General features: G+C 71.1%; 95 protein-coding genes and 5 pseudogenes (1 of these 100 running past the window's edge). 61 read left to right on the forward strand and 39 right to left on the reverse strand.

All coding sequences use genetic code 11. The annotated features are described in order from the left end of the window. On the reverse strand, positions 1-1315 hold a 1315-nt coding region (locus tag ACZ3TS_RS04900), incomplete at its 3' end, for a YibE/F family protein (protein WP_467613664.1). Between the two features lie 778 nt (positions 1316-2093). Between ACZ3TS_RS04900 and ACZ3TS_RS04905 the strand changes: the two genes are divergently transcribed. Next, positions 2094-4163 (forward strand): putative Ig domain-containing protein, encoded by a 2070-nt coding sequence (locus ACZ3TS_RS04905; RefSeq protein ID WP_467613665.1) that lies wholly within the window; start codon positions 2094-2096, stop codon positions 4161-4163. 583 nt (positions 4164-4746) lie between these two features. Here ACZ3TS_RS04905 and ACZ3TS_RS04910 read toward each other — a convergent pair. Continuing rightward, on the reverse strand, positions 4747-6087 hold the full coding sequence (locus ACZ3TS_RS04910; RefSeq protein WP_467613666.1) for a S53 family peptidase: 1341 nt from the start codon (positions 6085-6087) through the stop codon (positions 4747-4749). 700 nt (positions 6088-6787) lie between these two features. Between ACZ3TS_RS04910 and ACZ3TS_RS04915 the strand changes: the two genes are divergently transcribed. From ACZ3TS_RS04915 to ACZ3TS_RS04925, 3 genes are all read left to right on the forward strand, one after another. Next, positions 6788-8008, forward strand: coding sequence for a S53 family peptidase (locus ACZ3TS_RS04915; protein ID WP_467613667.1), 1221 nt, complete (start codon positions 6788-6790; stop codon positions 8006-8008). 863 nt (positions 8009-8871) lie between these two features. Further along, on the forward strand, positions 8872-9207 hold the full coding sequence (locus tag ACZ3TS_RS04920; RefSeq protein WP_467613668.1) for an ArsR/SmtB family transcription factor: 336 nt from the start codon (positions 8872-8874) through the stop codon (positions 9205-9207). A gap of 1 nt (position 9208) precedes the next feature. After that, positions 9209-9928 (forward strand): cation efflux transmembrane domain-containing protein, encoded by a 720-nt coding sequence (locus ACZ3TS_RS04925; protein ID WP_467613669.1) that lies wholly within the window; start codon positions 9209-9211, stop codon positions 9926-9928. A gap of 254 nt (positions 9929-10182) precedes the next feature. On the opposite strand, the gene ACZ3TS_RS04930 is transcribed toward ACZ3TS_RS04925, so the two are convergent. Next, positions 10183-10491, reverse strand: a complete 309-nt coding sequence (locus ACZ3TS_RS04930) for an ArsR/SmtB family transcription factor (RefSeq protein WP_467613670.1) — start codon at positions 10489-10491, stop codon at positions 10183-10185. A gap of 81 nt (positions 10492-10572) precedes the next feature. Further along, positions 10573-10875 carry a hypothetical protein gene (locus ACZ3TS_RS04935; RefSeq protein WP_467613671.1) on the reverse strand — a complete coding sequence of 101 codons (303 nt, stop codon included), beginning with the start codon at positions 10873-10875 and terminating at the stop codon, positions 10573-10575. A gap of 732 nt (positions 10876-11607) precedes the next feature. Between ACZ3TS_RS04935 and ACZ3TS_RS04940 the strand changes: the two genes are divergently transcribed. From ACZ3TS_RS04940 to ACZ3TS_RS04955, 4 genes are all read left to right on the forward strand, one after another. After that, the gene (locus ACZ3TS_RS04940) at positions 11608-13107 is read left to right on the forward strand and encodes a Y4yA family PLP-dependent enzyme (RefSeq protein WP_467613672.1); all 1500 of its coding nucleotides are present in this window, start codon (positions 11608-11610) and stop codon (positions 13105-13107) included. Continuing rightward, the gene (locus ACZ3TS_RS04945) at positions 13104-14429 is read left to right on the forward strand and encodes a pyridoxal-phosphate dependent enzyme (protein WP_467613673.1); all 1326 of its coding nucleotides are present in this window, start codon (positions 13104-13106) and stop codon (positions 14427-14429) included. Before ACZ3TS_RS04940 ends, ACZ3TS_RS04945 begins: the two co-directional genes overlap by 4 nt. A 6-nt stretch (positions 14430-14435) precedes the next feature. Then, the gene (locus tag ACZ3TS_RS04950) at positions 14436-15641 is read left to right on the forward strand and encodes an aminotransferase class V-fold PLP-dependent enzyme (protein ID WP_467613674.1); all 1206 of its coding nucleotides are present in this window, start codon (positions 14436-14438) and stop codon (positions 15639-15641) included. A gap of 92 nt (positions 15642-15733) precedes the next feature. Continuing rightward, positions 15734-16504, forward strand: a complete 771-nt coding sequence (locus ACZ3TS_RS04955; protein ID WP_467613675.1) for a class I SAM-dependent methyltransferase — start codon at positions 15734-15736, stop codon at positions 16502-16504. A gap of 68 nt (positions 16505-16572) precedes the next feature. On the opposite strand, the gene ACZ3TS_RS04960 is transcribed toward ACZ3TS_RS04955, so the two are convergent. The 6 genes from ACZ3TS_RS04960 to ACZ3TS_RS04985 form a co-directional block, all read right to left on the reverse strand. Then, positions 16573-17454 carry a metal ABC transporter permease gene (locus ACZ3TS_RS04960; protein WP_467613676.1) on the reverse strand — a complete coding sequence of 294 codons (882 nt, stop codon included), beginning with the start codon at positions 17452-17454 and terminating at the stop codon, positions 16573-16575. Further along, positions 17451-18341, reverse strand: coding sequence for a metal ABC transporter ATP-binding protein (locus ACZ3TS_RS04965; RefSeq protein WP_467613678.1), 891 nt, complete (start codon positions 18339-18341; stop codon positions 17451-17453). Before ACZ3TS_RS04965 ends, ACZ3TS_RS04960 begins: the two co-directional genes overlap by 4 nt. A gap of 11 nt (positions 18342-18352) precedes the next feature. Beyond that, positions 18353-19294, reverse strand: coding sequence for a metal ABC transporter solute-binding protein, Zn/Mn family (locus ACZ3TS_RS04970; protein ID WP_467613680.1), 942 nt, complete (start codon positions 19292-19294; stop codon positions 18353-18355). A gap of 56 nt (positions 19295-19350) precedes the next feature. Beyond that, the gene (locus ACZ3TS_RS04975) at positions 19351-19818 is read right to left on the reverse strand and encodes a Fur family transcriptional regulator (protein WP_467613681.1); all 468 of its coding nucleotides are present in this window, start codon (positions 19816-19818) and stop codon (positions 19351-19353) included. A 119-nt stretch (positions 19819-19937) separates the two neighbouring features. After that, positions 19938-20330, reverse strand: a complete 393-nt coding sequence (locus tag ACZ3TS_RS04980) for an SCO5389 family protein (RefSeq protein ID WP_467613683.1) — start codon at positions 20328-20330, stop codon at positions 19938-19940. A 50-nt stretch (positions 20331-20380) separates the two neighbouring features. Beyond that, positions 20381-21340, reverse strand: a complete 960-nt coding sequence (locus ACZ3TS_RS04985; protein ID WP_467613684.1) for an ATP-binding protein — start codon at positions 21338-21340, stop codon at positions 20381-20383. Between the two features lie 160 nt (positions 21341-21500). On the opposite strand from ACZ3TS_RS04985, the gene ACZ3TS_RS04990 reads away from it, so the two are divergent. Then, positions 21501-21881, forward strand: a complete 381-nt coding sequence (locus ACZ3TS_RS04990; protein ID WP_467613686.1) for a hypothetical protein — start codon at positions 21501-21503, stop codon at positions 21879-21881. Positions 21882-22069: 188 nt separating this feature from the next. On the opposite strand, the gene ACZ3TS_RS04995 is transcribed toward ACZ3TS_RS04990, so the two are convergent. From ACZ3TS_RS04995 to rpmF, 3 genes are all read right to left on the reverse strand, one after another. After that, positions 22070-22891: a class I SAM-dependent methyltransferase gene (locus tag ACZ3TS_RS04995; protein WP_467613687.1), complete on the reverse strand. Its 822-nt coding sequence runs from the start codon at positions 22889-22891 to the stop codon at positions 22070-22072. A gap of 75 nt (positions 22892-22966) precedes the next feature. Then, positions 22967-24148, reverse strand: coding sequence for a GTP-binding protein (locus ACZ3TS_RS05000; protein WP_467613689.1), 1182 nt, complete (start codon positions 24146-24148; stop codon positions 22967-22969). Between the two features lie 6 nt (positions 24149-24154). Continuing rightward, complete coding sequence (gene rpmF / locus ACZ3TS_RS05005; protein WP_391918786.1) at positions 24155-24325, reverse strand: 50S ribosomal protein L32; 171 nt, start codon at positions 24323-24325, stop codon at positions 24155-24157. Positions 24326-24499: 174 nt separating this feature from the next. Between rpmF and ACZ3TS_RS05010 the strand changes: the two genes are divergently transcribed. The 4 genes from ACZ3TS_RS05010 (at position 24500) to ACZ3TS_RS05025 (ending at position 28036) form a co-directional block, all read left to right on the forward strand. Further along, positions 24500-25435 (forward strand): metal ABC transporter solute-binding protein, Zn/Mn family, encoded by a 936-nt coding sequence (locus tag ACZ3TS_RS05010; protein ID WP_467613691.1) that lies wholly within the window; start codon positions 24500-24502, stop codon positions 25433-25435. 68 nt (positions 25436-25503) lie between these two features. After that, entirely contained in the window at positions 25504-26310 is an 807-nt protein-coding gene (locus ACZ3TS_RS05015) for a metal ABC transporter ATP-binding protein (protein WP_467613693.1), read from the forward strand. After that, positions 26307-27203, forward strand: coding sequence for a metal ABC transporter permease (locus tag ACZ3TS_RS05020; RefSeq protein ID WP_467613694.1), 897 nt, complete (start codon positions 26307-26309; stop codon positions 27201-27203). The genes ACZ3TS_RS05015 and ACZ3TS_RS05020 overlap by 4 nt, the downstream gene beginning before the upstream one ends. Then, positions 27200-28036 carry a metal ABC transporter permease gene (locus ACZ3TS_RS05025; RefSeq protein ID WP_467613696.1) on the forward strand — a complete coding sequence of 279 codons (837 nt, stop codon included), beginning with the start codon at positions 27200-27202 and terminating at the stop codon, positions 28034-28036. The genes ACZ3TS_RS05020 and ACZ3TS_RS05025 overlap by 4 nt, the downstream gene beginning before the upstream one ends. Before the next feature lie 2 nt (positions 28037-28038). On the opposite strand, the gene ACZ3TS_RS05030 is transcribed toward ACZ3TS_RS05025, so the two are convergent. Genes ACZ3TS_RS05030 through ACZ3TS_RS05055 form a run of 6 tightly spaced genes read right to left on the reverse strand, consistent with a single transcriptional unit; the run spans position 28039 to position 31623 of the window. Then, complete coding sequence (locus ACZ3TS_RS05030) at positions 28039-28476, reverse strand: ArsR/SmtB family transcription factor (RefSeq protein ID WP_467613697.1); 438 nt, start codon at positions 28474-28476, stop codon at positions 28039-28041. Continuing rightward, on the reverse strand, positions 28463-28894 hold the full coding sequence (locus tag ACZ3TS_RS05035; protein ID WP_467613699.1) for a (2Fe-2S) ferredoxin domain-containing protein: 432 nt from the start codon (positions 28892-28894) through the stop codon (positions 28463-28465). Before ACZ3TS_RS05035 ends, ACZ3TS_RS05030 begins: the two co-directional genes overlap by 14 nt. Further along, positions 28891-29922 (reverse strand): WD40 repeat domain-containing protein, encoded by a 1032-nt coding sequence (locus tag ACZ3TS_RS05040; protein WP_467613701.1) that lies wholly within the window; start codon positions 29920-29922, stop codon positions 28891-28893. Before ACZ3TS_RS05040 ends, ACZ3TS_RS05035 begins: the two co-directional genes overlap by 4 nt. Then, the gene (locus ACZ3TS_RS05045; protein WP_467613703.1) at positions 29919-30932 is read right to left on the reverse strand and encodes a CobW family GTP-binding protein; all 1014 of its coding nucleotides are present in this window, start codon (positions 30930-30932) and stop codon (positions 29919-29921) included. Before ACZ3TS_RS05045 ends, ACZ3TS_RS05040 begins: the two co-directional genes overlap by 4 nt. After that, on the reverse strand, positions 30929-31147 hold the full coding sequence (locus ACZ3TS_RS05050) for a hypothetical protein (protein WP_467613704.1): 219 nt from the start codon (positions 31145-31147) through the stop codon (positions 30929-30931). Before ACZ3TS_RS05050 ends, ACZ3TS_RS05045 begins: the two co-directional genes overlap by 4 nt. Before the next feature lie 8 nt (positions 31148-31155). Next, positions 31156-31623 (reverse strand): Fur family transcriptional regulator, encoded by a 468-nt coding sequence (locus tag ACZ3TS_RS05055; RefSeq protein ID WP_467613706.1) that lies wholly within the window; start codon positions 31621-31623, stop codon positions 31156-31158. Positions 31624-31885: 262 nt separating this feature from the next. Here ACZ3TS_RS05055 and ACZ3TS_RS05060 point away from each other — a divergent pair, with 262 nt between their 5' ends. From ACZ3TS_RS05060 to ACZ3TS_RS05075, 4 genes are read left to right on the forward strand one after another with little or no spacing between them, the layout of a single operon-like run. After that, positions 31886-33457 (forward strand): ABC transporter substrate-binding protein, encoded by a 1572-nt coding sequence (locus ACZ3TS_RS05060; protein ID WP_467613708.1) that lies wholly within the window; start codon positions 31886-31888, stop codon positions 33455-33457. Then, positions 33454-34419 carry an ABC transporter permease gene (locus tag ACZ3TS_RS05065; RefSeq protein WP_467613709.1) on the forward strand — a complete coding sequence of 322 codons (966 nt, stop codon included), beginning with the start codon at positions 33454-33456 and terminating at the stop codon, positions 34417-34419. Before ACZ3TS_RS05060 ends, ACZ3TS_RS05065 begins: the two co-directional genes overlap by 4 nt. Further along, positions 34416-36884, forward strand: a complete 2469-nt coding sequence (locus tag ACZ3TS_RS05070; protein ID WP_467613711.1) for an ABC transporter ATP-binding protein/permease — start codon at positions 34416-34418, stop codon at positions 36882-36884. The genes ACZ3TS_RS05065 and ACZ3TS_RS05070 overlap by 4 nt, the downstream gene beginning before the upstream one ends. Continuing rightward, the gene (locus tag ACZ3TS_RS05075; protein WP_467613712.1) at positions 36881-37630 is read left to right on the forward strand and encodes a thioesterase II family protein; all 750 of its coding nucleotides are present in this window, start codon (positions 36881-36883) and stop codon (positions 37628-37630) included. Before ACZ3TS_RS05070 ends, ACZ3TS_RS05075 begins: the two co-directional genes overlap by 4 nt. Here the strand turns inward: ACZ3TS_RS05075 and ACZ3TS_RS05080 are convergent. After that, entirely contained in the window at positions 37617-39239 is a 1623-nt protein-coding gene (locus ACZ3TS_RS05080; RefSeq protein WP_467613714.1) for an MFS transporter, read from the reverse strand. The genes ACZ3TS_RS05075 and ACZ3TS_RS05080 overlap by 14 nt on opposite strands. 154 nt (positions 39240-39393) lie before the next feature. On the opposite strand from ACZ3TS_RS05080, the gene ACZ3TS_RS05085 reads away from it, so the two are divergent. The 10 genes from ACZ3TS_RS05085 to ACZ3TS_RS05130 are packed head-to-tail and all read left to right on the forward strand — an operon-like array spanning position 39394 to position 64262. Further along, the gene (locus ACZ3TS_RS05085; protein WP_467614105.1) at positions 39394-46923 is read left to right on the forward strand and encodes an amino acid adenylation domain-containing protein; all 7530 of its coding nucleotides are present in this window, start codon (positions 39394-39396) and stop codon (positions 46921-46923) included. Further along, a complete protein-coding gene (locus ACZ3TS_RS05090; protein ID WP_467613715.1) occupies positions 46920-48020 on the forward strand; it encodes a saccharopine dehydrogenase NADP-binding domain-containing protein in 1101 nt (366 codons plus the stop codon). The genes ACZ3TS_RS05085 and ACZ3TS_RS05090 overlap by 4 nt, the downstream gene beginning before the upstream one ends. Beyond that, entirely contained in the window at positions 48017-50227 is a 2211-nt protein-coding gene (locus ACZ3TS_RS05095; RefSeq protein ID WP_467613717.1) for a Gfo/Idh/MocA family oxidoreductase, read from the forward strand. Before ACZ3TS_RS05090 ends, ACZ3TS_RS05095 begins: the two co-directional genes overlap by 4 nt. 20 nt (positions 50228-50247) lie before the next feature. Further along, a complete protein-coding gene (locus ACZ3TS_RS05100) occupies positions 50248-50952 on the forward strand; it encodes a VOC family protein (protein ID WP_467613719.1) in 705 nt (234 codons plus the stop codon). Positions 50953-50955: 3 nt separating this feature from the next. After that, positions 50956-52353 carry an FAD-binding oxidoreductase gene (locus ACZ3TS_RS05105; RefSeq protein WP_467613720.1) on the forward strand — a complete coding sequence of 466 codons (1398 nt, stop codon included), beginning with the start codon at positions 50956-50958 and terminating at the stop codon, positions 52351-52353. Continuing rightward, positions 52350-57782 (forward strand): non-ribosomal peptide synthetase, encoded by a 5433-nt coding sequence (locus ACZ3TS_RS05110; RefSeq protein WP_467613722.1) that lies wholly within the window; start codon positions 52350-52352, stop codon positions 57780-57782. The genes ACZ3TS_RS05105 and ACZ3TS_RS05110 overlap by 4 nt, the downstream gene beginning before the upstream one ends. 21 nt (positions 57783-57803) lie before the next feature. Next, positions 57804-59123 (forward strand): salicylate synthase, encoded by a 1320-nt coding sequence (locus ACZ3TS_RS05115; RefSeq protein WP_467613724.1) that lies wholly within the window; start codon positions 57804-57806, stop codon positions 59121-59123. A gap of 2 nt (positions 59124-59125) precedes the next feature. After that, complete coding sequence (locus ACZ3TS_RS05120; protein WP_467613725.1) at positions 59126-60721, forward strand: (2,3-dihydroxybenzoyl)adenylate synthase; 1596 nt, start codon at positions 59126-59128, stop codon at positions 60719-60721. Continuing rightward, positions 60718-62505: an ABC transporter ATP-binding protein gene (locus ACZ3TS_RS05125; protein WP_467613727.1), complete on the forward strand. Its 1788-nt coding sequence runs from the start codon at positions 60718-60720 to the stop codon at positions 62503-62505. Before ACZ3TS_RS05120 ends, ACZ3TS_RS05125 begins: the two co-directional genes overlap by 4 nt. Further along, entirely contained in the window at positions 62502-64262 is a 1761-nt protein-coding gene (locus ACZ3TS_RS05130) for an ABC transporter ATP-binding protein (RefSeq protein WP_467613728.1), read from the forward strand. Before ACZ3TS_RS05125 ends, ACZ3TS_RS05130 begins: the two co-directional genes overlap by 4 nt. A gap of 137 nt (positions 64263-64399) precedes the next feature. On the opposite strand, the gene ACZ3TS_RS05135 is transcribed toward ACZ3TS_RS05130, so the two are convergent. Continuing rightward, complete coding sequence (locus ACZ3TS_RS05135) at positions 64400-64729, reverse strand: ArsR/SmtB family transcription factor (RefSeq protein ID WP_467613730.1); 330 nt, start codon at positions 64727-64729, stop codon at positions 64400-64402. On the opposite strand from ACZ3TS_RS05135, the pseudogene ACZ3TS_RS05140 reads away from it, so the two are divergent. Together ACZ3TS_RS05140 and ACZ3TS_RS05145 are read left to right on the forward strand one after the other, a co-directional pair. Then, positions 64724-65035: pseudogene (locus ACZ3TS_RS05140) on the forward strand (heavy metal translocating P-type ATPase); the annotation flags it as partial. The gene ACZ3TS_RS05135 and the pseudogene ACZ3TS_RS05140 overlap by 6 nt on opposite strands. Then, entirely contained in the window at positions 65032-65160 is a 129-nt protein-coding gene (locus tag ACZ3TS_RS05145; protein ID WP_467613732.1) for a hypothetical protein, read from the forward strand. The pseudogene ACZ3TS_RS05140 and the gene ACZ3TS_RS05145, both read left to right, overlap by 4 nt. A gap of 63 nt (positions 65161-65223) precedes the next feature. On the opposite strand, the gene ACZ3TS_RS05150 is transcribed toward ACZ3TS_RS05145, so the two are convergent. The 5 genes from ACZ3TS_RS05150 to rpmG all read right to left on the reverse strand — a co-directional run bounded on the left by ACZ3TS_RS05150 (position 65224) and on the right by rpmG (position 67769). After that, on the reverse strand, positions 65224-65784 hold the full coding sequence (locus tag ACZ3TS_RS05150) for a GNAT family N-acetyltransferase (RefSeq protein ID WP_467613733.1): 561 nt from the start codon (positions 65782-65784) through the stop codon (positions 65224-65226). A 73-nt stretch (positions 65785-65857) separates the two neighbouring features. After that, a complete protein-coding gene (gene rpsR, locus ACZ3TS_RS05155) occupies positions 65858-66094 on the reverse strand; it encodes a 30S ribosomal protein S18 (protein WP_076971340.1) in 237 nt (78 codons plus the stop codon). A 73-nt stretch (positions 66095-66167) separates the two neighbouring features. Beyond that, entirely contained in the window at positions 66168-67319 is a 1152-nt protein-coding gene (locus ACZ3TS_RS05160) for a CobW family GTP-binding protein (RefSeq protein WP_467613735.1), read from the reverse strand. After that, positions 67319-67573 carry a type B 50S ribosomal protein L31 gene (locus tag ACZ3TS_RS05165; protein WP_221753950.1) on the reverse strand — a complete coding sequence of 85 codons (255 nt, stop codon included), beginning with the start codon at positions 67571-67573 and terminating at the stop codon, positions 67319-67321. Before ACZ3TS_RS05165 ends, ACZ3TS_RS05160 begins: the two co-directional genes overlap by 1 nt. A gap of 31 nt (positions 67574-67604) precedes the next feature. After that, positions 67605-67769 (reverse strand): 50S ribosomal protein L33, encoded by a 165-nt coding sequence (gene rpmG, locus ACZ3TS_RS05170; protein WP_221753949.1) that lies wholly within the window; start codon positions 67767-67769, stop codon positions 67605-67607. A gap of 68 nt (positions 67770-67837) precedes the next feature. Here rpmG and rpmB point away from each other — a divergent pair, with 68 nt between their 5' ends. From rpmB to ACZ3TS_RS05185, 3 genes and pseudogenes are all read left to right on the forward strand, one after another. After that, positions 67838-68074, forward strand: a complete 237-nt coding sequence (rpmB, locus tag ACZ3TS_RS05175) for a 50S ribosomal protein L28 (RefSeq protein ID WP_467613737.1) — start codon at positions 67838-67840, stop codon at positions 68072-68074. Then, positions 68074-68379, forward strand: a complete 306-nt coding sequence (gene rpsN, locus ACZ3TS_RS05180; RefSeq protein ID WP_467613739.1) for a 30S ribosomal protein S14 — start codon at positions 68074-68076, stop codon at positions 68377-68379. Before rpmB ends, rpsN begins: the two co-directional genes overlap by 1 nt. A gap of 49 nt (positions 68380-68428) precedes the next feature. Then, positions 68429-68704, forward strand: a pseudogene (locus ACZ3TS_RS05185) (HoxN/HupN/NixA family nickel/cobalt transporter); the annotation flags it as partial. 238 nt (positions 68705-68942) lie between these two features. Here ACZ3TS_RS05185 and ACZ3TS_RS05190 read toward each other — a convergent pair. Continuing rightward, a complete protein-coding gene (locus ACZ3TS_RS05190) occupies positions 68943-69158 on the reverse strand; it encodes a hypothetical protein (protein ID WP_467613740.1) in 216 nt (71 codons plus the stop codon). A 580-nt stretch (positions 69159-69738) separates the two neighbouring features. Between ACZ3TS_RS05190 and ACZ3TS_RS05195 the strand changes: the two genes are divergently transcribed. From ACZ3TS_RS05195 to ACZ3TS_RS05235, 9 genes are all read left to right on the forward strand, one after another. Further along, complete coding sequence (locus ACZ3TS_RS05195) at positions 69739-70839, forward strand: IS110 family RNA-guided transposase (protein ID WP_467613742.1); 1101 nt, start codon at positions 69739-69741, stop codon at positions 70837-70839. Positions 70840-70871: 32 nt separating this feature from the next. Then, positions 70872-72170 (forward strand): bifunctional 3-oxoadipate enol-lactonase/4-carboxymuconolactone decarboxylase PcaDC, encoded by a 1299-nt coding sequence (pcaDC, locus tag ACZ3TS_RS05200; protein WP_467613743.1) that lies wholly within the window; start codon positions 70872-70874, stop codon positions 72168-72170. A 70-nt stretch (positions 72171-72240) separates the two neighbouring features. After that, a complete protein-coding gene (locus ACZ3TS_RS05205; RefSeq protein WP_467613745.1) occupies positions 72241-72876 on the forward strand; it encodes an MBL fold metallo-hydrolase in 636 nt (211 codons plus the stop codon). A gap of 78 nt (positions 72877-72954) precedes the next feature. Continuing rightward, positions 72955-73734 (forward strand): exodeoxyribonuclease III, encoded by a 780-nt coding sequence (locus ACZ3TS_RS05210; RefSeq protein WP_467613747.1) that lies wholly within the window; start codon positions 72955-72957, stop codon positions 73732-73734. Between the two features lie 57 nt (positions 73735-73791). Beyond that, positions 73792-74232 (forward strand): DUF6278 family protein, encoded by a 441-nt coding sequence (locus ACZ3TS_RS05215; protein ID WP_467613749.1) that lies wholly within the window; start codon positions 73792-73794, stop codon positions 74230-74232. Between the two features lie 119 nt (positions 74233-74351). Beyond that, a complete protein-coding gene (locus ACZ3TS_RS05220) occupies positions 74352-75095 on the forward strand; it encodes an amino acid ABC transporter ATP-binding protein (RefSeq protein ID WP_467613751.1) in 744 nt (247 codons plus the stop codon). 17 nt (positions 75096-75112) lie between these two features. After that, positions 75113-76024, forward strand: a complete 912-nt coding sequence (locus ACZ3TS_RS05225) for a glutamate ABC transporter substrate-binding protein (protein WP_467613752.1) — start codon at positions 75113-75115, stop codon at positions 76022-76024. Between the two features lie 11 nt (positions 76025-76035). Continuing rightward, entirely contained in the window at positions 76036-76680 is a 645-nt protein-coding gene (locus tag ACZ3TS_RS05230) for an amino acid ABC transporter permease (RefSeq protein WP_467613753.1), read from the forward strand. Further along, positions 76677-77567 carry an amino acid ABC transporter permease gene (locus tag ACZ3TS_RS05235; RefSeq protein WP_467613755.1) on the forward strand — a complete coding sequence of 297 codons (891 nt, stop codon included), beginning with the start codon at positions 76677-76679 and terminating at the stop codon, positions 77565-77567. Before ACZ3TS_RS05230 ends, ACZ3TS_RS05235 begins: the two co-directional genes overlap by 4 nt. A 52-nt stretch (positions 77568-77619) precedes the next feature. Here ACZ3TS_RS05235 and ACZ3TS_RS05240 read toward each other — a convergent pair whose 3' ends face one another. Together ACZ3TS_RS05240 and ACZ3TS_RS05245 are read right to left on the reverse strand one after the other, a co-directional pair. After that, the gene (locus tag ACZ3TS_RS05240; RefSeq protein WP_467613756.1) at positions 77620-79236 is read right to left on the reverse strand and encodes an alpha/beta fold hydrolase; all 1617 of its coding nucleotides are present in this window, start codon (positions 79234-79236) and stop codon (positions 77620-77622) included. Between the two features lie 116 nt (positions 79237-79352). After that, positions 79353-80108, reverse strand: a complete 756-nt coding sequence (locus ACZ3TS_RS05245) for a hypothetical protein (protein WP_467613757.1) — start codon at positions 80106-80108, stop codon at positions 79353-79355. A 104-nt stretch (positions 80109-80212) separates the two neighbouring features. Here ACZ3TS_RS05245 and ggt point away from each other — a divergent pair, with 104 nt between their 5' ends. Beyond that, positions 80213-82012 carry a gamma-glutamyltransferase gene (gene ggt, locus ACZ3TS_RS05250; protein ID WP_467613759.1) on the forward strand — a complete coding sequence of 600 codons (1800 nt, stop codon included), beginning with the start codon at positions 80213-80215 and terminating at the stop codon, positions 82010-82012. Positions 82013-82035: 23 nt separating this feature from the next. On the opposite strand, the gene ACZ3TS_RS05255 is transcribed toward ggt, so the two are convergent. Next, the gene (locus ACZ3TS_RS05255; protein WP_467613761.1) at positions 82036-84750 is read right to left on the reverse strand and encodes an ATP-dependent Clp protease ATP-binding subunit; all 2715 of its coding nucleotides are present in this window, start codon (positions 84748-84750) and stop codon (positions 82036-82038) included. A gap of 332 nt (positions 84751-85082) precedes the next feature. Then, on the reverse strand, positions 85083-85850 hold the full coding sequence (map, locus tag ACZ3TS_RS05260) for a type I methionyl aminopeptidase (RefSeq protein ID WP_467613763.1): 768 nt from the start codon (positions 85848-85850) through the stop codon (positions 85083-85085). A 73-nt stretch (positions 85851-85923) separates the two neighbouring features. Between map and ACZ3TS_RS05265 the strand changes: the two genes are divergently transcribed. The 9 genes from ACZ3TS_RS05265 (at position 85924) to ACZ3TS_RS05305 (ending at position 97589) form a co-directional block, all read left to right on the forward strand. Further along, entirely contained in the window at positions 85924-86175 is a 252-nt protein-coding gene (locus ACZ3TS_RS05265; RefSeq protein ID WP_467613765.1) for a helix-turn-helix domain-containing protein, read from the forward strand. 185 nt (positions 86176-86360) lie between these two features. Further along, a complete protein-coding gene (locus ACZ3TS_RS05270; RefSeq protein ID WP_467613767.1) occupies positions 86361-88241 on the forward strand; it encodes a hypothetical protein in 1881 nt (626 codons plus the stop codon). Between the two features lie 186 nt (positions 88242-88427). Beyond that, entirely contained in the window at positions 88428-89270 is an 843-nt protein-coding gene (locus tag ACZ3TS_RS05275; RefSeq protein ID WP_467613769.1) for a nitrilase-related carbon-nitrogen hydrolase, read from the forward strand. Then, positions 89267-90550 (forward strand): aspartate aminotransferase family protein, encoded by a 1284-nt coding sequence (locus ACZ3TS_RS05280; RefSeq protein ID WP_467613770.1) that lies wholly within the window; start codon positions 89267-89269, stop codon positions 90548-90550. Before ACZ3TS_RS05275 ends, ACZ3TS_RS05280 begins: the two co-directional genes overlap by 4 nt. Before the next feature lie 67 nt (positions 90551-90617). After that, positions 90618-92177: a PucR family transcriptional regulator gene (locus ACZ3TS_RS05285; protein WP_467613772.1), complete on the forward strand. Its 1560-nt coding sequence runs from the start codon at positions 90618-90620 to the stop codon at positions 92175-92177. A 340-nt stretch (positions 92178-92517) separates the two neighbouring features. Then, positions 92518-93360, forward strand: coding sequence for a nitrilase-related carbon-nitrogen hydrolase (locus ACZ3TS_RS05290; protein WP_467613773.1), 843 nt, complete (start codon positions 92518-92520; stop codon positions 93358-93360). A gap of 100 nt (positions 93361-93460) precedes the next feature. Further along, the gene (gene hydA / locus ACZ3TS_RS05295) at positions 93461-94861 is read left to right on the forward strand and encodes a dihydropyrimidinase (protein WP_467613775.1); all 1401 of its coding nucleotides are present in this window, start codon (positions 93461-93463) and stop codon (positions 94859-94861) included. Between the two features lie 11 nt (positions 94862-94872). Next, entirely contained in the window at positions 94873-95892 is a 1020-nt protein-coding gene (locus ACZ3TS_RS05300) for a TIGR03842 family LLM class F420-dependent oxidoreductase (protein WP_467613777.1), read from the forward strand. A gap of 170 nt (positions 95893-96062) precedes the next feature. Continuing rightward, positions 96063-97589, forward strand: coding sequence for an NCS1 family nucleobase:cation symporter-1 (locus ACZ3TS_RS05305; RefSeq protein WP_467613779.1), 1527 nt, complete (start codon positions 96063-96065; stop codon positions 97587-97589). Positions 97590-97611: 22 nt separating this feature from the next. Here ACZ3TS_RS05305 and ACZ3TS_RS05310 read toward each other — a convergent pair whose 3' ends face one another. Together ACZ3TS_RS05310 and ACZ3TS_RS05315 are read right to left on the reverse strand one after the other, a co-directional pair. Beyond that, positions 97612-98304: a hypothetical protein gene (locus tag ACZ3TS_RS05310; RefSeq protein WP_467613781.1), complete on the reverse strand. Its 693-nt coding sequence runs from the start codon at positions 98302-98304 to the stop codon at positions 97612-97614. 188 nt (positions 98305-98492) lie between these two features. Then, positions 98493-98991, reverse strand: a pseudogene (locus ACZ3TS_RS05315) (carboxymuconolactone decarboxylase family protein); the annotation flags it as partial. On the opposite strand from ACZ3TS_RS05315, the pseudogene ACZ3TS_RS05320 reads away from it, so the two are divergent. Beyond that, positions 98912-99567: pseudogene (locus ACZ3TS_RS05320) on the forward strand (sensor histidine kinase); the annotation flags it as partial. The pseudogenes ACZ3TS_RS05315 and ACZ3TS_RS05320 overlap by 80 nt on opposite strands. Next, entirely contained in the window at positions 99564-100217 is a 654-nt protein-coding gene (locus tag ACZ3TS_RS05325; RefSeq protein WP_467613783.1) for a response regulator, read from the forward strand. The pseudogene ACZ3TS_RS05320 and the gene ACZ3TS_RS05325, both read left to right, overlap by 4 nt. Before the next feature lie 26 nt (positions 100218-100243). On the opposite strand, the gene ACZ3TS_RS05330 is transcribed toward ACZ3TS_RS05325, so the two are convergent. Then, a complete protein-coding gene (locus ACZ3TS_RS05330; protein ID WP_467613785.1) occupies positions 100244-100519 on the reverse strand; it encodes a DUF6480 family protein in 276 nt (91 codons plus the stop codon). Between the two features lie 127 nt (positions 100520-100646). Here ACZ3TS_RS05330 and ACZ3TS_RS05335 point away from each other — a divergent pair, with 127 nt between their 5' ends. From ACZ3TS_RS05335 to ACZ3TS_RS05360, 6 genes and pseudogenes are all read left to right on the forward strand, one after another. Further along, positions 100647-102473, forward strand: a complete 1827-nt coding sequence (locus ACZ3TS_RS05335) for a gamma-glutamyltransferase family protein (RefSeq protein WP_467613787.1) — start codon at positions 100647-100649, stop codon at positions 102471-102473. Positions 102474-102600: 127 nt separating this feature from the next. Beyond that, entirely contained in the window at positions 102601-103446 is an 846-nt protein-coding gene (locus ACZ3TS_RS05340; protein ID WP_467613789.1) for an inositol monophosphatase family protein, read from the forward strand. A gap of 135 nt (positions 103447-103581) precedes the next feature. Further along, on the forward strand, positions 103582-104991 hold the full coding sequence (locus ACZ3TS_RS05345; RefSeq protein ID WP_467613791.1) for a phytoene desaturase family protein: 1410 nt from the start codon (positions 103582-103584) through the stop codon (positions 104989-104991). Beyond that, a complete protein-coding gene (locus ACZ3TS_RS05350) occupies positions 104988-105497 on the forward strand; it encodes an O-acetyl-ADP-ribose deacetylase (RefSeq protein WP_467613793.1) in 510 nt (169 codons plus the stop codon). The genes ACZ3TS_RS05345 and ACZ3TS_RS05350 overlap by 4 nt, the downstream gene beginning before the upstream one ends. 236 nt (positions 105498-105733) lie before the next feature. Then, positions 105734-107212: an AlkA N-terminal domain-containing protein gene (locus tag ACZ3TS_RS05355; protein WP_467613795.1), complete on the forward strand. Its 1479-nt coding sequence runs from the start codon at positions 105734-105736 to the stop codon at positions 107210-107212. A gap of 9 nt (positions 107213-107221) precedes the next feature. After that, a pseudogene (locus ACZ3TS_RS05360) lies at positions 107222-107703 on the forward strand (methylated-DNA--[protein]-cysteine S-methyltransferase). A gap of 143 nt (positions 107704-107846) precedes the next feature. Here the strand turns inward: ACZ3TS_RS05360 and car are convergent. Then, positions 107847-111293, reverse strand: a complete 3447-nt coding sequence (car, locus tag ACZ3TS_RS05365) for a carboxylic acid reductase (protein WP_467613797.1) — start codon at positions 111291-111293, stop codon at positions 107847-107849. Between the two features lie 85 nt (positions 111294-111378). Beyond that, positions 111379-111783 carry an SDR family NAD(P)-dependent oxidoreductase gene (locus tag ACZ3TS_RS05370; protein WP_467613799.1) on the reverse strand — a complete coding sequence of 135 codons (405 nt, stop codon included), beginning with the start codon at positions 111781-111783 and terminating at the stop codon, positions 111379-111381. A 56-nt stretch (positions 111784-111839) separates the two neighbouring features. On the opposite strand from ACZ3TS_RS05370, the gene ACZ3TS_RS05375 reads away from it, so the two are divergent. Continuing rightward, the gene (locus ACZ3TS_RS05375; RefSeq protein ID WP_467613801.1) at positions 111840-112214 is read left to right on the forward strand and encodes a winged helix-turn-helix transcriptional regulator; all 375 of its coding nucleotides are present in this window, start codon (positions 111840-111842) and stop codon (positions 112212-112214) included. Positions 112215-112423: 209 nt separating this feature from the next. Here ACZ3TS_RS05375 and ACZ3TS_RS05380 read toward each other — a convergent pair whose 3' ends face one another. The 3 genes from ACZ3TS_RS05380 to ACZ3TS_RS05390 form a co-directional block, all read right to left on the reverse strand. Next, positions 112424-113164 (reverse strand): SIR2 family NAD-dependent protein deacylase, encoded by a 741-nt coding sequence (locus tag ACZ3TS_RS05380; RefSeq protein WP_467613803.1) that lies wholly within the window; start codon positions 113162-113164, stop codon positions 112424-112426. A 153-nt stretch (positions 113165-113317) separates the two neighbouring features. Continuing rightward, positions 113318-113809 (reverse strand): NUDIX domain-containing protein, encoded by a 492-nt coding sequence (locus ACZ3TS_RS05385; protein WP_467613805.1) that lies wholly within the window; start codon positions 113807-113809, stop codon positions 113318-113320. A 73-nt stretch (positions 113810-113882) separates the two neighbouring features. Continuing rightward, positions 113883-114953 carry an ADP-ribosylglycohydrolase family protein gene (locus ACZ3TS_RS05390; protein ID WP_467613807.1) on the reverse strand — a complete coding sequence of 357 codons (1071 nt, stop codon included), beginning with the start codon at positions 114951-114953 and terminating at the stop codon, positions 113883-113885. Between the two features lie 145 nt (positions 114954-115098). Here ACZ3TS_RS05390 and ACZ3TS_RS05395 point away from each other — a divergent pair, with 145 nt between their 5' ends. Further along, positions 115099-115343: the beginning of a glycerate kinase gene (locus ACZ3TS_RS05395; protein WP_467613809.1), read on the forward strand. 916 nt of this gene lie beyond the right edge of the window; only the first 245 of its 1161 coding nucleotides appear in the window; the start codon lies at positions 115099-115101; its stop codon lies beyond the right edge, outside the window.

A 115343-nucleotide genomic window follows, 5' to 3' on the forward strand; every position in this document is an offset into this window, starting at 1 on the left:
TACTCATGCTGAAGCCCTCACGCTTTGGTGATGAGACGGACCTTCCGGGCCGAAATGCCCGGATTGCTGAAATCTGTTGAGGATCAAAGCAACGGTTGGCTTCGTGCAGTTCCCAGACGGCCGAGGTCTGGGTGACGGTGACGTCGTCGAGCACGCCGAGGGAGCCGATGATGACGCCGGCGAGCAGGAGACCGCTCATGTCGAGCTTCGGATAGAGGCCGTGGATCAGGCCGGTTTGGTCGTCCGTGTTGCCGGTGAGGGCGGCCCAGCCGATGAACGCGGAACCCAGGATGCCGATCAGTGCCAGCGAGAGCAGGGTGCCGAGCACGGCCACCGAGGTGCGGGCCGACAGGCCGTGGCACATGTACAGGGCGATCAGCATGATGGCGCTCGAGCCGACCACCGCCACGAGCAGCGGGTTCGAGCCCTGGAGGACCGCGGGCAGGATGAAGAAGTTCAGCACCAGGAAGCTGATGGCCAGGGCAACCAGCGCCATCACGCCCCGCAGTCGGCCCACTACCACGACGGCGAGCGCGAAGATGCCGGCCAGCAGGCCCATCGGGAAGCGGCGGTTGACGTCGGTGACCGAGTACTGCAGGTCCTTGGGCGCGGAGGGTTCGTAAGCAGTGACGACCTTCTCGCCCTGGTGCAGCTGCCGCGCCTGGTCGGGCTGCACGATCTCGGTGAAGGTACGGCCCTTGTCCTTGCCGGTGTCGACCCGGATCGTGGCCTTGTGGCAGGTGCCGTTCGCCTCCTGCTGGGCGGAGGTGCCCTCGGCGGTGGAGGTGTCGCCGGTCGGGGTCTCGCCGGAGGCGTTCACCGACTTGCAGCTCACCTCGACGACTTTGGTGACCGTCGCCTGCTGGGTCTGCTGGTCGAAGCCGACACCGGCGCGCTTGTGCGGCGGGGCTCCGCCCGGCCACAGTACGACGAGCCCCACCACGACCGCGGCGGTGAAGGGGATCAGGATCGCCGCGATGACCTTGCGTAGGTGCCGGGAGACCGGTGCGGCGGGCCCGTGGCTGTGACTGTGGCCGTGCGAGTGGCCGTGTCCGTGTCCGTCGGCTCCCGCTTCGGGGCTGTGACCGGAGCCATGTTCGGCGGCGGTCGCTGGTGCGTGCCCGTGGCCTGTCGCCTGAGAGAGGGGGAGGTGGCCCGCGTCGGCATCGGGTCCGTAGCCGGGGTGAGGTATCGACTCAGGAGGATTCCCGTACCTGTAGTCGTGGCCGTACTCGCTCGTGCGACCACCTCTGGGTCGGGGCGGGTCGCCGACCCGGTTCCAGTCTCCGGCGCTCTGCCGGTCAGCGGTTCCCATGCCGTCTCCCTCGCGGTTGTCCGTGCCCCCTCCGGAGCCGGTCCTGCGCGGCGGCTCTGAGGAAGAGTACGGGAACGGCTGTGGCGTGGTCTCAGTCCGAGCATCGCCAGAAGATCGAGCGTTCTGCTCACCATGCCTGGATCATGAACCTCTTCACCGGCCGCATTTTCCGCGCCGCCCCCGGGGTGCGTGCCGCGAAACTCCCGTCGCCATTGGAGGAGCACGGCTCCTCTGCGGGTGTGCGGCATGGCGCGAACGGGCGTGGTCGGGCCGTAGACCCGGTCACTCTCGGGGCTGGAAAGCCCTTGCGGTGCGTTCCCGACGCAGGTGGCCAGATGCGGCGCGGCGGTGCGCGGCCGGCTGACGTCATGTGGCTCGTCGAGAGTGCCGCAGGCGCCGGGCAACGGTGAGAAGAGCTCTTGTGGGTGCCGTGGGTCCGGAGGGGAGTGCAGGCTGATCAGCAGAATGAGCCCCACCACGGAAGAGGCCATCGAGGCCCACCAGGGTCAGCTCTGGGCCCAACCCCTGGCCAGCACGCGCCGGCCCCCATGAGGGGGCCAACCGCATTCTATGGAGAAGCAAAGAATTCGACCCGGTACTGCCCGGTAGAACCCGTTCCGGTCTACGTTCCCCTCGCACCCTGTCATGTCACGCTCACCCGGCCTGGCAGGGCGCTGCGATTGTCATGCTCCTGACTGCGCGGTTCCACCGCCGCTACGCGCAATCACGGGCCTGCCCATCCAGTGCGATACCCCACGTCAACCGGAGGCAGTACCCCATGCGTGAGTCACACCCGAGCGGGCGGAGACGGAGTCTGCGAAGACTTCTCGCCGTCGCCTTCCCCGCCCTCACTCTGACCGTCGCCGGATTCACCGCCGCACCGACCGCCGGCGCCCAGCCTGCCGCGACCCACCCTCAGACCTCCAAGGTCACGCAGAACAACAAGGCACTGACCGCCCCCGCGCGGCAGACCTACCACTCCACCGGCAAGGCCGGCCAGAAGGTGCCGACCCAGCACCTGTGCGCCACCGCCGAGCCGGGTCAGGCGTCCTGTTTCGCCCAGCGCCGCACCGACATCAAGCAGCGGCTCGCCTCGGCGCTCGCCGCCGCCGCGCCCTCCGGCCTGTCCCCGGCCAACCTGCACAGCGCCTACAACCTGCCCACCGCGGCCGGTTCGGGCATGACCGTCGGCATCGTCGACGCCTACAACGACCCCAACGCCGAGTCGGACCTGGCCACCTATCGCTCGACGTACGGCCTGTCCGCCTGCACCAAGGCCAACGGCTGCTTCAAGCAGGTCAGCCAGACCGGTTCCACCACCTCGCTGCCGACCAACGACAGCGGCTGGGCCGGTGAAGAGATGCTCGACATCGACATGGTCAGCGCGGTCTGCCCGAACTGCAGCATCATCCTGGTCGAGGCCAACTCCGCGAGCATGGCCGACCTCGGCACCGCCGAGAACGAGGCCGTCGCGCTCGGCGCCAAGTTCGTCTCCAACAGCTGGGGCGGCTCCGAGTCCTCCACGCAGACCAGCGACGACACCTCGTACTTCAAGCACCCGGGCGTCGCGATCACCGTCTCCTCCGGTGACTCCGCCTACGGCGCCGAGTACCCGGCGACCTCCCAGTACGTGACCGCCGTCGGCGGCACCGCGCTGACGACCTCCTCCAACTCCCGTGGCTGGAGCGAGTCGGTGTGGCACACCAACTCCACCGAGGGCACCGGCTCCGGCTGCTCGGCCTACGACCCGAAGCCGAGCTGGCAGACCGACTCCGGCTGCAGCAAGCGCATGGAGGCCGACGTCTCCGCCGTCGCCGACCCGGCCACCGGCGTCGCGGTCTACGACACCTACGGCGGTTCCGGCTGGGCGGTCTACGGCGGCACCAGCGCCAGCTCGCCGATCATCGCCTCCGTCTACGCCCTCGCGGGCACCCCGGGCGCAAGCGACTACCCGGCGAAGTACCCGTACTCCCACAGGGGCAACCTGTACGACGTGACCAGCGGCAACAACGGCAGTTGCTCCCCGTCCTACTTCTGTACCGCGGGCACCGGCTACGACGGCCCGACCGGCTGGGGCACCCCGAACGGCACCGCCGCCTTCACCTCCGGCTCCAGCACCGGCAACACGGTGACCGTCACCAACCCGGGCAGCCAGTCGACCACCACCGGCGGCTCGGTCAGCCTGCAGATCAAGGCCACCGACAGCGGCGGCGCCTCGCTCACCTACAGCGCGAGCGGCCTGCCGACCGGGCTGTCCATCAACAGCTCCACCGGCCTGATCTCCGGTACGGCGTCCACCGCCGGCACCTACCAGGTCACGGTCACCGCGAAGGACTCCACCGGCGCCTCCGGCTCGACGTCCTTCACCTGGACCGTCGGCACCGGCGGCGGTGGCTGCACCTCTTCCCAGCTGCTGGCCAACCCGGGCTTCGAGTCGGGCAGCACCGGGTGGAGCGCGACGAGCGGTGTCATCACCAACGACTCCGGTGAGGCGGCGCACAGCGGCTCGTACTACGCCTGGCTGGACGGCTACGGCTCCTCGCACACCGACACGCTGTCCCAGTCGGTGACGATCCCCGCGGGCTGCAAGGCGACCCTGACCTTCTACCTGCACATCGACACCTCGGAGACCACCAGCAGCACCCAGTACGACAAGCTGACGGTCACCGCCGGTTCGACCACCCTGGCGACGTACTCGAACCTCAACCACAACTCCGGGTACGTGCAGAAGACCTTCGACCTGTCCTCGCTGGCGGGCCAGACGGTCACCCTGAAGTTCAACGGCGTGGAGGACTCCTCGCTGCAGACCAGCTTCGTCGTGGACGACACCGCCCTGACGACCGGCTGACCCTTGCAGCACCTGATCCCGCTCGCGCCCGTGGTGCTGCACGTCTGCACCAAACGGTCGGCCGCGGCGAGTCGCACAGCCCTGACGGCGGTCAACTCAGGCTTCGCCAGCGTGCGTTCACGGCTGCGTGCCCCGCGCGGCGGCCGGACGAGCGGGGGCGCGCAAGAGTGGCAGGTGGTTCGGCGAGGCCGGGCCCGCCGGTCTGCGCCCAGTGCAGGAGGTCGTCAGTGCAGTCGTCGTCCATGGCGAAGCCGACTCGGACGGCACGGCCGCCGACCTGACGGCCGGCACCGGAGGGCTGGACGAGACGGTGACGTTGGCCTGGCTGCAGGAGCCGAGGCAGTCCGTCGTATGCCCTGCAAGCCGTGCTCGGCCGCGCTGTCGCGCAGCCGTTCCGGTTGCCGGAGACGTGGTCGGTGTCGAGGTGCTTGCGCGGGTTGCCGCAGTGGCGGCCTCGGCACACGACGACGGGGTGCAGGGCAGGGGAGCGGCTGCCCGGATCACACTGAGACGAGGAAAGGGTTGGGCCCGCGCCGCAGCAGTGCGGCGCGGGCCCAACCCTTGGCGGCAGACAGCGCCGCCGTCAGAAGGCGCCGGTGCCGTTGGGCGTGCCGAGGCCGGTCGGCCCGTCGTACTTGGGCCCCGCGGTGCACAGGTAACTGCCTCCGCAGGATCCGTTGCTGCCCGCAGTGACGTCGTTGAGCGCCGAGGTGTGGGTGTACGGATACGAGCCGCCCATGACCTGAGAGGTGTTTCCGGCCAGTGCGTAGACGCTCGCGATGATCGGCGACGAGACGCTGGTGCCTCCGACTTCGACCCATCCGTCGGCACCCTGTGCGACGCCGAGCTGAAGCTCAGTGTCGCACAGCAGTCCGCCGCCGCAGCTGTTGTATGTGTCGTAGACCGCCACCCCGGTGTTGGGGTCGGCGACCGCGGACACGTCGGCGACGGTGCGCTTGGCGCATCCGGAGTCATGCTGCCAGGACGGCTTGGGCTCGTACGCCGAGCAGCCCGAGCCCGCGCCACTCCAGGCCGTCTCGCTCCAGCCACGCGAGTTGGACGCCTTGCGCAGCGCGGTGCCGCCCACGGCGGTGACGTACGGGGAGGAGGCTGGCCAGGAGGCGCCGTAACCGGAGTCACCCGAGCTCGCTGTGATCGCGACACCGGGGTGGTGGAAGTGCGAGTCGAAGGAGGTGATGGTGTTGTCCTCGGACCCGCCCCAGCTGTTGGACACGGAGACGACGCCCGAGGTGGTGGCGGCGGTGTCCTCGGCCTTCATGAGATCCGCGACGTTCGCCGACTTCGCCTCGACCAACAGGATGTGGCAGCCCGGGCATGTCGCCGAGACCATGTCGAGGTCGAGGCTGATCTCCTCGGCCCACCCGTAGTCACCGGAGGGCAGCGGTGATGCCTGCCCACGCTGATTCACCTTGCGGAAGCAGCCGTTGGCGGTGGTGCACGACGGCAGACCATACGCGCGGCGGTAAGCGGCCAGGTCCGACTCGGCGTTCGGGTCGTTGTAGGCGTCGACGATGGCCACCGTCCGGCCGGATCCAGAGGCACCGCCCAGTTTGTAGGCGGAACGCAGATCGGACGGCACGTATCCCGCCGTGGTCGGGGATCCGGTGGTGAACGGTGACATGCGGCCCGAGGCGGTGCGGTGGTCCTTCAGGAGGCCGAAGCAGCGGGCCTGTCCGGCTTGCGCGGGGTGGGCGCAGCCGAAGCCTGTCGTACCCGCGGAGGTGGACGCGAGCGGGGCGGACGAGAGGGCGGCGGCCTGGGCACAGGTGGCCAGGCCGACGGTGAGGGCGGTGCCGGTGAGCGTGAGCATCGCGGTGAGGGCCGCTGCCGTCCGCCGCAGCCGGCGTCTCGGTCGGTGGCGGTGGATCACCGGGGATCCGGAGGGTATCTGGCGTCGGTGCATCAAGCCTCCGTGCGGTTCGAGGGGGTTCGGAAGGGCCACATGGCGAAAAGCAGCATTGCCAGACGGCATGTCAGGTGAGCTGCAGACCGGAGGTCTCACCATGGGGCCGCCGTCTTCTGCTGGTCAAGGCCATGCCAATGCAGGTCTTGTAAGGCTGCCGCGGTGAGTGAGTGAACCGATGTTGGTGATCGCGTGTCCGCGGTAGTACTCGCCACGGAGCCACGAAAACTCCTGCGCACCTGTGGGATGGGTTTCCTGACTGGGCGCCGGCTCCTGCCGAGCCCGGGACCGCACGCCGACTGCACATCCGCGACGGGCAAGCGTCGAGGCCGGGGTGCCTCCGTGCTGGTCACCGCGAGAGCGTCCTGTCCGCCTGCAGCGCGGCGAACGACTGCTCGGCCGGGCACAGTGCCCTCCGGGGAACTGCTCCAGGGTCCCCGTGGAACCAGTACCGGGACCGTAGGAGGCGCCCGGCTCGGTCAAGCCATGGGCGGGCCGATTTTCGGCCATGACTTGCTCAGGGAACTCACATGAATCACCCAGGAATGGCAAAGGAACGGTTCCGCTTTCAAGCGCATCTTGTTGACGTGGCCCCGACATTCATACGTTCTGCGCGACCCCGGCGCACAACCCGCGCAGAGGTCGTACCGCGCACCCCCCACAGCCCTTCCCAGTTCACCCACTATGTGAAGGACGTACGTTGCGCAGAACCGTTTCCCTCGCCGCCGTGGCCACGCTCGCTACGGCCGCACTCGCCCTGGCCGCACCGGTCGGCCAGGCAGCCCAGGCCACCACCTCCCCTTCCCACGGCGTCACCGTCGCCCACGCCTGCGCGACCCCGACGAAGAAGGGCGAGATGGCCTGCAACGCCCTTCAGGTCACCGCGGGTACCCCGAAATCGGCGCATGCCGAGAGCGACCTGACCGCGGCCGCCGCGCCCTCCGGCTACGGCCCCGCCTCGCTGCAGTCGGCCTACAGCCTGCCCTCCGCGAGCGGCGGTTCGGGGCAGACGGTGGCGATCGTCGACGCCTACGACGACCCGAATGCCGAGGCCGACCTCGCCGTCTACCGCTCCCAGTACGGCCTTTCGGCCTGCACCACCGCCAACGGCTGCTTCAAGAAGGTCGACCAGAGCGGCGGCACCCACTACCCGCGCGGCGACTCGGGCTGGGCCGAGGAGATATCGCTCGATCTCGACATGGTCAGCGCGGCCTGTCCGAATTGCAAGATCCTGCTGGTGGAGGCCAGTTCGGCGAGCATGACCAACCTCGGCACGGCCGTCAACACCGCCGTGCGGCTGGGCGCGAAGTTCGTCTCCAACAGCTACGGCGGCTCCGAGTCCTCCAGCGACGCGACGTACGACTCCAGCTACTTCAACCACCCGGGTGTCGCCATCACCGTCTCCTCCGGCGACAACGGCTACGGCGTGGAGTACCCGGCCGCGTCCAAGTATGTGACGGCGGTGGGCGGTACGTCCCTGAAGACCGCGTCCACCTCTCGCGGCTGGACCGACACGGTGTGGAGCGGGGCGGGCTCCGGCTGCTCCAAGTACGACGCCAAGCCCAGCTGGCAGAAGGACACCGGCTGCACCAACCGCACGGTGGCGGACGTCTCGGCGGTCGCCGACCCGAACACCGGTGTCGCGGTCTACGACAGCTACCGGTCGGCCACCGGCTGGATGGTCTTCGGCGGCACCAGCGCCTCCTCCCCGCTGATCGCGGCGGTCTACGCGCTGGCCGGCGCCCCGTCCAGCGGCTCCTCCCCGGCGTCCTTCCCGTACGCCCACACCTCGGCCCTGTACGACGTCACCAGCGGCTCCAACGGCAGCTGCGGCGGCTCCTACCTCTGCACCGGCACCACCGGATACGACGGCCCGTCCGGGCTCGGCGTCCCCAACGGCACCGGCGCGTTCACCGGCTGACCATCTCCGTTCCGTGCACCGCGCGGAGGACGCCGGATCCCGTGCCACGGCACTCCTGGTCCTCCGCCACCGGGCCGGAGCCGGCATCGATGCCGGCTCCGGCCTCTTGAGTTCGATGGGGCCATCACACCGGTCCGCATCTGGGAGAGCTCCCGCTCAGGAACATCACGGCGGCTGAACTCCGCGCGTACATCCCCACTTTGGAGGCGTCTCCTGGTCGAGTACCGGCGTGGCATCCTGTCCCAGCTGTCCGGCATTCTGGAGAAACGGCCAACTCTGTCGCGCTCGGTTGCCGCGGGCTGAGGGGCACTCCTTCGGCTCTGTGCAGCGTGTGGGAGCGCGGTGTGGGCTGGGGGCTGTGCACAGGTGATCCGCCCTGAACGAACGGCAGCGCGGTCTTCTCCAACGCGTCGCGGCCGATGAAGAGCCTGAAGCCTGGTTGCCGGGGGAGGGGCGCACGGCCTGTGCCCTGCGCGACTGTGGGCTTCTGACGGTCGGCCGGGCTGGAGGGCGCTGCCGCGCGGAGGTCACCGAGGCCGGCCGCTTCTACATCCGGCATGGCCGTCGCCCCGACGATCCAGCGTTCGACGGCCGTGGCGTCCACGGGGTCTCTGCCGGGCCTCCAGTGTCGACGGAAGCAGGTGTGCTGCGCGGAGATGCGCGTCGCAAGCGCAGTCCGGCGCCTTGCTCCACGGGCCTCGGTCTGCGCGCGAGCTCGGCGGCTCAGGTGGATCAAGAGGTCACCGTGCGGTGGGCTCGCGCCATCAACACCGACGAGTGAGGAAGCGGCAAGTGTTGACGCGCATAGGCGCCCCGAGGATTCACGATTGCATGGATTCAGAAATCTCTGTACCTTCGATGGTGTGCTGACTCTCGCGCCTGACATCGAAGTGCTGGCCCGGTTCGGCCGCGCGCTCGCCGACCCGATCCGCTGTCGGATCCTGCTCGCCCTGCGCGAGGCCCCGGCCCATCCCGCCGACCTTGCCGACGGCCTGGAGATCTCGCGCACCCGGCTGTCGAACCATCTGGCGTGCCTGCGCGACTGCGGCCTGGTCGTCGCGGTGCCGGTCGGCCGGCGCACCCGCTACGAGCTGGCCGACGAACGCCTCGGCCACGCACTCGACGACCTGCGCACCGCCGTGGTGGCCGTCGAGGCTGACCGCGCCTGCCGGGACACGGACGAGAAGGGCTGCTGCTGAGATGACCGCCGAGACAGCGATATCCCTCGGGCCATCCCCGGCCCGCCGGGACGCGCTCGCGAAGCGGATACGGCTGTTGGTCGCCGCGACCATCACCTACAACGTCATCGAGGCGATCGTCGCCGTCACCGCCGGCGCCCTCGCCTCCTCCACCGCCCTGATCGGCTTCGGCCTCGACTCGGTCATCGAGGTGTCCTCCGCCGCCGCGGTCGCCTGGCAGTTCTCCGCCCGCGACCACGCGGTACGCGAAGCACGGGAGCACCGCACCCTGCGGATCATTGCCGTCTCCTTCTTCGCGCTCGCCGCATACGTCACCTTCGACGCCGTCCGCGCCCTGACGGGCACTGGGGAGGCGGAGCGGTCGATTCCCGGCATCGTCATCGCCGCCCTTTCGCTCGCGATCATGCCGTTCCTCTCCGCCGCCCAGCGCAAGGCCGGACGTGAACTGGGCTCCGCCTCCGCGGTCGCCGACTCCAAACAGACGCTCCTGTGCACCTACCTCTCCGCCGTACTCCTGGCCGGACTGCTCCTCAACGCCACACTGGGTTGGTCCTGGGCTGATCCGATCGCCGCCCTGGTCATCGCCGCTGTCGCGATGAAGGAAGGCGGGGACGCCTGGCAGGGCAAGGGCTGCTGTGCACCCCCCGCTGCCTCTGCGGCCACCTCGGCGGCGGAGCCGGACGCCTGCGCCTGCCGTCCCGGGTGCGACTGCTGCAACTGATCGTCAGCCGTCACTACCGACCGGTCCCAGCGGCTCGCCGCGAACCGGCGGCGTACGCCGAAGACGACGGTGCCGACGGGCGCGCCCGCACGCGACGTGTCGCTCGAGGTGGGGGTAACGCGCCGTCGGCCGCGGAGGTGGCATTGCAGAACGCGACCACCGCCGCGGCAGCGACCATGTGAGTGCCGATGCCGACGGCCGCCCGACGTGTTCGCCGGACCGCCGTCGATGAGTGAGGTGCCGCAGGGTGGTGGCTACTCCTGCGCATGCCGGATGGCGTCGAGCACGATGTGCGCCACATGGTCGTCTGTCAGGCTGTACTGCGTCTCGCGAGCCTGACGCCGGGCCGTCACGATGCGGGAGGTGCGCAGCACCCTCAGGTGCTGCGAGACCAGCGGCTGACTGACGCCGAGGGCGGTCACCAGTTCGTGGACGTACTTCCCGCCGCCGGACAGCTCACGCACGATGCCGATGCGCACAGGTGATGCCAGAGCGCGTAGCAGGTCGCTGGCGGCCTGCAGGGTCTGCAGCGGCTCGTCCGCAGGGGAAGGGGAAGTCGTCATATGCACACATTAGCATATGAAAATGATTTCCGATTTGGTTGCGTTCAGGGTTGCCTGCTGCGGCATTGTCCGCGGGCGGCCCTAGTGGTCGTCCCAGTGTCCCTCATGGGCGGCGTGGCGGTGGCCGTCATGCAGGTAGTCGGTGTGGTCCTCGTGCGGCACTGCGACATGGCCGCAGCCCTCGCCGTGCTGGTGGTCGTGTCCCTGGTGGGTGGCGTGACCGGTGTTGGCGCACTCGTCGACGTGGCCGTCGTGCACTCGGTGGATGTGTCCGTCGTGGGCGTAGTCGGTGTGGTCGCCGTGCGGGAGGGCGACGTGGCCGCAGCCCTCGCCGTGGGTGTGGGCGTGGTTGTCGTGGGTGCGGTGGTCGGTGGCGGTGGACATGAGGGCTCCTTGCTGTGGCCGTGCCGTGCGGCGCTGATGGTCGGCGCGTGGTGTTGTATTGCGACATTAACATATGGCGATCCCTGCATGCATTGCGGGCGGTGGCGTGTCAAGGAGCTGTCAAACCTCGGCAATATGTGGGAATTCTTCCAGGTGTACTGGGCTGGGCCTTGCCTCCGTGTTCCCGGAGCCGCTCTCTGAGCCGCCCGGGCAGCGCCGGTCCGGGCCTCGCCGAACTGCCGCCCCAGTGCGGGAACGGTTCGCCGTCGCGGTCGTACCGCGGGTGATCTCGTGGCGCTGACGGCGCTCGTGCCGTTCCGGAGTTGCCCCTCGGCGGCGCAGTCGTCGGCCATGTCCCCGAGTGACGCGAGGCAGGTCCGCTGCGCCGGGGGGCCGCCGGTACGGGTCCGCCCTTGAGCTGTCGAAGAGGTCGGTCATCGCGCTGCAGCCCGATCCCGATCCCGATCTCGATCCCGAGCCCGATGGCGACGAGATGACGAAATGGCGGCGTTCGGCGTGATCAGTGTGAAACGTGTGCGGGCATGAGGTGGTTCGCCGCGGTCGGGAGACTGTCGCGGTGTCGGCGGGTGCGCTGCGTCCCGGGCTTAGATACTCATGTGACCGGAAATGATTACCCCCGAACCGTTGGTGGAGTCGCTGCCGGTGTCTGGCGGAGGCGTCTCGGGGCGACCGAGAGCCGCAGCCGGCCGAGGCACGGGGGAGGGGCCTGGCGTGCGTGCGCCCTTGTATCTGCAGCCGCGACTGGAGCCACCGCTCACCGCGTTGCTGGAGGCCGTGCCGTTCCTGCACTCCCTCGTCGACGGGCTCGGATCGCCGCTCAACGTGCTGCTGCCCGACCGGATCGCCGAGAACGCGGAGCGTTTCCGCGCCGTGTACCGCAAGCATCACCTCACCGGCCGGGTGTTCTTCGCGCACAAGGCGAATCGCTCCAGCGCCCTCGTACGGCGGCTGGCGGCGACCGACCCGGTCGAGGTGGGCGTCGATGTGGCCTCGCTCGGCGAACTGCGGCACGTCCTGGGCGCCGGTTTCACCCCCGGCCGGGTGATGAGCACCGGCCCCAAGGACCCGGAGTTCCTGTGGCTGGCCGCCCGCGCCGGGGTGACCGTGAACGTCGACTCGCACTCCGAACTGGACCAACTCGCCGAGCTGGTAAGGAAATACGCGCTGCCCCGGGTCGATGTCCTGCTGCGGCTGTCCGAGTTCGCGACGGCCGCCGGCTCCGGCGTGAAGGTGCTGTCCCGGCGCAGCCGCTTCGGCTCCCCACCGGGGGAGGTGAAGGCGCTGCTGGACGCGGCCGAGCGGCATCGGGACGCCGTCGAGCTGATCGGCGTCGGATACCACCTGGACACGACTGGACTGGCGGAGAAGGCCGTCGCCCTGGAGCACTGCGTCATGGCCATGGACGAGTGCCACGCCCGGGGCCTGGCGCCGCGCGTCATCGACATCGGCGGCGGCTTCGGAGTCGGCTATGTCGCCGACGCCGGCCAGTGGGAGCGCTACACCACCGAACTGACCAATGCCGTGCTCGGCACCCGCCCCGCACTGACCTGGCGGGGCCACGGCTACGGCCTGCGCAACGAGGGCGGCACGCTGCGCGGGGCGCTGGGTCTGTATCCGGCCCACCGCCCGTCCGCCGGGCCCGGGTATCTCGACGACCTCCTCTCCGTGCCGTCCCCGTCCTTGGGCCGCCCGCTGGGCACCGTGCTCCTTGAGCAGCTCTACGAGCTGTACACCGAGCCGGGGCGGGCTCTCGTCGACCAGTGCGGGCTCACCCTGGCGCGGGTGCTCGACGTACGCCGTACCGCTGCGGGCCCGCCTCTGGTGCGCCTGGGCATGAACGCCGGAGACGTGAGTCTGGAGGAGCACGGCGTCCTCGTCGATCCCCTCCTCCTGCCCCGTACGGAGAACAACGGCACGAACGGCGACGAGGAGGACAACCCGGCCGGGGTCGGCGTCCACCTCGTCGGAAATCTCTGCCTGGAGGCCGATCTGATCACCCGCCGCACCGTCTTCCTGCCCAGGCTGCCACGCCCCGGCGACCTGCTGGCCTTCGCCAACACCGCCGGCTATGCGATGGACTTCCACGCCCACGCCGCACAACAACAGCCCGTCGCCCGCAAGATCGCCGTCGTACGGGACGGCGACGCCTGGCGCTGGTGTCTCGACGAGGAGTACTGGCCGGTCACGTACCCGGGGGGAGTGGTGTCATGAGGTACGACAGCATTACGGAAGCCATAGGCAACACCCCGCTGGTGCGCATCGACCCCGCCGTGCACGGCCTGCGCAACATCGACCTGTACGCCAAGCTGGAGCTGCTCAACCCCTTCGGCTCGGTCAAGGACCGCTCCGCCTGGAACATGGCACGCCGGGAACTGGCCGGTGCGGCGGAGCGCGGCGAGACGGTCGTGGAGCTGTCCAGCGGCAACACGGCGAAGGCCCTGGCGCTCCTCGCGGGCATGTACGGCCTGAAGTTCAAGAGCGTCACCAACCGCATGCGGGTGCCGGAGATCAAGGAACTGCTTCTCCTGCTGGGTGCCGAGATCGAGGAGTTGCCCGGGCAGAGCGAATGCCTCGACCCGACCGACACGGACGATCCGCTGACCCGTTTCCACCAGACGCTGGCCGAGCCGGGGGCCGCCTATCTGCACACCGACCAGTACTTCAACCCGCGCAACACCGAAGCGCATGCGGCGGGGACCGGGCCGGAGATCGTCAAGGACCTGGACGGGCGGGCCCCGGACTGGTTCATCGCCTGCGTGGGCACGGCCGGCTCGTCGACCGGCGTGGCCAGGGTGCTGCGTGACCACGACCCGGACGTCGGGGTCATCGGCCTCGTCGCGCACAAGTCGGACTTCATCCCGGGCATCCGCACCATTGACGAGGTGCAGCAGGTCGGTCTTTTCGACCCGGCGACGTACGACACGATCGAGTCGGTGACCGCCGACGAGGCGATCGACGGGATGCTGACCCTGATCCGCCGCTGCGGACTGCTCGCCGGCCCGACCGGCGGCGCCGCCTATCACGGCGCGGTACGCCATCTCCGTTCCCTCGACGAGGAGCTGACGGAGCGCCGGACAGCCGTCTTCATCGTCTGCGACCGGGCCGAGAGCTATCTGAGCTACGTACGCCAGCGCCGCCCCGAACTCCTCGGCAAGCCGCCCCGGAAGAACTCGGCGGCGGCCCTCACGGACGCCGAGGTGCGGGCGGAGGCCGCGGTCATCGACACCGAGGGCGCCCGGCAGTGGATGGCGAGCGAGCGCCCGCCCCTCGTCGTCGACCTGCGCGGCCCGCACGCGTATGCCGCGCTGCACATCGACGGCTCGGTCAACATCGTCGACGAGCTCTTCGACGAACTCGTGCGCGGCGGCCTGCCCTTCAGCAAGAACCGGCCGGTGCTGCTGGCCTGCCCGGTCGGCGAGAAGTCCGCCCGCTACGCCGCGCTGCTCACCCGCATGGGCCACCCGGACGTGCGCAGCCTGTCCGGCGGCATCGTCGCCTGGCGGGACGCGGGCGCCCCCCTGGTCCGGGACTGACCGGCCATGCTCGACGACGAACTGAAGGAACTGGCGTCCTGGCAGCAGGAGATACGGAGCCGGTTCCCGATCATCACCGGGCACCCGGAGCTGGCCTACCTCGACAGCGCGGCCACCTCCCAGAAGCCGCAGGCCGTCCTCGACGCCGTACAGACGTACCTGACGACGGCGAACGCCAACGCCGGGCGCGGTACCTACCCGTGGGCCAACCGGACGACCGCGCTGGTGGAACGGACCCGGCGGCGCGTCAAGGAGTTCCTCGGTGACCCCGATCCGGACTCCGGCCGATCCGCCGTCCACTTCGTCGGCGGGACCACCGAGGGGCTGCGGACCGTCGCCCGCGACTGGCTCACCACACACCTCACCGACGGCGACGAGATCCTTGTTCCGTACGCCGACCACCAGGCGAACCTGCTCCCCTGGCTGGAGGCCCGGCGACAGCTGGCCGAGCGGGGCGTTCAGGTGGAGGTGCGGGGACTGCCGTACCAGGTGGAGTCCGGCGACTACGACCACCGGGCGTTGCCGGGGACCATCGGTCCGCGCACCCGTTTCGTCGCGGCAACCCACATCCACCACGTCTACGGCGGCGACATGAACGTGCACCGCCTCCGCGCGGCCGTCGGTCCGGACGTGCCGATCTGTCTGGACGCCGCCCAGAGCGTCGGCCACCTGCCGGTGTCGGTGACCGAACTCGATGTGGACTTCGTCGTCTTCTCCGGGCACAAGGCGTTCGCCCTGCCCGGCACGGGAGCCGTGTGGGCGCGCAACGCACCCGCACGCGGGCCGGAGTTCCGCCCCGGTGGCTGGCAGGGCACCCCCAACACGGTGGGCGTCGCCTCGCTCGAAGCCGCACTCGACTGGCTGGACGCCGCGGGCACCGACCGGATCGCACGGTGGACCACCGCCCTCGCGGCCCGGCTGACCGACGGGCTCCGCCACCTCGCCCCGTACGAGATCCTCGGCTGCCGGGCCAGTCTGGCCGCCGACTCCGCCGTACAGCGACGCCACGGCATCGTCGCCTTCCGGCACCACGGCATCCCCGCGGACGACCTCGGCTTCATTCTGTTCAGCCACGGCTTCATGGTCCGGGCGGACAGTCTCTGCCAGGCGGGCGCGGACGAGACGGCCGCTTCCGTACGAATCAGCGTCCATGCGTACAACACAGTGGAGGAAATCGACCGCTTGCTGTCCGTTCTCGCGTCACTGTGCTGACTGCGGGCCGAAAACGCGAATGGGAACCGTTTTCGTCTGTAGAGTCGGGCCTGTATCCAGGAACGGCGAGACGGCAGAGGTGGCACGACCGGATGGGCGTGAGCATGGCGACGGCCAAACTGTGGGTGGAACGCTGGGAGCGCCAGCAGCAGCGGTACGCCATCGACCGCGAAGAGCGCTTCACCGTGATCGCCGACGTCGTCGAGCACGTCACGGCCGGCCGTGCGCGACCGCTGCTTCTCGACCTGGGCTGCGGGCCGGGTTCGCTGGCCGCCCGGCTCGCCGCGCGCATGCCGGACGCCGACATTGTCGCGGTGGACATGGACCCGCTGCTCCTGGAACTCGCCCGCACCCACCACGCGTCCGCCGCCCGCTACGAGGAGACCGAGATCGGGGCCGACGGGTGGGCCGACAACCTCGGGCTGAACCGCCCCCTGGACGCGGCCGTCTCGACCACCGCCCTGCACTACCTCTCCGAACCGGTCCTGCTGCGCACCTACCGGCAACTCGCGGCCCTGCTGCGCCCCGGCGGCGTCCTCGTCAACGGCGACCACTTCGCCCAGGACGGCCCGCCCTGCTCGGACCTCACCGCGCAGGTCGGACGCCGCCGGGCCGAGCGCGCACGCACACACGCCCACGAGGACTGGCAGTCCTGGTGGACCGCGGCGGCCCGGGACCCGGAACTGGCCGACCTGTTCACCGAACGCGAGCAGCGACAAGCAGCACACGGCAACCACGGCGGAAACGACAACGCCGTGACCCTCGCCCGCCACACCGAACTGCTGCGGCGGGCGGGCTTTGACCACATCACCCCGGTCTGGCAGTTCGGCGACAGCCACGTCCTTGTAGCGGTCAAGGACTGACGGAGGCGGACGCACGTCCCACCGTCGCTCAGGCGGGTTGGTTGGGGCCGTCCTCCTGGCGCCGTCGCTCAGGCGGGTTGCGGGGCCGTCCTCCTGGCGCCCCACCGGCGGGTGCGGTACGTGCCTGCCAGCCGGCAGACGGCGTAGATGGTGAAGGAGATCGTCGTGACGTAGGGGCTGATGGGGATGGAGCTGCCCAGGGCCAGCAGGATGCCGCCCTCGATCGAGGCCACGGCGAAGAGCACGCTCAGCAGGGGCAGGAGCACCGGCGAGGCGGTGACGCGGGCGGCGGCCGCGGCCGGGGTGACGACGAGGGTGAGGACCAAAAGTGCCCCCACGACCTGGACCGACAGAGCGACCGCGAGCCCGAGCACGATCATGAACGCGAAGGACAGGCCGCGCACCGGAACCCCGCGGGCCTCGGCGACGTCCGGGTCGGCACTGGCGAAGGTCAGCGGCCGCCACATCACCGCCAGCGCGACGAGTACGACGGCCGACGTACCCAGCAGCCACGTCATCTGCGGGGTGTCCACGGCGACGATCTGCCCGGTGAGCAGGCCGAACTTGTTCGCCGCCCGGCCCTTGTAGAGGGCCAGGAAGAGCACCCCGAGGCCCAGGCCGAACGGCATGAGGATGCCGATGGCCGAGTTGCGATCGCGGGCCCGCGCGCCCAGGGCGCCGATCGCGCCGGCCGCGACGAGCGAGCCGACGATCGAGCCCGCCACCACGTTCGTCTCCAGCAGCAGCGCGGCCGAGGCGCCGGCGAAGGACAACTCGCTGATGCCGTGCACCGCGAACGGCAGGTCGCGCATGATGACGAAGACCCCGGCCAGGCCGCCGATCAGCCCGAGCGCGACGCCCGCGATGAGGGAGTTGCGGACCAGGGCGAGGAGCTCGCCGTAGTTGTCGTAGTTGAAGATCTGCTGCCAGATCCCGTCGGCGAGTGTCATGGGCGGACTCCGTCGCTCTCGTGGAGTTCCTGGGCGTGGTGTGGTTGGGCGGCCGGCCCGTCCGGGGCTCCGACGACCACGACCCGGCCGTGGACGCGGACGACGTCGACCTGGGTGCCGTACAGCCGGGACAGCGACTCGGAGGTCAGGACCTCCTCCGGGGTACCGACTCGGTGACCGCCCGGCGCCAGGTAGAGCACCCGGTCCACCAGGTCGAGCACCGGGTTGATCTCGTGGGTCACGAAGACCACTGCCGTGTCGTGGGTGCGGCGCCGGGCGTCGATCAGTTCGGTGACGGCCCGCTGGTGGTTGAGGTCGAGGGAGAGCAGCGGTTCGTCGCACAGCAGGATGCGGGGATCCGTGGCCAGGGCCTGTCCGATGCGCACACGCTGGCGTTCACCGCCGGACAGCAGGCCGAGGGGGACGTCTGCGTAAGCGCCGGCCCCGACCGCGTCGAGGATCTCGTCCACCCGGCCGCGTACGGCTCGCGTGCCCAGCCGTAGTCCGAAACGGTGACCGTCGATCCCGAAGCGCACCAGGTCGCGGGCCCGCAGCATGGCGTGCGCGGAGAGTGTCGCCTGCTGAGGGACGTAGCCGAGGTGCCGACTCGCCTCGCGGGGCGAGTGACCCATGACCGTCAGCGTGCCGGCGGACAGCTGCTGCCGGCCCAGCAGGGCCTTCACGAGGCTGGTCTTGCCCGACCCGTTCGGCCCGAGCACGGCCAGGAACTCCCCTGGCCGTACGTCGAGGTCGAGTCCCTGCCACACGGTGCGCGCGCCGTAGGACAGCGCGGCACCGCGGAGGCTGATCACCGGGGTGGCGCCGGCGTCGGCGCCGCCCCTCTCAGTGCGGGGCCTGTCGGCACGGGCCCGTGGAACGGAGGCCATGACCGGCCGCCTCACTTGCCCAGCGCCGCGGCGAGCGCATCGACGTTGGAGGTCATCCAGCCGAGGTAGTCCTTGCCCTTGGGCAGGGTCTCGGTGACGGGCACGACGGAGACGCCGGCCGCCTTCGCCGCGTTCTTGACCTTCTCGGTCTGCGGGCCGGAGGTCTGCGCGTTGTAGACCAGCGCCTTGACCTGCTTACCGCTGTACAGCGCGAGCGTCTCCTGGAGGATCTTCGGGGAGACGTCGTCGCCTTCTTCGATGGCCTCGCTGAAGTCGGCCGGCGTCTTGTTGACCAGGCCCGCTGCCTCGGTCATGTACAGCGGCACGGGCTCGGTGATGCCGATGGCCTCGCCGGCGTGCTTCTTCTTGATGTCCGCTTCCTTGGTCTCCAGGGACGTCAGCTTCGCCTTGAACGTCTCGGCGTTCTTGGTGAAGGTCGCGGCGCCGGCGGGGTCGGCCTTGCCGAGGGCCGCGGCGATCCGGTCGGCGATCTTGGCGACGGTGGGGAAGTCGTACCAGACGTGCTCGTTGAGCTCTCCGCCCTTGGGGGCGGTCTTGCCGGACACCTTGACCGCGTTGATCAGCTCGGCGGAGGAGTTGTTGCCGCTCTTCAGCATGCGGTCGATGAAGTCGTCGTAGCCGCCGCCGTTCTCGATGACGACCTTCGCCTTGGACAGGGCCAGCTGGTTCTGGGTGTTGGCCTCGTAGGAGTGCGGGTCCTGGTCGGGGTCGCTGATGACCGACGTGATGTCGACTTTGTCGCCGCCGATCTGCTTGACGATGTCGCCGTAGACGTTCGTGGAGGCGACCACCGGAACCACGGAGTCGGAAGCCGGGCTGGCCGAGGCGCCCCCGTCGCTTCCGGAGTCCGACGAGCTGCCGCAGCCGGCCAGCAGGGCCAGACCGGCACCGGATATCAGGGCCGCCAGGCGACGGGACGGGGACGCAGGCATGGATCCTCCACGACAGATGGGGCGATGTCACCGCCAACGCTAGATGGAAACGAATGTCAAGACCAGGTTTCAGTCTGATCATTATGAAAATCGTTGCCAAGTGTTGACTTCCCCTGGCACTGGTCGCAGATGCCGGTGAGTTCCACGGTGTGCTCGACCTCGGCGAATCCGGTGTCCGCGGCCACGCCGTCCGCCCATCGCTCGACGGCCTCCGCGTCCACGGCCCGGCTCAAGCCGCAGCGACGGCAGACCAGATAGTGCCGGTGTCCATCGGCGGGCCGTGGGCGGTAGAGGCGCTCACCTGCCTTTTCTCGTACGACGTCGACGTGCCCGTCCCGCTCCAGCGTCCGGAGGGTCCGGTAGACCGTGGTGAGCCCGACGGCGGTTCCTCCGGCCGTCAGTGCTTCGTGCAACTCCCGGGCGGAGATGAAGCCGGGGCAGTCGTGCAGTACGCGCAGCACGGCGTACCGCTGCCGGGTCAAACGCCAGTCCGGCAGCCGCTCCCCGGTCGACGAGCCGTGCACGGCGCACCTCCCGCGATGCTGGGATCGATTGGTCGTGCCAGGTTAGTTGAACATGATTTCCATGACTACTGTCAATTTTCGGGTGGTCACAGCGAGGTGAAGGCGTGAGGCATCCGGCCTCAGCAGTCGCGGAACTCCGGTGACTGGTTGAGGATCTGGGACCGCAGTGAGGTGAAGCGGGTGTGGGTCTCGCCGCCGCGTGCCTCGGGGTGGAAGGCGGCGACGCGGTGGCAGTTCTGGAAGGCCAGTGCCACCCCGAAGTGCCGTTCCAGGCTGGTGCGGATGGCGTCGCTGGACAGCGCCCGCAGCAGCTGGCCGCGTTCCTTCTCGGAGGGCGGAGGGGTCTGGTTGTCGGCGAACTCGCGCGTCCCGGAACGCAGTTCGGTGGCCAGACGGGCGACGAGGTCGTAGGCGTACGGCAGGGAGGTGCGGACCGTTTCCACGAAGTCCGCTTCCCGCACCTCGCCGTTCTCGGCTTCGGCGAGCAGCTGCGGGGAGACGTCGAGCGACATGAAGGGCTGTCCTGTTCTGTGGTGCTGTTCTTGAGACGGACGGGGTGGGCTCAGACGAGCGCGGCGAGAGCCGTGGGGCCGTGCTGGAAGTCCGGGTCTACCTGGGTGGCGAGGTCCTGGCCGGTGGCCTCGTTGGCCCAGGCGGCGGCGTTGCGCAGATGGAACTCGACGGCGTGACGCTGGAAGGCGGCCCAGTCCTTGGGGCGGGCGTCCACGGCCGCGCGCAGGCGCTCCAGCGTGCGCATGTTGTGCGCCTCCAACTCGCCGTGTTCGCGGCCCTGTTCCTGGGCGCGGACGTAGGAGGACTGCACGCAGTGGGCGATCAGGTCGTCGCCGACGTGGGTGCGGAGGAAGTCGAGGTCGTCCTCGCCGGTGACCTTGTTGCCGACGACGGCGACCGGGATGCCGAACTCGGCGGCGTGGTCGCGGTACTGGCGGTAGACGGAGACGCTCTTGCGGGTCGGTTCGGCGACCAGGAACGTCATGTCGAAGCGGGTGAACAGGCCGGAGGCGAAGGCGTCGGCGCCGGCGGTCATGTCGACGACGACGTACTCGCCCGCCTCGTCGACCAGGTGGTTGAGGTAGAGCTCGACCGCGCCCAGCTTCGAGTGGTAGCAGGCCACTCCGAGATCGCTCTCGCCGAAGGCGCCGGTGACCATCAGCGGGACGCCGGCCACTTCCTGCACGTGAGGGGAGTGGACCTCGTCCTCGCCCAGCAGCCGCAGCAGGCGGGAGCCGCGGCCCGGCGGGGTCGTCTTGACCATGGCGTCACGGGAGACGATCCGCGGATTGGCGCCCCGCAGGTAGTCCTTGATCTCGCCGGTCCGCGCGCTGAGCGGTGGCGCGGCGAACAGCTCGTCCTCGTCGAGGCCGAGCGCGTAGGCCAGGTGTTGGTTGATGTCGCCGTCGATCGCGACGACCGGCGCGCCCGAGCGCGCGAGGTGACGGGAGAAGAGGGCGGACAGGGTGGTCTTGCCGCTGCCGCCCTTGCCGACGAAGGCAACGCGCATCGCTAACCCCTATTGGAAATGGATGTCATGAGCATAGGCTGGTGGTGCACGGAACGGGTGTCAAATCACCCGAGCCTCAACTCCCTCGTCTGCCAGGCGAATTGGGGTGCTCGTGGCGCAAACAGGGGGTCTCTTTGACCATCGCGAAGGAGGTGCGGAGATGAGTGACGCCGTACGCGACCCTCGGGCTCGTCCGTTCACGCTCGTCGTCTGCGGGGCCTGTGACGCCGCCGCGACCGGGCGGGTGAGAGAGGCGTTGCGCCAGGTGGTCCGGGGCTGCCCGCACGCCGTCATGGTCTCCACGGGCTGCCTGGAGACGGTGCTGCACTGTCGCAGCGGGCACGGCCTGTACGCCGCCGTGCAGCCGTGCGCGGTCGACCGCAGGCCCACCGGTGCCGTTGTACGCCTGGGCCCGCTCGTCACCGAGGCCGACGCCGAGGAGGTCGGGAGCTGGTTGCGGGCCGGAATGCCCGACGACGGCACGCTGCCCGACCGGCTCCGCGCGGCCCCCGCTCCAGGGCGGGCGGCCCACCTCAACTGACGGGCTGTTCCTGGGCGTGCCGGATGGCGTCCAGCACGATGTGGGCGACGTCGTCGTCGGTAAGGGCGTACGGCCATGGTGCCCGCGGGCGGCCGCCGGCGAGGGGTGCCCGGCATCGACCGATCGCCAGGCACGTGTCGGCCCTTCTCAGCGGCCCGGAGTCGCCCTGACCGCCGGCCGGCTGATACTCAGGGCAGCTGAACGAGGTTGAGCCGGTACTCCTCGACCTGCGGCAGCCGCTGCTCGGCGAGGCCGGCCAGCATCTCCCTGTATGCGGCGGGCAGTTCGTCGTACATCCGGGGTGGGAGTGCGCTGAGCGTGTGGGACGCGAGGATCCGGGCTTCCGGTCGCCAGACGGTGAGTTCGGCCGGATCCGCGCAGGTCCACTGCATCCGGGCCTCGACCTTGCTCAGCGCGTCGTGCTGGTCCTGGGTGTCGATGATGCCTGGGCCGGCGGTGTCCAGGGCCAGCAGCGAACCGGGGAAGCGTCCGGCGATCAGGCCGACGACGTGGCGGACCTGCGCCTCGCTCAGGAACGGCAGCACGGCCTCGGCGGAGAAGAGGTACGGGCCCGGGGATTTCACCGCGTCGGTCCATGACTCGTCGGTCACCGACGCGGCGATCATCGTCCGGCGCGGGCTGTCGGTGAAGAAGGTCCGGCGCAGGTCGATCACGTCGGGCAGGTCGAGGTCGAACCAGTGTGCCTGGCCGTTGTCGAGGCGTTCGTGGCGGGTGTTGAGTCCGACACCGATCTCCACCACGGTTCCGGTCGGGTGGGCCGTGAGGAAGTCCGTGACCCACCGGTCGAACAGGCTGGTGCGCAATACCGTGCCGATCAGGCTGGGCAGGTTGTCGAAGCGCGCGAAGTCGTAGTCGATCGACGCGACGATGTCCTCAGCCCGGGGGTCGCGCAACGCTGGTTGCGGTTTGCGGTTCTCCACCGCGCGGCCGTACAGCGGGATGAGGAGCGTCTCCTGGACTGTACCCAGGTGCGCACCGCGTTCTGTCATGGTGGGCCTCCCTCGCTCGGGGTGTACCGGGCCGGGCGGCGCCGTGGCTGCGAACCCCCGCCCGGCCCGGAGTCTTCAGACGTACGTCATCGGCATCGGCGCCTGCTCGGTGTGCTCGTGCTCGCAGGTGTCGTCGATGCCGTAGGTGTCCCACGCGGGGAACGGATCGCCCGACACGTTCTCGCCGTCCGCCATGAGACAGTCGGTGAGGGCGGATCGGAGCGCCTCGGAGTGCAGGTGCGTGCCGATGAAGACGAGTTCCTGGCCGCCAGGGCTGTCGTCGTCGCGGGCGGCGGACGGCTCGAAGCGGGCGACGGAGCCGGCCTGCGACCAGAGACCCGTTACGTGCGGGCGGCTGGCGAGCGTGAAGAAGCCCTTGGAGCGCAGGATCTGCCCGTACGCGCCGCTGTCGAGCTCCTTGGTCACGAACGACCACAACCGGCCGGGGTGGAAGGGAAGTTCGGAGCGGAAGACGGTGGAGGAGATGCCGTACTCCTCCGTCTCCGGGACGTGGTCGCCGTTGAGTTCCATGACCCAGCCGGGTGCTTGTTGGGCGCGTTCCAGGTCGAACAGCCGGGTGCCGAGGACATCCCGGACAGCGATCCGGCCGTGGACGGCGGGGACGATCCGGGCGACGGGGTTGAGGCGGGTGAGCGTCGCCCGCAGCCGGTCGGCGGTGTCGGCGTCCACCAGGTCGAGCTTGTTGAGGACGATGACGTCGGCGAACTCGATCTGGTCCATCAGCAGGTCGCTGACGGTGCGTTCGTCGTCCTCGTACTGGTCGAGTCCGCGCTCGACGAGTTCGTCGCCGCCCGCCAGCTCGGGCAGGAAGTTCGCGGCGTCGACGACCGTGACCATGGTGTCCAGCCGGGCCAGGTCGTCGAGGGTGGCACCGTCGTCGCGGACGAAGGCGAAGGTGGCGGCCACGGGCATGGGCTCGGAGATGCCGGACGACTCGATGAGGAGGTAGTCGAAACGGCCCTCGCGGGCGAGGCGGTCGACCTCCTCCAGCAGGTCGTCGCGCAGGGTGCAGCAGATGCAGCCGTTGGTCATCTCGACCAGGCGTTCCTCGGTGCGCGAGAGGGCCGCCTCGCCGCCGCGCACGAGGGCGGCGTCGATGTTGACCTCGCTCATGTCGTTGACGATGACCGCGACGCGCAGGCCCTCGCGGTTGCCGAGGACGTGATTGAGCAGGGTCGTCTTGCCTGCGCCGAGGAACCCGGACAGGACGGTGACGGGCAGTCGCTCGTAGTCCATCGCCGGTCAGCCCTCCGGATGCAGCAGCCCGCGCTCGTACGCCTTGGCCAGTCGCTGGGGGACGAGGTAGGTGGAGCCGTCGACCGTGATCGGCACGAGTTGCGGCGTGGCGGCCTTCCACTGGGCGCGGCGGTGGCGGGTGTTGCTGCGGGACATCTTCCGCTTGGGAACGGCCATGAGCGTCTCCTAGGTCGGTGGGCGCCACAGACGCTACATGAAAATGGGATCCATTACTAAGCGGTAGGTCAAGAGCTGGCAACGGTTCACGGTGGAAAGTGCTCGTGGAATGGTTTTGAAAATCATGTTCACATAACCTGTGTGGCGTCCCGCCCACAGAAGGAGATCCCCGCCATGCGCCCCGCCCTGATCCGCCGCACCCACTCCGCACTCGCGGTCACCCTGTTGGGACTTGGCGCGAGCGCCTGCTCCACGGTGGCCTCCTCGGACTCCGCCACCTCTTCGGACGGGCCGATCCCGGTGGTGGCCGCGGAGAACTTCTGGGGCAGCATCGCCCAGCAGCTCGGCGGCAGCCAGGTGAAGGTCACCAGCGTCATCAACAACCCCAACGCCGACCCGCACGACTACGAACCGACCGCCGCCGACGGCCGGAGCGTCGCCACCGCCCGCTACGCCATCGTCAACGGCATCGGCTACGACGCCTGGGCCGACAAGCTGCTGTCCGTCAACCCGAACAGCGACCGTGCGGAACTCAAGGTCGGAGACGTCGTCGGACTCAAGCCCGGTGACAACCCTCACCGCTGGTACTCCCCGGACGACGTCGACAAGGTCATCGAGAAGATCACCGCCGACTACAAGAAGATCGACCCCGGCCACGCTGCGTACTTCGACTCCCGCAAAAAGGCGTTCGAGGACAAGACCCTCGCCCCGTACAACGAGCTGACAGCCGGCATCAAGAAGACCTACGCGGGCACGCCGATCGGGGCCTCGGAGTCCATCGTCAGCCCGCTCTCCGACGACCTCGGCCTGAAGATGCTCACCCCCGAGTCCTTCCTCGAAGCCGTCAATGACGGCACCGACCCGACGGCCAAGGACAAGGCAGCCATCGACCGGCAGATCGCCGACAAGAAGATCAAGATCTACGTCTACAACAGCCAGAACTCCACCCCTGACGTGCAGGCTCAGGTCAACGAGGCCAAGGCGCAGGGCATCCCGGTGGTCACCGTGACCGAGACGCTCACCCCGGCCGGCGCCTCCTTCCAGGAGTGGCAGGTACGGCAGCTGCGCGAGCTGAAGAGCGCGCTGGCCGAGGCGACGGGCAAGCGATGAGCTCCGAAACCGTACGGCGCCGGGTGCCGGCACCTCGGGCGGAATGCTCCGCGCCGCCGGTGATCCGCATGCGGGACGTCGCTGCCCGGGTGGGCGGGCGGCCCTTGTGGTCGGGCGTGGGACTCGACGTCCACGCCGGGGAGTTCGTGGCGGTCCTGGGGCCGAACGGGGCGGGCAAGTCGACCCTGGTGAAGATGCTGCTCGGGATGCTGCCGCCCGCCGCCGGCGAGATCCGGGTGCTGGGTGAGGCGCCCGGCCGCACCGGTCACCGCGTGGGCTATCTGCCGCAGCGCCGGCATTTCGACGCATCCCTGCGGATCCGCGGGACCGACGTCGTACGGCTCGGTCTGGACGGCCACCGGTGGGGCGTGCCCCTGCCGCTGCCCGCCCGGTTCAGCGCCCGCCGCCGCACGGAACGCCGACGCGTCGCCGAGGCCATCGAGCTGGTGGGGGCGAGCGGGTACGCGCACCGTCCGATCGGGGCGTGCTCGGGCGGTGAGCAGCAGAGGCTGTTGATCGCCCAGGCCCTCGTACGTGAGCCGGAGTTGCTGTTGCTCGACGAGCCGCTGGACAGCCTGGATCTGTCCCACCAGGGTGCGGTCGCCGCGTTGCTCGGACGGATCTGCCGGGAGCGGCGGATCAGTGTGGTGATGGTCGCGCACGACGTGAACCCGATCCTGCCCTGGCTGGACCGGGTGGTGTACATCACCGAGGGCGGGGTCGCCGCGGGGCCGCCGGAGGAGGTCATCACCACCGAGACGCTCACGCGCCTGTACAGCGCTCCGGTGGAGGTGCTGCGGGCCCGTGACGGACGGCTGGTCGTGGTCGGCACGCCCGAACCGCCCGCCGTACACACCGATCGGCACGCGTTGTGAGCGGCCTGGCCGAGATCTGGGCGTATCCCTTCATGGTCAACGCCTTCCGGGCCGGCACGGTCGTGGCCGTCCTGACGGCGGTCATGGGGTGGTTCATGGTGCTGCGGCGGCAGAGCTTCGCCGGGCACAGCCTCGCCATGGTCAGCTTCCCGGGTGCCGCCGGCGCCACGCTGCTCGGCATCAGCGCGACCTTCGGCTACTTCGCGTTCTGCGTGGGCGCGGCCCTGGTCATCGCCGTCCTGCCGCGGTCCGGCCATGATGGACACGATGGCCAGGGCGCGGCGCTCACCGGCACCGTCCAAGCCTTCCTGCTGGCCTGTGGCTATCTCTTCGTCGCCCTGTACAAAGGGTTCCTCGGCGGGGTCAACTCCCTGCTGTTCGGGAGCTTCCTGGGCATCACCGATGCCCAGGTCGTGACGCTCGCGGTGGTCGCCGCGGTCGGGCTGGCGGTGCTGGCGCTGATCGGGCGGCCGCTGCTGTTCGCGTCGGTCGACCCGGATGCCGCCGCCGGACGAGGCGTGCCGGTACGGGCCTTGTCGGCCGCCTTCCTGGTTCTGCTGGGTCTGGCGACGGCGGGCGCGTCGCAGATCACCGGCAGCCTGCTCGTCTTCGCGCTGCTGGTGCTGCCCGCAGCGACCGCCCAACAGCTCACCGCACGGCCGGTGTTGAGCCTGACCGTCTCTGTGCTCCTTGCGCTCGCGGTGACCTGGGGCGGGCTGGTGGCCGCGTACTACTCGCCGTACCCGATCGGGTTCTTCGTGACGACCTTCGCCTTCGCCGTCCATGTCGCCGCCCGGCTGGTCCGCACGGTCGGGGGTGCGCGGCCGACTCGGACTGTGAGGCCCAGGGGCACGCGGCTCGCCCGGACCGTGACCGTCAGGGGCACCCGATGAGCGCCTTCGACCATCCCTTCTTCGCGAACGCGCTGCTGGCGGGCACGGGCATCGCGCTCGCCGCCGGTCTCGTGGGCTACTTCCTGGTGCTGCGGGCCCAGGTGTTCACCGGCGACGCGCTCAGCCATGTGGCGTTCACCGGCGCGCTGGCCGCCCTCGCGGCGGGAGTGGATCTGCGGCTCGGGCTGTTCGCAGCCACCATCGGGGTGGCCGTGCTCATCGGGGTACTGGGCCGCCGGGGGAGGGCCGACGACGTGGCCATCGGCAGCGTCCTCTCCTGGCTGCTGGGCCTGGGGGCCTTCTTCCTCACCCTCTACACGACCTCCCGCGGCGCCGGCCACGGCACGGCGGGGGTGAGCGTGCTCTTCGGTTCGATCTTCGGCCTGTCAGGCAGTCAGGCGGGTGTCGCGGTGCTGGTGGCCGCCGGTATATGCCTGGCCGTGCTGCTGATGGCCCGACCGCTGCTGTTCGCCTCGCTGGACGAGGCGGTCGCGGCGGCGCGCGGGGTGCCCGTACGGGTCCTGGGCATCGCCTTCCTGGTCCTGGTCGGCGCGTGTGCCGCCGAGGCCACCCAGGCCGTCGGCTCGCTGCTGCTCCTCGGCCTGCTCGCCGCACCCGCGGGCACCGCGCACCGGCTCACCCCACGTCCGTACCGCGCCCTGTTGTTGTCGGCCGGGCTCGCGGTCGTGGAGATGTGGACCGGCCTCGCCCTCAGCTACGCCGTGCCGTCCCTGCCGCCCAGCTTCGCGATCCTCGCCGTGGCCACTGCTGTCCACACCGGTGTGCTCGCCCTCGGGCGACCGCGTCCGCGTGGAGCTGCCGCGGTGACCTGAGGTCAGCCGGGGCCATGGATGCCCAGGCGCAGGTGCTCGATGTGGTGGACGGCCTGGTCGAGGAGCTGGGCGACATGGTCGTCGTAGAGGCGGTAGACGATGCGGCGGCCGTCCCGGCGGCCGGTGACCAGGCCGAGAGCGCGCAGCAGACGCAACTGGTGGGAGACGGCGGACTGCTCCATGCCGATGGCGGCGGCGAGCTCGCCGACCGGGTGCGGGGCCTTGCACAGGGTGGTCAGGATCAGCAGCCGAGACGGGGTGGCAAGGGCCTGGAGCGTGGCGGCCACGGTGGCTGCGGTGGTCTCGTCGAGCGCGGCGCAGGCAGAGCGAGCGGGAGTACCGCCCGCGCCCGAAGGGCTACGGCCGACGGCGGCCGCGGGGACATCGCGGCCGCCGTCGGCCTCGTAAGGGAAGTGGTCGGATGCCTCACCGGCGTGCACGGGCCCTGGCCTCCCGTGGCGGCCGGACGAACTGCAGCTCAAGCGTGGCCGGAGGATCCGCGACGCCAGGTCCGCCCGCCCCGGCCCAGCGCAGCAGGTCCTCGGTGCAGTCGTCGTCGACGGCGAAACCGATCCAGGTGGCCCGCCCGCCGGCCCGGCGCCCCGCTGCGGAGGGCTGGACGACGATGACGTTGGCCTGGTCGCACGGGCCGAGGCAGTCCGTCGTACGGACCGTGAAGCGTCCACCGGACGCGGCGGCGCCCGCGCGCAGCCGCTCCAACTGCCAGCCGTGGTCGGTGCCTGGGTGCCTGCGCGGGTTGCCGCAGCAGCAGCCCCGGCAGACGACCACGGTGCAGGGCCGTGATCCGGCGGCGCCGATCACGGCCGTACGGGGCGTGGGGGGCGTACGACGGTTCACAGTGCTGTCCGCGAGGGCACGCCGTACGCCCGGACGCGGCCGTCACGCTCGGCGGTGATGAGCAGGTGTGGCCCGGCCCAGGCCAGCGCGGCCACCGGCGAACCGCCGTCCTCCAGCGTGCGTGCCGGGCGCAGCAGGGCCTGCGGCCGTCCGGCGGTGGCGTGCCACAGGGCTACGGTCCCGTCGTCGCCGCCGCTGGCCAGGTGCCCGGCGGCGCCCGGCCGCCAGGCCAGCGCGGTGACGGTCTCGTGGCAGCGCAGGGAGCGCGGTGCGGTGCCTGCCGGGCCCTTGCCGGAGAAGTCCCAGACCGTCACGTCCGGCGCGCCGTCGGCGGCGAGCCAGAACCCGGTCTCGTCGAAGGCGAGGCGGGAGACCTTCTCCGGGTAGCCGGACATGGTCAGTTCGCTGCCGTCGCGGGTGCGCCAGATGTGGATCGAGGCGTCCTGGTTGCCGCTGCAGATCCACCTCCCGGTGGGCGCGACGGCGAGCGCGAGGTGCGAGCCGATGTAGGGGTACGTCACCACGGGCTTGGGCGTGTGCCGTTCATGCGCGTGCACGGCACCGTAGGCAGCCACGGCCAGGCGCCGCCCCTGCCGCATCCAGGCGACGTCGGTGACGGTCGAGGCGGCCGGGTCCGTACGCCACAACTCTCCGCCGTCGGCGTCGAGTACGAGCGCACGGCGGCCGGAGGCGACCGCGATCCGCTCGTGGTCCGCCCATGCGGCTGCCGCCGACCAGGCGCCGGACTCACGCATCGTCGGCCGGCCGTCCGCGCGCCGCCACAGGGCGTACCCCATCGGCCCGGTGACCGCCAAGTGCCGGGCGTCCGGCGCGAGTTCGACCCTCAGTGCGCCGCCTGGCAGGTCGAGGGCGCCGATCTCGGCGCCCATGGCCGCGTCGAGGACGCGGACCGTTCCTTCGGCCCCGGCGACGGCCACGAGGTCGCCGCGCGCGCTCAGCGCGACGGGCGCGTCGTCGACGGTGACCTCCCAGGCGCTGGCGAGGTCGGAATCCATAGCAACGCTCATGCGGCGGCTCCTGCCGTGGCCAGGCAGTCGGCGAAGCCGCGCTCGAGCGCATCCCGTTCGAGGTTGCGGCCGATGAAGACGAGCCGGTTGCGCCGCTCCTCGCCCTCGCCCCAATCCCGCCCGAACTCGCCGTCCAGCAGCATGTGCACGCCCTGGAAGACGTACTGCTTGGGTGCGCCCGCGATGGCGAGGATGCCCTTGGACCGGAAGATGTCCACACCCTTGGTGCGGAGCAACTGCCCGAGCCATGCGTTGAGCAGGTCCTCGTCCAGCTCGCCCGGCAGGTCGATGCCCACCGAGGTGACGGTGAGGTCGTGCTGATGCTCGGTCTCGGTCAGGAAGGACGGGTCGTCGGCGAGCACCCGCTCCAGATCGAACGCGCCCACGTCCAGGATCTCTTGCAGGTCCAGCTCGGCGTGCCGGGCCGGGATGATCCGTACGCCGCTGTTGATGCCGCGGATGCGTGCGGTGACCTCGGCGACGGTGGCCTCGTCGGCCAGGTCGGTCTTGTTGAGCACGACGCGGTCGGCGAAGGCGATCTGCTCGACGGCCTCGTTCTCCACGCCCTCGGGCTTGACCTCGTCCAGGTGCTGGAGGACGTGGGCGGCGTCGACGAGGGTGACGATGGCGTCCAGGCGCAGCCGGCCTGCGATCTCGTCGTCCATGAAGAAGGTCTGCGCGACCGGCGCCGGGTCGGCGAGCCCAGTGGTCTCGATGAGGATGTGGTCGAACTTCTCTCGTCGGCGCATCAGAGCGCCCAGGATGCGGATGAGATCGCCGCGCACGGTGCAGCAGATGCATCCGTTGTTCATCTCGAAGATCTCTTCCTCGGCGTCGAGGACGAGGGCGTCGTCGATGCCGACCTCGCCGAACTCGTTCTCGATCACGGCGATCCGCAGGCCGTGGTTCTCGGTGAGGATGCGGTTGAGGAGGGTGGTCTTGCCCGAGCCGAGAAAGCCGGTCAGGACGGTGACGGGCACGCGCTCGTCACGGGGTTCGTGGGCGGTCATTCACAGGCTCCTTCGTACAGGGTGTCGAGCAGGGCGGCCCGCAGGTCGTCCTCGGTGATCTGTTCGGCGGGGCGGTGCAGGGTCCAGCGGCGGGCCTCGCCGTCCATGGGCAGGACGGCGACGACCGTCTCCAGCGGCGGGCAGCCCGGCTCGGTGCAGGCGAGTTCCCGGATCACGACCGCGGTGTCCTCGTCGAGGCCGAGCAGCGTGCGCACGGTCTCCTTCAGCTCGCGCAGGCGCGGGCTCGGCCCAGGTCGTCCCGGGCGGGCTCCCAGTGGCATGGCGGCGGTTCTCCTTCGTCCGGGGCGGGTTGGCAGCCGGCGCAGATGCCGGTGAGTTCGACGGTGTGCTCCACCGCGGCGAAGCCGGCGTCGGAGGCGATCCGTCCGGCCCACCGCTCGACGACCCCCGAGTCGACCGGCTGGCTGCGGCCGCAGCAGCGGCAGATCAGGTAGTGGCGGTGGCCGTCGTCGGGGCGCCGACGGTAGAGCCGTTCGCCCGCCTCGTCGCGTACGACGTCGACACCGCCGGACGCCTCCAACTCCCGCAGGGCGCGGTAGACGGTGGTCAGCCCGATCCGGGTCCCGTCCGTGGTCAGCAGGCCGTGCAACTCCTGGGCCGATACGAAGTCCTGGCAGCCGGTCAGGACTCGCAGGACCGCTGCTCGCTGCCGGGTCGTCCGGCCGCTCACACAGATCACCCCCAGGCGCTCGCCGACTGGTGCACCGCCTACCGTATATGAAAATGAAATCCATCACCATATGAGCGATCGGTCATATGTCGCCGAATTTCGGACCGGGCGCTTCGCGACTGAGGCGGCCCCGTTCTCGGAGCGGGCTCGAAACGCGAGGAGCCGACCTCGTAGTACTTATTGAAAACCGTTTTCGTTTCCTGTTAGCTTGCGCTCGACGGCTTGACGCACTGGCTGTCCGGTTCGAGGAAAGGGAACGACGGTGGGGGAACGGCACATTGCGCGCAGGACAGTGCTACGGGGGGTTGGCGGTTCCGCCGCAGCGGTCGCGGCCGCGGGTCTGGTGACCGCCTGTGGTGGTGAGGGCGGTGGCGCGACGCCGGCGGCGGACGACGGAAAGCCCCGGCGCGGCGGGCGGCTGCGGGCGGCCTTCACCGGGTCCAGCGCGGAATCGGCGAGCGTCCTCCAGGCGACCTCGACGCCCGTCGACTACGTGCGGGCGCGGATCGTCTGGGACACGATCGGCGAGATCGAGAACAGCAAGCCGGTGTGGCGGGTCGCCGAGTCCGTCGAGCCCAACGACGACGCGACGGTGTGGACGGTGCGCGTCCGGGACGGCATCACCTTCAGCGACGGCAAGGCCCTCACCGCCGACGACGTGCTGTTCACCCTGCGGACCTTCGCCACGCAGCCCACCACCCAGAGCGCCTTCCTGGCCGGACTCGACACCAAGGCGTCCAAGGCCCGCGACAAGCGCACGGTCGAACTGCACCTGAAGGGCGCGGACGGCTTCTTCGACCTCGCGCTCGCCCAGTCGATGTTCGTGTTCCCGGACGGTACGAAGGACTTCGCGAAGGCGCCGGGCTCCGGGCCCTTCGTGCTCAAGACATGGTCCCGGGGCAAGAGCAGTCTGCTCACGGCCCGCAAGGACTACTGGGGGAGCGGCGGACCATATCTCGACGAGATCGAGCTGCTGTCCGTCACCGAGGCCGAGGCGCGCCTGAACGGGCTCAAGGCCGGGCAGTTCGACTACGCGGGCGCCCTGTCCCTGCCCACCACCCGGGCCGAGGCGAACAACTCCCGCCTGCGCATCACCACCGCTCCGCGCGAGCTCTGGGGCGAACTGGCCTTCTCCATGAACCTCTCCACGGACCCCTTCACCCGGGCCGAGGCCGTCCAGGCGGTCAGGTACGCGATCGACCGCGAGGCCATGGTCCGCACCGTCACCCTGGGCAAGGGTGAGGTCGCCGACGACGCGATGGGCCGTCATCAGGCGTGGTACGACAGCTCCTTGCCGCGCGTCGAACACGACCCCGACCGCGCGCGTCGGCTGATGTCCTCCGGGAGTCTCAAGGGCACGAAACTGTCCATCCGGACCAGCAACTACGAGTACGGACCGCTGGAGGCCGCCACCGCCTTCGTCGAGCAGGGGCGGGCGGCTGGGCTGAAGGTCGCCGTGGACAAGGTGCCGGCCGCCGACTTCTACACCGACATGAAATCCCTGCTGGGTGCGCCGCTGAAGACCAGCTTCTACCACCCGCTTCCGCTGCCGCTCGCCCTGAGTCTGTACTACGGGCCGCAGGCGTCCTACCCCTTCACCGGCCCGTCCGGCGACACCCTGAACGGGCTGATGAGCGCCATGCACGCCGCAGTCGGCGAGGACAGGCGCACCCGCGCCGTGCACGACGTTCAGCAGTACCTGTACAAGCACGGCGGCGACGCGGTGTTCGTGCGGGTCCCCACGGTGGCGGGCGCGACGCCGGCCGTGCGCGGGGTGCAGGCGTACGGCTTCTTCGACTATCCGTCGCTGCGTGACGCCTACCTCGCCTCGTGACCGGCACACCGGGCGTCGCGTGGTGGCTGCGGCGGGCGGGCATCGCGGCCGTCACCCTGCTCGCGGCCTCCGTGCTGGTCTTCGGTGCGACGCTGCTCGCGCCGGGCGACGCGGCCGCGGCCCGGCTCGCCGGGCAGGGCGCCAGTCCGCAGCAGATCGCCGGACTGCGGCACAGCCTGGGCCTGGACCGGCCTGCCTGGGAGCGTTACGGCAGCTGGCTGTGGGGCGCGCTCCACGGTGACCTCGGCCGCTCGTACGCCACCGGCGAGACCGTCTCCGGGCTGATCGCCGAACGGGCGGGGAACTCCCTGGTGCTGGGCGCGGTGGCGGCGGCCCTGCTGGTGCCGTCGGCCGTGGGGCTGGGGCTGTGGGCGGGGTTGCGTGCCGGGCGGTCCGCGGACCGGGTGGTGTCCACGGCCACGCTGGCGCTGGTCAGCCTGCCCGAGTTCGTCATCGGGACCGTGCTCATCCAGATCTTCGCCGTCGGGACCGGGTGGCTGCCCGCAGTGTCCTTGCCTCCTGCCGGCGAGGGGCCGTTGTCCCAGCCGCAGATCCTGGTGCTGCCCGTGCTCACACTGCTGTCGGTCTGCCTGGCCCAGAACGTACGCCTGATCCGGGCCGGGGTGACGGAGGCGGTGGGCTCGGACGCGGTGCGGGCGGCCCGGCTCGGCGGGGTGCCCGAACACCGTGTGGTGCTGCGGTGGGTGCTGCCGGCGGCGGTCGTCCCGGCCGTCCCGGTGCTCGCCCGCTATCTGGCGTACCTGCTCGGCGGGACGCTCGTCGCCGAGACCCTCTTCGGATATCCGGGGCTCGCCGCAGCTCTGGTGAACGCCACAGCATCCCGGGACGCCCCCGTCGTCCTCGGCGTCAGCATGCTCGTGGCCGCCGTGACCGTGACTTTGAACCTGCTGGCGGACGCTGTCGCTGCCGCCCTCAACCCGGCGACGAGGAGGCCGAGTTGAACCGTCTGGTGCGCCGCAGGGCGGCCGCCCGGATTTCCCGCCGGACGGGCGCGGTGGTGGCGGGCGTGGTCCTGGCCACCGTCGTGCTGCTGGCGCTCATCGGGCCCTGGCTCGCCCCCCACACGCCGGGCGCCGTCCTGGACATGCCGTACGCGCCGCGCAGCGGGCACGCACCCCTGGGGACCGATCACCTCGGCTCCGACGTGCTCAGCCGCTTCCTGACGGGCGGGCGCGCGCTGGTGCTGCTCGCTGTGGGCGCCCTGGCTGTCGCGTATGTCCTGGGAGCCGGTCTGGGCATGGTCGCGGCGCTGCGGGGCGGGCTCGTGGACGCCGGCGTGCTGCGCCTGGTGGACGTGTTGCTGAGCCTGCCTTCCTTCCTGCTGCTCAGCGTGGTCGTGGTGGCCGTGGGGCGGGGCACCGGCGGCGTGGCGGTCGCCACCGCCGTCGTCCTCTTCCCCGAGATCGTGCGGGTGGTGCGGGCGGCGACGCTCCAGGCCCTCCAGCACGACTACGTCGAGGCCGCCGTCGCACGCGGTGAGAGCACCGGCCATGTCCTCGCCCGCGAGGTGCTGCCCAACCTGGCGCCGGTGCTCGCCGCCGACGCCGGAGTGCGGTTCGTGGGCGCGGCGTTCACGGTCGCCACCGCCGGGTTCCTCGGCTACGGGGCCCAACCGCCCGCCGCCGACTGGGGGTTGATGATCCTCGAGAACCGCGACGGCCTCGCGCTGCAGCCCCTGGCCGTGATCGTGCCCGCCACCGGGATCCTGGTGCTGCTGCTGAGCGCCAATCTCCTGGTCGACGCGGTGCTTCCGGCGGCTCGTGTCCAACGGCCGGGTCCCGTCACGCGTACGGCCATGGACATCGACGTCGACGCCGGCGACACGGCGCTTCGCATCAGAGGCCTCACCGTCGAGGCCGACGGGGTGCGTGTCCTCGACAGCATCGATCTCGACGTCCCCCGCGGCCGTGTCCTCGCCCTGGTCGGCTCCTCTGGATCCGGCAAGACGACCCTGGCGCTCGCCGCCTTCGGCGAGCTGCGCCCCGGGCTCGCGGCGACATCCGGCACGGTGCATCTGGCCGGGACGTACGTGTTCGGGCTGCGCCCCCGGCAGCTGCGGCAGCTGCGTGCCCGGCATGCCGCGTACGTTCCCCAGGACCCGCGCACCTCGCTGGCGCCGACCCTGCGGGTGGGCGACCACATCGGGGAGTTCCTGCGGGCCCGCGGCGTGCCGCGCGCCGAGCGGCAGGACCGTGTGCGGGCGGCTCTGCGCAGCGCCCGGCTCCCGGACGACGACGCCTTCCTGCGCCGCCGCCCGCACCAGCTCTCCGGCGGGCAGCGGCAACGCGTGGCCCTGGCCGCCGCCCTCGCCCACAGCCCCGACCTGCTGGTTCTCGACGAACCCAGCAGCGCCCTCGATCCGGTGACGGCCGCCGGGCTCCTGGCCGACCTCGGGCGGATCCGCGAGCAGGGCGGACCGGCCGTCGTACTGATCGCCCACGACCTGACGCATGTGGCGGCGGTGGCCGACGACGTGGTGGTCCTGGAGCGTGGCCGAGTGGTGGAACAGGGGCCGGTGGAGGTGGTGTTGGCGCGGCCGACGAGTGAACCGGCCCGGCGCCTGGTCGTCGCCGCACGTGCCGCCGCGGCGCCCCGGCCCGTGGGCGGTCGAGCGGAGGGCCCGACCGTCTTGTCCGTACGCGACCTGCGCGCCGACCGCGGCCGACGGAAGGTGCTCAGCGGTGTCGATCTGGCCGTCGCCGAAAGCGGCTGCCTGTCGGTGGTGGGCCCCTCGGGCGGTGGCAAGACGACGCTGCTGCGCTGTCTCGCCGGGCTGCACCCCGACTGGGCCGGCGAACTCCGGCTGGGCGAGCGGAGCGTGGAGCACGGCGTGCGCGGCCGGGCCCGCGACGACCTGCGCCTGCTCCAACTCGTGCCGCAGGACCCGTACGACTCCCTCAACCCGCGCCACACCGTGGAGCAGATCGTCTCCCGGCCGCTGCACCTGTACCGGCCGGAACTCGACGCAGATGCGCGCCGGGCCGAGGTGCACCGCCTCCTTGAGCGGGTCGGCCTGGACGCGGCCCACGCCGCCGTGCGGCCCGAACGGCTCTCCGGGGGACAACGTCAACGCGTCGCACTGGCCCGGGCTTTGGCAGCCGAACCGCGGGTGCTGCTCTGCGACGAGGCGACCAGTGCGCTGGACGCACCCACGGCGGCCACGGTGCTGGCGCTCCTCGACGAGCTGCGACGGGACCTCGGGCTCGCGCTGGTGGTCGTCACGCACGACATGACGGTTCCGGTACGGCTGGGCGGGGATCTCGCCGTCCTGGCCGATGGCGCGATCCGCGAGGCGGGGCCCGTCGAACGCGTCGTCGCCGCGCCCTCGGACCCCGTGACCGTCCAACTGCTCAGCGCCGTACCTGAGCTGCCGAGTTCGACGACCTACGAAAGGACAGGTCCGTGAACCGTCCCGAAAGCGCATGGCTGCGCCGCCCCCGTCCGCAGCGGCACCCGGCGGTGCGGTTGCTGTGCCTGCCGCACGCCGGCGGGTCGACCGCGCTGTACCGCTCCTGGAAGGACCTGCTGCCACCGGAGGTCGAGCCGGTGCTGGTCTGTCCGCCGGGACGGGAGGACCGCATGGACGAACCGCTGCCGAAGGAGCTGCCTGAGCTGGTGGCGGGGCTCGCCCGGGCGGTGGAGCCGTTGCTCGACCGGCCGTGGGCGGTGTTCGGGCACAGTATGGGCGCCACGGTCGCGCACGAGCTCGTCCTGCGGCTGCTGAGAGGACGCCGCCGGGCACCGGAGCACCTTTTCGTCTCCGCGCGCGAGGCACCTCAGCACCACCAGGGCGGCACCGTGCACCTCCTGGACGACGACGCCCTGGCCGCCGAGCTGATACGGCTCGGCGGGACCTCCCCCGAGCTGCTCGCGATGGCCGAGGTACGCGGACTGGTACTGCCCGCGGTCCGCGGCGACTACCGGCTCATCGAGACGTACGCGGCGGATCCGCAGGGTCCCGTGCCGTGCCCGGTGACCGCGCTGATCGGCGAGGCGGACACCGAGCTGACCGCCGAGGAGGCAGCGGGCTGGGAGAAGTGGACCACCGGCCCCTTCCAGCTGCTGACCTTCCCCGGCGGCCACTTCTACTTCTCCGACCGGCCGCGGGCGGTGGTCGATGCCGTACGCCGACGCCTGCTCATTCCTGCGTGACGGGGGCCTCGTAGGTGTCCTTGTCACGGACCAGCACCAGGCTCGCCGCGGCCGCCACCAGGGCCGCGATCCCCGCGATCAGGAAGATCTGCGAGAGGGCCTCGGTGTAGGCGCTGCGGGCCAGGGAGAGCACCGGGCCGCGGGCCGTCCCGGGCACGGCCGCGGCGACCGCGTCGAACTGGCCGGCCGTGACCAGGCGGCGCAGCTGCCCGCCGGCCGAGTCGGGAACGGCGTGCTCACCCAGGGCACCCGCGGACATGACGTCGTTCACCTTGCTCGTCAGGACGACGCCGAAGACGGCCACGCCGGTGGCGGTGCCGAGCGGGAAGAAGCTGTTGGCCGCGCCCGAGGCGGTGCCGGCGCGCGAGGGCGGGACCACGTTCACGGCCAGCGACAGCAGATGCGGCAGCGTCAGACCGGCGCCGACACCGATCAGGACCAGCATGGGAAGCAGCGCCGTCCAGTCGTCGTCCGGCGAGATGCCCACGGTCAGCAGTACGCCGGTCCCGACCGCCGCCATACCGAGGGCCAGCACGCGCGACACCGGTACCACCTTGGTCAGCAGCCCGCTCAGCGGTGCGCCGATGATGATCGCGACCGACTGGGCGAGCAGCACCAGGCCGATCTCGATCGGGGTGAGGTGCAGCATCCCGCCGAGCCACAGGGTGATGAAGGGCAGCATGCCGAAGCTGAAGATCCGGGCGGCGAAGCTGAGCAGCAGCGCACCGGCGAAGGTGGGGATCGCGAACAGCCGCAGGTCCAGCATCGCGCGCTCGCCGAGCCGCCACTGCACGGCGACGAACGCCGCGGCCAGCAGCGCTCCCGTGATCAGCGAGGCCAGCACGTCCGCCTGCGACCAGCCGTCCTCCGAGCCGGCCAGCAGGCCGTAGTTGAGCAGGAAGAGGGCCAGCACCGCCAGAATCGCTCCGGCGTAGTCGATCTGCCGCGAGCCGCCGGTGCCGCCGTCCTCGGGGACCTTGCGCACTGTGCCGTAGATGATCAGGAGCCCGAGCGGCACGTTGACGGCGAAGAGCCAGGGCCAGCTCAGCCACTCCACGATGGATCCGCCGACCAGCGGGCCCAGCGCCGCCGACACGGCGCCTCCGGCTGTGAACAGGCCGATGGCCGTCGTACGCGCCCGCGTCGGAGCTCCCTCGAAGACGCCGGATATCAGGGCGAGCGACGTACCGAGAACCATCGCTCCACCCGCGCCCTGAACGGCCCGGGCCGCGATCAGCACGCCGGCGTTCGGGGCCAGCGCGCAGGCCGCCGAGGCGAGGGTGAAGACCGCGACGCCGGCGAGGAAGATGCGCCGGCGGCCGATGAGGTCCGACACGGATCCCGCCGTGAGCAGCAGTGCCGCGAAGCTCAGGGTGTAGGCGTTGACGATCCACTGGAGGCTGTCCAGCGACGCACCCAGGTCGGCGCCGATCTCGGGCATCGCCACATTGACGACGGTGATGTCGAGCGTCATCAGCGCGGCGGCCAGCGCCGTCACGGCGGTCGTCCAGTGCCGAGCGCTGCGGACGTCCGGTGGCGTCTCCTCCTGGTGCTCGATCTTCAACTCCGTTGCGCCGCCGCCCTGTTGGGTGGCTTCGGCTTCAGCCATGGCCTTCCTCTCCAGTCGTCCGTGCGAGGTGACGTTAGCGAGAAACCCAGCTCTTGTAAATGAAAATCGTTTCCATTAGCTTGGGCTTTGGCCGGAACGGACCGTGACGCGAGGGGGATGCATTCAGGTGGCACAGGAACGCACGGACGAGGGCATGGACCTGCCGGGAGCCGTCGGCGAACTTCTGGGACTGCGGTCCGAGGAGATCGACGAGGACGTCCACCTCATCAACCTCGGGCTGGACTCACTGGCGATGATGCGACTGGCCGGGCGATGTCGGCGCGCCGGCCTCGACATCGGATTCGCGGATCTCATCGCCGATCCGACACTCGCGGCCTGGCGGCGGCTCGTCGCCGAGCGGCGTACCGAGGGCCCGGCTTCCGAGACGGCTCACGTGGACGAGGCGGAGCCCTTCGAGCTCGCTCTCATGCAGCACGCCTACTGGGTGGGGCGGGCGGACGGGCAGCAACTCGGCGGTGTGGCAGCTCACTTCTACCACGAGTTCGACGGCCGGGACGTGGACCCGTCGCGTCTGGAGGCCGCGGTACGAGCCGTCCTCGCGCGGCACGGCATGCTACGCGTGTGCGTCCTCGACGACGGGCGCCAGCGCATCCTGCCCGAGAGCCCCTGGCCCGGACTGCTCGTGCACGACCTCCGGGACCTCTCCGCCGTGGACGCCGAGCAACGCCTCGACGGCCTGCGCCGCGACCTCTCGCACCGCCACCTGGACATCACGGCCGCGGAAGTCCTCGACGTGCAACTGTCGTTGCTGCCCGACACCCTTCGGCCGGGCGGCACGCGGCTGCACGTCAACCTCGACATGGTCGCCGCCGACGCGCTCAGCCTGCGGGTGCTGCTCGCCGACCTCGCCCGCGCCTACGCCGACCCCGCGACACCCCTGGCCGAGCTCGGCTACAGCTTCCCCCGCTACCTCGCCGAACGTCGCGCCGCCCGCGAGTCGACGGCCCGCAAAGCCGCGCTGGAGGCCGACCGCGCGTACTGGCAGGAACGGCTGCCGGATCTGCCCGCCGCACCCCGACTCCCGGTCGCCGCCGGGGACGCCGAGGCCGTCACCGTCGTACGACGTCATCTGCACCTCGATGCCGAGCGCACCCGGCGCTTCGAGCAGGCCGCGCGCCGGCACGGTTTGACCCCCGCCATGGCGCTCGCGGCGGTGTTCGCCGAGACGCTGCAGGCGTTCAGCGCGGAGCCCGACTTCCTGCTCAACCTTCCGCTGTTCGACCGCGAGCCGCTGCACGACGACGTGGCCGCACTCGTCGGCGACTTCACCTCGTCCGTACTGCTGGCCTGGCACGGAAGGACCCCCGGAACCTTCGCCGAACGCGCCGCCCGCCTGCAGGAGCGCTTTCACCAGGATGTGGCGCACGCCGGGTACTCGGGTGTCGAGGTGCTGCGCGACGCCTCCCGGCTGCACGGCGAACGCATGCTCGCGCCCGTCGTCTACACCAGCGCTCTGGGCCTGGGTGAACTGTTCGCGCAGGAGGTGCGGGACAGCTTCGGCGAGGCGTCCTGGATCATCTCGCAGGGGCCGCAGGTCTGGCTCGACGCGCAGGTCACGGAGATGGGCGGCGGGCTGCTCGTGAACTGGGACGCCCGCGAGGACGCATTCGCGCCGGGCGTTCTGGATGCCATGTTCGCCGCCTACAGCGGTCTGCTCGACCGGCTGCCGGCCGACCCGGCGGCGTGGACCGAGCCGGTGCCGTCGATGCTGCCCGACGAGCAGGCGCGAGTGCGGGCCGTGGTCAACGACACGGAGTGGCGGCCGGACGACGTGCGCCTGCACGACGGCTTCTTCGCGCGGGCGGCGATCGATCCCGACTCGCCCGCGCTGCTGTGGGGCAGTGGTGAGTCACTCACCTACGGCGAACTCTCCTCGCGCGCCCTTGGTTTGGCAGGTCACCTGCGGACCCGTGGCGTCGGCCCAGGAGATCTGGTGGCCGTCTCCCTGCCCAAGGGCCCCGACCAGATCACCGCCGTGCTCGGTGTCCTGGCCGCGGGTGCCGCCTACCTCCCCCTCGGCATCGACCAGCCCGCTGCCCGCCGCGAGCGCATCCACGCCGCGGCCCGCATACGCCTCGTACTCGACGACATCGCGGTGCCGGACGACACCGAGCCACTTCCCGCGCCCGTACCCGGCAGCCCGGCCGACCTCGCGTACGTGATCTACACCTCGGGCTCCACCGGAGAGCCCAAGGGCGTCGAGGTGACGCACGCGGCCGCCGTCAACACGGTCGCGGACCTGAATGATCGTTTCGGCATCGGGTCCGCCGACCGGACCCTGGCCCTGTCCGCGCTGGACTTCGACCTGTCGGTGTACGACGTCTTCGGCACCCTCGCGGCCGGCGGCGCACTCGTCTGCGTCGAGGAACCCGCTCGCAGGGATGCCACCGTCTGGGCGGATCTGGTCCGCACCCATGGCGTGAGTGTCGTCAACTGCGTACCGGCTCTGCTCGACATGCTGGTCACAGCGGTGGGCAGCAGCGGGCTGCCCACGGTGAGGCTCGCGTTGCTCGGCGGCGACTGGGTGCCGCTCGACCTGCCCGGCCGCGTGCGGACGGTCGCGCCGGACTGCCGCTTCGTGGCGCTCGGCGGCACTACCGAGACCGCCATCCACTCCACCGTCTGCGAGGTGGGCGAGGTGCCCGCCGAGTGGGTGTCGGTGCCGTACGGCACTCCGCTGCGGGGCGTCCGGTGCCGTGTCGTCGATCCGCTCGGCCGTGACTGCCCGGACTTCGTGCCCGGCGAGCTGTGGATCGGCGGAGCCGGAGTGGCGCGCGGTTACCGGGGTGATCCGGTCCGCACGGCCGAGAGGTTCACCGAGGTGGACGGGGTGCGCTGGTACCGCACCGGTGACCGTGCCCGCTACTGGCCCGACGGCGGCCTGGAGTTTCTCGGCCGCGCCGACCATCAGGTCAAGGTACGCGGGCACCGCATCGAACTCGGTGAGATCGAGGCCGCGTTGGCCGCGGTGCCTGGGGTGGAGAAGGCCGTGGCCATCGTCGGCGAGGACCGGCGCCTCGGCGCCGCCGTCACCGGTGTCGCCGATCCCGCGCAGTTGCGTGCCTGGGCCGCCGAGCGACTGCCGGCGGCGATGGTTCCGGAACGCGTCGTCGTCCTGGCCGAGTTGCCGCTCACCCCCAACGGGAAGATCGACCGGAAGGCGATCGCGCGGCGGGTGGCGGAATGCGGCGCCGCGGCCACCCGGGCCGTCACACCGCCCCGCGACGAGCGCGAACGACAGATCGCCGAGGCGTGGTCGGCGATCCTCGGCGTCGGTGACATCGGGCGCGAGGACGACTTCTTCGCCTTGGGCGGCGACTCGCTGCTGGCCACCCGCCTCGTCGCACGGCTGCGTACCGGGGGATGGGGCGAAGTACGCCTCGCCGACCTCTTCACCCACCCCGTGCTCGCCGAGTTCGCCGCACGACTGCGCCCCGACGGGACGGGCCGCACCGAGCGGGCGGTGACCGCCGCCCCCGAGCACCGTCACGAACCGTTCCCGCTCACCGACGTGCAGCGTGCCTACTGGCTCGGGCGCGGCGAGGACTTCACGCTGGGCGGCATCGGCTGCCACTTCTACCGCGAGTACGACGTCGAGGATCTGGACGCAGGACGGCTGGAAGCGGCCATCGACCGGCTCGTCGAGCGCCACGAGATGCTGCGCGCCGTCGTCGACGTCAACGGCGAGCAGCGCATCCTGGCCGAGGTGCCGCGGTTCACCGTCGAGATCACCGATGCGGGCCCCGATGCCGAGGCCGCCTTCGCCGAACTGCGTGAGACCGCCTCGCACCAGGTGTTCGATCCCGCCGTCTGGCCGCTGTTCGCCGTACGCGGGGTTCGCGCGGGAGGTCGTACACGACTGGGCATCGGCATCGACAACATCGTCCTCGACGCGCTGAGCATCCTCGTCTTCTACGCCGAACTCGCCGCGCTGTACGCCGATCCCGGCGCCGAACTCCCCTCCGTGGACGTGTCGTTCCGCGACTACGTCTGCTCCACCGCCCCCGACCCGGAAGTCATCGCCTCGGCCCGCGAATACTGGACCGAACTGCTGCCACAGCTGCCTCAGGCCCCGGCGTTGCCGCTGGCCAAGGACCCGTTTACCGTCGAGCGCCCTCACTTCACCCGCCGCGAGGCCCGCATCGCACCGGATCGCTGGCAGGCCCTCGCCGAAAGGGCCCGTGACCACGGACTCACCCCCTCCGGTGTGCTGCTCACCGCCTTCGCCGAGGTGCTCGGCCGGTGGAGTGCCCGTCCGGAACTCACCCTGAACCTCACCCTGTTCGACCGCCGTGACGTACATCCCGACATCGGCCATGTCCTCGGTGACTTCACCTCGCTGATGCTCGTCTCGTCCCGCCCGCAGGCCGGGGACAGCTGGCTGGCGCGGGCCCGCCGCGTTCAGGAGGAACTCTGGCGCTCCCTCGACCACCGGGAGGTCTCCGCCGTCTGGGTGCTGCGTGAACTGGCCCGTCGCAGTGGCGAGCCCGAGTTGACCATGCCCGTCGTCTTCACCAGTGCGTTGGGGGTGGGCGGCGAGACTCCGCGCGCGCCCTTCGACCGGCAGGTGTGGGGCGTCTCGCAGACCCCGCAGGTGTGGCTCGACCACCAGGTCACCGAGGACGGCGACGGTGTCCGCCTCAACTGGGACGTCGTCGAGGAACTCTTTCCCGAGGGCTGCGTCGACGCGATGTTCGACGCCTATCTCGGGCTGGTGGACTGGCTGGCCACGGGCCCCGGCTGGACCGCACCCGCCCCCGATCTGCTGCCCGCCCCGCAGCGCGCCACCCGTGCGACCGTCAACGCGACCGGCGCCGGCGTGCCCGGCCTGCTCCACCGCGACTTCTTCCGCCGCGCCGCCGACCAGCCGCACCGCACCGCTCTCGTCCGGGACGACGGCGAACGGACCGAACGGATGACCTACGGCCAACTCGCCGACCGAGCCCTGCGACTGGCGACCGTGCTCGCGGAGCGCGGGGTACGGCGGGGCGAGACGGTCGCCGTCTGCCTGCCCAAGGGCCCGGACCAGATCGTGGCCGTGCTCGGCGTGCTGGCCGCCGGGGCCGCGTACGTGCCGGTCGGCGTCGACCAGCCGAGGGCGAGGCGCGAGCGCATCCATCGCCTCGCGGGCGTACGCCTGGTCGTCGGCGAGGCGGAGACGGCCCCGACCGAGGGGGTCCAGGCGGTGCCGGTCGACGCGGCGCCCTCGACGGACGTGGCCGCCGCACCTGTCGACGTACCCGGCGACGCACTCGCGTACGTCATCTTCACTTCCGGGTCCACCGGCGACCCCAAGGGCGTCGAGATCACCCACCAGGCGGCCGCCAATACCGTCACCGACATCAACGAGCGCTACGGCGTCGCGGAGTCGGACCGGGTGCTCGCGGTGTCCGCGCTGGACTTCGACCTGTCCGTGTACGACATCTTCGGGCCGCTGTCGGCCGGGGGCGCGCTCGTCCTCGTCGAGGAGGAGGACCGGCGCGACGCGCGACGCTGGCTCGACCTGGTGCGCCGCCATCAGGTCACGCTGTGGAACACCGTCCCCGCCCTGCTCGACATGCTCCTCACCGTCGCCGAGGGCGCTCAGCCGCCCGACCCGCTGCGGCTCGTGCTCGTCTCCGGTGACTGGGTGGGCCTGGACCTGCCCGGCCGGCTCGCCGAGCAGAGCCCGTGGTGCCGGTTCGTCGCGCTCGGCGGTGCGACGGAGGCCGCGATCTGGTCCAACGCCTGCGAGGTCGAGGCGGTCGACCCGCAATGGCACTCGATCCCGTACGGGCGTCCGCTGCGCGGCCAGCGCTTCCGCGTCGTCGATGCCCACGGCCGCGACTGCCCCGACTGGGTCCCCGGCGAGCTGTGGATCGGTGGCGCGGGAGTGGCCCGGGGCTATCGCGGGGCGCCCGAGCTGACGGCGAGGCAGTTCGTCGCCGAGGGAGCGGACCGCTGGTACCGGACCGGCGACCTCGGACGCTACTGGCCCGACGGCACTCTGGAGTTCCTCGGCCGCGCCGACCACCAGGTCAAGATCCGCGGTCACCGCATCGAACTCGGCGAGGTCGAGGCGGCGTTGCAGGACGCGCCCGGCGTGGGGCGTGCCGTCGTCACGGTGGCCGGGGAAGGCACGGCACGCCGGTTGGCCGCCGCGGTCGTTCCGGCCCCCGGCTCCGCACAGGGGAGCGTGGCCGAAGCGCAACCGGGGGGCTCGACACGGGAGTTCCGTGAGCGTGCCCGTCGGGTGGAGAGCGCGGCGGCGGAGTCCTTCCTGACTCGCCTTCTGGACCTGCACGCACGTGCCGGGCAGCCCTCCGGGCTCGCTCCCGCACAGTGGGCAGCCCGTCTGGAGGTCGCCGAGGAGCACCTGCCGGTTCTGCGGCTGTGGCTGCGCTGGCTCGCCGAACGCAAGGTCCTCGTGGAGGACGGGGGAACGTACGCCGTGGGCCCCCGGCTGGGAGACGCCGAGGCGGAGGGCGCACAGGACGCCTACGGAGTTCTGATCACCCGCGCGCGTCAGCGCCTGACCGAACGCCTCGGCGACTTCCGGGACATCCTCGCCGGGCGCCTTGCCGCCACCGTGCTGCTCGAGGACGACGTGCTCGCTCCGGCGCGACTCGCCGCCGCCGACCCCGGCAGCGAGCGCGCGATGGGCGAACTCGCCCGCCGCATCGGCGAGTTGGCCACCGAGGCAGCCGGGCCCCTAGAGGTCGTGGAACTCGGAGGTGGGGACGGCAGCGGCGCCGAACGCCTCCTGGGCAGGATCGCGCCTGAGAAAGTGCGCTACACGCTGCTCGACAGTGATCCGGCCCTCGTCGAGGCGGCCGAGCGCCGACTCGCGGCCTCGCCGCACAAGGTCACCTGCCGGCGGCAGCACGGCATCGTCGTCCCCGACGACCTGCGGCACCGCTTCGACGTCGTCGTGGCCGACCAGGCACTGCACCGCAGCCCGGACCCGTCCCACGGGACCGCCCTGGCCGGGCTGCTGGCACGACGCGGTGGCGTCCTGCTGGCTGTCGAGCGGTCCGAACTCACACCGGTCGCCCTGCTCACAGCCGCCCTGCTGGACGGCGGATACGCGCACTTCGACCGCGAGCGGCGCACCGCGGGCACGCCGATTCTGCCTCCGGTGCGCTGGGCCGAGCTGCTGGCCGCTGCCGGATTCGACGGGGTTGCGCATCAGCCCCTCGCGGACTCCTTCGTCGAGATGCTGACGGCCCGCAGGCCCCAGGACGCCGTCGACCTCGATCCGGCCGCACTGCGCGACCACGCGGCGGCCAGGCTGCCCGCGCACATGGTGCCTGAGCAGATCACCGTGCTGCCGTGGCTGCCACTCGGCGCCAACGGCAAGGTCGACCGCGCCTCTGTCGCCGCGCTCGCCGCGGCGGGGCGGGACGAGGATCCGCACGAGCCACCGCAGGGCGAGCTGGAGCAGGCCGTGGCGACCATGTGGGCGGACCTGCTGGGCGTGTCGGCGGTGGGCCGCCGGCAGAGCTTCTTCGTACTCGGCGGCGACAGTCTCCTCGCGACCCGCTTCCTGACGCTGGCTGAGCAGCGGTTCGGGGTGCAGCTGCCGCTGCGGAGGCTGTTCGCGGGGCCGACACCGGAGCGGGTCGCGCACGCCCTCGCCCAGGAGTTGGCACAGTGCGCGGAGACCGAGGAGGGCGCGCTTTGATCGGCGTACTCGGCGGGTACGGCGCCGTCGGCGGCCATGCGGCGCGGCTGCTGGCCCGGTGGGGGGCCGGGCCCCTGCGGATCGGCGGCCGCGACGACGTACGGGCCAAGCGGTTCGTCGCCGCTCACCTGGCCGGTACGGAGGCGGAGGCGACCGCCGTGGATGTCGACGACGCGGCCTCGCTCGCCGCGTTCGTCCGAGGCTGCGACCTCGTCGTGCACTGTGCGGGCCCCTCGCACCGCACCTCGGAGCGGGTCACTTTCGCCGCGCTGATGGCGGGAGCCGACATGGTCGACGCCGGAGGCGGCGGGCGACTGGACCGCGTGCGGACGGCCGTCGGGGAACGCACCGCGCTGTACGACGCCGGGGCGCTGCCCGGTCTTTCGGGGATGCTGCCCCGCTGGCTGGCAGCCGAACACTTCGACTCGGTGCACGGACTCACCGCGTATGCAGGAGTGCTGGACCGCTTCACCGAGACCGGCGCGCACGACTACCTCGACGGGGTGCTCGACGGCACGACCGAACCCCTCGCCGCCTGGCGGGACGGTGCCCGGCGCGGAGGCGCTCTGCAGCGGCTAAACGGGCAGCAACTGCCCCACTTCGCAAGGGAAGTGGTGACCCTCCCGTACCTGGATGCGGAAGGGGAGCGGCTGGCCCGCGATCTGTCGCTCACCCACGGGAACTGGTTCACGGCGGTGGACGGCGAACACCTGGCCGCCGCGCTCGACGCGGCCCGCTCCCTCGAGAGGGCCGACGCCGTGGCCGCCCTGTGCCGGGCCACCGCGCTGGACACCGCCGGCCGCAGCCCGTACGTCACGCTCCTCGCGCAGCTCGACGGCACCCGCGCCGGCCGGACCCTGACACGCACGGCGATCCTGCGGGCGCCGGGCATCTCACAACTCACCGGCGCCGTCACAGCCGTGGCCGCACTGGCGGTCCTGCGCGGCGACGTGCCGCACGGCACCCACCGCGCCGACACCGCACTCGACCCGAGGTCCGCCGTCGCGCGCCTGCGCGCCGAGCCCGGGCTGTGTGACGTGACCGTGCACGACACGGCGATCTCGGAACTCGCCACGATCGAGGAAGGCGCACTGTGAACACGCGGCTGAAGACAGTGGTGTGCGGGACCACGTTCGGGCAGTTCTACCTGGCCGCCCTGGCCGGCATGCCCGCCGACTTCGAGATCGTCGGTGTGCTGGCCGCGGGCAGCGAGCGGTCCGTGGCGTGTGCCGCGCGGCACCGGATACCGCTGTACACCGACGTCGACCAGCTGCCCGACGACGTGGACCTCGCCTGCATCGTCGTCCGCTCCGGAGTCCTGGGCGGTGTCGGCACCGACCTGGCGCTGCGGCTGCTGCGGCGTGGCGTCCACGTCGTGCAGGAGCAGCCCGTGCACCACGACGACCTGGTCGCCTGTCTGCGCGAGTCGCGCAGGAACGGCGTGCGGTACAGGCTCAGTGATCTGTACGTGCGGCTGCCGGAGGTCCGGCGCTTCACCGAGGCCGCCCGTACGGCCCTCGCCCGGCAACCCGTGGCATACGTCGACGCCGCATGCGCCTCGCAGGTCGCCTTCCCCCTGCTGCACATCCTGGGAGAAGCACTCGGCGGCCTACGGCCCTGGCAGGTGCAGGCTGTTGCTACCGACAGCGACGGTCCCTTCGCGGTCCTCACCGGTACGATCGCCGGCGCACCGCTCACACTCCGCGTGCACAACCAGGTCGACCCCGACGACCCCGACAACCACCTGCATCTCCTGCACCGCGTCACCATCGGTACCCCCGGAGGCAGCCTCACCCTGACCGATCCGCACGGCCCGGTGCTGTGGAGCCCGCGCCTGCACATCCCGGAACCGGTCAGGAACCGCTTCGACTTCGACGCTCCCGGCACCGAGCACCTGGCGGAGCCGAGCACGTCCCCGCTGGGCGCAGCCGGTCCGCCCGACTACCGGCACCTGCTGCGCGAGCAGTGGCCGGCCGCCATCGGCGCGGACCTGAAGGCGGCACGCGCCGCGATCCTCGGCGACCCGGATGCTCAGCGACCCGACCAGTACCACCTGACGCTGTGCCGCATGTGGCAGGACCTGACGAAGGAGCTGGGCTATCCGACGCTGCGACCCGGGCAGTCCCATCAGCCACTCCGCACAGGCGAGTTGACCGGCGCAGGATCCGACCTGCGTGAACTCGTGCGGTACGCCACGACCGCGGCCGACCGCCGCGTCGGCACCGTCGATCCCCGCCTGGTCGACGACTTCGTACGGCAGCTCGACGAGGCGGTGCTCGCCTCGATGCTCGCCGCGCTGCAGCACTCCGACGCACTGAGTGACCCCGGGCGTACACAGACCGCCGAAGAGGTACTGGCCTCCGCCCGCGTGGCACCGCCCCATCACACGCTGATCCGGCGCTGGCTGCGGATCCTCGCCGACCGCAAGGTGATCGAGCGGGACGCAGACGGATTCCGCGGTGCCTTGCCCGTGGATCCCGCCGCGGTGCGCCGGGCCTGGGACACGGCCGCCGCAACCTGGCAACGCGGCCTCGGCACACCCGAGTTCGTCACGTACCTGCGGCGCAACGCCGAGCGGTTGCCCCAGTTGATGGCCGGCGAGCAGCAGGCGGCGCTGCTGCTCTTCCCCGAGGGCCGCACCGAGGTGGCGGACGCCGTGTACCGGGACACCATCACCGCCCGCTACCTCAACACCGCCGTGGCCAGTGCCGTACGCTCCCTGGCCGCGGTGCGCGACGCCGCCCGCCCGCTGCGGGTCGTCGAGGTCGGGGCGGGGACCGCGGCGACCACGGAGGCCGTCGTCCGGGCCCTCACGGAGAACGGACCCGGCAGGCCGCCGGTCGACTACCTGTTCACCGACGTCTCGCACTTCTTCGTCACCACGGCCAAGGAGCGCCACGCCGAGCACCGCTGGATCCGCCACGGCCTGTACGACATCGACCAGGACCCGGCCGCCCAGGGGCTCGAGCCCGGCAGCGCGGACGTCGTCATCGCCGCCGGCGTCCTGAACAACGCGCGCGACACCGACGCGACAGTGCGGTCACTCGTCGGACTGCTCGCCCCGGGCGGCCGGCTGTTCATCACCGAACCGACCCGCGAACACCTGGAGATCCTCGCCTCCCAGGCGTTCATGATGACCGCCTCCGAAGACGCCCGACGGACGTCCGACACCACGTTCCTCTCCCGTCGGCAGTGGCTCGACGTCCTGGCGGGAGCCGGAGTCTCAGATGTCGTCACCGCGCCGGACGAGGACCATCCGCTGGCACCGCTGGGACAGCGGCTGTTCGCGGCCCGTATCAACTGATCACGTCGGGGGAGAACACCGTGCTGAGATGCAGCCACGTCCTGTGCAAGGTCGACGACGTCCGGTCGGTCGTACGGGACTACACAGAGCTCGGCTTCACCGTCGAGTGGGGGAGCGCACCCGAACGCGCCCACAACGCGCTGGTGTGGTTCGAGGAGGGGCCCTTCATCGAGTTCTTCCAACTGCCGGCCTCCTTCCGCCTGTTGAAGTGGCCCATGAGCGCCGTCAACGGTGTGGCGGCCGGAGAGCGGCTGGTGCGCTGGGCCCGCCCGGGCGAGGGCTGGCGGGACCTGGCGCTGGAGACCGACGACACGGAACTGGCCGGCGTTCATGCGGCGCTGCGCGCCAGCCAAGTCCGCGTCTCGCGCGTGATGAAGGGCCGCCGCACCCGGCCGGACGGCGACCGCGTGCGCTACCAGTTCCTCGCCGCCCGCCCGGCCCGGCTGCCGTTCGTCGTCTCCGCCTACGACCCGCCGCAGCGCCCCGCCGCCGTGCACCACCCCAACGGCGCACGGCGCATCACACGGGTGCGCATGGGGGTGGCGGACCATGACCGCACCGCCTTCGACGCGCTCACCGCCCATGTGCTCAGGGACGGTCTGCTCGCCGTGGAGGGGGCCGAGCGTACGGGCGTCATCGCGGCCGAACTCGACGGGCTCACACGTCCGTTGGACCCCGACCGGCTGCACGAAGCGGTCCTCACCTCGCCCGCACGGAAGGAGTGACCGGTGACCACTGCTGCCGTGACCCTCCCGGGATTCCGCGGCCGGATCCTCACGCCGGGCACCCCCGGCTACGACCGCGCCCGCCGTGTCCGCAACGCCCGCGTCGACCGCCGGCCCGCCCTGATCGCCCGCTGCGCCGACGTCGACGACGTGATCGCCGTCCTCGCCCACGCACGCACCTCCGGTCTGCCGGTCGCCGTCCGCGGCGGCGGAGCCAACGTGGCCGGCTGGGGCACCTGCGACGACGGCATCGTCCTCGACCTCGGGGCGATGAAGCGCCTCGAGGTCGATCCCCTGTCGCGTACCGCGGTCGCGGAGCCCGGCCTGACGTGGGGCGAATTCGACGCCGCCACCCAGGAGTTCGGGCTCGCGGTGCCCGGCCCGCGCAACACCGACGTCGGCATCGCCGGCCACACCCTCGGCGGTGGCGTCGGCGACCTGTCCCGCCAGTACGGGCTCACCAGCGACAACGTCACCTTCTTCGAGCTGGTGACCGCCGACGGAAGACACCTCAGGGCGGACGCCGACCATCACGCGGATCTGTTCTGGGCGCTGCGCGGAGGCGGCGGCAACTTCGGCGTCGTCACCCGTTTCGGCTTCCGGCTGCACCCTGTCACGGGCGTCGTCGCCGGAGCTCTCGTCCATCCCGCCTCCCAGACGCGCACAGCTCTGCGCACGGCCCGGGACTGGCTGGCCACGGCACCCGACGCGGCCTCACTCGTCGCCGTCGTCTGGACCGCGCCGCCGCTGCCGTTCGTGCCCGAGCACCTGCACTTCGAGCGGTGCGCCGTTCTCATCCCGAGCTGGTTTGGGCCTCCCGGGCAGGCCGACGAGGTGCTGGCACCGCTGCGGTACGGCGCCGCCCGCCCGGTCGCCGACGGCGTCACCGAGCTGCCGTACACCGCCTACCAGCGACTCCTGCCGTCCCCGCCCGACTTCGCCCGTCAGCACGTTTACAACCGCGGCGAGCTCCTCACCGAACTGACCGACGCCACGCTCGACGGGATCCTCGGCCACTGGGAGTCCGCCGGACCGAACTTCTCCGTCGTGCTGGGGGCGCTCGGGGGCGCCATCTCCCGGGCTCCGGCCGGACCGACCGCGTTCACGCACCGCGGCGCCCAGTGGTTCGTGGAGATCTGCGCCCAGTGGTACGGCACCGCCGACGACGGCGAGCACCTGGAGCCGGCCCGCACCGGCTGGCAGGCACTCCAGGACGTCGCCGAGGGCCCCTACATCAACCTGCTGCCCGACCCGGAGCCGCAGTGGGTACGCGCCGCGTACGGAGACGTCACCTACGCGCGGCTGGCCGATCTGAAGGCCGTCTGGGACCCGGACAACCTCTTCCGCTTCAACGCCAACATCCCGCCGCTCGCGGCCGGGGCCAAGGAGACCGACCGATGACCATCGCATCCACCCCGGCCGCGCTGATCGCACACCTGCGGCAGGCGGGCGTACAGCTGTGGGACGAAGACGGCACCCTGCGCTACCGCGCCCCGAAGGGGACCCTGAGCGCCGGGCAGCTTCAGGCGCTCAAGGACCACAAGGCCGCCGTACTGGAGTGTCTGCGGGCCGAGGCCCGGCCCACCGCGCTCACACCCGACCCGGGGGCTCGCCACGAGCCGTTCCCGCTGACCGACGTGCAGGCCGCCTATCTGCTGGGCCGCAACGAGGTCTTCGAATACGGCGGCGTCGCCTGCCACGTCTATCTCGAAGTCACCTACCCCGACCTGGACCCGACCCGCACCGAGGACGCCTGGAACCGGCTCGTCCAACGCCACGACATGCTGCGCGCCGTCATCGACCCCGCGGGTCACCAGCAGATCCTGCCGACCGTGCCGCGGCTCACGGTGGCCGTCACCGACGCGCGGGGAGCGGACGCGGAGGCCGCTTTGCTGCGGGCACGCGAGGAGATGGGCCATCGCGTGTACGACAGCACCCGCTGGCCTCTGTTCGACCTACGCGTCACCCGCACCGACGCCCGGGCCGTCCTGCACCTGTCGATGGACTTCCTGATCGCCGACTGGGCCAGCATCTGGCTGCTGCTCGCCGAGTTCGAGACCCTGCACGCCGACCCTGCCGCCCAACTCCCTCCTCTCGACGTGCAGTTCCGCGACTACCTGCTCGCCGAACGCGGCCTGCGGGAGTCCCCGGCTCATCAACGCGACAAGGACTATTGGTCGGCGCGGCTCGACACGCTCCCGCCGGCCCCCGACCTGCCGCTCACCGAAGCCGGAGCACGGCAGCAGCCCCGCTTCCGCCGTCGCTACCTGAAGTTGGACACGGCCGCCTGGGAGCGTCTGAAGGACCGGGCCGGGCGCCGGGGCCTCACCCCGTCCTCCGTCGTCCTCGCCGCCTACGCCGCGGTGATCGGCCGCTGGAGCCGCAGTCCGCGCTTCTGCCTCAACCTGACGGTGCTCAACAGGCTCCCGCTGCACGAGCAGATCGACCGCGTCGTCGGCGACTTCACCACCGTCAACCTCCTCGCCGTCGAGGCGGCGAACGGCGCGCCCTTCGCCGAGCAGACGCGCACCCTCGCCGGTCAGCTCTTCGACGACCTCGACCACCGCCTGTACTCCGGGGTCGAGGTGCTGCGCGAGCTCGCCCGCAGGCGCGGCCGGGACGCCGCCCTCATGCCGGTCGTGTTCACCAGCGCCATCGGGCTCGGCGACGCCGGAACCGGCAAGCGGGCCGAGGGCCGTCTGGACGGCTTCGGCATCACCCAGACCCCGCAGGTGTTCATCGACTGCCAGGCCATGGACGACGCGGAGGGCCTTCAGGTCAACTGGGACGTCCGCGACGGCGTCTTCCCCGACGGTCTCGTGGACGATATGTTCGACGCCTTCGACACGCTGATACGCGGCCTCGCCGACTCCGACGAACTCTGGGACACCGCTGACGTCGTGGCGCTGCCCGCATGGCAGGCAGAGGAACGCCGCCGCGCCAACGACACCTCCACCGACCTGCCCGACGGCCTCCTCCACCACCGCGTCCTCGACCAGGCCGCCCGCACCCCCGACCGGCCGGCCGTGATCGGCCCCTCCTCGGTGCTGAGTTACCGCGAACTCGCCACCCGCGCCACGACCGTGGCCGAGCGACTCAGGGACGCGGGCTGCGCCCCCGGTGAGCGGGTCGCGATCGTCATGGACAAGGGACCCGAGCAGGTCGTCGCGGTCCTGGGCACCCTGCTCGCCGGTGGTGTCTACCTTCCGGTCGACACCGCGCAGCCGACGCTGCGCCGTGCCGCCCTGCTCGCCGACGCGGACGTCCGGCACGTCCTCACCCAGTCGTGGCTGGACGCCGACTGGCCCGAGGGCTGCCGGGCCGTCGCCGTGGACACGCTAGTGCCGCGTCAGGCAGCCGAAACCCCGTCCGACGGCGACCCCGACGCACCCGCCTACGTCATCTACACCTCGGGCTCCACCGGGCGCCCCAAGGGCGTCGTGATCAGCCACCGGGCCGCGCTCAACACGATCACGGACATCAACCGCCGCTTCGGCATCACCGCGGACGACCGCGTCCTGGGCCTGGCGGGTCTCGGCTTCGACCTGTCCGTGTACGACATCTTCGGCCCGCTGTCGGCCGGCGGCGCCCTCGTCCTGCCCGACCCGCAGCGACGCACCGACCCCTCCCACTGGGCCGGCCTGATCGCCGCACACGGCATCACCGTCTGGAACTCCGTACCGGCCCTGATGCAGATGCTCGCGACCTACCTGGAGACCGAGCCGGACCTCGACCTGTCCGCACTGCGCCTGGCCCTGCTGTCCGGCGACTGGATCCCCGTCACCCTGCCCGGCACACTGGCCGACCGCCTGCCGGACCTGGACGTCGTCGCGCTCGGCGGCGCCACCGAGGCGGCCATCTGGTCCAACTACCACTACTGCAAGGGTAGTTACGAGGGCGGCCGCAGCATCCCGTACGGCCTGCCCCTCGCCAACCAGGGATTCCGGGTGCTCGACGCGGAGCTGCGCGACTGCCCGGTCTGGGTGGCCGGCGAGCTGTACATCAGCGGGCACGGGCTCGCCCAGGGCTACCTGGGAGACCCGGAGACCACCGCCCACCGGTTCGTCACCCATCCCCGCGATGGTCGGCGCCTGTACCGCACCGGCGACTTGGGCCGCTATCTGCCCGGCGGCGAGATCGAGTTCCTCGGCCGCGAAGACACCCAGGTCAAGCTGCGCGGGCACCGCATCGAGCTCGGCGAGATCGAGGCCGCGCTGCTGGAGCACCCGGCCGTGTCGGCGGCGGCCGTCGTCGTCGACGGTTCGGGTGAGGAACGGGCGCTCCTCGGGGCCGTCAAGGCCGCGCCCGCCGAGCGATCCGCCGAAGGGGCCGCCCCCCTGGCACCCGCGGTGCGGGTGGCCGCCGACGCCGCCGTCCCCGGAGTCGGCCGCGACCGCGTGTCCGCCCACGTCGACGCCTTCGACACGGCCGTGCTGGCGTCCATGGCCCGCACGTTGGGGGAGCTGGGCCTGTTCCCGGCCGCCGGCGACAGGGATGTGCGGGACGCGGGGATCGAGCAGCGCCACCACTGGCTCGTACGGCGCTGGCTCGCCGTCCTCGACGAGCGGGGCGCCGGCCAGGTCGACGACCGCACCGTGAACGCGCTGTGGAAGGAAGCCGAGGCGGCATGGAGCGACGACATCGCCTCCCGTGACTTCCTGGCGTACGTGAAGAACCACGCCGACCGACTGCCGGAACTGCTGACCGGCCGCCAGGACCCGGTCGAACTCCTCTTCCCCGAGGGCGACTTCGACACCGCGCACGCGCTCTACCGCCGCAACGCCACCGCCCGCTACCTGAACCGGGCCGTCGCCGCCGTCCTCGAACACGTCGCCGCCGAGCATCCCGCCGACAGCCCGCTGCGCGTTCTCGAAGCCGGCGCCGGCACCGGAGGCACGACCGAGGACGCCCTGGCGGCGCTGGCGGACCGGCACGGCACCTACCACTTCACCGATGTGGCGGGCTTCTTCCTGCCCGAGGCCAGGCGGCGCTTCGGCGACCGCGACCGCCCGGAGATGTCCTTCGGCCTCTTCGACGTCGACAGCGACCACCGAGCCCAGGGACTCGCCCCGAACGCGTACGACGTCGTACTCGCCGCCGGAGTGCTGGAGAACGCCCGCGACATCAGGGCCTCCCTCGCCCGGCTGGTGGAACTCGTCGCTCCACGCGGCTGGTTGATCCTTACGGAACCCACCCGCGAACACCCGTGGATCCTGGCCTCCCAGGCGTTCATGATGACCGAGCCGGAGGACGAACGGGCCCTTGGCGGCCCGTCGTACCTCGACCGCGAACGCTGGCTCGACCTGCTGGCCGAGGCCGGCGCGGAGCAGGTCCTGTGCCTGCCCGACGACGCTCACGCACTCGCTCCGCAGGGCGTCCATCTGTACGCCGCCCGGATGAAGACAGACCGGGCGCACGTCACCGAGGTGGACCTGGCCGCGCACCTGCGCGACCGGCTGCCCGCCCACATGATCCCGTCGCACCTCCAGATCGTCGACGCCCTCCCGCTGACCGGCAACGGCAAGGTCGACCGGCGCGCGCTCCAGGGCTGGCGGCCCACCCTCACCGACACCGCACCCGAGCAGACCGCACAGGAGCCGGCCGACGCCTTCGAATCCCGCCTCGCCGCCTTGTGGGCGGACGCGCTGCCCAGCGGACGCGTCGGCCGCACCGACAGCTTCTACGACCACGGAGCCGACTCCCTGATCATGGCCAGGATGGCCGGCCGCCTGCGCGAGGAAGTCCCCGAGGCGTCCGGCATCCCCTTCGACACGCTGCTGCGCCGGTTGCTCAACCACCCCACGCTCGCCGACCTCGCGGCCTTCCTGCGCACCAGCGGCGAGACCGGAGCCCAGCCCGCCCTCCGCCGCGCCGCCACCGGCAGCAACGCCGCCCTGATGTCCTTCAGCACCACCGGGGAAGGCCCCCTGCGCGTGATGTTCCACGCCGGACTCGGCACCATGGACTGCTACCGGCCGCTCGCCGCCCGCCTCGTCGAGCAGGATCTCGGCCCGGTCCTCGGCATCGTCATCGACGACACCGAGCGCTACCTCTCCCAGGATCCGGCCACCGTCATCGAGCGCGCCGCCGACGACTACGCCGAGCGGCTCATCGCCGAGGGACACGACCGTGTCCAGCTCATCGGCTACTGCCTGGGCGGCCTGTACGCCACCGAGGTCGCCCGGCGCCTCGACGAACGCGGCGTGACCGTCGAGGACCTGACCCTGATCAGCAGCCATCCGGTCGTGGTCGACGTCGAGGACGACCTGATGATCGAGATTCTGTTCGTTCCCAACCTGCACATCTCGCTCGACCGCACCGGATTCGGCGACATCGACGCGGACACGGTCGTCCGCGGCTTCATGCACGTCATCGAGCAGAACGGGGGAAAGGTCCCGCTCGGTGCGCTCGCCGAGGTCGGCGGGGATCCCGAACTCGACCGGGCCGGGGAGTTCTTCCGCAGGCTCGGCTCGCACACGCGCGAGGAGCGGTTCGCCGCGTACGCCCGCACGGCCACCGAGTCGAGCGGCGAGGAGATGCCGCCGGAGATGGTCGCCGCGATGTTCCGGGTCTTCCGGCAGAGCTTCCTGTCGGCCCGGTTCACCCCGCCCCCGTACGCGGGCGACATCCGCTTCCTGCTGCCTCGCGGCGCCTCCGGCTTCGCGCCGGGCATGGACGACACGACGCTCGCCTTCTGGCGCGACGTGTGCATCGGCGACCTTCCCGTCACCGGCATCGACGGCAACCACTTCAGCTGCATCGAGGAGCCGAACGTCGCCCATGTCGCCGACCTCGTGGCCGCCCCGCTGCGCGCGCCGCACAGCCGCTGACCACACCCAGGAGACCGCGCCATGGCCGAGCAGCAGTATCACCACACACGCATCGACGGACCGTTCGACCCTCTCGCCGCCGTCGCCCACCTCGTCGGCTCCGGACTGATCACCGAGTACGTCGTCTACGAGCACGACCGCCACTGGTACGTGGCGGGCAACCCGATCGGCGAGATACGCGTCGACGCCCACACCGTACGTACGTGCTTCACCGCACCCCGACTCCAGCACCGGCTCGCCTGGTCGGGCACACCCTGGGAGCCGATACGTTCCGCCCTCGACAGGACCCCCGTCGACGACTGGAACGCCTACGGCTGGCTGTCGTTCGAACTCGCGAGCGGGAACCGGGCCGGGCAGGAGAAGGACCTGCTGGCCCATCTCATCGTGCCCGGTACGGAGTTGACCGTCACCGAGGACGGCGTCGAGGTCCGCACCGTCGACCCCGACCTGCCCGACCGCCTCCGCAAGTCCCTGGCCGAGGCCCCGGCGTACGCGACACCACGGTCCCCGAAGCCCGTCGACGTCCACGCGCCCCACGGCCCGTACCACGGCCACGTCACCCACGCCGTGACCGAGATCGGCCGCGGCAGGCTCGACAAGGTCATCCTCTCGCGCACCGTCCCCGTGCCCTTCACCGTCGACATGCCCGCCACCTATGTGACCGGCCGCACCGCCAACACCCCCGCCCGCTCCTTCCTGCTCGACCTGGGCGGGACACAGGCCGCCGGCTTCAGCCCCGAGACCGTCATCGAGGTGTCCGGCGACGGCACCGCCGTCACCCAGCCGCTCGCCGGCACCCGCGCCCTGACCGGCGACCCGGACAGGGACGCCGCCCTGCGCGCGGAACTCCGCCGTGACCCCAAGGAGGTCTACGAGCACGCCACCTCCGTGAAGCTCGCGGTGGAGGAGCTGGCCTCCGTGGGTGTCCCGCACAGCACCCGCGTGGGCGAGTTCCTCGCCGTCAAACCGCGCGGCAGCGTCCAGCACCTCGCCTCCCGCGTCACCACCGACCTCGCCGAGGGCCGCACCGCCTGGGACGCACTCGGCGCGGTCTTCCCTCCGGTGACCGCGTCCGGCATCCCCAAACAGGCCGCGTACCGGCTGATCCACGAGCTGGAGGAGGAGCCGCGCGGACTCTACGCCGGCGCGGTGCTCCGAGCCGGCAGCGACGGATCCCTGGACGCGGCCCTGGTACTGCGCGCGGTCTACCAGCGCGACGGCCGGGCCTGGCTGCGCGCGGGCGCGGGCATCGTCGGGGCCTCCCGACCGGCCCGCGAGTACGAGGAGACCTGCGAGAAGCTCCGCAGCGTCGCCCCCTACGTCGTCCCGAAGGAGGGCTGAGCATGCTGGACGGATTCACTCCGTGGCCGAAGGAGTTCGCCGACCGCTACCGCGAACGCGGTCACTGGAGCGGCCGTACGCTCGGCTCGCTGCTGCGGCAGCGGGCCGCGGCCGCCCCCGAAGCGACTGCCGTCGTCGATGGCGACCGACGCTGGACGTACCGCGAGCTCGACGAGCGCGCCGACCGGTTGGCGGCCGGACTGCACGGCCTCGGCCTCGCACCCGGTGACCGCGTGCTCGTCCACCTGCCGAACATGGCGGAGTTCCTGGAGCTGTCCTTCGCCCTGTTTCGGCTCGGCGCCGTCCCCGTCATGGCGCTGCCCGCCCACCGCGAGGCGGAGATCGGACACCTGCTGGCCTTGTCCAGGGCGGTGGCGTACGTCATCCCCGACACACACCTGGGCTTCGACCACCGCCCGCTGGCCCGCGCCGTAGGGCAGAAGGCGCCGGCCCTGCGTCATGTCCTGGTCGCCGGCGATCCTCAGGAGTTCACCGCTTTGGCATCGCTGTCCGCCGAGCCGCGCCCGCTGCCGGAGCCCGACCCGTCCGACGTGGCGCTGCTGCTCCTGTCCGGCGGCACGACCGGCGCGCCGAAACTCATCCCGCGCACCCACGACGACTACCTCTACAACGCCGCCGCAAGCGCGGCGGTGACCGGCCTGACCTCCGGCACCCGTTACTTGGCGGCGCTTCCGGTCGCCCACAATTTCCCCCTCGCCTGCCCCGGACTGCTCGGCACGCTCCACGCGGGCGGCACCGTCGTGATGTGCCCCCATCCGAGCCCGGACACGGCCTTCCCGCTGATCGCCCGCGAACGCGTCACGGTCACCGCCCTCGTGCCCTCCCTCGCCCTGTTGTGGCTGGAGGCGGCGGAGTGGGCCGATGACGATCTCGGCAGCTTGGAGCTGTTGCAAGTCGGCGGTTCCCGGCTCAAGGCCGAGGCCGCCCGGCGGATCGGCCCCGAACTGGGCTGCCGCCTCCAGCAGGTGTTCGGCATGGCCGAGGGACTGCTCTGCTATACACGCCCCGACGATCCCGACGGCCTCGTCCTCGACACCCAGGGCCGCCCGCTGTCCGAGGACGACGAGCTCCGCATCGTCGACGCCGAGGACCACGAGGTACCGGACGGCGAGGTGGGCGAGCTGCTGGTTCGCGGCCCGTACACGCTGCGCGGCTACTACCGCGCCGACGATCACAACGCCAGGGCCTTCACCGGGGACGGTTTCTACCGCAGCGGCGATCTCGTACGGCGCCTGCCGAGCGGGCACCTCGTCGTGGAGGGCCGCATCAAGGACGTCATCAACCGCGGTGGGGAGAAGGTCCCGGTCGAGGAGGTGGAGAACCATCTGCTCGCTCATCCGGCCGTCCTCGACGTGGCCGTGGTCGGGCTGCCGGACACGCGGCTGGGGGAGCGCTCCTGCGCCTGCGTCGTCCCCCGCGGCACGCCGCCCAGCCGCGCCGACCTGATCGCCCATCTCACGGAACGCGGCCTCGCCGCCTTCAAACTCCCGGATGACGTGAGGGCGTTGGTCTCCTTCCCCCGCACCGCCCTCGGCAAGGTCGACAAGGCCGCTCTCGTCCGGCAGGTGAGCGCATGAGTTCCCTGCGCACTGTGGTGGACCTTGCGGCGAGCTCCCAGCGGGTCCGTCGGCAACTCAGGCAGGCCGCGACACTCGGTCTGTTGAGCGGCGTGTGCGCCGTCGCGGGCTTCGTCTGCGTGGCGTACGCCGTCGGGCAACTCCTCGCCGACGACCCGTCGGGGGCCGTCGTCACCCGCTGGACGCTGGGTGCGCTCGCCGGCCTGCTCGGCGGCTTCGGCGCGCGCTGGTTCGCCGAGCACCTCGCCCACGAGGCGAGTTACGAGCTGGAGGTCGTGCTGCGCCGCCGGCTCGCCGACAGCCTGGCGCGCATGCCGCTGGGCGAGGTGCAGCGGCTCGGCGCCGGACGGATCAAGAAGATCGTCCAGGACGACGTGAAGTCCCTGCACAACGTGGTCGCCGACGCGCTGCCGTTCCTCGGTTCCGGCATCGCCCAGCCCGTGGCCGCGCTGATAGCGCTGGGCGTGGTGCAGTGGCGGATGCTGCTCGCCGTACTCCTGATCATCCCCATCGCGTTCGCGGTCTTCTCGCTGATGGCCCGCGACTACGGGACCCAGCGCGAGCGCTACAACACGGCGAACGAGAACGTGAACGCGGCCGTCGTCGAGTTCGTCCAGGGCATGCCGGTCGTGCGCACCTTCGACGACGGCCGGGCGTCCTTCGGCCGATTCTCCGCCGCGGTCGAGGAGTTCACGGACGCCGTCGCCGCCTGGATGGCCACCACCCGCTCCTCGGGCCTGCTGCACCGGCTGTTCATCGTGCCGCTGCCCACCCTGCTGATCGTCGCCGCCACTGGCGCACCCATGCTCGACGCCGGGTGGATCTCCCTCACGGACCTGCTGCTCGCCCTCCTCATCGGCACCATGCCCATCGAGGCGGTTTCTCCCCTGATGCACCTGACGAACCACATCAACGACGCCAAGGCGGGCGCCGTCCGCGTGACGGAACTCCTGAACGCGCCACCGCTCCCGGAACCCGACGACCCGCGCGAACCGCACGGCTCCGCCGTCCACTTCGAGTCGGTCACCTTCCGCTACCCCGGCCGCGACGGCGGCCGCCCGGCTCTGGACGGCATCGACCTGGAGATTCCCCAGGGCACCGTGTGCGCCCTGGTCGGCGCCTCCGGCTCCGGCAAGTCCACGCTGGCCCGGCTGATCCCGCGCTTCCACGACGTCGACTCGGGCACGGTGCGCGTCGGAGGTGAGGACGTCCGGGACATCGCCACCGACGTCCTGCTGCGGCATGTCGCCCTCGTCTTCCAGGACCCGTTCCTCGTCACCGGGACCGTCGCCGAGAACATCCGGCTCGCCCGCCCCGACGCCACCGACGCCGAGGTCCGCGCCGCCGCCGAGGCCGCCGCCGCCCACGACTTCATCGTGCGCGAACTCCCCGACGCCTACGACACCCAGGTCGGCGAGCGTGGCGGTCTCCTCGCCGGCGGCCAGCGGCAGCGCATCACCATCGCCCGCGCGATCCTCTCCCGCGCCCCGATCGTCGTCCTCGACGAGGCCACCGCCTTCACCGACCCCGAGACCGAGGCCACCATCCAACAGGCCGTCGCCCGCCTCACCCGGGGCCGCACCGTCCTCGTCATCGCCCACCGCCTGTCCACCATCACCGACGCCGACCAGATCGTCGTCCTCGACCAGGGACGCATCGCCGAACGCGGCCGCCACGCCGAACTCGTCGCCGCGGGCGGCCACTACGCCCGCCTCTGGGCCGGCCACCAGCAGGCCGCCGCCTGGGGCATGACCGGCGGCCGCACCAGGGAGGTCACCCCGTGACGCGCATCCTGCGCCTGATGCTCACCGCGGCGGGCCCGTACGCCCGGCAGTTCCGCGCCACACTCCGCACGTCGCTGCTGGCGACCATGCTCCAGGCCGCCGCGTACGCCTGCTTCGTGCCCCTGCTCGCGGAGCTCTGCCGCGACCCGGTGCGCACCGGCCGCGCCTGGACGTGGATCGGAGCACTGGCCGTCCTCGTCGCCGCCGAAGGCGCGCTGCGCGTGCGCGAGATGGCGTTCACCTACGACTACTGGCACCTGGTGACGGGCTCCACCCGTCTCCGTCTGGGCGCCGCCCTGCGGGCCATGCCGCAGCAGGAGCTGAACCGCCGCGCCGCGGGCGACCTCACCCAGGTCGTCGGCGGCAACGCGACGACGGCCGCCACCGCCGTCTCCTCGCTCGCCGCCCTGTTCGTCCAACTGGTCACCGTCCCGCTGGTACTCGGCGCGGTCGTGATCGCCCTGGACTGGCGGCTCGGTCTCGTGCTCGTCGTGGGCACGCTGGCCGCCATTCCCCTCGTACGCCAGGTGCAGCGCCGCTCCGGCTCCGGGTTCCGTGAGGTGGACGAGGCCGACGGGGAAGCGGCTGCGCGCATCGTGGAGTACGTCCAGGGCCTGCCGGTGCTCAAGGCCACCGGCCAGGCGGGCGCCGACTCGCCACGCCTGCTGCCGGTACTGGACCGCCAGCACGAGACCCAGGCCGCCACCAACAGATCCGCCGCCCTGCCCGTTGCCGGGGCCCAGCTCCTGGTCCAGCTGGCCCTCGTGGGCCTGGTCGCCCTCGGCGCCGCTCTGGTCCTCGACGCGCGGCTCACCCCCGCGACCCTGCTCGCCGTCACCGTCGCCGCCGCCCGTTTCGCCGAGCCGCTGAGCCTGGCCGCCGTCATGACCAAGCTCTTCGAACTGTCGGAGGCGGCACTCGCCCGTATCGACGACGTGCTCGCGGTGCGCCCGCTGCCGGTGGCCGAGGGTGGCCGCCCGCCCACGTCCTTCGACATCAGCTTCGAGCACGTCACGTTCGGCTACGACGGGCAGCACGAACCCATCCTGAAGGACGTCGACTTCACCATCCCCGAGCGCAGTCTGACCGCCCTGGTCGGCCCCTCCGGCTCCGGCAAGACGACCGTGACCCGACTCATCAGCCGCTACGCCGATCCGCAGCACGGCACGGTCCGCATCGGCGGTGTCGATCTGGCCGGTCTCTCACCGGACGAGGTCCTGCGCCATATCGCCGTCGTCTTCCAGGACGTCTACCTCTTCGACGACACGATCCGCGCCAACATCGCCCTCGCCCGACCGGACGCCACCGACGCCGACATCGAGGACGCGGCCCGCGCCGCGGGCATCCACGACTTCATCGACACCCTGCCCGAGCGCTACGCCACCCGCGTCGGCGAGATCGGCTCCGCCCTCTCGGGCGGCGAACGCCAGCGCATCTCCATCGCCCGCGCCTTCCTGAAGGACGCCCCGATCGTGCTGCTCGACGAGCCCACGGCCGCGCTGGACAGCACGTCCGAGACAGTGGTCCAGCAGGCCGTCGACCGCTTGGTGGCCGGCAAGACGGTGGTCGTCATCGCGCACCGGCTGACCACCGTGGTCGGCGCCGACCAGATCCTGGTCGTGGAGGACGGCCGTATCACCCAGCGCGGCACCCACACCGACCTGCTCACGGAGTCCCACGGCCGCTACGCCCGCATGTGGGCGGCCCAGTCGGCCGCGCGCGAGTGGCAGATCCCGGGCGGCGCGCACGCCCTCTGAAACATCGGGTCGGCCGCGCAGGCCGGAACGGCACTGAAGAGGATCACTGAACGGAAACCGCGGCGGGTGGCTCTACAGGTCAGGACCACCCACCGTTTCCATTTCGTGGTCGATCATCCGAGTGCCGCCGCTGCCTGTCAGAGCACGGTCGTCTCGGAAGTGGCGGTGGCCGGGGTGTCGCGCAGGCCGAGGCGCAGATGCTCGACGTGGTCGAGCGCCTGACCGAGCAGCTCGGCGACATGGTTGTCGTACAGCGCATAGGTCACGGAGCGTCCGTGGCGCTCGCCGGTGACCAGCCCGAGGTTGCGCGGCAGGCACAACTGGTGGGAGCAGGCGGACTGTTCCATGCCGACGGCGTCGGCGAGTTCGGTCGCCGCACACGGGCCCTCCTGGAGGCGGGCCAGGATCCGCAGCCGGGATGGGATCGCGAGGGCCTTGAGCATGGCGGCCACGTCAGCGGCGCCCACGCCATGGGCCGGGCTGGCTCCGTCCTCGCTCTGGAGACGGCCGACGCGGTGATCGTCCGCGACGAACTCGCCACCGTCCCCGCGGTGATCGCGCTCTCCCGCCGTGCCCGGAAGCTGGTCGTGCAGAACCTGGCGATCGCGGGGCTGTTCATCGCCGGCCTCGTCATCTGGGACCTGGCCGGCCAACTGCCGCTGCCGCTCGGTGTCGCGGGCCACGAGGGCTCGACCGTCGTGGTCGGCCTCAACGGACTGCGCCTGCTGCGAGACGCGGCCTGGAAGCAGGGCGCGTCCCAGGACACCGGGTGAGCCGTTGCGGCGACGACTTGGCCGCGGCCCGGCATGGCGGACTGCTGCGGGAGGCGGGCTTCCGCCATGTCACGTCCGTCTGGCAGTTCGGCGACAGCCGAGTCCTCGTGGCGGTCGAGGGCTGATCCGCACCGTCCGCGTGCCCGCGCGCCGATGGGTACGACACCCCGGCCGTTCGCGGACGGCGGTCAGAGGACGAGGCTCATCAGGATCTCGTCGCGGTCGTCACCGGGGGCGACCCGCAGTGCCCCCGGCCATCGGCCGACCTCCACCCAGCCCAGCCCGCGGTAGAAGTCCTCAAGCCCCAGGCCGGACCTCGCGGTGAGCCCCAGCCGTTCCAGCCCCATCTCGTCACGGGCGACGCCGGGGACGCGGCGCATCAGCGCGGCACCGATGCCCTGGCGACGGAACCTGGTGTGCGTCTGCACGTGGTTGACCACGCCGCAGTGCGCGACGAGCGGGTGCGGATCTCGGCGAAGGAGCAGCCATCCCGCCAACACGCCGTCCACGGTGGCCACGAGCAGCCGGCTCCGTTGGGGATCGAGTGCGTCGACGATCCGGTCGAGCACCGGCCCGACGTCCCGCGGACTCACCGGCGGCAGCGTGACGCCGTGCGGGATGACCGCCCCACCGGTATTGCTCACCGTCACCCAGCAGTCGACCAGTTCCTGCCTCAGGCCGGAGGCCAGCTCGTGGGGCCGGGTGATCTGTGTGAACTCAGGTGACCTCACTGTCTTGAGCGCTCCCATGGTGATCAGCCTGCCAGACAGGCCCCGTCGGCGGGCCGGTCCGTCGGTGTTCACTGACCTCCGCAGCGCCCTGTCACTTGCTGGAGTACGGGAGGAGGGCCATTTCGCGGGCGTTCTTGATGGCTGCGGCCAGTTGGCGCTGCTGTTGAGCGGTGACGTGGGTGACGCGCCGGCTGCGGATCTTTCCCCGGTCGGAGATGAACCTGCGCAGCAGATCGGTGTCCTTGTAGTCGATGTAGGTGATGCCGGCCGCGATGAGGGGATTGGAGCGGGGCTTCACCGGCTTGCGGGTGTTGACGCGTCGGGTCATGCGGATTCCTCGGGTTGGGTGGTGACGGGTGACGGGTGACGGGTGACGGGTGACGGGTGGAGGGGGTGGCGGATCACGCGGCGTCGAGCAGGGAGTCGAAGGCCGCCGGCAGACGCTGCCACCCCTCGGGTCCGGCCGCGTATTCGGCGTCGGTGAGCAGGCAGGAGTCGAGGAGCTGCTCGATGCCGGAGCGGTCGAGTCCGGGTGAGGTGAAGACGAGGTGCTGGCAGCGGTCGCCGTGCTCCGGATGCCAGTCCAGGGCGGCGGCCGCTCGCCGTACCGGGGGGACCAGCTCCCATGCGGCGTCGGGCAGGGAGGCGAGCCAGGGGCCCGCGCTCTCGACGCACAGGGCGCCGCCGGCCGCGTCCCAGGAGAGCAGGGTGTCGGGGCGGTCGGCGAGCCAGAAGCGGCCTCTGCTGCGGGCGGCGGCGCAGCAGAGGTCCTCCAGCGCCTGGTAGAGGCGTTCGGGGTGGAAGGGGCGGGTGCGGTGCCAGACCAGCGTCGTGACGCCTGCCTCGTCGGCGTCCTGGGGCAGGAGTGCACAGGCCGGGTGCTGGGCCGTGGCCGCCGCCTCCACGTCGAAGCCGGCGAAGGCCAGGTGCGCGAGTTCGCCTGAGAGCGCGTCGACGTGGCGGGCGGTGGGGTGCAGCTGGGTCAGCAGGGCGTGGTCGTGTTCGTCCGCGTCCTCGCTGTCCACGAGGGCGAGGACGGGCGCGTACTCCAGTTGGCGCGCCCAGGTGTCGCCGACGGTGCGCTGGTCCGTCGCCGCTGCCGCGAGTCCCGCCTCGGCCAGGTCGTCTCCGTTGGAGAGGTACGGCAGGACCAGTGCCGGGTCCACCGCGGTGATCACGTTGGTGAGCGTCAGGTCGTCGCCGCTGTGTGCCGCCACGACCTCGGCCATGGCCTTGGGCTCGACCGAGTCCCACAACTCGACGATCGCCAGCCGTGTCAGACCATGGTCGGCCAGCCGCTCCAGCTCCGGGACGAGGTCCTCGCGCAGTGCGCAGCAGGCGCAGTCGTTGACCAGCGGCGTTTCGCCCGATGCGAGCACGCCGGACGCGTCGCGCAGGAGCCGTCGTACCGTTCCCTCGCCGGCGGTGGCGAGGTCGTGGTGAAGGGCGACGCTGCCCGGTACCGCTCGCAGGAGGCGGTCGACCACGTGCCGGCGGGCGTCCGTGTGCAGGCCGGCGACGATGACGACCGGCAGTCGGCCTTCCTCGCGCATCACCGGCCTCCGGATCGGCCGTAGCGGCGTTCGAAGCGCTCGACGCGGCCCGCGGTGTCGAGGACCCGGGCGGTACCGGTGTAGAAGGGGTGGCTCGCCGAGGAGATCTCGACGTCCACGACGGGATAGGTGTTGCCGTCCTCCCACTCGATGCGCTTGTCACTGGAGAGCGTCGAGCGGGTCAGGAAGGCGAAGTCGGCGGCCTTGTCGCGGAAGACGACGGGGCCGTAGGCGGGGTGGATGCCGGGCTTCATGGCGGGCTCCCTGGAGGGGTGGGTGGTCGGATCAGCGTTCTTCACGGAAGTCGACGTGCCGGCCGACGACCGGGTCGTACTTGCGCAGGACCATGCGGTCCGGGTCGTTCCGGCGGTTCTTCCGGGTCACGTAGGTGTAGCCGGTCCCCGCGGTGGAGCGGAGCTTGATGACCGGGCGGAGTTCGTTGCGAGCCATGAGCGCTACTATATGGGAATGATTTCCATTATCGATAGTCAGCCGTCCAAGGAGAGGCAGGTCACCCCATGTCCGCCCGCTGCCAACTGACCGGCGCCCAGCCGGGCTTCGGCAACCACATTTCCCACTCGCACCGGCGCACCTCCCGCCGCTTCAACCCCAACATCCAGCGCAAGCGGTACTGGCTTCCCAGCGAGTCCCGACACGTGCGGCTGACGTTGAGCGCCCGGGGAATCAAGATCGTCGACACCATCGGCGTGGAAGCGGCGGTCGCGCGCATCCGTGCCCGGGGAGGAAAGGTCTGATGGCCAAACGAAGCAAGATCGCGAAGAACGAGAAGCGCAAGGCCGTCGTCGAGCGGTACGGCGCCCGGCGGGCCGAACTGAAAGAGATCGTTCGCCGTCCTTCCTCGACGGAAGCCGAGCGAGCGGCCGCGATCGCCGAACTGCGCCGGCAGCCCCGCGACGCCAGCGCCACCCGCGTCCGCAACCGTGACAGCGTCGATGGCCGCCCCCGGGGGCACTTGCGCAAGTTCGGGCTCTCCCGTGTCCGCGTGAGGGAACAGGCGCACGCGGGCTTCCTGCCCGGTGTCACCAAGTCCTCCTGGTGACGGCGGTTCCCACGTACTCGCGGAGGAAGACCAGGGGGCGCGTCTCAGCATGAACTTCGCCTACCAGGGGGCCTTCTCGAACCCGGTCCGCAAGGTCTTTTACAACCTCACCATCACCAGCCTGTCCATCGCCGTGGCCTTCCTGATCGGCACGATCGAACTCGTGGGCGTGCTGCACGAGAAGCCCGACATGCGCGACGCCGTGACCGACTGGATCGCCGGCCTTGACCTGGACAACGTCGGCTACCTGATCGTCGGTCTGTTCGTCGTGGTGTGGGCCGCCGCGGTGGCGTACTGGAGGCTGGCCGGGGTGGAGCAGCGGTGAGCGGCTCGGCTGGGTGAGAGCGGCTGACACCGCGATACCGTCTGAGGGCCGGGAAGCCTCGACGTTTCCCGGCCCGTCGCTTCGTGTGTCTCCTTGAGCGGGGACCGGACCGCTGTCCTGTGCGGGCACGCTGCTGGTCCTGGACGGCACGCCTGCGCACGCCCACGCTGCGCTCCAGACCGCCATACCCGCCCTTGGTGCCGGGAGGTGGGATGCCCGGCGCCGGCGTCATGTCATGTCATGGCAGGGTGATGCCGTCCAGCTTGCCTGCCTTGGCGTCGGTGACGATCGAGGAGAACTGGTCGGCGCTCATCTGGACGTGCTGGCCGAAGTCGTCGGTCAGGATGATCCGCTGCTCGGCCGGGGCGGCGGGGTCGACGAAGAGCTGGGGACAGCCGCAGTTGCATTCGCCGCAGAACGTCGCCACCGGTTCGAGTTCGTTGATGTCGGTCATGCTGCTCCGCCTCCGTGGGCACAGGGGGTGCGGCGCGCCGGCTTCTGGCCGGGGTGGCTGCGGGGGACTCCCCGAGGCATACCCGGCGCGCTGGACGCGGACGCGAGCCCCGCCGGGTGCGGGGGCGCGGCGGGTAGCCGGTGTACGCTCGTGCTCCGTCCACGCTTCCGTCGCCTCGATTCGGCCACCTTGGCCGGGAACTGAACGGGCCCGCCGTTCTAATGGTCCGCCTTCGACTCGAAGTGACCTACGGCGGCGGCATGGTGTCAGTTCCGCTGGCAGGCGACCGGCGCTTCGACTCGATTCGTCCGAACGAGCGAACTGACGTGGCCGCAAGCCGGATAGACGGAGAACAGTAGGTGGGTGCTGTCCTGCGGCGGGGTCTGACTCCTGAGATCTCTGACCGTGGTGTCCTGATCACACTGTGTCGAACCGCCGGTCGGGGACGGTGCGTTGCTGCTCTCGGGCTGACCGGGCGTGTCTCGATAGGGGCCTGTCGGAAAGGCGTCATCACGATTCTGACCGTCCGCACGGCCCGGTGCCGGCTACCCGATAAGCCGTCGGCCTAAAAGGAACGAGCATGATCGGCACACCTTCCACTTCGCGTCCTCGTCGGCGCCGGCCGGCGGCGGAGGTGGTTCTTGGAGTGGACACGCACCGGGATGCCCATGTGGCAGCTGTGCTCTCCCTGGTGGGAGAAGTGATCGGCACCGAAGAGTTCCCGGCCACCGCGGCTGGATACCGAGACCTGCTGGGGTGGGCCAGGGCGTCGGGTACGGTGCGCCGGGCCGGAGTGGAAGGGACCGGTTCCTTCGGAGCTGCCCTGTCACGCTACCTGCTGGCCCAGGGCGTGGACGTTTTCGATGTGAACCGGTTCGACCGGACCGACCGCCGTCGACGCGGCAAGTCGGACCCGCTCGATGCCGAGAACGCGGCCCGGGCGGTGCTGAGCGGGCGGGCGCGCGCCCAGGCCAAGACGGGCGACGGGCCAGTGGAGATCGCCCGGATGTACAAGCTGGCCAAGGACTCGGCGGTCAAGGCCCGCACCCAGGCGATCAACCAACTCAAGGCCGTCCTCATCCGTGCCGATCCGCAGCTGAGAGAGGAACTGGCCGGGCTGGGCAACGCAGAACTCTTCCGCACCTGCGCAGGGCTCGTCGACGACAGCCCGAACCACGAGGCCGACGAAGGGGCGGTGCTCCACGCCACCCACGTCACCCTGGGTCTCCTGGCCTGGCGCATCAGGCAGCTCAGCGAAGAGGTCCAGAACTTGGAAGGCCGCCTGACCCGACTGGTGGAACGCCACGCTCCGCAGCTGCTCGAGGTGGTGGGCATCGGTCCGGACACAGCCGTCACTCTGCTGATCACGGTGGGAGACAACCCGGAACGCCTGGGCAGTGAGGCGTCCTTCGCGGCGCTGTGCGGGGTCAGCCCCGTCGAGCGCTCCTCGGGCAGTCGGCAGTACCGTCGCCTCAACCGCGGCGGCGACCGACAAGCGAACGCGGCCCTGCACCGGATCGTGCAGACCCGCCTGCGCGTCGACCCGCGCACCCAGGACTACTACGAACGTCGCAGCAAGGAGGGCAAGACCCGGCGCGAGATAGTCCGAAGCCTCAAGCGCTATGCGGCCCGGGAGGTTTTCCACCTGGTCAGACCTGTGCAACCGCAACCTCCGTTATAGGGGCAGTCGTGAGACGTGAGAGGGTCTGGGGCGTGAGTGAGACACCACCGAACACCCTGCAATACCGCTTTGACGGGCCAGAAGACGCTCCGGTCCTGATCTTGGGTCCCTCACTGGGTACCACATGGCACATGTGGGACCGGCAGGTCCCGGAGCTCGCCAAGCAGTGGCGGATCTTCCGGTTCGACCTGCCCGGGCACGGCGGCGCCCCCGCGTACCCAGCGGGCTCCGTCACGGACCTCGCCGCCCGGCTGCTCGCCACCCTCGACGCGCTCGGTGTGCAGCGCTTCGGCTACGCGGGCTGTGCGCTCGGCGGTGCCGTCGGAGCCGAACTGGCGCTGCGCCACCCCGGACGCCTCGCCTCGCTCGCCCTGATCGCCGCCTCGCCCCGCTTCGGCACGGCCGACGAGTTCCGTCAGCGCGGCGTGATCGTCCGGACCAACGGGCTGGACCCGATCGCCCGGACGTCCCCGGAGCGCTGGTTCACCGAAGGGTTCGCGGCCGCCCAGCCGGCGATCACCGAGTGGGCCGTGCAGATGGTGCGCACCACCGACCCCGGCTGCTACATCGCGGCCTGTGAGGCGCTGGCCGCCTTCGACGTACGGGCCGAACTCGGCCGTATCGGCGTACCGACCCTCGTCCTGGTCGGCTCCGAGGACCAGGTCACCGGTCCCGCCGAGGCGCGCACCCTCGTCGCCGGGATACCGGACGCCCGGCTCGCGGTCGTCCCCGGCGCCTCCCACCTGGTGCCCGTCGAGCAGCCCGCGGCGGTCACGGATCTGCTCGTCCACCACTTCGCGACGGCGTGGCAGCCCGCGTTCGACGCGACCACCGGCCAGATGGCGGCGATCATGGCGCCGCCCGTCAAACCCGTACTGGCCGCGCCGCCACCGGTGGCGCCCCTGGCCGAGATCGCCCCGGCCGTCGCACTGCCCGAGGCCGGGGGCAGGCCGGACCCGTACGACGCGGGGATCAAGATCCGCCGCGAGGTGCTCGGTGACGCGCACGTCGACCGGGCGCTCGCCTCGGCGGACGACTTCTCCGGGGACTTCCAGGAGTTCATCACCCGGTACGCGTGGGGCGAGATCTGGGACCGGCCCGGTCTCGACCGGCGCACGCGCAGCTGCGTCACGCTCACCGCGCTGGTCGCGGGCGGGCACCTGGAGGAACTCGCCTTCCACACCCGGGCGGCCCTGCGCAACGGACTCACTCCGGGAGAGATCAAGGAAGTGCTGCTCCAGGCGGCCGTCTACTGCGGCGTACCGGCCGCGAACAGTGCGTTCAAGGTGGCGCAGCAGGTCGTCCGCGAGGAGACCACGCCCCACGAGTGATCGTCAGGCGGGTAGCAGGAGCACCACGCTCAGGGAGCCCCGGCCGGCCGGGCCGGGGCACGATGGAGCCATGAAGCTCACGAAGAAGTCGCACGCCTGCATCCGGCTCGAGAAGGACGGGCGCACACTCGTCATCGACCCCGGCACCTTCAGCGAGGAGGACTCCGCGGTCGGCGCCGACGCCATCCTGGTCACGCACGAGCACCTCGACCACTTCAACGAGGAGCGGTTGCGGGCCGGGATGGAGGCCGACCCGGGCGCGGAGATCTGGACCCTCGCGTCCGTCGCGGAGAAGATCTCGGCGGCGTTCCCGGGCCGTGTGCACACCGTCGGCCACGGGGACACCTTCACCGCCGCGGGCTTCGACGTCCAGGTGCACGGCGAGCTGCACGCCGTGATCCACCCGGACATCCCGCGCATCACGAACGTCGGCTATCTGATCGACGGCGGGAAGGTCTTCCACCCCGGCGACGCCCTGACCGTCCCCGGCCACCCGGTGGAGACGCTGATGCTGCCGGTGATGGCGCCCTGGAACAAGATCGCCGAGGTCATCGACTACGTCCGCGAGGTCAAGCCGCGGCGTGCGTACGACATCCACGACGCTCTCCTCAAGGACCTGGCCCGTCCCATCTACGACAGCCAGATCGGCGCCCTGGGCGGCGCCGAGCACCTGAGGCTGACGCCGGGGGCGTCGGCGGAGGTCTGAGGCCCCCGGAGCCGGGAGGTCGGCCACGGTGAGGTATGCCCGGACGCGTTGTCACACCCGCCAGGTAGGTTGTGGGGCATGCGCATCGCGACCTGGAACGTGAACTCGATCACCGCCCGCCTCCCGAGGCTCCTGGCCTGGCTGGAGAGCAGCGGCACGGACGTGCTGTGCCTCCAGGAGGCCAAGGTCGCCGAGGAGCAGTTCCCGTACGGCCAGCTGCGCGACCTCGGTTACGAGGCGGCGGTCCACGCCACCGGCCGGTGGAACGGCGTCGCGGTGCTCTCCCGAGTCGGCATCGAGGACGTGGTCAAGGGACTGCCCGCCGACCCCGGCTACGAGGGTGTCCAGGAGCCCCGCGCCATCTCCGCGACCTGCGGCCCGGTCCGCGTCTGGTCGGTGTACGTGCCCAACGGCCGTGAGGTGGAGCACCCCCACTACGCGTACAAGCTCCAGTGGTTCGAGGCCCTGAGGGCGGCCGTGGCGGGCGACGCGGCCGGCAGCCGCCCGTTCGCGGTGCTGGGTGACTACAACGTGGCGCCGGCGGACGACGACGTGTACGACGTCGCGGCCTTCGAGGGCGCCACCCACGTCACCCCGGCCGAGCGCGCCGCCCTGGCCGGGCTGCGGGAGGCGGGCCTCGCGGACGTCGTCCCGCGCCCGCTGAAGTACGAGCACCCGTTCACGTACTGGGACTACCGCCAGCTCTGCTTCCCCAAGAACCGCGGCATGCGCATCGACCTGGTCTACGGCAACAAGCCGTTCGCGACGGCGGTCAAGGACGCGTACGTGGACCGCGAGGAGCGCAAGGGCAAGGGTGCGTCGGACCATGCACCTGTGGTGGTGGACCTGGAGGTGTAGAGGGTCTGCGCAGTGTCACTGTGGTGCGACCTGTCGCACCGGTGACACGCTGAGCGTATGAACATCCCCTTCCTGGGCAACTGGCGCAAGAAGCACGGCCCCGCCTTCGGCGTCGCGGTGTTCTCCGAGGGTGACACCGAGGCGAGCGGTGTTGCCGAACTCCTCTCCGAGTGCGAGTTGCTGCGCTCGCAAGCCGGGCAGGCCGGGGTCGAGCTCGACGACTCCGCCGCGTCGTTGGAGGCGCTCGACCAGCTCGTCCCGCGCTGGCGCGACGACGAGGAGATCCTCCCCTGGCTCGGGAACGACGCGGGCCTGTATCTGGGTACCGTGATCGTACGGACGGTCCCCGGCGCCGCCTGGGAGATCTGGCCCAACGGCCACCCCGTGGTGCGGCTGGCCTCCGGACGCGAGATCGACGTGGTGGCCGACGGCCACACCTGGGCCTCGACGGGCGCTCCCGAACTCTCCCACGTCTATGCCGAGGTGGCCGAGGTCTAGCTCCACCAGCACCTAGTAAATACGGCTAATGCCCGAAAGGTGCGTGTCGGGTGTCGGGCCCGTGCCCGTCTGGATAGTTTGCGGGGCCTGCGGCACGGAGCGAGTAGGGCGGGCTGGGCATGGCGGTCGATCCGCTGATCGAACTTGACTGCGTGAACAAGTGGTACGGCGACCTGCATGTCCTCCAGAACATCGATCTCACGGTCGGCAAGGGGGAGGTGGTCGTGGTCATCGGCCCGTCGGGGTCCGGCAAGTCCACGCTCTGCAGGACGATCAACCGGCTGGAGACCATCCAGTCCGGCATCATCAGACTCGAGGGCCGGCCGCTGCCCGAGGAGGGCAGGGCCCTGGCCCGCCTCCGTGCCGACGTGGGCATGGTCTTCCAGTCCTTCAACCTCTTCGCCCACAGGACCGTCCTCGACAACGTCTCGCTCGCCCCGGTCAAGGTGCGCCGGCGCAGGAAGGACGAGGCCGACAAGCGCTCCCTCGAACTCCTCGACCGCGTCGGCCTCGTCTCCCAGGCGTCCAAATACCCGGCCCAGCTCTCCGGCGGACAGCAGCAGCGCGTCGCCATCGCCCGCGCCCTCGCCATGGAGCCCAAGGCGCTGCTGTTCGACGAGCCGACCTCAGCCCTCGACCCCGAAATGATCAACGAGGTCCTGGAGGTCATGCGCCGGCTCGCCCGCGACGGCATGACGATGGTCGTGGTCACGCACGAGATGGGCTTCGCGCGCGCCTCCGCCAACCGTGTCGTCTTCATGGCCGACGGCCGCATCGTCGAGGACCGCACCCCCGAGGAGTTCTTCACCACTCCGCGCAGCGACCGCGCCAGGGACTTCCTGTCCAAGATCCTCAAGCACTGACCGGGGGAGTGCGACCCGTGACCCGTACCAGATGCGTGTGCCTTGCCCTGGCGGTGCTCGTGACACCGGCGGCCGCCTCCTGCGGAAAGGAGGGCAGCCCGCCCACCAAGGGGCCGGCCACCGACAAGCTCCCCCATTACCAGGTGGCACAGGGATTCCAGCTCCCCGACTCGCCCACCTGGAGACGGGCGAAGAAGCGCGGCCACTTCGTCGTCGGCGCCAAGGAGGACCAGCCCTATCTCGGTGAGAAGGACCCCGCAACCGGTACCTACTCCGGCTTCGACATCGAGATCGCGAAGATGATGTCGGCCTCGCTCGGCTTCCCGCCCAGGACGATCCGATTCAAGACCATCGCCTCCGCCAACCGCGAAACCGCCCTGCAGAACGGGCAGATCGACTACTACGTCGGCACCTACACCATCAATGCCCTGCGCAAGAAGCTCGTCGGCTTCGCAGGCCCATACTTCATGGCCGGCCAGGACCTGCTGATCCGCAAGGACGAGGACGGCATCAACGGCCCGCAGGACCTCGACGGCAAGCGCGTGTGCTCGGTGGCCGGATCGACCCCGTACCAGCGCATGCGGAAGGACTACCCGAAGGCGGTCCTGGTCGCATACGACACGTACTCCGTCTGCGTGGACAACCTGCTCACCTACCAGGTCGACGCCGTCACCACCGACGACGCCATCCTCATCGGCTTCGCGGCGAAGGCTCCGAAGGAACTCAGGGTCGTCGGCAGGCCCTTCTCGAAGGAGCCGTACGGCATCGGCGTCCCGCACAGCGACAACGCTCTCAGATTCGCCCTCAACGACGCACTGGAGGCCCGTCAGAAGAAAGGCGACTGGAAGAGGGCGTTCGAGGCGACGCTCGGCCTGTCCGGGGTGCCCGCGCCCTCCCCGCCCCCGATCGACCGCTATCCGGCGAGCTGAGCGAGGCATGTGTGAACGTACTGACAGACAACTTCTCCACCTTTGCCAAAGGATTCCTCGGCACCGTCGAACTCACCGTCTACTCCTCCCTGTTGGCCCTCGCGCTGGGATTCGTGATGGCCTCGTTCCGGGTCGCACCCGTACGGTCCCTCAGGGCCTTCGGCACCGCATGGGTGACAGTCCTGCGCAACACCCCGCTCACCCTGTTGTTCTTCGCGGTGCTGCTCGGGCTGCCGCGCTTCGGACTCGTGCTGCCCTTCACGGTGTTCGCCGTCCTGGCACTCGGCTGCTACACCTCGGCGTTCGTCTGCGAGGCACTGCGATCTGGCATCAACACCGTCCCCACGGGCCAGGGTGAGGCGGCCCGCAGCCTCGGCATGACCTTCGGCCAGACGCTCTCGCACGTCGTGCTGCCGCAGGCCTTCCGCTCGGTCATCCCGCCGATCGGCTCGATCCTGATCGCGCTCGCCAAGAACTCGGCGATCGCGGGCGCGTTCAGCGTGACCGAACTGCTCGGCACATACAGGACCCTGAGCGAACTGGGCTACAACATCGTCTGGACGTTCATCTGGATCGCCGTGGGCTATCTGATCATCACCGGTGCCATCAGCGCGGTCTTCAACATCCTCGAACGCCGCTGGGGAGTGGCCCGATGACCGTCAAAGCCGCCGGGACCACGGCCCTCTACGACCTTCCGGGGCCCAGGGCCCGGCAACGGCACCGCGCCTACGGCGTCGTGTCCACCGCCGTCCTGCTCGCCCTGGTCGCCTGGGCCGTGTATCTCCTGTCCACCACCGGCCAGTTCGCGTACACGAAGTGGATGCCCTTCGAGTACAAGGGAATCCAGGAACTTCTGCTGCGGGGCCTCGGCAACACGCTCAAGGCCTTCTCCGTCGCCGCCGTGCTCTCCCTGGCCCTGGGCGGGATCCTCGCCACCGGACGGCTCTCCGAACACGCCCCGGTGCGCTGGGCGTCCACGCTCGTGGTGGAGTTCTTCCGGGCCATGCCGCTGCTGGTGATGATCTTCTTCATCTTCGTGGCGCTCAAGGTGCAGCCTCTGCCCGCACTGGTCGCCGGCCTCACGCTCTACAACGGCTCTGTGCTCGCCGAGGTCTTCCGCTCGGGGATCAACTCGGTTGACCGCGGCCAGAAGGAGGCCGCGCACGCGCTCGGCATGCGCAAGGCGCAGGTCATGTCGTACGTCCTCGCACCGCAGGCCGTACGGGCCATGCTGCCCGCCATCATCAGCCAGTTGGTGGTGGCCCTGAAGGACACCTCCCTCGGCTTTCTGATCACCTATGAAGAGTTCCTCCACGCCGGGAAGCTCATCGCCTCGAACCTCGACTACGATTTGCCGTTCATCCCCGTGGTGATGGTGATCTCACCGATCTACATCGGGATGTGCATGTTGCTCTCCTGGTTCGCGCAGTGGGCGTCCCGGTGGGAGCGGCGCAGTCCCAAGACCGAGGCCGTGGATGTCACCGCGGCCCAGCCAGGGACGCTGCTGCCGGGTGGGGTTCCCCCCACGGCCCCGAAACCGTAGGGGGAGGGGAGCGGCAGCCACAGGGCCAGGCCCGGCCGGCGGCAGCCGGAGATCACTGCTCGCGCAGCGGAACGGACACGTAGGAGGGATCGTCCGCCGGCGAGGAGAAGGTCAGCTGCGCGCCGGACGGGTTGTGCTCCATGTAGAGCGGGTCGACCGTGTCGACGACCAGGGCGAGCCGGTGTCCGGCGGGGACGTCGTAGGCCGTGGAGAACAGCTCCAGGTCGACGTCGAACGGCTTGCCGGGCGTCTTGCCGTACCAGGTGTACGGCGCGTTGCTGACCAGCTTGCCGAGGCCGAGCGGGCCCACGTCGTAGAGGTACGCGACGAGGGTGCCGCTCTCCCTCGTGTCGGTCACCGTGGTGTGCAACTTCACCGTGCCGCGGATCCGCCCGGCGGTGGTGTACTTCTCCGACTGCCACACGGCGGCCCAGCGGCGGGGGAGGAGCGGGATCGAGGCCACCGGGGGCGCCTGGGCCACCTGATCGAGGATGCTCGAGAGGAAGATGATCCCGCCGTCCGCGCCGGAGTCGACGTTCGCGTGGATCGTGGTCGTACCGGCGAGGTCGATCTTCCTGCGGGTGGCGGCCACCGACTTCCAGTCCGGGTGGCCCTCGTAGCCGCCCGCGGAGCGGGACTTGAGTTGGACCGGCTGCTCCCGGTCGATGCCGTTGTCCACGCCCTTGAGATAGCGGTCGAGCCACCGCTCGGTGTCGGTCCACACGTCGTTGGGCAGCCCGAACAGTCCGGTCAGCTCGGCCGTGGCGTGGTCGCCCGGACGCAACTCCAGTCTCTTCGGGACCCTCAGCTTCTCGTAGAAGTCGGCGTACCCGTTGGCCGGGAAGATGGTGTCGCCCCAGGCGTTGGCGAGCATGATCGCCGCACCGTTCCGGTTGAGCTGGTCGATGTAGGTCGCGGGGGAGCGCTTCCTCCCCCAGGCGATGATGTCCTGCTCCCTGGACAGGTTGGAGGCGTAGAAGTCGTTGAACACCTGCCTGACTTCCGGGCTTTCGCGGCCGGTGAGGGTCGCCGCGCCGTCCAGCAGGGCGGCTGCCTGGACGTGTTGGGTACGGCCGGAGTAGATGGAGCCGATCAGGTCCGACCAGCCGCTGAGCGAGGCGACGGCCCTGATGCGCTTGTCGTGTGCGGCGGCGAGCAGGCTGATACCCGCTCCGTAGGAGACACCCGCCATGCCGATGTGCCGTGCGTCGGCCGGCGTGTTGGCGAGCGCCCAGTCGATGACCTTGGAGGCGTCGGCTATGTCGGGCGGTCCTGCGACTTCTATCTCGCCGCCGGACTGCCAGAAGCCGCGCACGTTGTAGGTGAGCACCACATACCCGGAGTCGGCGAGCTTCCGGGCCTGCGCCAGGTACTCGATCTGCGGCAGGCTCCAGCTCGTGGGGAGCACGACGAGCGGGTAGCGGCGTGTGCCGTCGGCGCCCTGGGGCATGACGACGTTCGCCTTGAGGACCGTGCCGCCGTCGCCGGTGATGTCGACGAACCGCACGGTGTCCGCGGCCTGCGCGGTGGGGGCGAGCCCGAGGGCGCTGCCGGCGATCAGCGTCGCCGAGACGGCACCCACGGCGGTCGTACGCAGGGCCTTGCGTGAACGCCCGCCCGTCTCCCACCGCCGCCCAGTTCGAAGGCGCTCGGCGCCCCCTTCATCCATGGGTCACTCCTCACTCGTGTCAGTGCAAAGTGACCCGACGGTAACCTCGGCTCCTTACCAGAGGTAACCCGTCGGTAAGTTACGCAGGAGTAACGATTGTTGACGTATGAAGAAACCTAGGAGGCGCGGTGTGAGTTGCGGGGAGCCGGCACCGGAGCAGGAGCCTGGGCGGCCCGGGTGACGTCACCCACCAACTCCACCACATCCGGCCCGTACGCCTGCGAGTTGACGACCTTCAGCAGCAGGACGAAGGAGCCCGTGCCGTACTTGCGCGCCAGACGCTCGTGGCGGCGCGCGAGGTAGCGGGTGGCCGCCTGGTTGGTGATCGCACGCTGGCCGCAGAAGAGGAAGACGGGTCTCGCGCCGCGGCCGAGATCCGCGGTGAGCCGGGCGAGGATCACGTATTCGGCCTTGCCGGGCTCCAGTCGGTAGCGCTCGCCGCCGATCTGGAACGCGCCCCGCTCCGGGCCGGGTTCGGCGTCGGTGTTCACCTGTATGCCGGGCAGGAGGGAATGGAGGTGGGCTGCCATCCGGCGATTCGACGCGGGGCCGCCGACGCAGAACTCCGTACGCTCGCCGAAACCCTGCTGGGCCGCGTCGTGCGCGACGACCTGGGCATGGGCACCGCAGTCCTTGATGAGCGCGGAGAGTTCCAGCAGCGCGAACACGTCGTGGCGCATCACCGTGAGCTCGGGGCCGCCGGCCTCACGGTTCACCACCAGCAGCGACTCGGAGTTGTTGGGCAGCCCGAAGAAGGCCTGCTTGCGCCGCAGTTTGCGCCGCCACAGGTAGGTGCGGGCCAGCCAGCCGAGCGCGGCGCTGATGCCGGCCGCGATCACGCCGAGGGCGATGTTGCGCACGTCGTCGTTCATGGGCGCGCATGGTAGCGGGCTCGAGCGGACCGGTGTTCGATGGGACTGACGGGACCATGGCAATGCGGTTACGCTGCGTGGACGGTCGTCGACTGGAGGTACGAATGCGTCGCCCTGTCGCGCGGAATCTGGCGGTGTTGGCGGTCTCGGCCGCCGTGGTGTCGGTGGGAGCGGCGGCGCCGCCGCAAACCGCCCGCTCGGCACCCGAGAAGGTGCCCGTGGCCGTGGGGTACGGCGGAGCCGTGGCGAGCGTCGACGCGGACGCCTCCGCCGCCGGCATCGAGGTCCTCAGGAAGGGCGGCAACGCGGTGGACGCGGCCGTCGCCACGGCCGCCGCACTCGGCGTCACCGAGCCGTATTCGTCGGGCATCGGCGGAGGTGGCTACTTCGTCTACTACGACGCCAAGTCTCGTACGGTACACACGATCGACGGCCGCGAGACGGCCCCGCTGACCGCCGACCCGAACCTCTTCGTGGAGAACGGCAAGGCGCTCGCCTTCGCCGACGCCGTCAGCAGCGGACTGAGCGTGGGGACCCCGGGCACGCCCGCGACCTGGCAGAAGGCGCTCGACGAGTGGGGCACCAAGCGGCTCGGTACGGTCCTGAGGCCGGCCGAGCGGATAGCGCGCGACGGGTTCACCGTCGACGACACCTTCCGCTCGCAGACCGCCTCCAACGAGACCCGCTTCCGGTACTTCCCGGACACGGCCGAGCTGTTCCTGCCGAACGGACAGCTCCCCGTCGTCGGCTCCACCTTCAAGAACCCCGACCTCGCCCGCACCTACGAGGAACTGGGCCGCAAGGGCGTCGGCGCGATCTACCACGGCGACCTCGGCGACGACATCGTCGCCACCGTCGAGAAGCCTCCGGTGGACCCGGCCTCGGGCTGGAACGCCCGCCCCGGCAAGCTGGCCGAGAAGGACCTCGCGGTCTACCGGGCAAAGCTCCAGGCGCCCACCGAGACCTCGTACCGCGGTCTCGACGTCTACTCGATCGCGCCCTCCTCCTCCGGCGGCACGACGGTCGGCGAGGCCCTCAACATCCTGGAGAAGACGGACCTCTCGAAGGCGAGCGAGGCCCAGTACCTGCACCACTTCATCGAGGCGAGCCGTATCGCGTTCGCGGACCGCGGGCGCTGGGTCGGCGACCCCGCCTTCGAGGACGTGCCGACGAAGGAGTTGCTGTCGCAGCGGTACGCCGACTCGCGCGCGTGCCTGATCAAGGACGACGCGGTGCTCACCAGCCCGCTCGCGCCCGGTGATCCGCGCCACCCGGCGGACTGCGGCACCGGGGGCACGGCGGCCCCGACGACGTACGAGGGTGAGAACACCACCCACCTCACGGTCGCCGACAAGTGGGGCAACGTCGTCTCCTACACCCTCACCATCGAGCAGACCGGCGGCAGCGGCATCACTGTCCCGGGCCGGGGCTTCCTCCTCAACAACGAGCTGACCGACTTCTCCTTCACTCCCGCCAACCCGGCCGTCCACGACCCGAACCTGCCCGGTCCCGGCAAGCGTCCGCGTTCCTCGATCTCGCCGACGATCGTGCTCGACAAGCAGGGCAGGCCGGTCGTCGCGCTCGGTTCGCCCGGCGGCGCGACCATCATCACGACCGTGCTGCAGACCCTCACCGAGTTCCTCGACCGGCACCTGCCGCTCGGCGATGCGATCGCCGCGCCACGCGCCAGCCAGCGCAACGCGGCCCAGACGGAGCTCGAACCTGGCCTCTACGACGGCGACCTGCGGACGCAACTCGAGGCCATCGGGCACTCCTTCAAACTGAACCCGGAGATCGGCGCGGCCACCGGTGTGCAACGGCTACCGGGCGGCAAGTGGCTGGCGGCCGCCGAGAAGGTACGGCGCGGCGGTGGGTCCGCGATGGTGGTGGACCCGGCGCCGTAACGGCCCTCGCGCGGCTCACCTGCTCACTCGGGGCGGGCGGCCCCGTTCCCCTCGGGGCGGGCCGTCTCGCCGCCCTGCACGGCGGGCGGGGCGGCCTCCTCACCCGACCGGGTGGGACCGGCGGCAGCCGCTCCCGGCTCCGCGGGAGCGCCGGCACCCCCGCCCGGCTCCGCGGGAGCGGTGGTCGGCTCGGCCGCCCTCGGCGCGGCCGGTTCCGACCGGAAGGTGAGCTGTCCTTCCTCCACGCCCACCTTCACCCGGTCGCCCCGCTCGATGCGGCCGTCCAGCAGCAGCCGGGAGAGCCGGTTGTCGACCTCCCGCTGGATGGTGCGGCGCAGCGGCCGGGCCCCGTACTCCGGCTGGAAGCCGCGCTGCGCCAGCCAGTCGACGGCCCCGTCGGTGAACGTGACGTCGATCTCCTGGGCATGCAGCCTACGCCGTGTCTTGTCGAGCATCAGGTCGGTGATGCGGCGCAGTTGATCGGCCGTCAGCTGCCGGAAGATCACGATCTCGTCGATGCGGTTGAGGAACTCGGGCCGGAAGTGCTCGCGCAGCGGGCGCAGGATCTGCTCGCGCCGCGCTTCCTCGTCCGCCTCGGCGCCGCCCGGCCCGAACCCGATGCCCGCGCCGCGCCGGGTGATCGCCTCCGAACCGAGGTTGCTGGTCATGACGATGACCGTGTTGGTGAAGTCCACGGTGCGGCCCTGGGCGTCGGTCAGCCGGCCGTCGTCGAGGACCTGCAGCAGGACGTTGAAGACGTCCGGGTGCGCCTTCTCCACCTCGTCGAGCAGCAGCAACGAGTACGGGTGCCGCCGTACGACCTCGGTGAGCTGCCCGGCCTCCTCGTGGCCGACGTATCCGGGCGGGGCGCCGACCAGGCGGCTGACGGTGTGCCGCTCCTGGTACTCGCTCATGTCGAGGCGGACCATGCGCTCCTCGCTGCCGAACAGCGCCTCCGCGAGCGCGCGGGCCAGCTCGGTCTTGCCGACGCCGGTCGGGCCGAGGAAGAGGAAGCTGCCGATCGGGTGGTCGGGACTGGACAGTCCGGCGCGTGAGCGCAGCACCGCGTCGGCCACCACGCTGACCGCCTCCTCCTGCCCGACGACCCGCTGGTGCAGATGTTCCTCCAGGGCGAGCAGCCGCTCCTTCTCCTCCTCGGTGAGCCGGCTGACGGGGATACCGGTGAGCCGGGAGACCACCTCGGCGATGGCCTCGGCTGTCACCTCCAGGTGCTGCCCCTCGTCTGCCTCGGTGCCGCCGGAGACCTGCCCGATCCGCTCCTTCAGATCGGTGATGCGGTCGCGCAGCTGTGTGGCCTGCTCGTACTGCTCGTCGGCCACCGCCTGGTCCTTGTCCCGGGTCAGCTGCTCGAGCTCGCGTTCCAGGGCGCGTACGTCCGTGCCCTTGGTCCGGGCGCGCAGCCGGACCCGGGCGCCGGCCTGGTCGATCAGGTCGATCGCCTTGTCCGGCAGATGACGATCGGTGAGATAGCGGTCGGACAGCTCGACGGCCGCGATCAGCGCCTCATCGGTGTAGCGGACCTGATGGTGGGCCTCGTAGCGGTCGCGCAGCCCGCGCAGGATCTCGACGGCGTCTGCGACGGACGGCTCGGGTACGAGGATCGGCTGGAAGCGGCGGGCCAGCGCCGCGTCCTTCTCGATGCGTCGGTACTCCTCCAGCGTGGTGGCGCCCACGACGTGCAGTTCACCGCGGGCCAGCGCGGGCTTGAGGATGTTGCCCGCGTCCATGGAGGCGCCCTCGGTGCCGCCGCCACCGGCGCCGACGACGGTGTGCAGCTCGTCGATGAAGACGATCAACTCGTCCGAGTGTGCGCGGATCTCCCCCACGATGTTGGTGAGCCGCTCCTCGAAGTCGCCGCGGTAGCGGGTGCCGGCGACCACCGCGCTCAGGTCCAGGGCGACGACCCGGCGGCCGAGGAGGATGTCGGGCACGTCGCCGTCGGCGATGCGCTGCGCGAGCCCCTCCACGATGGCCGTCTTCCCGACGCCCGCGTCACCGATGAGGACCGGGTTGTTCTTGCCGCGGCGGGAGAGCACCTCGACGGTCTGCTCGATCTCCTCGTCGCGCCCGATCACCGGGTCGATACGGCCCTGTCGGGCGAGACCGGTGAGATCGCGGCCGTACTTGTCCAGGGTGGGTGTCGAGCTGGGACGCGGCCGTTCAGGGCGCGCCTGGGCGGCGGCCTCTCCCGCCTCGGGCGGCGGGGAAGAGGGCGCGAAGTGGGCGGAGTGGAGGATGTGCCCGGCGGCGGAGTCCGGGTTCGCGGCCAGGGCGCTGAGCACGTGCTCGGGGCCGATGTAGCCGGCGCCGCTCGCCCGGGCCAGTTCGTGTGCGTCCAGCAGGGCGCGTTTGACGGCGGGCGTCAGGGAGAGCGAGGTGGGCGGCGGTGCGTCGCCCTGGCCCTGCCGGGGCGGACCGGAGCGCTGGTCGATCTCCGTCGCCAGCGAGTCGGGATCCGCGCCGGCGCGACTCAGAAGACTCCTGGTCGGCTCGGCGGCGAGGGCGGCGCGCAGCAGGTGCTGGGTGTCGAGGTCGCGGCTGCCGTGCTCGGCGGCGTACTGCGCGGCCCCGACGACCAGCTGCCGGGCCGGCTCGCTCAGCAGCCGGCCGAGGTCGATCTGCCGGGGACCGGGACGCTGTCCGCCGAAGATACGTGCGAAGAACTCTGCGAAGGGGTCCGAGCCGTAGCCCTGCGGACCGTTGAACCCGCTGGTCATGGCCATCCGTTCCGGCGTCCCGGCGGGGCCCGGGACACGCTCGTTGATCGACGTGCCGGTGCCGGGTGCCCGGGCGGGGCCCGGTTACACCACCTGTGGGGCGCGCCCGTACACGTGTGGGGGCGCGCCTGGCGCTCTAAGCCACGATGGCACGAACGCACTCCGGCGGCATGTTCAGGAGCGCGCCCTTGCTCGCGAGCGCGTCGGCTCCCGGCACGCAATGCCGTCGGGCGGCCGCGGGTCTTGTGGACCGCGCCGAAGGCAACATGGTCAGGCGGCGGCCGATCGGGCCCGAGCGGCGAAGCCCCAGGTGTCGCGGCCTCGCGCACTTGTCAGGGCGCCGTCAGGATGCGCGGACCCGCGTTCGTGATCGCCACCGTGTGTTCCGCGTGGGCCGCGCGGGAGCCGTCGTTCGTGCGGAGGGTCCAGCCGTCGGAGGCCGCGTGGTAGTCGTCCGTGCCGCCGCCGATGAGCATGGGCTCGAGGGCCAGGACCATGCCGTGGCGCAGCCGGAGGCCACGCCCCGGGCGGCCCTCGTTCGGGACCGGCGGGTCCTCGTGCATCCGGCGGCCCACGCCGTGTCCGCCGAAGCCGTCGGGGATGCCGTATCCAGCGGCCCGGCACACCGAGCCGATCGCGTGGGCGACATCCCCGAGGCGGTTGCCGACGACGGCCGCCTCGATGCCCGCCGCCAGGGCCCGTTCCGCGGTCTCGACCAGCCGCAGGTCCGCGGCCCGCGGTCGGCCCACGACGAAGCTGATCGCCGAGTCGCCGACCCAGCCGTCCAGTTCGGCGCCGCAGTCGACGGAGACGAGGTCACCGTCGCGCAGTCGGTAGCCGTCCGGGATGCCGTGGACGATCGCGTCGTTGACGGAGGTGCAGACAACCGCCGGGAAGGGGGTCGGCGTGAAGTGGGGACGGTAGCCGAGGAACGGCGAGTCCGCACCCGCGTCGCGCAGCACCCGGCGCGCCACCGCGTCCAGTTGGAGGAGGGATACGCCCACGTCGGCGGCGTCCCTCACCGCCGTGAGAGCCCGGCCGACGACCTGGCCCGCCGCGTACATCGCGTCGATCGACGCGTCTGTCTTGAGTTCCACCATGCCAATTACTATACCGCCGACTCCCAATTACTATACCGGTGCAGTGGGGGAAGGCCGGTATTAGAATCGGCCCATGGTGCGCAACCCGCTGACCCCCGAAGAACGTGAACGCGGCGAACGGCTCGGTCGGTTGCTGCGCGAGGCCCGAGGTGACCGCAGCATGGCGGAGGTGGCCGCCCGCGCCGGGATCTCCGCCGAGACGCTCCGCAAGATCGAGACCGGGCGCGCGCCGACCCCGGCGTTCTTCACGGTCGCGGCACTGGCGCGGGTGCTCGGCCTGTCCCTGGACGAACTCGTCGGGCTGTGCGCGCCGGTCGCTGTCTGAGCGTCGCACGCCGGTGGGCGCGAGCGGTTGAGGTCCGCGCCGAGCCGGGCGTCAGGGCGCGCACAAAGGGTGGGTGCTCCCGTGGAGCGCTCTGCGCCCGGTCTGAAAACTCGCTGTAGCCGTTTCGTAACACGGTTGGTGTTTTCTACCGGACCGGAGTACTCCACTCGGGCGGGAGCTGGGCGATGGCAGTGGATCAACTCCCGGGTCGGGTGCGGGAGTTTTCGAGCTACCTGAACGGGCTGCTGGCGCGGCTCGACCAAGGCGACGGCTGGTGCGGAGTGTTCTGGCAGCGCGATCCCGAGGGTATGAGGGCCTGCCTCGACGGCCGGGAGGTGCCGCCCTGGGACGTCGTCGAGGCACTGTTGCACGACCTCGCCGCGGCATACGGGCCCGCGGCGGCTGCGCGTGAGGCCGAGCGGGCGCGGGCGCTGCACGGTGCCTCGCTCGCCGCGTACGACGCCCGGCCCGGTGGCCGGGACGCCCTCGGCGACCGGCTCGACGTGATGCTCCGCGAACAGCGCTACGCGGCCGAGCGCCAGGCGGACCTCCACCGCCGGCTCGAGTCGGCCGTCACCCAGGACGCCGCCGATTCGCTCCGTCTCGACCTTGCCTGGGTCCAGGACGACCACGATCGCGCCAGGGCCCGCTGCGCGGAACTCCGCCGCCGGATGGAGGACCTCGACCGCCGCGCCCTGCGCACCCACGCGCAGGGCGCGGCGGATTTCGGGGCGGCCCCCAGCGGGGATCTCCGGCCGCAGGAGGCGGGTGACGCGGCCGCCCGCCGGAGCGGTGGACCGGACGGCCGGGTCGACGCACCCGCCGAGCGGAACGCGCGGGGGCCTTCGGACGGTGGCGCCGGGTGGCCGCGGGACCGCGATGCGGCCGGGCCGGACGGTGGCGGTGCGGTGTGGCCGGGCGCTCGGCGTGCGGACGCGGTCCGGGCGCGGCGGGCCGGGTGGCCGGACGGCGCGGATGCGGCGGGGGCGCCGGGCGGTGGTGCCGGATGGCCGCTGGGTCCCGAGACGGCCGGGACCGACGACGGCGGTGGGCAGGCGTGGTCCGGCGACGCGGGGGCCACAGCCGCGTCCGCCGACGGTTTCCCGATGCCCGAGGGCCCGCACGCCGGTGCCCTCGCCGGCGACGGTTCCGGATGGCCGGGCCGCTCGCATGGCGACGGCCGCCCCGGCCCCGGTGGGCAGGGGCCCGGCGGTCGCACCGAGATCTCGTACGCCACCCCCCAGCCGTCGGCCGAACGTGCCACCGCGGACGTCTCCGCCGCCGAGGACTTCCGCCAGGGTTCCGAACCCCCTGCCCAGGCCCCCGAAACCCCCGCCAAGCAGCGCTCCAAGCGCCGCCCCCGAGGCAGCGCCCGTTTCGCCGGCGCGATGGACGTCCAGGAGGCGCCCGGGGGCGCCGTGCCCGCCGCCCCCGCGCCCGCCCCGAGCCGTCGCGGCCCGCGTGGCGCCCGCTTCGCCGGAGCCGCGGGTGACGAGCCCCCGGTCGCGCACCGCTCGCGGAGGGAGGCCCTGGACGAGACGGACCGGCGGATCATCGCGGAGACCGTCGCGACGCTCACCCGGCTGCGTGCCGAGGGCCGCAGCGGCGAGGCGCACGTTCTGCTCGTCGAGGCCGCCCACTGGCCCGCCGTCCGCTATCCGCTGCTCGCCGCCGAACTGCACGGCATGGGCCTCGACGCCGACTGGGCCACCCTCCTGTGGGAGGCCGCCTCGCTGCCCGCCGCGGGCCTGGTCTCCGCCGCGGACGCCCTCATCGCCGCGGGCCGGACGGCGGACGGCGAGCAGATGCTGCGCCAGGGCGTGGTACGCCCCGCGGACGAGATCGGCGAGGCCGTGCTCGGGCTGAGTGCCGACGGCCGACACCGCGAGGTCCGCGCCCTCCTCGACGCGTACGTACGCATCCGTACGCCGGAAGAGGCGGCCCGCAGTGCCGCGGCGGATCCACAGCGGCTCGTTCCGCTGCTCATCGAGGCGGCCCGAGGCGTCTCCGACCAGCGGCAGTGGGATCTCGTCCACGCCCTCCGGGTCGCCGGATTCGCCGCCTGACCTGCCCGCCGACAATCGGATCACTCACCCGCAGGGGTGTGAAACGTGATCGACTCAGCGGGTTAACGACGATGGTCTTGGCAAGGCTCTCCCGGAGGCTTACGTTCGACCCTCTATAGCCTGTATCTACGGGCGTAGAGGCTCTCTGACGTCCCCGCGGGGGACAACAGGCAAAGGAGCGGCACCATGGCCCACGTCGTACGCGCCGCACTGGTCCAGGCGACCTGGACCGGTGACACCGAATCCATGATCGCCAAACACGTGGAGCACGCCCGCGAGGCGGCCCGCCGGGGCGCGCAGGTCATCGGCTTCCAGGAAGTCTTCAACGCCCCCTACTTCTGCCAGGTCCAGGAGCCCGACCACTACCGCTGGGCCGAGCCCGTGCCCAACGGCCCCACGGTCACCCGAATGGGGGAACTGGCGCGCGAGACCGGCATGGTGATCGTCGTGCCCGTCTTCGAGATCGAGCAGTCCGGCTTCTACTACAACACCGCCGCCGTGATCGACGCCGACGGCAGCTACCTCGGCAAGTACCGCAAGCACCACATCCCCCAGGTCAAGGGCTTCTGGGAGAAGTACTACTTCAAACCGGGCAACCTCGGCTGGCCTGTCTTCGACACCGCGGTCGGCAAGGTCGGCGTGTACATCTGCTACGACCGCCACTTCCCGGAGGGCTGGCGGCAACTGGGCCTGAACGGCGCTCAGCTGGTCTACAACCCGTCCGCCACCTCGCGTGGTCTGTCCGCCTACCTCTGGCAGCTCGAACAGCCCGCCGCCGCCGTCGCGAACGAGTACTTCATCGCGGCGATCAACCGCGTGGGCCGGGAGGAGTACGGCGACAACGACTTCTACGGCACGAGCTACTTCGTCGACCCGCGCGGGCAGTTCGTGGGGGAGGTCGCGAGCGACAAGGAGGAGGAACTCGTCGTCCGGGACCTCGACTTCGACCTCATCGAAGAAGTGCGGCAGCAGTGGGCGTTCTACCGCGACCGCCGCCCCGACGCGTACGAAGGACTGGTGAAGCCGTGAGTGACCTGCACGCCCGCCACAGGGCCGTCCTGCCCGACTGGCTGGCCCTCTACTACAAGGACCCGCTGGAGATCACACATGGCGAGGGCCGCCACGTCTGGGACGCCCAGGGGAAGAAGTACCTGGACTTCTTCGGCGGGATCCTCACCACGATGACCGCGCACGCCCTGCCCGAGGTCACCAAGGCGGTGACCGAGCAGGCCGGGCGGATCCTGCACTCCTCGACCCTCTACCTCAACCGGCCGATGGTCGAACTCGCCGAGCGCATCGCCAAGTTGAGCGGCATCCCCGACGCCCGCGTCTTCTTCACCACGTCCGGTACCGAGGCCAACGACACCGCCCTGCTGCTGGCGACCACCTACCGGCGCAGCAACCAGATCCTGGCGATGCGCAACAGCTACCACGGCCGCTCGTTCAGCGCGATCGGCATCACCGGCAACCGCGGTTGGTCCCCCACCTCGCTGTCACCGCTGCAGACCCTGTACGTCCACGGAGGCGTCCGCACCCGCGGCCCCTTCGCCCACCTCGGTGACGCCGACTTCGTCGCGGCCTGCGTCGAGGATCTGAAGGACCTGCTCGGGCACACGCGACCGCCCGCGGCGCTCATCGCCGAGCCCGTCCAGGGCGTCGGCGGCTTCACCTCGCCGCCCGACGGGCTGTACGCGGCCTTCCGCGAGGTGCTCCAGGAGCACGGCATCCTGTGGATCGCCGACGAGGTGCAGACCGGCTGGGGCCGCACCGGCGACCACTTCTGGGGCTGGCAGGCGCACGGCCGGAGCGGACCGCCGGACATCCTCACCTTCGCCAAGGGCATCGGCAACGGCATGTCCATCGGCGGGGTCGTGGCCCGCGCCGACATCATGAACTGCCTGGACGCCAACTCCATCTCGACGTTCGGCGGCACCCAGATCACCATGGCGGCGGGCCTCGCCAACCTCTCGTATCTGCTGGAGCACGACCTCCAGGGCAACGCCCGGCGCGTCGGCGGGCTGCTCATCGAGCGGTTGCGGGCCATCGGCGCCCAGCTTCCGGTCGTACGAGAGGTGCGCGGGCGCGGCCTCATGATCGGCGTCGAGCTGGTGCGGCCCGGCACCGACGAGGCCGATCCGGACGCGGCGGCGGCCGTGCTCGAGGCCGCCCGCGAGGAGGGTCTTCTGATCGGCAAGGGCGGCGGGCACAACACCAGCGTGCTGCGCATCGCCCCGCCGCTCACGCTCACTGTCGCGGAGGCCGAGGAGGGCGCCGCGATCCTCGCGCGCGCCCTCGGGAGCGTCCACTGATGGTCCACCCCCTCGACAGCGCCGTCACGAGGTGTCTTCAGTAGCACCGGAACAAGGGAAGACAGCCATGACCACCGCCTTGGAACCCGCCCTGTCGGTACGCCAGGTCCTCACGCTGGACCGGGTGCTCGCCGGAGAGCCCGAGGTGGTGGCCGGCGCCGGGCACCTCGACCGGCCGGTGCGCTGGGTGCACGTCGCCGAGGCACCCGACGTCGGCGTGATGCTCAGCGGCGGAGAGATGGTGCTCACCACCGGGGTGCTGCTCGCCGGCGACGAGGACAGGCAGGCCGAGTACATCCGGTCCCTGCACCGCGCGGAGGCGGCGGCCGTCGTCCTCGGACTCGGCCGCGCCTTCCCCGCGCCCCCGGACGTGATGCGCCGGGCCGCCGAGCGCTGCGGCCTGCCGATGGTGGTCCTCCACCGGCCCTTCCCCTTCGCCGAGCTGACCGAGGAGGTCCAGTCCCGGCTCGTCAGACGGAAGTTCGCGGCCGTGAGCCTGTCGGAGTCCGTACGGACGGCCCTGACCGGACTCATCACCGCGTGCGCCCCGCTCCAGCGGCTGCTCGACGAGGTCGCCGTGCACGCCGGCTGTCCCGTGATCCTCACCAACCTCGCCCACCGCGTGCTCGCCACGGCGGGGGAGCGGTCCGCGGTCGACGACGTACTGCGCGACTGGGAGCGCATCGCACGGCAGGCGGGCGGCAGCGAGGGCGACGGCTGGGTCCGCGCCGAACTGGGCGGGCGCGGCGAGCGCTGGGGCCGGATCGTGCTGTGCGGCTACCGCGGCGACAGCCCCATCGGACGCCTCCTCGCCGAGCGCGCGGCCGAGGCCCTCGTCCTGCACCGCATGCTCGGCGGCTCGGTGCACAGCTGGGAGGAACAGTCCGCGCAGAGCCTGCTGACCGACCTCGTCTCCGGGGTCGTACCGGCGCGCCAGCTCCTGCCGAGGGCGCGTGCGGCCGGGCTGCCCGTCAACCGCCGTACCTTCGTCCCCCTCGTCGTGAGCGACGGCGAACCGGCCCACCTCGACCGCGTCCTGCGCCTGCTGGGGCTTTCCGGACTCGCCGCGGAACTGGCCGACGGGGCCACGGCCGTACTGCTGAGCCTCGCCCGCGACCAGGACGCCGAGTCGCTGACCGCGCACTTCGCCGCCCGGCTGCGGACGGAGTCCCAGGCGGGCGGCACGGTCGTCACGGCGGCCGACCCGCGCACCGCCTGGGAGGACGTGCCCGCCGGGCTGCGCGAGGCCCAGCACGTGGCCGACGCCGTCGCCGACCACTCCGCCGCGCTGGACCTGCCACCCGTCGTCCGGCTCAAGGACGTCCATCTGCGGGGCCTGATCCGGCTGTTGCGCGACGACCCGCACGTCCAGTCCTTCGCCGAGCGGGAACTGGACGGGCTGCTGTGCGGGCGCGACGCCGAGCACGAGCTGCTGCCCGTGCTGCGGACCTATCTCGCCACCGGCCGCAACAAGTCCCGCACCGCGCAGCTCCACCACGTCAGCCGACCCGCGCTCTACCGCAGGCTGGAGGCCATTCAGGCCCGCCTCGGGGTCGATCTCGACGACTTCGAACAGGCCGCCTCCGTGCACATCGCGCTGCTCGCGCACGACGCCCAACAGGGGTGAAACGCCGTGGAAAAGTGCGGGAAACCGGTGCGTACGGGCCGGGGTGACACCGTGGAACGCCAGGCGTCCGCAGACGTGACACGGTGCAACTCAAACCGGCTTGCCGGACTTCCTAGGCTCAGAGCCTGGCTTCGACCCCCCGCCGGGCCCGTGACGCCTGGCACGCACTCCCCCAGCTACCGCTGGGAGGTGCCCCCACGCCGCGTTACCGAACCGCCCGCGTGGCTCCGCCACGAGGGCGCTCCGTCGCCTTGCGATCGCACGCACCGGACGCTACGGGCTGGTCCGGCGCTGGATCGAAGCCAGGCTCTGACCGCACACCGAGCGACCGGAGGTCCCGATGAGCAGAGTGATCCGAGCCGCCGTCTTCCAGACCGCATGGACGGGCGACAAGGAATCGATGATCCAGGTCCACGAGCAGGCGGTCCGCGACGCGGCCGCGCAGGGCGCTCAGGTCCTGTGCTTCCAGGAGCTGTTCTACGGGCCGTACTTCTGCCAGGTCCAGGACCCGGCGTTCTACGAGTACGCCGAGGAGATTCCGGACGGCCCGATCGTCAAGCGCTTCCAGGCGCTGGCGAAGGAGTTGGGCATCGTGCTGGTTCTGCCCATGTACGAGGAGGAGCAGCCGGGTGTGCTCTACAACACTGCGGCCGTGATCGACGCGGACGGCTCCTACCTCGGCAAGTACCGCAAGACCCACATCCCGCAGGTGAAGGGTTTCTGGGAGAAGTTCTACTTCCGCCCCGGCAACTCCGGCTGGCCCGTCTTCGACACCAAGGCCGGGAAGATCGGCGTCTACATCTGCTACGACCGCCACTTCCCGGAGGGCTGGCGGGCCCTCGGCCTCGCGGGCGCGGAGATCGTGTTCAACCCGTCGGCCACCTCGCGCGGTCTGTCCGCCTATCTGTGGCAGCTGGAGCAGCCGGCAGCGGCCGTCGCCAACGAGTACTTCGTGGGCGCGATCAACCGCGTGGGCGTCGAGGAACTGGGCGACAACGACTTCTACGGGACCTCGTACTTCGTGGACCCCGAGGCGCAGTTCGTGGGCGAGGTGGCGAGCGGCAAGGAGTCCGAGCTCGTGGTCCGCGACCTGGACCTGGCGAAGCTGCGGGAGGTGCGCGACCGCTGGCAGTTCTACCGGGACCGGGCGCCGGGCGCGTACGAGCCCCTGACAGCTCCGTAACGGGGGCGGGCACCCGCGCCCCTTCAGGGGCGCGGGGAACGCGACAAGCCACAGACGACCCGCACTTTTCACGACCGCCGTCAACGCCAGGAGATGGAGCATGACTCGTACCGTCATCCGCGGTGGCCTCGTCATCACCGCGTCCGACGAGATCCACGCCGACGTCCTGATCGAGGACGGCCGCATCGCCGCCCTCGCCGCGTCCGGCACCCCGGCCGCCGAGGCCTTCACGGCCGAGTGGACCATCGACGCCACCGGCAAGTACGTGATTCCGGGCGGAGTCGACGCCCACACCCATATGGAGCTGCCGTTCGGCGGCACCTTCGCCTCCGACACCTTCGAGACCGGCACCCGGGCCGCCGCCTGGGGCGGCACGACGACGATCATCGACTTCGCCGTGCAGAGCGTCGGCCACACCCTGCGCGAGGGGCTGGACGCCTGGCACGCCAAGGCGGAGGGCAACTGCGCCATCGACTACGGCTTTCACATGATCGTCTCCGACGTCGACCAGGAGACGCTCAAGGAGATGGACCTGCTGGTGGAGGAGGGCGTGACCTCCTTCAAGCAGTTCATGGCCTACCCCGGCGTCTTCTACAGCGACGACGGCCAGATCCTGCGCGCCATGCAGCGGTCCGCCGAGAACGGCGGCCTGATCATGATGCACGCCGAGAACGGCATCGCGATCGACGTGCTGGTCGAGCAGGCGCTGGCCCGCGGCGAGACCGACCCGCGCTACCACGGCGAGGTCCGCAAGGCCCTGCTGGAGGCCGAGGCCACCCACCGCGCCATCAAGCTCGCCCAGGTCGCGGGAGCGCCGCTGTACGTCGTGCACGTCTCGGCGCAGGAGGCGGTCGCCGAGCTGGCCAGGGCACGCGACGAGGGGCTCAATGTCTTCGGCGAGACCTGCCCGCAGTACCTGTTCCTGTCGACAGACAACCTCGCGGAGCCCGACTTCGAGGGTGCCAAGTACGTGTGCTCGACACCGTTGCGGCCCAAGGAGCACCAGGCGGCCCTGTGGAAGGGCCTGCGCACCAACGACCTCCAAGTGGTCTCCACCGACCACTGCCCCTTCTGCTTCGTGGGTCAGAAGGAGCTGGGCCGGGGCGACTTCTCGAAGATCCCCAACGGTCTGCCGGGCGTCGAGAACCGTATGGATCTGCTCCACCAGGCCGTCGTCGACGGGCACATCTCGCGCCGCCGCTGGATCGAGATCGCCTGTGCCACCCCGGCCCGGATGTTCGGCCTCTACCCGAAGAAGGGCACCATCGCGCCGGGCGCGGACGCCGACGTCGTCATCTACGACCCGCACGCCGAACAGGTCATGTCCGCTTCGGAGCACCACATGAACGTCGACTACTCGGCGTACGAGGGCAAGCGCACAACCGGCCGGGTCGAGACCGTCCTCTCGCGCGGCGAAGCGGTCATCACCGAGCGGGAGTTCACCGGGCGTGCCGGACACGGTGTCTACAGCCCCCGCTCCACCTGTCAGTACCTCAACTAGGAGTGGCGCACATGGACTTCGGACTCGTCCTGCAGACCGACCCGCCGGCCTCGCGTGTCATCAGCCTGATGAAGCGGGCCGAGCGCAACGGCTTCCGCTACGGCTGGACCTTCGACTCGGCCGTGCTGTGGCAGGAGCCGTTCGTGATCTACAGCCAGATCCTGGCGAACACCCAGAAGCTGACGGTCGGCCCGATGGTGACGAACCCGGGTACCCGCACCTGGGAGGTCACGGCCTCCACGTTCGCCACGCTCAACGACATGTTCGGCAACCGCACGATCTGCGGCATCGGTCGCGGCGACTCGGCGATGCGCGTGGCGGGCCGCAAGCCCAACACCCTGGCGCGCATCAGCGAGGCCATGAAGGTGATCCGGGCGCTCGCCCGCGGCGAGGAGGCCGACCTCGGCGGCACGATGATCAGGTTTCCCTGGATCAAGCCCGGTGCTCAACTCCCGGTCTGGATGGCCGCGTACGGCCCCAAGGCCCTGAAGATGACCGGGGAGGAGGCGGACGGCTTCATCCTCCAGCTCGCCGATCTGTATCTGACCGAGTACATGGTCAAGGCCGTCAAGGACGCGGCCGTCGCCGCCGGACGCGACCCGTCCGACGTCAAGATCTGCGTCGCCGCCCCCGCGTACGTCACCGAGGACGACTCGCCCGGGGCACTCGCCCACGCCCGTGAGCAGTGCCGCTGGTTCGGTGGCATGGTCGGCAACCACGTCGCCGACCTCGTCGCCAAGTACGGCGAGCACTCGTCCGCCGTACCCGACGAACTCACCGACTACATCAAGGCCCGCGAGGGCTACGACTACTCCCACCACGGGCGCAGCGGCAACCCCGACACCCAGTTCGTGCCCGACGAGATCGTCGACCGGTTCTGCGTCATCGGCCCGGCCGAGAAGCACATCGAGAAGCTCAACGCGCTGCGTGACCTCGGCGTCGACCAGTTCGCCGTCTACGACATGCACGACGCTCAGGAGGCCGTCATCGACGCGTACGGGACGCAGGTCATCCCGGCCGTCAACGGCTAGTGCACCCAACGGTCCTCCGACCCGTCCCGACCCGTCCTCTCCCTCGTCCCCTTCTCGCTCCCCCGGGAAGGGGCCAAGGGCGCCCCGTCCGCCTGTCCTCGGGGCGCACCCCCCCATCGGCGCCGCCGCCCGCACGGCCTTTCCCGTCCCACCTCATGATTGGCCTGCCCATGACCGACACCGCTCCCCCGGCCACACCGATGTCCGCCCAAGTCGCCAGTCCTGACGGGCGCGTGGAGTTCGCCCCCGGCTCCCCGCCGCCGAGCGGCCCGTACGCCAACGGGGACCTGCTCCCGGTCCCCGTCGAGAAGCGCACGTGGACCACGTACAACTTCTCCGCGCTGTGGGTCGGCATGGCCCACAACACGGCCTCGTGGACTCTGGCCTCCGGTCTGATCGCCGTGGGCATGGACTGGAAGCAGGCGGTGTTCACCATCGCCCTGGCCAATGTGATCGTGCTGATCCCGATGCTGCTCACCGGCCACGCGGGACCCAAGTACGGCATCCCCTTCCCGGTCTTCGCCCGCGCTTCCTTCGGTGTGCGCGGTGCCAACCTGCCCGCCGTGGTACGGGCGTTGGTGGCGTGCGGCTGGTTCGGCATCCAGACCTGGATCGGCGGAGAGGCGATCTACTTCCTCGCCGGGAAGCTCATCGGCGACAGCTGGGCGAACGCGTCCCAGGTGGGTGGCCACGCCTGGACGATGTGGCTGTCGTTCGCGATCTTCTGGGTGATCCAGGTGGCCATCATCTACCGGGGTATGGAGACCATCCGCCGTTTCGAGAACTGGGCGGCACCCTTCGTGCTCGTCGGCGCGTTCGTGATGCTGTGGTGGATGAGCAGCAAGGCCGGCGGCCTCGGCCCGCTCTTCGACCAGCCCTCCAAGTTGGGCTGGGGCGGCTCCTTCTGGAAGCTGTTCTGGCCCTCCCTCATGGGCATGATCGGCTTCTGGTCCACGCTGTCGCTGAACATCCCGGACTTCACGCGCTACGGCAAGAGCCAGAAGGCCCAGACGTGGGGCCAGGCGCTCGGCCTGCCGACCACGATGACCCTGTTCGCGTTCCTGTCGGTGCTGGTCACCTCGGGCTCGCAGGCGGTGTACGGCCAGCCGATCTGGGACCCGGTGCAGCTGGCCGCCAAGACGGACAACGTGGTCGGTCTGCTCTACGCGCTGGTGACCGTGCTGGTCGCGACCCTGTCGGTGAACATCGCCGCCAACCTGGTCTCGCCCGCGTTCGACTTCTCCAACATAGCGCCCCGCAGGATCAGTTTCCGCACCGGCGCCCTCGCCACCTGCGTGCTGGGCGTGCTGATCTTCCCGTGGAAGCTGTACTCCGACCCGCAGGGCTACATCTTCACCTGGCTCGGCCTGGTCGGGGGTCTGCTCGGCACGGTGGCGGGCATCCTCATCGCCGACTACTGGATCCTGCGCCGCGGCTCCCTCGACCTCGCCGACCTGTACCGCCCGGGTGGCCGCTACTGGTACGAGGGCGGCTGGAACTGGCGGGCCGTCGTCGCCTTCGCCGTGGGCGGCGTCCTGGCCATCGGCGGCGCGGACTTCCACCCGCTGATCGACGGCCGTCCGATCCCGGCCCTGTCGTCGCTCGCCGACTACGGCTGGGCCGTCGGCCTGGGCACCTCGTTGGTGCTGTACGTGGTGCTGATGCTGCTGCGGGACCGGGAGAAGGCCACGGTCTGACCCCGGCGGGCACGGAGGACGGTCAGCCCTTCTTCTGGCCGTCCTCCAGCGCGGCCACGGCGTCCTTGGCGGCCTTGATGGCACCCTTGTTGATCTCGTCGGTGCTGGGTGCCTTCTTCGTCTCGAAGTCACTGCCGTTGTACGTGACGGACACCAGCGCGTTGGACACGCGGACCAGCACCATTCCCTCGCGGGTCTGCTGTTTGTCCTCGGTCGTGAGGTTCACCACGGAATAGGCCGAATCGCCAAGACCCGGGACCGCTCCTCCGCCGCTCTTCTCCGTGGTGCGCTGGGTGTAGGACTTCTGCGCCTGCGCCTGCGAGTCCGTGATCTCGAAGGACACGTCGAGCCAGCGGTAGTCGAAACCCTTGAGCGCGTTCCAGGAGCAGGTGCGTCTGAGGGACTCGTCCGTCGACGGGATCTCCTTCCCGGCCGTCTTGGCGCCCGGGACCAGCGTCTCTATCGTCTTCACGGACACGCTGCCGCACGGCGTGGGCGACGTCGTGTACGTCTTGGCCGCGGCCGCCGTGGCGGGCGCGGAGGCACTCCCGGTGCTCTGAGTGCCTTGCGTGCTCTGACCCCCCTGCGCCGACTTCTGGTCGGAGGCCGGGGCCGCGGCGAGCGGCCCGGACGACAGGGCCCAGCCCGCCGAGGCGAGCACGGCGACCGGCAGCAGGCGCGCGGTCAGGGCGAGCGGCAGAGGAAGAGACTGCACGGGCGCACTTTTCGTGGGGGATGGTGCGGAGCGGGGTCCACACTGCGGACGGGACGCCAGTGTCACATGACTGACTGTGGGGCGGAAGGGTGAACTCGCTCTGTGCCTGCACGGTGACAGCGCTCGCTGTTGACGGGCCGTGAGTTCCTGTGCGCCCTTGCCGTGGTGTGCCCTTTATGTCCTCGCCCTCATGTCGTCATCGCCGGGAGGCGCAGCGCGCTCTCGATCCGGTCGACGGCAGCGAAGGCGCCGTGGGCGACGATGCGGACGAGACAGCGGTCGGTGTGTTCGGGCCGTCGCCAGGCGGCCACGTCCTCGTCCGTGATGCGGTACGGCGCGAGGGCGGCCAGCAGCGCGAGGCGCGCCCCGGGCCGCTCACGGCGGTCCGGCAGACCGGCCAGGCCAGCGAAGGGTGCGATCCGTCCCAGGCCCGCAGGGTCTCCCGTACGAGGACCCGCTCGTCCGCGTCGAGGAGGCCGGCGCCGTCCCCCACTGCCTGAAGGCGAGGGAGGACTCCCAGGCGGCGGAGCGAAGTGCCGCGTAGGCGGGGCCGACGGGCGTCCCGGCCGCCCAGACCGGTGCCGGGCCGGCGTCGTCCAGTAAGGGACGCCAGACCGAACAGCGCGCCCTGGAGGCGGAACGCACCCGGGAGGAGGTCGCGTTGCGCCGCGCGGGTGAGGAACGCCTCTGGACAGTCAGGGAGTTGCACGACTCGCTCACGCACAGCATCTCGATCGTCAAGCTCCAGGCGGACGTCGCGGTGCACCTCGCCCGCAAGCGCGGTGAGGAGGTGCCGCCCGCGCTGCCCGCCATCCAGGAGGCGAGCGGCGAGGCGATGCGGGAACTGCGCGCCAGACTGGACGTGCTGCGCACCGACGAACCGTACGGCACGCCCGCGCTCCTCGTGGAACGCGCCCGCGCGGCGGGCCTGCCCGCCGAACTCACGGTGACCGGGGACGAAAGGCCGCTGAGCGCGGCGGTCGACCGTGCCGTGTACCGCATCGTCCAGGAGGCACTCACCAACGCGGTACGGCACGCGGACCGGCGAAGGTACACGTAGGACTCGACTACGGTGACGAGGAGCTGACGGTGAGGGTGGACGACGACGGCAACGCCGACCCGGCTCGCCCTGCGGTGCCCGGTACCGGCCTCACCGGCATGCGGGAACGCGTGACGGCCCTCGGTGGCACCCTGCACGCCGCGCCGCGCGCGGAGGGCGGCTTCTCGGTGCGGGCGCGGCTGCCGTGGGGGGAGCCGGGATGATCAGGGTGGCACTCGTCGACGACCAGGCGCTGATGCGGGCCGGTTTCCGTGCCCTGCTGGACGCCGAGGAGGGCATCGAGGTGGTCGGCGAGGCGGCGGACGGCGAGCAGGGTCTGGCGCTGGTGCGCGCCGCGGTCCCCGACATCGCGCTGATCGACGTGCAGATGCCGGTGATGACGGGTATCGAGGTGCCCCGCCGGATAGCCGCCGACCCGGCCCTTGCGGCCGTCCGCGTGGTGATCCTCACCAACCACGGCCTGGACGAGTACGTCTTCGAGGCACTGCGGGCCGGCGCGAGCGGCTTCCTGCTGAAGGACACCGAACCCGCGGACCTGCTCCAGGCCATCGACGTGGTGGCAGGCGGCGAGGCCCTGTTGTCCCCGTCGGTCACCCGTACCTTGATCGGCGAGTTCGTGTCACGTCCGCCGGACCGGGCCACCGCTCCCGGCCTCGAGTGCCTGACCCGCCGCGAACGCGAGGTGACGGCGCTGGCCGCCCGGGGCCTGACCAACGAGGAGATCGTCGCGCACATGGTCATCAGCCCGTTCACGGCCAAGACGCACATCAGCCGGGCGATGACCAAGCTGGGCGCACGCGACCGCGCCCAGCTCGCCTACGAGTCGGGGCTGGGGACGGCACGGCGGACGTAAGGCCCTCGTGGGCCCTTCGCGGGTGCTCACTGCATCAGCGTGATCGCGTAAGCCAGGAAGAACCCGGCCACCAGCACCACCAGGATCATGATCACGATCAGTGGTCCCTTGGCCCATCCACGTGTCCTCTGGTACTCCTCCTGCGGGACGGCCTCCTCGATGCCGCTTTCACACGGCGGTGTCTCGCCCGGCGGAACACCGCCGGGCTCCACACGGGGGGTCTGCGACGGCTCGGGGCCGGGAGCTCCGTAGCCGCGGTGCCGCGCGTCGCTCACTCCGCTGTTGCGATTCATCTGGTTCATGACCAGCCAGTACCCTCACGACCGGCTGTCACGCGGGCATTTCGGTATGAAAGGGACAGATCTCGTCGGGGCCGGGCAGCGCGTGCGTACGATCACCGGATCGGTCCCCGGCAGTGAGGAGCCCGCCTTGTTCACGACCCGACCCACGCTTCAAGGCACCTTCGGCATGGTGTCCTCCACCCACTGGCTGGCCTCGCAGTCGGCGATGGCCGTGCTGGAGGACGGCGGCAACGCGTTCGACGCGGCTGTGGCGGGGGCGTTCGTGCTGCACGTGGTGGAGCCGCACCTGAACGGACCCGCGGGAGAGGTCCCGATCCTCCTCGCCCCGGCGGGTGGTGAGGTGCGCGTACTGTGCGGGCAGGGCGTCGCACCCGCGGGAGCCACGATCGCCCACTACAGGGGACTCGGTCTGGATCTCGTACCCGGTACCGGGCCCCTCGCCGCGGCCGTGCCGGGCGCGTTCGACGCCTGGATGCTCCTGCTGCGCGACCACGGTACGAAGCCCCTCGCCGACATCCTGAAGTACGCCATCGGCTACGCCGAGCACGGGCATGCGCCCGTGGAGCGCGTGGGCCAGACCGTCGAGAGCGTGCGCGAGCTGTTCGAGACGGAGTGGACCTCGTCGGCCGAGGTGTACCTGCCGCAGGGGAAGGCGCCCCTCCCCGGCGAGCTGCTGCGCAATCCCGCGCTGGCCGCCACGTGGAAGCGGCTGCTCGCCGAGGCGTCCGGGGCGGGGGACCGGGAGGCGCAGATCGAGGCGGCCCGGGAGGTGTGGCGGTCCGGATTCGTCGCCGAGGCGTTGGTGCGGCAGGCGCGGCGACCCACCATGGACACCAGCGGTGAGCGCCACAGCGGCACCCTGACGGCCGCCGACCTGGCCTCGTGGTCCGCGTCCTACGAGACGCCCGCGACCTACGACTGGAACGGCTGGACGGTGTGCAAGGCGGGCCCCTGGAGCCAGGGCCCGGTCCTGCTCCAGCAGCTCGCCCTGCTCCCGCCCGAGCTGCCGCGGTACGGCTCCGCGGACTACGTCCACCTGCTGATCGAGGGCTGCAAGCTCGCCATGGCCGACCGCGAGGCATGGTACGGCGACGCGGCCGAGGTACCGCTCGAGGACCTGCTCTCGGACGCGTACAACGCCGAGCGTCGCGCCCTCGTCGGCGACAAGGCCTCCTACGAGCTGCGCCCCGGCCTGCCAGGAGGCCGCGTCCCGCGCCTGAGCGAGCACGCGTACGCGGTGGCCGCCGACGAGCCCGGTTTCGACCCCATGGGGGCCGGTGAACCGACGGTCGCCAAGAGCCCGGCGTCTCCGGTGCCCGGCGAACCGCAGCTCACCGCCGACGGAGCCACCCGCGGCGACACCTGTCACCTCGACGTCGTCGACCGCTGGGGCAACATGGTCGCCGCCACGCCGAGCGGCGGATGGCTGCAGTCCAATCCGGTGGTCCGCGAGCTGGGCTTCCCGCTCGGCACCCGGCTCCAGATGACCTGGCTGGACGAGAGCCTCCCGAACTCCCTCACCCCGGGCCGCCGCCCCCGCACCACTCTCACCCCGTCCATCGCGCTGCGCGACGGTGTGCCGGTGCTGGCGTTCGGCACACCCGGTGGCGACCAGCAGGACCAGTGGCAGCTCCACTTCTTCCTGGCGGCCGCCCTGCGCCCGACGGTCCGCGGCGGCCTCGACCTCCAGGGCGCCATCGACGCCCCGAACTGGCACAACGACGGCTTCCCCGGCTCCTTCTATCCGCGCGGCATGCGCCCCGGCAGTGTCACCGTGGAGTCCCGCATGGACCCCGGGGTGGTCGCCGAGCTGCGCCGGCGCGGCCACGACGTGACGATCGGCGAGGCATGGTCCGAGGGGCGGCTGTGCGCGGTCGCCCGGGACCCCGAGACGGGGGTGCTGTCCGCCGGGGCGAATCCGCGCGGGATGCAGGGGTACGCGGTCGGCCGCTGATCCCGAACGGCGACGGGTGGTCCGGCTCACATGCGCCGTGATCCGCGAAGCCCCGAGTTCATGCCGATTCCGCCCGGAGTGCACCGGGGCGGTGTGGATTGTCAGCGGCGCATGCTCTCATGGAGGCATGATCGAAGACTTCGAAACCATCGACGAGTTTCTCGCCCACCGCACGTCCGACGTGGAGGAGGCCGTCCGTCAGGCGGCCGCCACCGAGATCATGCCGCGTTTCCGCCAGCTCGCCGCGCACGAGATCGACGAGAAGAGCGGGCCGCACGACCTGGTCACGGACGCCGACCGCAATGCCGAGGCGTACCTCACCGAGGCGCTCGTCAAGCTGCTGCCGGGCTCGGTCGTCGTGGGCGAGGAGGCGGTCCACGCCAATCCGGCGACGTACGAGGCGGTGCGGGGCGAGGCGCCCGTCTGGATCGTCGACCCCGTCGACGGCACCCGTCAGTTCGTTCACGGCGACCCCGGATTCTGCACGCTGGTCGCCCTCGCGCAGGGCGGCGTCGTGCTCGCCTCGTGGCTGTACGCACCGGCCCACGACCGGCTGGCCACGGCCATACGCGGTCGGGGCGCCTTCCTCGACGGTGTACGCCTGCGCTCCGGCTCGCCCGCCCCGGGCCGTGACGTGGAGGTCGCCACATCCCACCCGTACTACACGACGGACGAGCAGAAGCGCGCACTCCTCGGCCTGCAGACCGAAGGCGTCCGCCCGCGCTCGTGCGGCTCGGCGGGCCTGGAGTACCTGCACATCGCCCAGGGCCTGCTGGACGCCACGGCCTTCTCCTGGGAAGCGGCCTGGGACCACGCCGCGGGCCTTCTCCTGGTCGAGGAGGCGGGCGGCGCCCACCTCACCCTGACGGGCGAACCGTTCCGCATCACCGGCGGCAACGCCCTGCCGTTCACGGCGGCCCGAGACGAGGCCACGGCCCGCCGGGTGCTGGGACTGCTGTCGGGCGACGTCTGAACCGCCTCGCACCGGCGCGGAAACGGAACCACAGCCTCACTCGGCGGCCGCCCCCGCGCCCCAGGGGTGTCAGCCCCCCGGCATATCCTGATGCCCAGTGGGCGTCGGCTGACGAAGGAGTCCGAGGTGCCGTCGATGCACGATGCGGTCGTGGTGGGAGCGGGGCCCAACGGACTGACGGCTGCCGTGGAGCTGGCCCGCCGCGGGTTCTCCGTGGCCGTCTTCGAGGCATGCGACACCATCGGCGGAGGCGCCCGGACAGAGGAGCTGACGCTGCCCGGCTTCCGGCACGACCCGTGCTCCGCGGCCCACCCCCTCGGCATCAACTCGCCCGCGTTCCGGGCACTGCCCCTCCAGCGGTACGGCCTCGAATGGCTGCACGCCGAGCTGCCGATGGCGCACCCCTTCACCGACGGCACGGCCGCGGTGCTGTCGCGGTCCGTGGCCGAGACGGCCGCCTCGTTCGGGCCGCGCGACGCGGGGACCTACCGCCGGCTGGTCGAGCCCTTCCTCAGCCGCTGGGACACGCTGGCCCGGGACTTCATGTCCCTGCCGTTGACCGCGCTCCCGCGGGACCCGGTCACCCTGGCCCGCTTCGGCCTCGTCGGCCTGCCCCCGTCGACCTGGCTGATGCGCCGCTTCCGCGACGAGCGGGCGAAGAGCCTGTTCGCGGGGCTGGTCGCCCATGTGATGGCCCCGCTCGACGGCTTCGCCACCGGTGCGATCGGCCTGGTCTTCGCGCTGGCCGCCCACGCCCGAGGCTGGCCGGTGGCCCGCGGCGGCTCCCAGTCCATCTCGGACGCGCTCGCCGCCTACCTCGAGGACCTCGGCGGCACCGTCCACACCGACTACGAGGTCAAGCGCCTCGACGACCTGCCCCCGGCACGCGCGTACATCTTCGACACCTCGCCCACCGCCCTGGCCCGTATCGCGGGCCTCGGCAGATACTACGAGGGCTACCGGTACGGCCCCGGCGTCTTCAAGGTCGACTACGCACTCGACGGCCCGGTGCCGTGGACCGCGAAGGAACCGCGCGTCGCCGGCACCGTGCAGATCGGCGCCGACAGCGCGGAGATCGGCACCGCCCTGCGCGCCGCGTCCCGGGAGGGCCGGGCACCCGACACACCGTTCCTCATCACGGTGCAGCCCAGCGTCGTCGACCCCACCCGGGCCCCGAGGGGCAAGCAGGTCTTCTGGGTGTACGGCCATGTGCCGAACGGCTGGACGGGTGACCTCACCGACGCGATAGAACGCCAACTGGAGCGCTTCGCACCGGGCTTCCGTGACCGCGTCATGGCCCGCGCCACCGCGGGCCCGCCGGAGTTGGCCGCGCGCAACGCCAACTACGTCGGCGGGGACATCGCCTCCGGCGCGGTGTCCGGGCTCCAGCTCCTGCTGCGGCCCAAACTCTCTCTGTTCCCCTACAGCACTCCGCACCCGGCCGTCTTCATCTGCTCGTCGGCCAGCCCGCCGGGCCCTGGCGTCCACGGCATGTCGGGTCACAACGCGGCGAAGGCCGTCTGGAGGAGGCTGAGACAGACATGACCACCATCACGCTGGTCCAGGGCGACATCACCCGGCAGAGCGCCGACGCGGTCGTCAACGCGGCCAACTCCTCGCTGCTGGGCGGAGGAGGCGTGGACGGCGCGATCCACCGGCGCGGCGGCCCCGCGATCCTCGAGGAGTGCCGCGAGCTCCGCGCCTCCCACTACGGCAAGGGCCTGCCCACCGGCCAGGCGGTCGCCACCACGGCGGGCGAACTGGACGCACGCTGGGTGATCCACACGGTCGGTCCGGTCTGGTCCGCCACCGAGGACCGCTCCGAGCTGCTGGCCTCCTGCTACCGGGAGTCACTGAAGGTGGCCGACGAACTGGGCGCCCGGACGGTCGCGTTCCCGGCGGTCTCCACGGGCGTCTACGGCTGGCCGCTCGACGACGGGGCCCGCATCGCGGTCGAGACCGTGCGGGGCGCGAAGACCGACGTGGAGGAGGTCCGGTTCGTCCTGTTCGACGAGCGGGCGTACGGGGCCTTCGCCGCTCACGTCGGTTGAACCCGAAAATGTGGTCGCCGTAGCGGATCACGCGGTGCTCGCAGCGCCACCGCACCATGGGGAGAGCACAGCCCTTCCGGGTGTCCGCGCCGGCACGAGCACAGATGATCGTCCGCGACTCGGCCCGAGCGGTGCGGGGAGGAGGGAGCGCAGGCGGTCGGGGCAATGCCTGGTAGTCCCACCCACATGTCGGATTCCCGCCAGCCCGGGCCTCGCCCGTGGCCGATGCTGGAGGCATGCGGAACGGGATGCACACCGACAAGGAACGCTGCGTACGCGCCGTCCAGTCCAAGGACGCTCGCTTCGACGGCTGGTTCTTCACAGCTGTCCTGACCACGCGGATCTACTGCCGCCCCAGTTGCCCGGTGGTGCCGCCGAAGCCGGAGAACATGACGTTCTACCCGAGTGCGGCCGCCTGCCAGCAGGCGGGATTCCGGGCCTGCAAGCGGTGCCGCCCGGACACCAGTCCCGGCTCGCCGGCCTGGAACCAGCGCGCCGACCTCGTCGCCCGCGCCATGCGCCTGATCGCCGACGGCGTCGTGGACCGCGAGGGGGTGCCCGGCCTGGCCGCACGCCTCGGCTACAGCACCCGCCAGATCGAGCGCCAGCTTCTCGCCGAGCTGGGTGCGGGACCCCTCGCGCTCGCCCGGGCCCAGCGTGCCCAGACCGCCCGGCTGCTCATCGAGACGACCGCACTGCCGATGGCGGACATCGCGTTCGCGGCAGGCTTCTCCTCGATCCGCACCTTCAACGACACCGTCCGCGAGGTCTTCGCGCTCTCTCCGAGCGAGCTGCGCGGCCGCCTCCCGAAGAAGACGGTGATCGCCCCCGGCGCCCTGAGCCTGCGACTGCCCTTCCGCGCCCCGCTCAACCCCGACAACCTCTTCGGCCACCTCGCCGCGACCGCCGTGCCCGGCGTGGAGGAGTGGCGCGACGGCGCGTACCGGCGCACGCTCCGGCTGCCGTACGGCCATGGGATCGTGGCGCTGACCCCGCAGACCGACCACATCGCGTGCCGCCTGACCCTCAGTGACATGCGGGACCTGCCGGTCGCCATCAGCCGCTGCCGTCGGATGCTCGACCTGGACGCCGATCCGGTCGCGGTCGACGACCAGCTGCGTACGGATCCGCTCCTGGCCCCCCTGGTCGACAAGGCCCCGGGCCGCCGGGTCCCGCGCACGGTCGACGAGGCCGAGTTCGCCGTACGGGCCGTCCTGGGCCAGCAGGTGTCCACGGCCGCCGCCCGGACCCACGCGGCCCGCCTGGTCACCGCGCACGGCGAACCGGTCGAGGACCCCGAGGGCGGCCTCACCCACCTCTTCCCTTCGCCCGAGGCGCTCGCCGCGCTCGATCCCGACTCGCTCGCGATGCCGCGCACCCGTCGCACCACGTTCACCACCCTGGTCCGCCAACTCTCCGAAGGCACACTCCACTTGGGGGTGGAGAGCGACTGGGAGGACAGCCGGGCCCGACTGCTCTCCCTGCCCGGATTCGGCCCCTGGACGGTCGATGTGATCGCGATGCGCGCCCTCGGAGACCCGGACGCCTTCCTGCCGACCGACCTCGGTATCCGACGGGCGGCACGAGAGCTGGGCCTGCCGTCCACCCCGGCCTCGCTGACGGCACGCGCGGCGGCCTGGCGCCCCTGGCGGGCGTACGCGGTCCAGTACCTGTGGGCGACCGACGGCCACCCGATCAACTTCCTCCCGGTGTAAGGATCTTCCATGAAGCAGCACACGGTCATCGACAGCCCCTACGGCCCGCTCACCCTCGTCGCCGACGGCGGCGTCCTGTGCGGCCTGTACATGGTCGCCCAGCGCCACCGCCCGCCCGAGGAGAACTTCGGCGAGCGCGACGACGCGCCCTTCTGCGAGGCGACCGAACAGCTGGATGCCTATTTCGCGGGCGGGTTGAAGGAGTTCACCCTCGAACTACGTCTGAACGGAACGCCGTTCCAGCGCAGCGTCTGGGAGCAGCTCCGGCTGATCCCCTACGGCGAGACCCGCTCCTACGGTGAACTCGCCGAGGCCCTGGGCAATCCGGGCGCCTCACGCGCGGTGGGACTCGCCAACGGCAGAACCCCATCGGTATCATCGTGCCGTGCCATCGCGTCGTCGGCGCGAACGGCGGCCTGACGGGTTACGGCGGCGGCCTGGACCGCAAGAAGCGCCTGCTGGACTTCGAGAGCGGCGTGGCGCTCTTCTAGCGCGAAGACCCGGCGCGCACCTGGACGGTGCCCGAACTGGCGCAAGCGGGCGCGGTGTCCCGGTCCAGGCCATGTGTGGTGTGTCACTCCGAGGGCGGCTGACACACCACAGAGTCACCATGTCCAGGCATGGGCTGGTGGGTTCAGATCAGGTTCAGCTGCCGCAGGTCGCTTGCGTACTTGCGGATCAGTGCCGCGGACAGGTGTGGGATGTCCTTGTCCGGGCCCACCTTGGCCGCCTGCACGGCGGCGCGGAAGCGGTCGGTGGGGATGCCCGCGCCGTCGACGGCCTCGCTGGGGTGGGCGAACGCGTGCAGCAGGGGCAGCAGCGAGTGCTGCTTCTGCTTCTCGGGCAGGGCCCGCAGGGCGGTGTGGAACCGGGTGAACCACTGTTCGTAGTCGTCGATCCGCGCGATCGGATAGCCGGCGTCGTTGAGCCAGTCCACGAAGACGTCCAGTGAGATGCCGTCGGCGTGCGGGTTGAGCACGTTGAACGTCTGGTAGCTCTGGACGGCCTGCTGACCCAGGGCGGTGATGGCCTCGGCGGTGAAGTCGACCGGCAGCCCGTCGTAGTGCGCGGCCTGCCGGTTGCCCTCGGCGTCGAGCCGGTAGAAGGAACGCGGTGCCATGCCGGTGGCGATCAGGCTGAACAGCAGGCGGGTGAACATGTCGGGCACGTTCAGCTGTCCGGAGTACCTGCTGTGCGCGAGGATCATGTCCGAGCGGAAGGTGGCAACCGGCAGGCCGCACAGATCGTGCGCTTCCCTCAGCAGCACCTCGCCCGCCCACTTGCTGGTCGCGTATCCGTTGGCGTAGCTGTCGTCCAGCTGCCGCATGGGGCTGGTCGCCCTGATGTCGGTGTCCTCGTCGGCCGAGGACACCTGGGAGGTGATCACAGCGGCCGTCGACAAGTAGGTGACCGGCTTGATGCGGGTGGTGATCGCCATCCGGATCAGTTCGGCGGTGCCGACCACGTTGGGGCCGAACAGTTGCTCGTAGGGCAGTACGTGGTTCACCAGCGCGGCCGGGTGCTCGATCTGGTCGACGGTAGTGGCCAGCCGATGCCAGGTCCGCTCGTCCAGGCCCAGGTTGGGTTCACCGATGTCACCGGCGAGCACCTCGAGGTGGTCGCCGGCCAGCTGCTGGAAGTGGCGGACCAGTTCGGGGTCACCGCTGTCGAAGGCGTCGTCGAGCCGCTGGCGCGCGGCTTCGGCAGTGCTGCCCCGCACGATGCAGATCAGTGTTCCCCCCGTGGGCGCCAGCCGCTCCAGCCATTCCAGGGCCAGGAATCGACCGAGGTAGCCGTTGGCGCCGGTCAGCAGCACGGTGCGGGCCGGGCCGCTCCTGATGGGCCGCGTCGTGGCCGCGGCGAGGGTCTGGGCGTCGATGAACTTGTCGAGGGTCAGGTCCGCCGCCTGTACCCGCGGACCGCCCGTGCCGTGCACGGTCACGAACGTCGGCCGCTTCGCCCCCGGTTTCAGCGCCGTCTCTATGTGCTCCGCCAGCCGCTGCAGGCTGTTGGCGGGGCTGATGATGACGTCGACCGGGACGCCGATGCCGAAGATCTGCTCGAGCAGGTTCGAGAACGTCAGCGCGGCCAGTGAGTCGCCGCCGAGGTCGGTGAAGCGCGCGTCGGGGTCCAAAGGGCCGGTCGCGCCGCCCAGCATCGCCTGAGAGGCCTGCAGCACGGTGTCGAGCACCGGCTGCTTCGTGCCGGCGTGGCGCAGTGCCCTCAGTTCGGCGGTCTCCCGGTCGGCCAGCTCGGCATACAGCTGCTCCAGTCGCCGGCCGTAGTGGTCTGTCAGCCGTGGGCGCAGCAGCTTGCGCGACTCGGAGAGCAGGCCGTTCTCGGTGCTGAACGGCTCGGTCTCGATCAGGAAGTCGCGCGGGATCTCGTAGGAGTTCAGGCCGGCGTCCGTGCCGATCTGCTGCAATGACTCGTGCAGGCGTGTCTTGAGGTCGCCGCCCCGGCGCAGCGCGTGCTCGGTGGGCACGATCACCGCGAGCAGATAGGCCCGCTCGCTGTTGCCGTAGACGAAGATCTGCCGCACCAGCGGGCTGGTGGCGAATGTGGCCTCCACCCGGGACACCGCGACGAACTCGCCCTGCGCCAGCTTGAGCACGTTCTTGCGGCGGTCGACGTAGACCAGCTCGTCCGGCCTGATCTCGGCCATGACGTCACCGGAACGGTAGTAGCCGTCCTCGTCGAAGATCTCGGCAGTGACCTCGGGGCGTTTGTAGTAGCCCGGGGTGGCCGTCTCCGTCCTCAACAGCAGCTCACCGCGCGGATAGGGCCTGTCGGTGCGGAAGTAGCCCGACTCCGGCACGTCCACCAGCTTGTAGTCCAGCACCGGCGGCCGGTTCACCTTGTGGTCCAGCGTGATCGAGCCCGCCTCGGTCGAGCCGTAGGCGTCGTGCAGCGGAAGGTCGATGAGCGACTCGACAAATGCCGCCATCTCGGCGGACAGGGGCGCGGACCCGCACGCCACCCACAGCAGCCGGCCGCCGAGGAACTCCTCGCGCAGTCGTGCCTTGACCTCCGCGTCGTCCGCCCCATCGTCCAGCTCGCTCTCGTAACGCTGGAACAGCATGTCGCAGATGCGGGGCACCAGCAGCAGCTCGGTGGGACGGGTCAGACCGATGTCCTCGAACAAGGTGGACAGGTCGCTGCGTGCAGCGAAGTAGCTCGTGCCGCCGCGGGTCAGGGTGTAGAGCAGCATCGCCCGGCCGGCGATGTGGTTCAGCGGCAAATAGTTGATGCCGATGCTCGGCTTGTCGTCGTTGTGGTGCCAGCCCTGCCACAGCCGGCCGACCATGCGGTCGGTGTACATGGCGCCCTTGGGTGTGCCGGTGCTGCCGGACGTGTAGACGAGCAGACTCAGCCGGTCCGGGTCGGGCTCGGGCATGGGTGCGGATGGCAGGCTCCGTCCGCGCTCGACCACGGCAGCGAGCAGGTCCGGCACGATCGGGCGGCCGGACTTCGCGAGACGCTCGCGCGCGGCCTCGAACTTCATGCGCTCCTCGTGGGCATCGGGCCGGTAGTCGAACACGACCAGACGCCGGACCGAGGGGCTGTCGGCGACAAGGTCCACCGCGATGTCCAGCAGTTCGGTGCTCGTGGCCAGCAGACGGGGCTCCGTCTCCGCGACGATCGGCTTGAGGTTGGCGATCGACGCGCTGGACTGCAGCGGCACGCTCACCGCGCCGAGCCGGACACACGCCAGGTCGATCGTCTCGTAGTCGCAGCTGGTGAAGCCGAGGACGCTCACGAAGTCACCCGGGCGCATCGGATGCTGCTCGTGGTGGTGCCACTCGGCGGCGACCGCGCCGGCGCGGGACCACAGCTCGCGGTAGCTGATCGTGTCGAACCTCGGCAGCAGACGCAGCGACGTCCGGCCGGTCGCCGGGTCGGTGGCCGGTTCCCGCGCGCGCTCACCCAGCGCGGGCCGGTCCGCGTAGGTGTCCATGACCGTGGCCACGAGCGTGGCGAGTGACTGTCCCGGCTGTCGGATCGCCTCGGTGACCGCTTCGGACGGCGTGGCGTCTCGCACCTGCTGGTCGGTGGCGTACAACTCGGCAGTGCGACGCACCTCCCTGGCGTCTGGTGTCCCCCTGCTCCCACTGATGGGGGCTCGCGCACCGAGGTCCATGGCCGTTCACCCTTGGACAAGACGACTACATTCGGATTCGCGACGGCTGATCGCGCATGGGCGCGTTGTTCGGGCAACGTCGCCCCGGGTGGCGCTCCCGCATGCCGGGCAGGACGACGCGGGTCACCGGCAGGGCGCCGAGCGTGTCGAGCTGGAACAGGCGCTCGAACGCGGAAGGCGGCGGGTGCTCCACGGCGCCTCGTCGCGTTTCCCCGGCGGTGCTGACGGGCACGTCGATCCGACCAGTCGCGGCGTCGTCGACCGACGCCTGGTCGGTCACGTCGAGCGCCGGCCGCCGGACGACCGGGAGATCGGCGGGGGACTCGGCCCGGCGAGCGGTAGCGATCACCGCGTGATCCCAGGGGGCCGGTCCGAGTGCCGTTGCTCGGCCGATGCTGCGGGAGCTGCCGATGAAGAGGAGATGGGCCATGGGGTGTGTCCCTTCCTCTGTGACACCGCTGGAAGGTCTGTGACACTGCTGGAAGGTTGGTCTTCAAATCCTGCGCCCACTGCCATCTTAGCCAGCCGAGCGGGTTTGGAAATCAAACGTCACATACTCCACGGCGTCCGTCCCTGCCCCATCGCCGATGCCTGGAGGCCGTCGGCGACCGGTGGTCGCAGCTGGTTCTGCGGGAGATCGGCTTGGGCGTCCGAGCTTCGATGACATCCAGCGCCACACCGGCGCTCCCCGCGACCGTCTGGCCGAGCGCCCCCGCAAGCTGGAGGCGGAAGGTGTCATCGAGCGGGGCTTACGACGAGCAGCACGCCCGCCATGAATACGTCCTCACCGAGGCCGGTCAGGCGCTGACCTCGGTCCTGACGGCCCCGCGCAAGTGGGGCGAGCGGCATGCCCGCCGATGAGGGTCACACCTGTCTGGAAAGGGGAGCCGGCATGACCGGCCGGGACGTCCTGTGCGGCGGGAGGCGGTCGTTCGGCCTGGTCCGCCAGGGGCGGGGCGTTGGACTTATCGAGGCGCTGCCACGCCTCGTGCGCCCGCTGCGCCGAGTCGATCACGTCCGGGACCCGTCGAGCAGTCCTTTCACATCTTCACGTGTCGGAGCTCCGCTTGTCAGCCCTGACCGCTCTCGACGCTCAGTTCGCGCAACAGCACGGGCAGCGCGGTGCCGATCGGCTCCCGGACGAGCTCGTCGGCGCGGTCGTCGTACGGCGTCGGTTCGGCGTTGACGATGATCAGGCGTGCGCCGTGGTCGGCGGCGACACCGGCGAGTCCGGCGGCGGGCTGCACCTGGAGGCTGCTGCCGACGGCGACGAACACCTGGCAGGCCTTCGTGATGGCGAGGGCCTCGCCGAGGACCACCGGGTCGAGCCGCTCACCGAACATCACGGTCGCCGACTTGAGGATGCCGCCACACTCCAGGCACGGAGGATCGTCCTCACCGGCTTCGACCCGGGCGATGGCGTCCTTCATGGGCCCGCGCGCGTGACACTTCGTGCAGACGAAACTTCTTGCGCTGCCGTGGAGTTCGAGTACCTTGCGGGCGGGCATGCCGGCGAGCTGGTGCAGCCCGTCCACGTTCTGCGTGATGACCCGCACGGGCACCCCGGACCGCTCCAGCTCGGCGACGGCCCGATGCGCATCGTTCGGCTCGGCCTTCAGCGTCCGGTTCTTGCGCCGCATCTGCCACGAGCGCCGCCGGATCTCCGGATCGCCCATGTAGCACTCGTACGTCACGAGCTTCTCGGCCTCGGGATCCCGTCGCCACAGCCCATTGGGTCCGCGGTAGTCGGGGATTCCAGAGTCGGTGGAGATACCTGCGCCACTGAGGATGGCGACGAGGGGCCTGTTCATGCGCCGAGAGTAGGACGCCTGCCCGTGTAGGGCGAACGGATATCGGGGTGCGGCTCCGCGGTCGTTCGCAGTGGTGGAAGAGAAGAAGAGCAGGACCGGTGGCGTCGGTCTTCGCCGGCCGGGCCCGAACCTCAAGGTGTGGCAGCCGGCAGATCAGCCCACCCGGTGGCCGTTCTCCAGTTCAGCCGTACACGCGCTCTCCGCCAGGACGTCCAGTGCGGCCAGAACGCGGCGGCCCAGGGGACCCGGCAGGTACGCGGTGAGCTCCTCGCGCGGTACCAGGCGCCAGGACAGCAGCTCCTCCTCCTGCAGGCGGATCGCCTTGAGGTCCTGCTCGGCGAGGACGCCGCCGTCGTACAGATACGCCACCAGCGGGGGCCGTGCGACCCCGTGCACCCAGTCCACCGCGAGCAGACGGCCCAGTTCGACGTCGAGCCCGATCTCCTCCGCGGTCTCACGTCGGGCGCCCTGCCGTGGTGTCTCACCGGTGTCCGACTCGATCGTCCCGCCCGGCAGCGCCCAGCCGTCACGGTAGTTGGGCTCGACGAGCAGCACGCGCCCCGTGGCGTCGCGGAAGAGCGCGGCGGCGCCGGCCAGGACGCGGGGCAAGGACGCGATGTACGTGGCGAAGTCCGGTGTGGTCATTCAGGAAGGGTAACCAGTCGGCGCACCTGCGCCCCGAGACAGTTCCTACGCCGCCTGCCGGCGCAGGAGCGGCTCACCGGTTCCCCGTCCGGGCCAGCCGCAGTGTCCGGTCCGCCAGTTCACTGATGCGGACGCAGTCGAAGCCGAAGACGGCGCTGCGGACCGTGTCCTCCAGGGGGTCCTTCCACTGGGCGGGGATCGCCTCGGCACCGGTGAGGACACCGGCGACCGAGCCCGCGGTCGCGCCATTGGAGTCGGTGTCCAGGCCGCCGCGGACGGTCAGCGCGATCGTCCGGGTGAAGTCGCCGTCGCCGTACAGGAGCCCGGCGGTGAGCACCGCGGCGTTCGGGACGGTGTGGATCCAGCCGAGCCCGGCCGTCTCCCCGGAGACGGTGTCGAGCGTCTCCTCCCAGGTCAGCCGGGTCTCGTGGAGCGAGATGACCCGGCGTACGGTACGGGCGAGGCGGCTGCTCGCGGGGATCATCGTGAGCGCCGAGTCCAGGGCGTGCCGGACCGTGGGCGCGGTGAACGCCGCCGAGATCAGCGCGGCCGCCCACATCGCGCCGTACACGCCGTTGCCGGTGTGGGACAGGACCGCGTCCCGGCGGGCCAGCGAGGCGGCGTGGTGAGGGACGCCCGGGCGGGTCCAGCCGTAGACGTCGGCGCGGATCAGGGCGCCGATCCACTCCTGGTAGGGATTGTCGTACGTGGCCGTGAGCGGCGGTTTCAGGCCGTTGGCGAGATTGCGGTACGCGGCCCGCTCGGCCGTGAACGTCTGCAGATACGGCAGCCGCAGCAGCCACAGGTCGCCGACCTGCTCGGTGCTGAAGCCGAAACCGTGCGTCTCGAGCAGGTCGAGGCCGAGGATCGCGTAGTCGACGTCGTCGTCGCGGCAGCTGCCGTGGATGCGGCCGCGTACGCACTGGCGCCACTCGGGGCGCAGCTCGAAGCCGTCGGTCTCGGTGGCGGGCGCGGGCAGGTAGTCGGTGAGTGGCAGGGCCGAGGCCTGCCGCAGATAGCGGTCGATGCGCTCCCGCGTCCACAGGTCGCCCTGCTCGACCGGCTTGCCGAGCATGTTGCCCGCGATCCGGCCCAGCCAGCCCCCGAGGACGCGGTCGGCGAGCTCGGTGCCCACAGGGGTCATGGCGAAGGTTTACCCAATTCCGCGGGCGCTTGCGCGGTGTTCCGGCGGCCGGACGGGACATGACGGCGGAGGGGTCCGTTGGTTATGGTCACAGCGGCGCGACTGCCTTGACGTGCGCAAGGCCCGGAGAGCAAGGGGAGTGCAGGTGGCGGACGCTGCAGTGAACGACACCCGAGCGGCACAGCGGGTGCTCATCGCCGCGGACAAGTTCAAGGGGTCGCTGACGGCCGTACAGGTTGCGGAGCGGGTGACGACCGGACTGCGCAGGGTCGTGCCGGGTCTCGAGGTCGAGGCGCTGCCCGTGGCCGACGGAGGCGACGGGACCGTGGACGCGGCCGTCGCGGCCGGGTTCGAACGACGCGAGGTGCGGGTCGCGGGTCCCCTCGGCCA

Source organism: Streptomyces sp. NPDC022910 (assembly GCF_055561075.1).

What these genes read in the sequence shown, in the direction of transcription:
- ACZ3TS_RS04910 (WP_467613666.1), bottom strand. Translation starts at nt 6,087, where the DNA reads ATGCACCGACGCCAGATACCCTCCGGATCCCCGGTGATCCACCGCCAC.
- ACZ3TS_RS05245 (WP_467613757.1), bottom strand. Translation starts at nt 80,108, where the DNA reads ATGAACGACGACGTGCGCAACATCGCCCTCGGCGTGATCGCGGCCGGC.
- ACZ3TS_RS05010 (WP_467613691.1), top strand. Translation starts at nt 24,500, where the DNA reads ATGCGCCCCGCCCTGATCCGCCGCACCCACTCCGCACTCGCGGTCACC.
- ACZ3TS_RS05015 (WP_467613693.1), top strand. Translation starts at nt 25,504, where the DNA reads ATGCGGGACGTCGCTGCCCGGGTGGGCGGGCGGCCCTTGTGGTCGGGC.
- ACZ3TS_RS05205 (WP_467613745.1), top strand. Translation starts at nt 72,241, where the DNA reads ATGAAGCTCACGAAGAAGTCGCACGCCTGCATCCGGCTCGAGAAGGAC.
- ACZ3TS_RS05150 (WP_467613733.1), bottom strand. Translation starts at nt 65,784, where the DNA reads ATGGGAGCGCTCAAGACAGTGAGGTCACCTGAGTTCACACAGATCACC.
- ACZ3TS_RS05115 (WP_467613724.1), top strand. Translation starts at nt 57,804, where the DNA reads ATGGCCGAGCAGCAGTATCACCACACACGCATCGACGGACCGTTCGAC.
- ACZ3TS_RS05350 (WP_467613793.1), top strand. Translation starts at nt 104,988, where the DNA reads ATGACCACCATCACGCTGGTCCAGGGCGACATCACCCGGCAGAGCGCC.
- ACZ3TS_RS04905 (WP_467613665.1), top strand. Translation starts at nt 2,094, where the DNA reads ATGCGTGAGTCACACCCGAGCGGGCGGAGACGGAGTCTGCGAAGACTT.
- map (WP_467613763.1), bottom strand. Translation starts at nt 85,850, where the DNA reads ATGGTGGAACTCAAGACAGACGCGTCGATCGACGCGATGTACGCGGCG.
- ACZ3TS_RS05235 (WP_467613755.1), top strand. Translation starts at nt 76,677, where the DNA reads ATGACCGTCAAAGCCGCCGGGACCACGGCCCTCTACGACCTTCCGGGG.
- ACZ3TS_RS05190 (WP_467613740.1), bottom strand. Translation starts at nt 69,158, where the DNA reads ATGACCGACATCAACGAACTCGAACCGGTGGCGACGTTCTGCGGCGAA.
- ggt (WP_467613759.1), top strand. Translation starts at nt 80,213, where the DNA reads ATGCGTCGCCCTGTCGCGCGGAATCTGGCGGTGTTGGCGGTCTCGGCC.
- ACZ3TS_RS05285 (WP_467613772.1), top strand. Translation starts at nt 90,618, where the DNA reads ATGACCACCGCCTTGGAACCCGCCCTGTCGGTACGCCAGGTCCTCACG.
- ACZ3TS_RS05195 (WP_467613742.1), top strand. Translation starts at nt 69,739, where the DNA reads ATGATCGGCACACCTTCCACTTCGCGTCCTCGTCGGCGCCGGCCGGCG.
- ACZ3TS_RS05370 (WP_467613799.1), bottom strand. Translation starts at nt 111,783, where the DNA reads ATGGCCCATCTCCTCTTCATCGGCAGCTCCCGCAGCATCGGCCGAGCA.
- ACZ3TS_RS04995 (WP_467613687.1), bottom strand. Translation starts at nt 22,891, where the DNA reads ATGACAGAACGCGGTGCGCACCTGGGTACAGTCCAGGAGACGCTCCTC.
- ACZ3TS_RS05040 (WP_467613701.1), bottom strand. Translation starts at nt 29,922, where the DNA reads ATGAGCGTTGCTATGGATTCCGACCTCGCCAGCGCCTGGGAGGTCACC.
- ACZ3TS_RS05220 (WP_467613751.1), top strand. Translation starts at nt 74,352, where the DNA reads ATGGCGGTCGATCCGCTGATCGAACTTGACTGCGTGAACAAGTGGTAC.
- ACZ3TS_RS04950 (WP_467613674.1), top strand. Translation starts at nt 14,436, where the DNA reads ATGCTCGACGACGAACTGAAGGAACTGGCGTCCTGGCAGCAGGAGATA.
- ACZ3TS_RS04985 (WP_467613684.1), bottom strand. Translation starts at nt 21,340, where the DNA reads ATGCGCGTTGCCTTCGTCGGCAAGGGCGGCAGCGGCAAGACCACCCTG.
- ACZ3TS_RS05385 (WP_467613805.1), bottom strand. Translation starts at nt 113,809, where the DNA reads ATGACCACACCGGACTTCGCCACGTACATCGCGTCCTTGCCCCGCGTC.
- ACZ3TS_RS04960 (WP_467613676.1), bottom strand. Translation starts at nt 17,454, where the DNA reads ATGACACTCGCCGACGGGATCTGGCAGCAGATCTTCAACTACGACAAC.
- ACZ3TS_RS05120 (WP_467613725.1), top strand. Translation starts at nt 59,126, where the DNA reads ATGCTGGACGGATTCACTCCGTGGCCGAAGGAGTTCGCCGACCGCTAC.
- rpmF (WP_391918786.1), bottom strand. Translation starts at nt 24,325, where the DNA reads ATGGCCGTTCCCAAGCGGAAGATGTCCCGCAGCAACACCCGCCACCGC.
- ACZ3TS_RS05160 (WP_467613735.1), bottom strand. Translation starts at nt 67,319, where the DNA reads ATGCGCGAGGAAGGCCGACTGCCGGTCGTCATCGTCGCCGGCCTGCAC.
- ACZ3TS_RS05330 (WP_467613785.1), bottom strand. Translation starts at nt 100,519, where the DNA reads ATGAACCAGATGAATCGCAACAGCGGAGTGAGCGACGCGCGGCACCGC.
- hydA (WP_467613775.1), top strand. Translation starts at nt 93,461, where the DNA reads ATGACTCGTACCGTCATCCGCGGTGGCCTCGTCATCACCGCGTCCGAC.
- ACZ3TS_RS05305 (WP_467613779.1), top strand. Translation starts at nt 96,063, where the DNA reads ATGACCGACACCGCTCCCCCGGCCACACCGATGTCCGCCCAAGTCGCC.
- ACZ3TS_RS05165 (WP_221753950.1), bottom strand. Translation starts at nt 67,573, where the DNA reads ATGAAGCCCGGCATCCACCCCGCCTACGGCCCCGTCGTCTTCCGCGAC.
- ACZ3TS_RS04980 (WP_467613683.1), bottom strand. Translation starts at nt 20,330, where the DNA reads ATGTCGCTCGACGTCTCCCCGCAGCTGCTCGCCGAAGCCGAGAACGGC.
- ACZ3TS_RS05045 (WP_467613703.1), bottom strand. Translation starts at nt 30,932, where the DNA reads ATGACCGCCCACGAACCCCGTGACGAGCGCGTGCCCGTCACCGTCCTG.
- ACZ3TS_RS04930 (WP_467613670.1), bottom strand. Translation starts at nt 10,491, where the DNA reads ATGACGACTTCCCCTTCCCCTGCGGACGAGCCGCTGCAGACCCTGCAG.
- ACZ3TS_RS05380 (WP_467613803.1), bottom strand. Translation starts at nt 113,164, where the DNA reads ATGAACAGGCCCCTCGTCGCCATCCTCAGTGGCGCAGGTATCTCCACC.
- ACZ3TS_RS05025 (WP_467613696.1), top strand. Translation starts at nt 27,200, where the DNA reads ATGAGCGCCTTCGACCATCCCTTCTTCGCGAACGCGCTGCTGGCGGGC.
- ACZ3TS_RS04970 (WP_467613680.1), bottom strand. Translation starts at nt 19,294, where the DNA reads ATGCCTGCGTCCCCGTCCCGTCGCCTGGCGGCCCTGATATCCGGTGCC.
- ACZ3TS_RS05355 (WP_467613795.1), top strand. Translation starts at nt 105,734, where the DNA reads ATGCGGAACGGGATGCACACCGACAAGGAACGCTGCGTACGCGCCGTC.
- ACZ3TS_RS05085 (WP_467614105.1), top strand. Translation starts at nt 39,394, where the DNA reads ATGGACCTGCCGGGAGCCGTCGGCGAACTTCTGGGACTGCGGTCCGAG.
- ACZ3TS_RS04955 (WP_467613675.1), top strand. Translation starts at nt 15,734, where the DNA reads ATGGGCGTGAGCATGGCGACGGCCAAACTGTGGGTGGAACGCTGGGAG.
- ACZ3TS_RS05210 (WP_467613747.1), top strand. Translation starts at nt 72,955, where the DNA reads ATGCGCATCGCGACCTGGAACGTGAACTCGATCACCGCCCGCCTCCCG.
- ACZ3TS_RS04945 (WP_467613673.1), top strand. Translation starts at nt 13,104, where the DNA reads ATGAGGTACGACAGCATTACGGAAGCCATAGGCAACACCCCGCTGGTG.
- ACZ3TS_RS04935 (WP_467613671.1), bottom strand. Translation starts at nt 10,875, where the DNA reads ATGTCCACCGCCACCGACCACCGCACCCACGACAACCACGCCCACACC.
- ACZ3TS_RS05000 (WP_467613689.1), bottom strand. Translation starts at nt 24,148, where the DNA reads ATGGACTACGAGCGACTGCCCGTCACCGTCCTGTCCGGGTTCCTCGGC.
- ACZ3TS_RS05270 (WP_467613767.1), top strand. Translation starts at nt 86,361, where the DNA reads ATGGCAGTGGATCAACTCCCGGGTCGGGTGCGGGAGTTTTCGAGCTAC.
- rpmG (WP_221753949.1), bottom strand. Translation starts at nt 67,769, where the DNA reads ATGGCTCGCAACGAACTCCGCCCGGTCATCAAGCTCCGCTCCACCGCG.
- ACZ3TS_RS05110 (WP_467613722.1), top strand. Translation starts at nt 52,350, where the DNA reads ATGACCATCGCATCCACCCCGGCCGCGCTGATCGCACACCTGCGGCAG.
- ACZ3TS_RS05390 (WP_467613807.1), bottom strand. Translation starts at nt 114,953, where the DNA reads ATGACCCCTGTGGGCACCGAGCTCGCCGACCGCGTCCTCGGGGGCTGG.
- rpsR (WP_076971340.1), bottom strand. Translation starts at nt 66,094, where the DNA reads ATGACCCGACGCGTCAACACCCGCAAGCCGGTGAAGCCCCGCTCCAAT.
- ACZ3TS_RS04990 (WP_467613686.1), top strand. Translation starts at nt 21,501, where the DNA reads ATGAGTGACGCCGTACGCGACCCTCGGGCTCGTCCGTTCACGCTCGTC.
- ACZ3TS_RS05265 (WP_467613765.1), top strand. Translation starts at nt 85,924, where the DNA reads ATGGTGCGCAACCCGCTGACCCCCGAAGAACGTGAACGCGGCGAACGG.
- ACZ3TS_RS05275 (WP_467613769.1), top strand. Translation starts at nt 88,428, where the DNA reads ATGGCCCACGTCGTACGCGCCGCACTGGTCCAGGCGACCTGGACCGGT.
- ACZ3TS_RS05340 (WP_467613789.1), top strand. Translation starts at nt 102,601, where the DNA reads ATGATCGAAGACTTCGAAACCATCGACGAGTTTCTCGCCCACCGCACG.
- ACZ3TS_RS04965 (WP_467613678.1), bottom strand. Translation starts at nt 18,341, where the DNA reads ATGGCCTCCGTTCCACGGGCCCGTGCCGACAGGCCCCGCACTGAGAGG.
- ACZ3TS_RS05325 (WP_467613783.1), top strand. Translation starts at nt 99,564, where the DNA reads ATGATCAGGGTGGCACTCGTCGACGACCAGGCGCTGATGCGGGCCGGT.
- rpsN (WP_467613739.1), top strand. Translation starts at nt 68,074, where the DNA reads ATGGCCAAACGAAGCAAGATCGCGAAGAACGAGAAGCGCAAGGCCGTC.
- ACZ3TS_RS05125 (WP_467613727.1), top strand. Translation starts at nt 60,718, where the DNA reads ATGAGTTCCCTGCGCACTGTGGTGGACCTTGCGGCGAGCTCCCAGCGG.
- ACZ3TS_RS05255 (WP_467613761.1), bottom strand. Translation starts at nt 84,750, where the DNA reads ATGACCAGCGGGTTCAACGGTCCGCAGGGCTACGGCTCGGACCCCTTC.
- ACZ3TS_RS05080 (WP_467613714.1), bottom strand. Translation starts at nt 39,239, where the DNA reads ATGGCTGAAGCCGAAGCCACCCAACAGGGCGGCGGCGCAACGGAGTTG.
- ACZ3TS_RS05300 (WP_467613777.1), top strand. Translation starts at nt 94,873, where the DNA reads ATGGACTTCGGACTCGTCCTGCAGACCGACCCGCCGGCCTCGCGTGTC.
- ACZ3TS_RS05240 (WP_467613756.1), bottom strand. Translation starts at nt 79,236, where the DNA reads ATGGATGAAGGGGGCGCCGAGCGCCTTCGAACTGGGCGGCGGTGGGAG.
- rpmB (WP_467613737.1), top strand. Translation starts at nt 67,838, where the DNA reads ATGTCCGCCCGCTGCCAACTGACCGGCGCCCAGCCGGGCTTCGGCAAC.
- ACZ3TS_RS05290 (WP_467613773.1), top strand. Translation starts at nt 92,518, where the DNA reads ATGAGCAGAGTGATCCGAGCCGCCGTCTTCCAGACCGCATGGACGGGC.
- ACZ3TS_RS04925 (WP_467613669.1), top strand. Translation starts at nt 9,209, where the DNA reads ATGACCGCCGAGACAGCGATATCCCTCGGGCCATCCCCGGCCCGCCGG.
- ACZ3TS_RS05345 (WP_467613791.1), top strand. Translation starts at nt 103,582, where the DNA reads ATGCACGATGCGGTCGTGGTGGGAGCGGGGCCCAACGGACTGACGGCT.
- ACZ3TS_RS05215 (WP_467613749.1), top strand. Translation starts at nt 73,792, where the DNA reads ATGAACATCCCCTTCCTGGGCAACTGGCGCAAGAAGCACGGCCCCGCC.